This is a genomic window from Haloarcula sp. K1 (genome assembly GCF_001647155.1).
GTDB lineage: Archaea > Halobacteriota > Halobacteria > Halobacteriales > Haloarculaceae > Haloarcula > Haloarcula hispanica.
Map to the genome: position 1 here is coordinate 220,187 of NZ_LRHL01000034.1, position 114,607 is coordinate 334,793.

At 64.9% G+C, this 114,607-nt stretch carries 106 protein-coding genes and 2 tRNA genes (2 of these 108 cut by a window edge); 47 read left to right on the top strand and 61 right to left on the bottom strand.

Annotated features, from left to right (window positions below):
- Positions 1-1,667 carry the 3' portion of a glutamate--tRNA ligase gene (locus AV929_RS11760; RefSeq protein WP_064288332.1) on the top strand. Its footprint begins 73 nt before the window's first position, so 1,667 of the gene's 1,740 nt are visible here — the last part of the coding sequence; its start codon lies beyond the left edge, outside the window; the stop codon is at positions 1,665-1,667.
- An 8-nt stretch (positions 1,668-1,675) separates the two neighbouring features.
- Here AV929_RS11760 and AV929_RS11765 read toward each other — a convergent pair whose 3' ends face one another.
- The gene (locus AV929_RS11765; RefSeq protein ID WP_064288333.1) at positions 1,676-4,117 is read right to left on the bottom strand and encodes a PAS domain S-box protein; all 2,442 of its coding nucleotides are present in this window, start codon (positions 4,115-4,117) and stop codon (positions 1,676-1,678) included.
- Between the two features lie 250 nt (positions 4,118-4,367).
- On the opposite strand from AV929_RS11765, the gene AV929_RS11770 reads away from it, so the two are divergent.
- The 9 genes from AV929_RS11770 (at position 4,368) to AV929_RS11805 (ending at position 11,970) form a co-directional block, all read left to right on the top strand.
- A complete protein-coding gene (locus AV929_RS11770) occupies positions 4,368-4,739 on the top strand; it encodes an Hsp20/alpha crystallin family protein (protein WP_023843159.1) in 372 nt (123 codons plus the stop codon).
- 57 nt (positions 4,740-4,796) lie between these two features.
- On the top strand, positions 4,797-4,952 hold the full coding sequence (locus AV929_RS21905) for a hypothetical protein (protein WP_014039772.1): 156 nt from the start codon (positions 4,797-4,799) through the stop codon (positions 4,950-4,952).
- 131 nt (positions 4,953-5,083) lie between these two features.
- Positions 5,084-6,040, top strand: coding sequence for an alpha/beta hydrolase (locus AV929_RS11775; protein WP_064288334.1), 957 nt, complete (start codon positions 5,084-5,086; stop codon positions 6,038-6,040).
- 49 nt (positions 6,041-6,089) lie between these two features.
- The gene (locus AV929_RS11780) at positions 6,090-6,419 is read left to right on the top strand and encodes a ferredoxin family protein (protein WP_004593526.1); all 330 of its coding nucleotides are present in this window, start codon (positions 6,090-6,092) and stop codon (positions 6,417-6,419) included.
- A gap of 204 nt (positions 6,420-6,623) precedes the next feature.
- Complete coding sequence (locus AV929_RS11785) at positions 6,624-7,478, top strand: electron transfer flavoprotein subunit beta (protein ID WP_050037686.1); 855 nt, start codon at positions 6,624-6,626, stop codon at positions 7,476-7,478.
- Between the two features lie 2 nt (positions 7,479-7,480).
- The gene (locus AV929_RS11790; RefSeq protein ID WP_064288335.1) at positions 7,481-9,145 is read left to right on the top strand and encodes an electron transfer flavoprotein subunit alpha/FixB family protein; all 1,665 of its coding nucleotides are present in this window, start codon (positions 7,481-7,483) and stop codon (positions 9,143-9,145) included.
- Positions 9,138-10,799, top strand: coding sequence for an FAD-dependent monooxygenase (locus tag AV929_RS11795; RefSeq protein WP_064288336.1), 1,662 nt, complete (start codon positions 9,138-9,140; stop codon positions 10,797-10,799). Before AV929_RS11790 ends, AV929_RS11795 begins: the two co-directional genes overlap by 8 nt.
- Positions 10,800-10,810: 11 nt before the next feature.
- The gene (locus tag AV929_RS11800) at positions 10,811-11,170 is read left to right on the top strand and encodes a hypothetical protein (RefSeq protein WP_044951721.1); all 360 of its coding nucleotides are present in this window, start codon (positions 10,811-10,813) and stop codon (positions 11,168-11,170) included.
- Between the two features lie 68 nt (positions 11,171-11,238).
- Positions 11,239-11,970 (top strand): GNAT family N-acetyltransferase, encoded by a 732-nt coding sequence (locus tag AV929_RS11805; RefSeq protein WP_014039779.1) that lies wholly within the window; start codon positions 11,239-11,241, stop codon positions 11,968-11,970.
- Between the two features lie 4 nt (positions 11,971-11,974).
- Here AV929_RS11805 and AV929_RS11810 read toward each other — a convergent pair whose 3' ends face one another.
- The 5 genes from AV929_RS11810 to tmcA all read right to left on the bottom strand — a co-directional run bounded on the left by AV929_RS11810 (position 11,975) and on the right by tmcA (position 17,642).
- Positions 11,975-12,949, bottom strand: coding sequence for an LLM class flavin-dependent oxidoreductase (locus AV929_RS11810; protein ID WP_064288337.1), 975 nt, complete (start codon positions 12,947-12,949; stop codon positions 11,975-11,977).
- Positions 12,950-13,024: 75 nt separating this feature from the next.
- Positions 13,025-14,626, bottom strand: coding sequence for a class I adenylate-forming enzyme family protein (locus AV929_RS11815; protein WP_064288338.1), 1,602 nt, complete (start codon positions 14,624-14,626; stop codon positions 13,025-13,027).
- Between the two features lie 123 nt (positions 14,627-14,749).
- A complete protein-coding gene (locus AV929_RS22360) occupies positions 14,750-14,914 on the bottom strand; it encodes a hypothetical protein (protein WP_175055156.1) in 165 nt (54 codons plus the stop codon).
- On the bottom strand, positions 14,911-15,408 hold the full coding sequence (locus AV929_RS11820; protein WP_064288339.1) for a DUF456 domain-containing protein: 498 nt from the start codon (positions 15,406-15,408) through the stop codon (positions 14,911-14,913). The genes AV929_RS22360 and AV929_RS11820 overlap by 4 nt, the downstream gene beginning before the upstream one ends.
- Positions 15,405-17,642: a tRNA(Met) cytidine acetyltransferase TmcA gene (gene tmcA / locus AV929_RS11825; RefSeq protein WP_064288340.1), complete on the bottom strand. Its 2,238-nt coding sequence runs from the start codon at positions 17,640-17,642 to the stop codon at positions 15,405-15,407. The genes AV929_RS11820 and tmcA overlap by 4 nt, the downstream gene beginning before the upstream one ends.
- A gap of 87 nt (positions 17,643-17,729) precedes the next feature.
- Between tmcA and AV929_RS11830 the strand changes: the two genes are divergently transcribed.
- From AV929_RS11830 to AV929_RS11855, 6 genes are all read left to right on the top strand, one after another.
- Positions 17,730-18,743, top strand: coding sequence for a nitronate monooxygenase family protein (locus tag AV929_RS11830; RefSeq protein WP_064288341.1), 1,014 nt, complete (start codon positions 17,730-17,732; stop codon positions 18,741-18,743).
- Positions 18,744-18,956: 213 nt separating this feature from the next.
- Entirely contained in the window at positions 18,957-19,319 is a 363-nt protein-coding gene (rpl7ae, locus tag AV929_RS11835; protein ID WP_004593501.1) for a 50S ribosomal protein L7Ae, read from the top strand.
- An 11-nt stretch (positions 19,320-19,330) separates the two neighbouring features.
- Positions 19,331-19,558 carry a 30S ribosomal protein S28e gene (locus tag AV929_RS11840; protein ID WP_004516764.1) on the top strand — a complete coding sequence of 76 codons (228 nt, stop codon included), beginning with the start codon at positions 19,331-19,333 and terminating at the stop codon, positions 19,556-19,558.
- Positions 19,559-19,560: 2 nt separating this feature from the next.
- Entirely contained in the window at positions 19,561-19,929 is a 369-nt protein-coding gene (locus AV929_RS11845) for a 50S ribosomal protein L24e (protein WP_014039785.1), read from the top strand.
- Positions 19,929-20,393: a nucleoside-diphosphate kinase gene (gene ndk / locus AV929_RS11850; RefSeq protein WP_008310318.1), complete on the top strand. Its 465-nt coding sequence runs from the start codon at positions 19,929-19,931 to the stop codon at positions 20,391-20,393. The genes AV929_RS11845 and ndk overlap by 1 nt, the downstream gene beginning before the upstream one ends.
- Positions 20,394-20,460: 67 nt before the next feature.
- Entirely contained in the window at positions 20,461-20,718 is a 258-nt protein-coding gene (locus AV929_RS11855; protein WP_014039786.1) for a glutaredoxin, read from the top strand.
- Here AV929_RS11855 and AV929_RS11860 read toward each other — a convergent pair.
- From AV929_RS11860 to AV929_RS11910, 11 genes are all read right to left on the bottom strand, one after another.
- Entirely contained in the window at positions 20,691-21,404 is a 714-nt protein-coding gene (locus tag AV929_RS11860; protein WP_014039787.1) for a hypothetical protein, read from the bottom strand. The two genes, AV929_RS11855 and AV929_RS11860, sit on opposite strands and share 28 nt — an antisense overlap.
- Positions 21,405-21,452: 48 nt before the next feature.
- Positions 21,453-21,857 carry a peptide-methionine (R)-S-oxide reductase MsrB gene (gene msrB, locus AV929_RS11865; protein WP_014039788.1) on the bottom strand — a complete coding sequence of 135 codons (405 nt, stop codon included), beginning with the start codon at positions 21,855-21,857 and terminating at the stop codon, positions 21,453-21,455.
- Between the two features lie 35 nt (positions 21,858-21,892).
- Positions 21,893-21,966, bottom strand: a tRNA-Thr gene (locus tag AV929_RS11870).
- 32 nt (positions 21,967-21,998) lie between these two features.
- The gene (locus tag AV929_RS11875) at positions 21,999-22,466 is read right to left on the bottom strand and encodes an N-acetyltransferase (RefSeq protein WP_014039789.1); all 468 of its coding nucleotides are present in this window, start codon (positions 22,464-22,466) and stop codon (positions 21,999-22,001) included.
- Between the two features lie 86 nt (positions 22,467-22,552).
- On the bottom strand, positions 22,553-23,128 hold the full coding sequence (locus AV929_RS11880) for a CBS domain-containing protein (protein WP_044951729.1): 576 nt from the start codon (positions 23,126-23,128) through the stop codon (positions 22,553-22,555).
- Between the two features lie 67 nt (positions 23,129-23,195).
- Positions 23,196-23,969, bottom strand: coding sequence for a GTP cyclohydrolase III (locus AV929_RS11885; protein ID WP_014039791.1), 774 nt, complete (start codon positions 23,967-23,969; stop codon positions 23,196-23,198).
- Between the two features lie 108 nt (positions 23,970-24,077).
- Complete coding sequence (locus AV929_RS11890) at positions 24,078-24,416, bottom strand: hypothetical protein (protein ID WP_064288342.1); 339 nt, start codon at positions 24,414-24,416, stop codon at positions 24,078-24,080.
- Positions 24,417-24,471: 55 nt separating this feature from the next.
- Positions 24,472-24,771: a DUF5785 family protein gene (locus AV929_RS11895; RefSeq protein ID WP_004593490.1), complete on the bottom strand. Its 300-nt coding sequence runs from the start codon at positions 24,769-24,771 to the stop codon at positions 24,472-24,474.
- Positions 24,772-24,816: 45 nt separating this feature from the next.
- Entirely contained in the window at positions 24,817-26,079 is a 1,263-nt protein-coding gene (locus AV929_RS11900) for a PGF-pre-PGF domain-containing protein (protein WP_014039793.1), read from the bottom strand.
- A 493-nt stretch (positions 26,080-26,572) separates the two neighbouring features.
- Positions 26,573-26,656 (bottom strand) — tRNA-Ser (locus AV929_RS11905).
- A gap of 26 nt (positions 26,657-26,682) precedes the next feature.
- Entirely contained in the window at positions 26,683-27,435 is a 753-nt protein-coding gene (locus AV929_RS11910) for a hypothetical protein (protein WP_050006899.1), read from the bottom strand.
- A gap of 100 nt (positions 27,436-27,535) precedes the next feature.
- On the opposite strand from AV929_RS11910, the gene AV929_RS11915 reads away from it, so the two are divergent.
- Positions 27,536-28,078 carry a hypothetical protein gene (locus tag AV929_RS11915; RefSeq protein WP_050006898.1) on the top strand — a complete coding sequence of 181 codons (543 nt, stop codon included), beginning with the start codon at positions 27,536-27,538 and terminating at the stop codon, positions 28,076-28,078.
- Here AV929_RS11915 and AV929_RS11920 read toward each other — a convergent pair whose 3' ends face one another.
- From AV929_RS11920 to aroA, 3 genes are all read right to left on the bottom strand, one after another.
- Complete coding sequence (locus AV929_RS11920; RefSeq protein ID WP_064288343.1) at positions 28,079-28,705, bottom strand: uracil-DNA glycosylase family protein; 627 nt, start codon at positions 28,703-28,705, stop codon at positions 28,079-28,081. It lies immediately after the preceding gene.
- Between the two features lies 1 nt (position 28,706).
- The gene (gene aroC / locus AV929_RS11925; protein WP_050037699.1) at positions 28,707-29,906 is read right to left on the bottom strand and encodes a chorismate synthase; all 1,200 of its coding nucleotides are present in this window, start codon (positions 29,904-29,906) and stop codon (positions 28,707-28,709) included.
- Positions 29,907-29,999: 93 nt separating this feature from the next.
- Positions 30,000-31,289: a 3-phosphoshikimate 1-carboxyvinyltransferase gene (gene aroA / locus AV929_RS11930; RefSeq protein ID WP_064288344.1), complete on the bottom strand. Its 1,290-nt coding sequence runs from the start codon at positions 31,287-31,289 to the stop codon at positions 30,000-30,002.
- A 97-nt stretch (positions 31,290-31,386) separates the two neighbouring features.
- Between aroA and AV929_RS11935 the strand changes: the two genes are divergently transcribed.
- Positions 31,387-32,094, top strand: coding sequence for an SDR family NAD(P)-dependent oxidoreductase (locus tag AV929_RS11935; protein WP_174878657.1), 708 nt, complete (start codon positions 31,387-31,389; stop codon positions 32,092-32,094).
- A 45-nt stretch (positions 32,095-32,139) separates the two neighbouring features.
- Positions 32,140-33,006 (top strand): ZIP family metal transporter, encoded by an 867-nt coding sequence (locus AV929_RS11940; protein ID WP_064288345.1) that lies wholly within the window; start codon positions 32,140-32,142, stop codon positions 33,004-33,006.
- Between the two features lie 14 nt (positions 33,007-33,020).
- On the opposite strand, the gene AV929_RS11945 is transcribed toward AV929_RS11940, so the two are convergent.
- From AV929_RS11945 to AV929_RS11960, 4 genes are all read right to left on the bottom strand, one after another.
- The gene (locus AV929_RS11945; RefSeq protein ID WP_064288346.1) at positions 33,021-34,421 is read right to left on the bottom strand and encodes a PAS domain S-box protein; all 1,401 of its coding nucleotides are present in this window, start codon (positions 34,419-34,421) and stop codon (positions 33,021-33,023) included.
- Positions 34,422-34,427: 6 nt separating this feature from the next.
- On the bottom strand, positions 34,428-35,918 hold the full coding sequence (locus tag AV929_RS11950; RefSeq protein WP_064288347.1) for an ATPase domain-containing protein: 1,491 nt from the start codon (positions 35,916-35,918) through the stop codon (positions 34,428-34,430).
- A 293-nt stretch (positions 35,919-36,211) separates the two neighbouring features.
- A complete protein-coding gene (locus AV929_RS11955; protein ID WP_050037704.1) occupies positions 36,212-37,492 on the bottom strand; it encodes a TIGR00300 family protein in 1,281 nt (426 codons plus the stop codon).
- Positions 37,493-37,554: 62 nt separating this feature from the next.
- On the bottom strand, positions 37,555-37,941 hold the full coding sequence (locus AV929_RS11960) for a hypothetical protein (protein WP_064288348.1): 387 nt from the start codon (positions 37,939-37,941) through the stop codon (positions 37,555-37,557).
- 161 nt (positions 37,942-38,102) lie between these two features.
- Here AV929_RS11960 and AV929_RS11965 point away from each other — a divergent pair, with 161 nt between their 5' ends.
- Both AV929_RS11965 and AV929_RS11970 read left to right on the top strand, forming a co-directional pair.
- Complete coding sequence (locus tag AV929_RS11965; protein WP_064288349.1) at positions 38,103-39,752, top strand: thiamine pyrophosphate-binding protein; 1,650 nt, start codon at positions 38,103-38,105, stop codon at positions 39,750-39,752.
- Between the two features lie 34 nt (positions 39,753-39,786).
- Positions 39,787-40,488, top strand: a complete 702-nt coding sequence (locus AV929_RS11970; RefSeq protein WP_064288350.1) for an SOS response-associated peptidase — start codon at positions 39,787-39,789, stop codon at positions 40,486-40,488.
- Between the two features lie 19 nt (positions 40,489-40,507).
- Here the strand turns inward: AV929_RS11970 and AV929_RS22800 are convergent, their stop codons facing one another.
- The gene (locus AV929_RS22800; RefSeq protein WP_008310277.1) at positions 40,508-40,633 is read right to left on the bottom strand and encodes a hypothetical protein; all 126 of its coding nucleotides are present in this window, start codon (positions 40,631-40,633) and stop codon (positions 40,508-40,510) included.
- 119 nt (positions 40,634-40,752) lie between these two features.
- Between AV929_RS22800 and cysK the strand changes: the two genes are divergently transcribed.
- A complete protein-coding gene (gene cysK / locus AV929_RS11975) occupies positions 40,753-41,679 on the top strand; it encodes a cysteine synthase A (RefSeq protein ID WP_014039807.1) in 927 nt (308 codons plus the stop codon).
- Between the two features lie 36 nt (positions 41,680-41,715).
- Here the strand turns inward: cysK and AV929_RS11980 are convergent, their stop codons facing one another.
- The gene (locus tag AV929_RS11980) at positions 41,716-42,327 is read right to left on the bottom strand and encodes a translation initiation factor IF-2 subunit beta (RefSeq protein ID WP_008310273.1); all 612 of its coding nucleotides are present in this window, start codon (positions 42,325-42,327) and stop codon (positions 41,716-41,718) included.
- A gap of 97 nt (positions 42,328-42,424) precedes the next feature.
- Here AV929_RS11980 and AV929_RS11985 point away from each other — a divergent pair, with 97 nt between their 5' ends.
- Complete coding sequence (locus tag AV929_RS11985) at positions 42,425-42,805, top strand: hypothetical protein (protein WP_064288351.1); 381 nt, start codon at positions 42,425-42,427, stop codon at positions 42,803-42,805.
- A 10-nt stretch (positions 42,806-42,815) separates the two neighbouring features.
- Complete coding sequence (locus AV929_RS11990; RefSeq protein WP_014039809.1) at positions 42,816-43,535, top strand: DICT sensory domain-containing protein; 720 nt, start codon at positions 42,816-42,818, stop codon at positions 43,533-43,535.
- Positions 43,536-43,574: 39 nt separating this feature from the next.
- On the opposite strand, the gene AV929_RS11995 is transcribed toward AV929_RS11990, so the two are convergent.
- The 7 genes from AV929_RS11995 to AV929_RS12030 form a co-directional block, all read right to left on the bottom strand.
- Positions 43,575-44,702, bottom strand: a complete 1,128-nt coding sequence (locus AV929_RS11995) for a CapA family protein (protein WP_064288401.1) — start codon at positions 44,700-44,702, stop codon at positions 43,575-43,577.
- Positions 44,703-45,230: 528 nt separating this feature from the next.
- Entirely contained in the window at positions 45,231-47,054 is a 1,824-nt protein-coding gene (locus AV929_RS12005; RefSeq protein WP_064288352.1) for an L-aspartate oxidase, read from the bottom strand.
- Positions 47,055-47,166: 112 nt separating this feature from the next.
- Positions 47,167-48,642 carry a Na+/H+ antiporter NhaC gene (gene nhaC / locus AV929_RS12010; protein ID WP_064288353.1) on the bottom strand — a complete coding sequence of 492 codons (1,476 nt, stop codon included), beginning with the start codon at positions 48,640-48,642 and terminating at the stop codon, positions 47,167-47,169.
- Between the two features lie 205 nt (positions 48,643-48,847).
- Complete coding sequence (locus tag AV929_RS12015; protein ID WP_064288354.1) at positions 48,848-49,960, bottom strand: ABC transporter ATP-binding protein; 1,113 nt, start codon at positions 49,958-49,960, stop codon at positions 48,848-48,850.
- Positions 49,961-49,985: 25 nt separating this feature from the next.
- The gene (locus AV929_RS12020) at positions 49,986-51,842 is read right to left on the bottom strand and encodes an iron ABC transporter permease (RefSeq protein ID WP_064288355.1); all 1,857 of its coding nucleotides are present in this window, start codon (positions 51,840-51,842) and stop codon (positions 49,986-49,988) included.
- A gap of 11 nt (positions 51,843-51,853) precedes the next feature.
- Positions 51,854-52,978 (bottom strand): thiamine ABC transporter substrate binding subunit, encoded by a 1,125-nt coding sequence (locus AV929_RS12025; protein WP_064288356.1) that lies wholly within the window; start codon positions 52,976-52,978, stop codon positions 51,854-51,856.
- A gap of 64 nt (positions 52,979-53,042) precedes the next feature.
- On the bottom strand, positions 53,043-53,432 hold the full coding sequence (locus AV929_RS12030; protein ID WP_155120748.1) for a DUF5658 family protein: 390 nt from the start codon (positions 53,430-53,432) through the stop codon (positions 53,043-53,045).
- Between the two features lie 94 nt (positions 53,433-53,526).
- Between AV929_RS12030 and AV929_RS12035 the strand changes: the two genes are divergently transcribed.
- The 5 genes from AV929_RS12035 to AV929_RS12055 all read left to right on the top strand — a co-directional run bounded on the left by AV929_RS12035 (position 53,527) and on the right by AV929_RS12055 (position 58,231).
- Positions 53,527-54,183 carry a sugar phosphate isomerase/epimerase gene (locus AV929_RS12035; protein WP_064288357.1) on the top strand — a complete coding sequence of 219 codons (657 nt, stop codon included), beginning with the start codon at positions 53,527-53,529 and terminating at the stop codon, positions 54,181-54,183.
- 120 nt (positions 54,184-54,303) lie between these two features.
- Positions 54,304-55,416 (top strand): pyruvate dehydrogenase (acetyl-transferring) E1 component subunit alpha, encoded by a 1,113-nt coding sequence (pdhA, locus tag AV929_RS12040; RefSeq protein ID WP_064288358.1) that lies wholly within the window; start codon positions 54,304-54,306, stop codon positions 55,414-55,416.
- Between the two features lie 60 nt (positions 55,417-55,476).
- Positions 55,477-56,181: a hypothetical protein gene (locus tag AV929_RS12045; RefSeq protein WP_014039820.1), complete on the top strand. Its 705-nt coding sequence runs from the start codon at positions 55,477-55,479 to the stop codon at positions 56,179-56,181.
- A 173-nt stretch (positions 56,182-56,354) separates the two neighbouring features.
- Entirely contained in the window at positions 56,355-57,680 is a 1,326-nt protein-coding gene (locus AV929_RS12050; protein ID WP_064288359.1) for a divalent metal cation transporter, read from the top strand.
- The gene (locus AV929_RS12055; protein WP_014039822.1) at positions 57,677-58,231 is read left to right on the top strand and encodes a hypothetical protein; all 555 of its coding nucleotides are present in this window, start codon (positions 57,677-57,679) and stop codon (positions 58,229-58,231) included. Before AV929_RS12050 ends, AV929_RS12055 begins: the two co-directional genes overlap by 4 nt.
- 38 nt (positions 58,232-58,269) lie before the next feature.
- Here AV929_RS12055 and AV929_RS12060 read toward each other — a convergent pair whose 3' ends face one another.
- From AV929_RS12060 to AV929_RS12065, 3 genes are all read right to left on the bottom strand, one after another.
- Positions 58,270-58,518, bottom strand: coding sequence for a hypothetical protein (locus tag AV929_RS12060; RefSeq protein ID WP_014039823.1), 249 nt, complete (start codon positions 58,516-58,518; stop codon positions 58,270-58,272).
- 20 nt (positions 58,519-58,538) lie between these two features.
- Complete coding sequence (locus tag AV929_RS22365; RefSeq protein ID WP_008310249.1) at positions 58,539-58,694, bottom strand: hypothetical protein; 156 nt, start codon at positions 58,692-58,694, stop codon at positions 58,539-58,541.
- 80 nt (positions 58,695-58,774) lie between these two features.
- On the bottom strand, positions 58,775-60,691 hold the full coding sequence (locus AV929_RS12065) for a beta-CASP ribonuclease aCPSF1 (protein ID WP_064288360.1): 1,917 nt from the start codon (positions 60,689-60,691) through the stop codon (positions 58,775-58,777).
- A 268-nt stretch (positions 60,692-60,959) separates the two neighbouring features.
- On the opposite strand from AV929_RS12065, the gene AV929_RS12070 reads away from it, so the two are divergent.
- A complete protein-coding gene (locus tag AV929_RS12070; protein WP_064288361.1) occupies positions 60,960-61,442 on the top strand; it encodes a hypothetical protein in 483 nt (160 codons plus the stop codon).
- A 41-nt stretch (positions 61,443-61,483) separates the two neighbouring features.
- On the opposite strand, the gene AV929_RS12075 is transcribed toward AV929_RS12070, so the two are convergent.
- Positions 61,484-62,542 carry a hypothetical protein gene (locus AV929_RS12075; RefSeq protein WP_064288362.1) on the bottom strand — a complete coding sequence of 353 codons (1,059 nt, stop codon included), beginning with the start codon at positions 62,540-62,542 and terminating at the stop codon, positions 61,484-61,486.
- A gap of 110 nt (positions 62,543-62,652) precedes the next feature.
- Between AV929_RS12075 and AV929_RS12080 the strand changes: the two genes are divergently transcribed.
- Complete coding sequence (locus AV929_RS12080) at positions 62,653-63,135, top strand: hypothetical protein (protein WP_230458890.1); 483 nt, start codon at positions 62,653-62,655, stop codon at positions 63,133-63,135.
- Positions 63,136-63,148: 13 nt separating this feature from the next.
- Here the strand turns inward: AV929_RS12080 and AV929_RS12085 are convergent, their stop codons facing one another.
- The 3 genes from AV929_RS12085 to AV929_RS12095 form a co-directional block, all read right to left on the bottom strand.
- Positions 63,149-64,414 carry a Dyp-type peroxidase gene (locus AV929_RS12085; protein WP_064288364.1) on the bottom strand — a complete coding sequence of 422 codons (1,266 nt, stop codon included), beginning with the start codon at positions 64,412-64,414 and terminating at the stop codon, positions 63,149-63,151.
- 78 nt (positions 64,415-64,492) lie between these two features.
- Positions 64,493-64,996 carry a helix-turn-helix domain-containing protein gene (locus tag AV929_RS12090; protein ID WP_064288365.1) on the bottom strand — a complete coding sequence of 168 codons (504 nt, stop codon included), beginning with the start codon at positions 64,994-64,996 and terminating at the stop codon, positions 64,493-64,495.
- The gene (locus AV929_RS12095) at positions 64,993-65,328 is read right to left on the bottom strand and encodes a hypothetical protein (RefSeq protein WP_050006893.1); all 336 of its coding nucleotides are present in this window, start codon (positions 65,326-65,328) and stop codon (positions 64,993-64,995) included. The genes AV929_RS12090 and AV929_RS12095 overlap by 4 nt, the downstream gene beginning before the upstream one ends.
- A gap of 81 nt (positions 65,329-65,409) precedes the next feature.
- Here AV929_RS12095 and AV929_RS12100 point away from each other — a divergent pair, with 81 nt between their 5' ends.
- The 3 genes from AV929_RS12100 (at position 65,410) to proS (ending at position 68,595) form a co-directional block, all read left to right on the top strand.
- Complete coding sequence (locus AV929_RS12100; protein WP_064288366.1) at positions 65,410-66,132, top strand: hypothetical protein; 723 nt, start codon at positions 65,410-65,412, stop codon at positions 66,130-66,132.
- Between the two features lie 93 nt (positions 66,133-66,225).
- Positions 66,226-67,005 carry an S-adenosyl-l-methionine hydroxide adenosyltransferase family protein gene (locus AV929_RS12105; RefSeq protein ID WP_014039832.1) on the top strand — a complete coding sequence of 260 codons (780 nt, stop codon included), beginning with the start codon at positions 66,226-66,228 and terminating at the stop codon, positions 67,003-67,005.
- Between the two features lie 129 nt (positions 67,006-67,134).
- The gene (proS, locus tag AV929_RS12110) at positions 67,135-68,595 is read left to right on the top strand and encodes a proline--tRNA ligase (RefSeq protein ID WP_064288367.1); all 1,461 of its coding nucleotides are present in this window, start codon (positions 67,135-67,137) and stop codon (positions 68,593-68,595) included.
- A gap of 12 nt (positions 68,596-68,607) precedes the next feature.
- On the opposite strand, the gene AV929_RS12115 is transcribed toward proS, so the two are convergent.
- On the bottom strand, positions 68,608-69,567 hold the full coding sequence (locus AV929_RS12115) for a patatin-like phospholipase family protein (protein WP_014039834.1): 960 nt from the start codon (positions 69,565-69,567) through the stop codon (positions 68,608-68,610).
- A gap of 489 nt (positions 69,568-70,056) precedes the next feature.
- Here AV929_RS12115 and AV929_RS12120 point away from each other — a divergent pair, with 489 nt between their 5' ends.
- From AV929_RS12120 to AV929_RS12130, 3 genes are all read left to right on the top strand, one after another.
- Positions 70,057-70,470, top strand: coding sequence for a CBS domain-containing protein (locus AV929_RS12120; RefSeq protein WP_050006892.1), 414 nt, complete (start codon positions 70,057-70,059; stop codon positions 70,468-70,470).
- Positions 70,471-70,624: 154 nt separating this feature from the next.
- Positions 70,625-75,172, top strand: a complete 4,548-nt coding sequence (gene gltB, locus AV929_RS12125; RefSeq protein ID WP_064288368.1) for a glutamate synthase large subunit — start codon at positions 70,625-70,627, stop codon at positions 75,170-75,172.
- A 187-nt stretch (positions 75,173-75,359) separates the two neighbouring features.
- Complete coding sequence (locus AV929_RS12130; protein WP_014039838.1) at positions 75,360-76,331, top strand: prohibitin family protein; 972 nt, start codon at positions 75,360-75,362, stop codon at positions 76,329-76,331.
- 60 nt (positions 76,332-76,391) lie between these two features.
- On the opposite strand, the gene AV929_RS12135 is transcribed toward AV929_RS12130, so the two are convergent.
- Positions 76,392-76,952, bottom strand: a complete 561-nt coding sequence (locus tag AV929_RS12135; RefSeq protein WP_023843170.1) for a type IV pilin — start codon at positions 76,950-76,952, stop codon at positions 76,392-76,394.
- 213 nt (positions 76,953-77,165) lie between these two features.
- On the opposite strand from AV929_RS12135, the gene AV929_RS12140 reads away from it, so the two are divergent.
- A complete protein-coding gene (locus AV929_RS12140) occupies positions 77,166-78,149 on the top strand; it encodes an NAD-dependent epimerase/dehydratase family protein (RefSeq protein WP_064288369.1) in 984 nt (327 codons plus the stop codon).
- A gap of 3 nt (positions 78,150-78,152) precedes the next feature.
- Here the strand turns inward: AV929_RS12140 and AV929_RS12145 are convergent, their stop codons facing one another.
- Positions 78,153-79,223 (bottom strand): TrmB family transcriptional regulator sugar-binding domain-containing protein, encoded by a 1,071-nt coding sequence (locus tag AV929_RS12145; RefSeq protein ID WP_064288370.1) that lies wholly within the window; start codon positions 79,221-79,223, stop codon positions 78,153-78,155.
- A 175-nt stretch (positions 79,224-79,398) separates the two neighbouring features.
- Positions 79,399-81,993: a beta-glucosidase gene (locus AV929_RS12150; protein ID WP_064288371.1), complete on the bottom strand. Its 2,595-nt coding sequence runs from the start codon at positions 81,991-81,993 to the stop codon at positions 79,399-79,401.
- A 142-nt stretch (positions 81,994-82,135) separates the two neighbouring features.
- On the opposite strand from AV929_RS12150, the gene AV929_RS12155 reads away from it, so the two are divergent.
- Positions 82,136-83,194: an NAD(P)-dependent glycerol-1-phosphate dehydrogenase gene (locus tag AV929_RS12155; RefSeq protein WP_014039843.1), complete on the top strand. Its 1,059-nt coding sequence runs from the start codon at positions 82,136-82,138 to the stop codon at positions 83,192-83,194.
- Here the strand turns inward: AV929_RS12155 and AV929_RS12160 are convergent.
- From AV929_RS12160 to AV929_RS12170, 3 genes are all read right to left on the bottom strand, one after another.
- Entirely contained in the window at positions 83,191-83,706 is a 516-nt protein-coding gene (locus AV929_RS12160; RefSeq protein WP_014039844.1) for an NUDIX domain-containing protein, read from the bottom strand. The two genes, AV929_RS12155 and AV929_RS12160, sit on opposite strands and share 4 nt — an antisense overlap.
- Positions 83,707-83,826: 120 nt before the next feature.
- Complete coding sequence (locus tag AV929_RS12165) at positions 83,827-85,635, bottom strand: S9 family peptidase (protein WP_064288372.1); 1,809 nt, start codon at positions 85,633-85,635, stop codon at positions 83,827-83,829.
- 74 nt (positions 85,636-85,709) lie between these two features.
- Positions 85,710-87,494 carry a DUF2339 domain-containing protein gene (locus AV929_RS12170; protein ID WP_064288373.1) on the bottom strand — a complete coding sequence of 595 codons (1,785 nt, stop codon included), beginning with the start codon at positions 87,492-87,494 and terminating at the stop codon, positions 85,710-85,712.
- 128 nt (positions 87,495-87,622) lie between these two features.
- Between AV929_RS12170 and AV929_RS12175 the strand changes: the two genes are divergently transcribed.
- Positions 87,623-88,681, top strand: coding sequence for a glycosyltransferase (locus AV929_RS12175; protein WP_014039847.1), 1,059 nt, complete (start codon positions 87,623-87,625; stop codon positions 88,679-88,681).
- 48 nt (positions 88,682-88,729) lie between these two features.
- Here AV929_RS12175 and AV929_RS12180 read toward each other — a convergent pair whose 3' ends face one another.
- The gene (locus AV929_RS12180; RefSeq protein ID WP_064288374.1) at positions 88,730-90,469 is read right to left on the bottom strand and encodes a Na+/H+ antiporter NhaC family protein; all 1,740 of its coding nucleotides are present in this window, start codon (positions 90,467-90,469) and stop codon (positions 88,730-88,732) included.
- Between the two features lie 102 nt (positions 90,470-90,571).
- Between AV929_RS12180 and AV929_RS12185 the strand changes: the two genes are divergently transcribed.
- Positions 90,572-92,437 carry a DEAD/DEAH box helicase gene (locus AV929_RS12185; protein WP_064288375.1) on the top strand — a complete coding sequence of 622 codons (1,866 nt, stop codon included), beginning with the start codon at positions 90,572-90,574 and terminating at the stop codon, positions 92,435-92,437.
- A 27-nt stretch (positions 92,438-92,464) separates the two neighbouring features.
- Here AV929_RS12185 and AV929_RS12190 read toward each other — a convergent pair whose 3' ends face one another.
- The 7 genes from AV929_RS12190 to purH all read right to left on the bottom strand — a co-directional run bounded on the left by AV929_RS12190 (position 92,465) and on the right by purH (position 101,480).
- The gene (locus tag AV929_RS12190) at positions 92,465-93,958 is read right to left on the bottom strand and encodes a globin-coupled sensor protein (RefSeq protein ID WP_064288376.1); all 1,494 of its coding nucleotides are present in this window, start codon (positions 93,956-93,958) and stop codon (positions 92,465-92,467) included.
- Between the two features lie 185 nt (positions 93,959-94,143).
- Positions 94,144-94,782 carry a class I SAM-dependent methyltransferase gene (locus AV929_RS12195; RefSeq protein ID WP_064288377.1) on the bottom strand — a complete coding sequence of 213 codons (639 nt, stop codon included), beginning with the start codon at positions 94,780-94,782 and terminating at the stop codon, positions 94,144-94,146.
- A gap of 66 nt (positions 94,783-94,848) precedes the next feature.
- Positions 94,849-97,320, bottom strand: a complete 2,472-nt coding sequence (folP, locus tag AV929_RS12200; RefSeq protein WP_064288378.1) for a dihydropteroate synthase — start codon at positions 97,318-97,320, stop codon at positions 94,849-94,851.
- A 117-nt stretch (positions 97,321-97,437) separates the two neighbouring features.
- Positions 97,438-98,154, bottom strand: coding sequence for a hypothetical protein (locus AV929_RS12205; protein WP_064288379.1), 717 nt, complete (start codon positions 98,152-98,154; stop codon positions 97,438-97,440).
- Between the two features lie 41 nt (positions 98,155-98,195).
- Positions 98,196-98,735: a hypothetical protein gene (locus AV929_RS12210; protein WP_064288380.1), complete on the bottom strand. Its 540-nt coding sequence runs from the start codon at positions 98,733-98,735 to the stop codon at positions 98,196-98,198.
- Between the two features lie 36 nt (positions 98,736-98,771).
- Positions 98,772-99,758 carry a formate/nitrite transporter family protein gene (locus tag AV929_RS12215; RefSeq protein WP_064288381.1) on the bottom strand — a complete coding sequence of 329 codons (987 nt, stop codon included), beginning with the start codon at positions 99,756-99,758 and terminating at the stop codon, positions 98,772-98,774.
- 141 nt (positions 99,759-99,899) lie between these two features.
- The gene (purH, locus tag AV929_RS12220) at positions 99,900-101,480 is read right to left on the bottom strand and encodes a bifunctional phosphoribosylaminoimidazolecarboxamide formyltransferase/IMP cyclohydrolase (RefSeq protein WP_064288382.1); all 1,581 of its coding nucleotides are present in this window, start codon (positions 101,478-101,480) and stop codon (positions 99,900-99,902) included.
- A gap of 145 nt (positions 101,481-101,625) precedes the next feature.
- Between purH and AV929_RS12225 the strand changes: the two genes are divergently transcribed.
- From AV929_RS12225 to AV929_RS12245, 5 genes are all read left to right on the top strand, one after another.
- A complete protein-coding gene (locus tag AV929_RS12225; protein ID WP_004963012.1) occupies positions 101,626-102,180 on the top strand; it encodes a hypothetical protein in 555 nt (184 codons plus the stop codon).
- A 248-nt stretch (positions 102,181-102,428) separates the two neighbouring features.
- Positions 102,429-103,496, top strand: a complete 1,068-nt coding sequence (locus AV929_RS12230) for a zinc-dependent alcohol dehydrogenase family protein (RefSeq protein ID WP_064288383.1) — start codon at positions 102,429-102,431, stop codon at positions 103,494-103,496.
- A 133-nt stretch (positions 103,497-103,629) separates the two neighbouring features.
- Positions 103,630-105,012, top strand: a complete 1,383-nt coding sequence (gene purB / locus AV929_RS12235; RefSeq protein ID WP_064288384.1) for an adenylosuccinate lyase — start codon at positions 103,630-103,632, stop codon at positions 105,010-105,012.
- A gap of 91 nt (positions 105,013-105,103) precedes the next feature.
- Positions 105,104-106,411: an MFS transporter gene (locus AV929_RS12240; RefSeq protein ID WP_064288385.1), complete on the top strand. Its 1,308-nt coding sequence runs from the start codon at positions 105,104-105,106 to the stop codon at positions 106,409-106,411.
- An 89-nt stretch (positions 106,412-106,500) separates the two neighbouring features.
- The gene (locus AV929_RS12245) at positions 106,501-107,145 is read left to right on the top strand and encodes a phosphoribosyltransferase (RefSeq protein WP_064288386.1); all 645 of its coding nucleotides are present in this window, start codon (positions 106,501-106,503) and stop codon (positions 107,143-107,145) included.
- 16 nt (positions 107,146-107,161) lie between these two features.
- Here AV929_RS12245 and AV929_RS12250 read toward each other — a convergent pair whose 3' ends face one another.
- The 5 genes from AV929_RS12250 to AV929_RS12270 all read right to left on the bottom strand — a co-directional run bounded on the left by AV929_RS12250 (position 107,162) and on the right by AV929_RS12270 (position 112,214).
- Entirely contained in the window at positions 107,162-108,289 is a 1,128-nt protein-coding gene (locus tag AV929_RS12250) for a M20 family metallopeptidase (protein WP_064288387.1), read from the bottom strand.
- Positions 108,289-109,524 carry a diaminopimelate decarboxylase gene (gene lysA, locus AV929_RS12255; RefSeq protein WP_064288388.1) on the bottom strand — a complete coding sequence of 412 codons (1,236 nt, stop codon included), beginning with the start codon at positions 109,522-109,524 and terminating at the stop codon, positions 108,289-108,291. Before lysA ends, AV929_RS12250 begins: the two co-directional genes overlap by 1 nt.
- Positions 109,525-109,713: 189 nt before the next feature.
- Entirely contained in the window at positions 109,714-110,250 is a 537-nt protein-coding gene (locus AV929_RS12260; RefSeq protein WP_080510081.1) for a Tfx family DNA-binding protein, read from the bottom strand.
- A gap of 64 nt (positions 110,251-110,314) precedes the next feature.
- Positions 110,315-110,686: a hypothetical protein gene (locus AV929_RS12265; protein WP_014039866.1), complete on the bottom strand. Its 372-nt coding sequence runs from the start codon at positions 110,684-110,686 to the stop codon at positions 110,315-110,317.
- A gap of 1 nt (position 110,687) precedes the next feature.
- Positions 110,688-112,214 (bottom strand): aldehyde dehydrogenase, encoded by a 1,527-nt coding sequence (locus tag AV929_RS12270; RefSeq protein WP_014039867.1) that lies wholly within the window; start codon positions 112,212-112,214, stop codon positions 110,688-110,690.
- A 479-nt stretch (positions 112,215-112,693) separates the two neighbouring features.
- On the opposite strand from AV929_RS12270, the gene AV929_RS12275 reads away from it, so the two are divergent.
- Positions 112,694-113,812, top strand: a complete 1,119-nt coding sequence (locus AV929_RS12275) for a polymer-forming cytoskeletal protein (RefSeq protein WP_064288390.1) — start codon at positions 112,694-112,696, stop codon at positions 113,810-113,812.
- Positions 113,813-114,035: 223 nt separating this feature from the next.
- On the opposite strand, the gene AV929_RS12280 is transcribed toward AV929_RS12275, so the two are convergent.
- Positions 114,036-114,607, bottom strand: the 3' portion of a protein-coding gene (locus tag AV929_RS12280; protein ID WP_014039869.1) for a 2,3,4,5-tetrahydropyridine-2,6-dicarboxylate N-succinyltransferase. 259 nt of this gene lie beyond the right edge of the window; the window shows 572 of its 831 coding nt (coding positions 260-831); its start codon lies beyond the right edge, outside the window; it ends in the stop codon at positions 114,036-114,038.

A 114,607-nucleotide genomic window follows, 5' to 3' on the forward strand; every position in this document is an offset into this window, starting at 1 on the left:
ACAGCGAGGCACAGGTCGGGGCGATCATGGGGCCACTCATGGGCGAGAACCCGGAGTTCCGCGAGTACGGCGACGAGATTCCGGGCGTTATCGCCCCGGTCGTCGAGCGGGTCAACGGCATGGATGCCGAGGAACGCCGTGAGCGGCTGGCGGAGTTAGCGCCGGACAAACTCGAAGAACTGGAGAGCGAGGACGAGGGTGAAGACCACCCGCTGCCGGACCTGCCCAACGCCGAGGAGTACGACACCGTCCGGATGCGCGTCGCGCCAAACCCCAACGGGCCGTGGCACATCGGCCACGCGCGGATGGCCGCTGTCGTCGGGACGTACAAACAGCGCTACGACGGGGAGTTCATCTGCCGCTTCGACGACACCGACCCCGAGACCAAGCGGCCGGATCTGGATGCCTACGACGCAATTCTGGACGCAATCGACTATCTCGGCTTCGAACCGGACGACGTGGTCAACGCCAGCGACCGCGTCGAGACGTACTACGAGTACGCTCGCAAGCTCATCGACAAGGGCGGGGCCTACACCTGCTCGTGCCCGCAGGGTGAGTTTTCGGACCTGAAGAACAACGGCGAGGCCTGCCCCCACCGGGAGAAGGACGCCGAGACCACGCGCTCGGAGTTCGAAGCGATGGTCGACGGCGAGTACGACAGCGGCGAGATGGTGCTGCGGGTCCGGACCGACATCACCCACAAGAACCCCGCGCTGCGAGACTTCGTCGCCTTCCGGATGGTCGACACGCCCCACCCGCGCGAGGCGGCCGAGGAGTACCGCTGCTGGCCGATGCTGGACTTCCAGAGCGGGCTGGACGACCACCTGCTAGGCGTCACGCACATCATCCGCGGTATCGACCTGCAGGACTCCGCGAAACGCCAGCAGTTTGTCTACGACTACTTCGACTGGGAGTACCCCGAGGTCATCCACTGGGGCCACGTCCAGGTCGACGAGTACGACGTGCCGCTGTCCACGTCGAGCATCGCCGAACTCATCGCGGACGGCGAACTCGCGGGCTGGGACGACCCCCGCGCGCCGACCGTCGCCAGCCTCGAACGGCGCGGCATCCGCGGCGAGGCCGTCGTCGACGCGATGATTCAACTGGGCACGTCCACCTCCAACGTCGATCTGGCGATGTCGTCGATCTACTCGAACAACCGCGATCTGATCGACGACGAGTCTGACCGGGCGTTCTTTGTCCGGGACAGCGAGGATCACGGCGGCCTCGTCGAGCGCCAGGTCGTCGGCGGTCCGGACGCCGGCGAACCGCCCCTGCATCCGGACTTCGAGGAGCGTGGCCGCCGTGAGATTCCAGTGACCAGTGGCGTCGTGGTCGAGGGCGACGACCTGCCGAGCCACGGCGAGCGTATCTGGCTCAAGGGGTACGGCTGCGTGCGCCACACCCGCGACGCCTTCGAGTACACCGGCGACGACATCGACGCCGTCCGCGAGGAGGGCGTCGACGTGATTCACTGGGCACCGGCTGATGGGCCACAGGTCCGCCTCCGGACGATGGACGGCGACGTGTCAGGCGTGGCCGAACCGGGACTGCGCCACTACGACGCCGACGAGGTGGTTCAGTTCGAACGCATCGGCTTCGCCCGCCTCGACGAGGTCGCGGACGACCCGGACACGGAGTCCGTCGCGTACTTCACCCATCCCTGAGGCCGCCGTCACGACGACTCTGCGGTCGGTTCTTCGCCCTGTGTCTCGATCTCGACGCCGCTGAACTCGAACTGGGCGCCGCCGTCCTCGCTGTCGGTAATTTTCAGTTCCCAGCCGTGGGCCTCGGCAATCGTTTCGACTATCGACAGGCCGAACCCGGTGCCGTCATCGCTCGTACTGTAGCCCGATTCGAGAACGGCGTCGCGCTGGTCCGGCGGAATCCCCGGGCCGTCGTCGGCGACGTAGAAGCCGTCCGGCGTGGCTCCGAGCGTTATGGTGACCGCCCCTGCCCCGTCGACCGCTGGCCCGGATTCGGGAGTAGCACCGTCTCTGCCGTGTTCCACGGCGTTTCGTACGAGGTTCTGGAACAGTTCGACGAGGCGGTCGGGGTCGGCCAGTACGCGCTCCGGCGGGTCCCGAATCCGGCGCTCGGCCGCGCTCGTTGGCGCGGCGTCCCACGCCCGAGCGAACGTGTCTCGGAGCGACACCGGTTCGGGGTCGCCGATGTCACGCCCCTCGCGGGCCAGCGTCAGGGTGTGGTCGATGAGCGTCTCCATCCGATTGAGGGCGTCCGTTGCGGCCGTTATCGACTCGCGTACGTCCGCCGAAGCGTCCTGTGACGCCAGTTCCAGATGGCCGCTGGCGACCTGCAAGGGGTTCCGGAGGTCGTGGCTGACGAGGCTGGCGAACTCGTCCAGCCGCTCGTTCTGGAGTTGGAGTTGTCGCTCCCGCCGCTTCTGGTCGGTGATGTCCGTGATGACGGAGACGCTGCCGACCACAGAGCCACTGAGGCCGCGTATCGGGGCAGCAGCGAGGCTCACGTCGACGTGGCTCCCGTCTTTTCGCTGGAGTTCCGTTTCGTGGCCTGCCAGACGCTCGCCCTCGAGTACCTGCGCATGAAGCTCGATGGTCTGCCGTCGATTTTCGGCCGGGATAACGGGGACCGTTTCGCCCAGAACCTCGTCCGCAGACCAGCCGAACAGCTCTGTCGCGGCGGGGTTCCAGACCTCGACGACCCCGTCGGTGTCCATCGCCACAATCGCGAGCGGGGCGGCCTCGACGAGCGTCTCCAGACGCTCGGTCGTCACTGCGAGTTCGGACTCGATTTCCTTTCGCTGTGAGATGTCACGGACGATGCCGACTCGGCCGGACTCACCGCTGGCCAGTTCGATGTCCGCCGCATCGACTTCACAGGGGACCTGTTCGCCGGACGCGGTCCGGATCAGGAACTCTCCCGGCTCGTCGTCCATCGGTTCGGTTTCCATCTGTCCCAGCACCGTCTCGAAGCGTTCGCCGACGAGACTGTCCCCGACGGTACCGACCAGTTCGGCGAACGGGTCGTTGTACGTGACGAACCGGTCGTGCTCGTCGAGGACGTAGACGGGTTCGCTGACGCCCTCGAAAATCGTCTTGTACTGCGCCAGCCGCTGTTCGCGCTGCTTCCGCTCCGTGACGTCCCGGAGGACGACGAGCCGGCCGACGAGCCCGTCGAACCGGTCGGTAAACGGTGACACTTCTAGTTCGACGAACCGCTGCTGGCCGTCCACGGAGAGCGCGAGTTCCGACCAGTCTGACTGTCCGTCGTCGTCGACCGTGACTTTGTCCCAGGTCGGGATGACGGCGTCTACTTGCTGGCCCACGAGCGTTTCCTCGGGGCCAGCGAGGAGGGTCTCGGCCGCTGGGTTCGCGTGGCTGATACAACCGTCGACGTCCAGAACGAGCGTTCCATCGCCCATCTGCTCGACGATGGTCTCCTGGGCGGCTGGCACCGGGTCGAGTGTCTTGAACGTGTAGAGCCCGGTCGTCATCGCTATCCCGGAGACCCCCCAGGCGAAAATCGTGGCGTCTTCGGGTATCTGTAGGAAGTACTGCTGGGTCAGCGCAATGGTCCAGGGAGCCAGCGCCGCGACGAGGACGGCAGCGGCCTGTGTTCGGTACAGGTGTCGCGAGCGGACGAACAACTGAACGAGAACGATTGTCCCGGCGAGCGCCGCAATCAGAATCGTCGCCATGTGGGCGACGAACACCGCTGTGAGGCCGGTCCCGGGCGTCACCACCAGCGACCCCACGGAGCCGCTGGGCGGGAGGTCGAACAGCGATACGCCCGGAAAGACGAACACGGCCATCAGCATCAGTAGATCAAGCGACAGTAGCCCGACGGCCCGGCGCGTCACCGCCCGGTCGAAGTCGGCGTACTGCAACGCGGCGTGCAGCCAGGAGATAGCGACTGCACCCTGCGCGATGGTCGCGACCTGTCGGGCGAGCAACTGGGTCGACAGCGTCGTCGCGGTGATGTCGACGGCGTAGCTGGCAGCACCGACTGACAGAGCGAGGTGAAACACCACCATCGGCGTCCCGCCAGGGTCCTCCCGCTTGCGCCACGCGAGCAGTGAAAACACCGCGGAAAGGCCCGTCAGGACCCACAGGGCCGTCACGAAGCGGCCGTACATCGTTCCAGTAACGATACTCCTATTCCCACTTTATCTTATCGATAGATGGGTATTATTAGTAAAAAATACGCTTGCCTGTAGTCGGTCTCCTCATTACCCGAATCATGCCTTCTAACCCGACTGGGGCTACTTGCAGTGGTTATTTTAAACTCTCGATGAGCTGAATTACTGTTTGTTGTCATATACCATGGTTAGTAAGACTTTTTACGAACTGCAACACTAGTGTCAAATGGACACGAGGTGATGGCCAATGGCACTGCCAACAACCACACCGAGTTCCTGGATGCGCGGTCTTGACCTCCCGTCCCGCCTACTCGAAACCGGTAGCGACGACTACGAACTGTACGAAGAGGACGACGAGTTCGTCCTCAACGTCGAGCTCCCGGGCTTTGACGTCGAGGACATCGACGTCTCCTGGGACGACGGCATGTTGAACATCGCCGCCGAACGTGAGGACGAACAGCGCGGCGAGCGTCGGACGTACCACCGACGCTTCCGGTTCCCGAAGCGGGTCGACGACGAGGGTATCGCCGCGAACTACACCAACGGTATCCTCAAGGTGCGCCTGCCCGTCGAGGTAGGCGCGACGGCCCGCGGCAAGCAGATCGAGGTCGAAGGCTGACCGTCGGGCCACAGGCGTACCGCCCGAGAACCGAGCTTTTTCGCTTCGTTCAGAACGATGCAACTGACTGTCAGGCCACTCAAGAACAGAGAGCCGGGGAGTGGGATGGCAGTCATCGACCGGCAGGCTCCGGCGGACAGCGAGTTCAGCAGCGGTGACTTCGTTCGCCTGCAGGAACGCAGCAGTGACCAGTCGGCTATCGCGACCGTGTGATCCAGCGACTGTGGTGGCACTGGTCGGTGCTGAGGCGTCGTTGGACGCCCGCGATGCCGACGCCTCGCTCGACCACGGCGTCGAGAGCGAATAGCGTCGGGCTTATGTCCGCGACGGCCCGACTGTAGCCCGTGACAGATACCGCTCCCGAGTCGGTAACCGTCCAGCGGGATATCCCGTTCCACGAGATGGACGGCGTGACGCTGACGCTTGACCTGTACGACTCGCCAGCGGCCAGCGGCCCGAAACCGGTTGCCGTGCTCGTCCGCGGCGGCGCGTTCACGTCCGGCGACAAGGGCGAGTTCGCACGGCACGCGCTCGACCTCGCGGCGGACGGCTTCCTCGTCATTAAGCCCCAGTACCGCCTCGCGCCGGAGTGGACGTTCCCGGCGGCGTTGGTCGACGTGAAAGCCGCTATCGAGTGGGCCAGAACGGAGGGCGAGAGCTACGGCGCGGACACTGACCACATCGTCGGCGTCGGCCACTCGGCGGGCGCGAATCTCGTCGTCCTGGCAGCGCTGACGGCGGACGAACCTGGTTTCGAACCCGAACTGTACCCCGGCGCGTCCTCGGGACTGTCGGCTGTCGTCGGCTACGCCGGCATCTACGACTTCCACGCACTCGATAACGCCGCTGACGACGAAGCCGACGCGCCCCACCGGGCGTATCTCGGCGGCGGGCCCGACGACGAACCTGCGGCCTACGACCTCGCCTCGCCGGTCGGTCAGGTGAATACCGACGCCCCGCCGACGCTGTTGCTCCACGGGACCAACGACGACGTCGTCCCGCCAGCCCAGTCCGAGCTACTGGCCGACGCGCTCGGGCCGATGACCGATGTCGTCCACGAGACGGTGCCGTCGGATCACGGCTTCCCCTTCCACGGGGCGAACTACGATGACGTGTACGAACGGACCGTCGAGTTCATCCGGCGGGTCGGAGTCGGCGGTCCGGATACCGGTGACGCGGCCGGTGCAGGCGAGAGAACCGGCTTGCCCGGCGGCAACCTGCCGGGACCGGCCGACCGTATCGATGATCTCGGACCGGGGGACACTCGGGGCCCGGATCGCCGCGACGGCCCCGGATTCTGACGGTCAGGTCGAAAAGTTAAGTAGCTCCCAAAAGTGAGATAAGATACCAATGGCCATAGATCCGGAGTTCGAGGAGAACCGCGACGTTGTCGAACAGCACGACGGACACGACGTTTGGGGGCCGGTCGACGAACCCGAGGAACTGGGTATCCACGGGACACACGTCGCCGTCGACTTCGATATCTGCATCGCCGACGGCGCGTGTCTGGAGGATTGCCCTGTCGACGTATTCGAGTGGGTCGACACGCCGGATCATCCGGAGAGCGAAATCAAGGCCGACCCCGCCCACGAGGAGCAGTGCATCGACTGCATGCTCTGTGTCGACGTGTGTCCGGTCGATGCCATCGACGTGGACCCGGGCCGCGCCGGTCGCATCTGAGCTATCGGACCCCCTGTTTCCGCGGGATTACAGCATTCCACACCCTAAATATAAACGCCCCATAGCTGTCAGGCTGTCGTCATACAGCGTGTTACCTGGATTCTACAACCCCTGAGACAGATACGCCTACCTGTCATACAGATTTGTAAACATACATTTATTATAGATTCTTGTGTGAGATACACTCACGAGGGTCGTGATACCATGCACACAGTCGTTATGACGAAAGGCGTTCCGGACTTCCGCGAGGGACAGGTATCGTTCGACGAGGATGGCCATCTCGAACGCGGGAAGACACCGACGGTGATGAACCCCAACGACAAGCACGCGCTTCGGGCGGCGTTCCAGACGAAAGTCCGCAACGGGGGGCACGTCTCGCTGATGAGCATGGGGCCGCCGGGATACAAAGAGGTCTTACAGGAGGGGATGCGGGACGTGTACGCCGACGACCTCTATCTCCTCTCGGACCGCGAGATGGGGGCCGCAGATACGTGGGCCACTGCGATGACTGTCGCCACTGGCCTCCAGAACCTCGACGACCAGCCGGACTTGGTGTTTGCCGGGTTCAAAACTGCTGACGGCGAGACGGGTCACACCGGCCCACAGACCTGCTGGTGTCTGGACTGGCCGATGATTACCCACGTCGTCTCGCTCGACATCGACGAGGACGCCGGTACCGTCCGGGCCAAGCGGCTGGTCGATGGCGACATCTCCGAGATCGAGACGGTCGAAGCGCCGATGCCGTGTTTCATCGTCGCTGACCCCGAGTTCGAACCGACCTACCGGAAGGCGAGCCACCGGCTGAACCACAAGGACCTCCGAGAGGAGACCCAGAAGCGGGCCGAAGAGTACGAGGACTATCTCACGGTCTGGGACCACGAGGACCTCAATCTCGACCCGGACTACATCGGTCTCGACGGGTCCCCGACCATTGTCTCCGGTGTCGACCCGATTCCGAAGGCTCCCTCCGAGCGTGAGGCGACGATTATTGAAGCCGACGACAGCGAGGCGCTGGAGCCGATACTGGACGAACTTACGCCGTACGCGGTAGGTGACTGACCATGCCTGACATCGACCCCACGGAACACGAGATCGCCGAGCTAGGCCCGAAAATCAAGGACGTCGACGACGCGGACGAACTGCGGGCGATGCTGGCGCTGGAGGAAGACGGCGAGGATCGAGTCCCGGTCAAGACGCTCATCGAGGACCGCATCGAGAAAGTCGAGGACGAGGGCGACGGCGAGATGGACCCGGAAACCGTCGACCTCGCTGACCTCACGGTTGCCGACGTGGCGAACATGGTTCGAGAGGTCGACGACGGCGACGTGCTCAGAGACCTGCTCGAACGCGAGAAAGCGGGCCAGGACCGCAAGACGGCGAAGTCCCAGATAGAGAGCCGCATCGAGTCCGTCGAGGGGACCGAGGAAACCGAAGGTGAGGAGACGGCGGAAGTCGAGTACGTTCCGCCGGAGGAGAAGTATCCCGAACTCGACCACCCGACCAACGACAAACAGTGGGTCGAAGGGACCGTCGGGGCAGAGTACCGCGACATGTGGGTGTACTGCGAGACCCAGGCCGGCGAACTCGTCGACGTCTCGAAGGAGATGCTCGGGAAGGCCCGGGAACTGATGGACACCTACAACGAGGACTACGATGAGGACGAGCGCGTGGTCGCCGTGCTCATCGGGGCCGACGCGAGCGACCACGTCGAGGACGTCATCGCCTACGGCGCGGACCTCGTCGTCTACCACGAGGACCCCCGTCTAGAACGGTTCCGTCACCAGCCATACACCGAAATCTTCTGTGACATGGCCCGGTCCGGTGGAGAACTGGCTGCGGAGGGCCGCGAAGAGGTGGCGTGGAAGGACTACCACGAGCCGCGCTACGCTGTCTTCCCGGCGACGAACAACGGCCGGGACCTCTCGGCGCTCGTCCAGGGTGAACTCGACTCCGGGCTGGCGTCGGACTGCTCGGGGCTGTACATCGAGAGCGCGATGATATCCAACCCCGCGAAAGTCGGCACTGCCGGCGACAAGAAGGAGTTCGAACGGGTGTTGCACATGAAGCGCCCGGACTTCTCCGGGTTCGAGTACTCGACGATTCTCTGTATCGACAAGCCCAACCGGGACTTCCACCCGCAAGGGGCGTCGGTGATTCCGGGGAGCTTCGAGATGCCTGACCCAGATTACGAGCGCGACGGTGAGGTCGTCGACTACGAGATGGACCTCGACGACGAGTGGTTCACAGTCGAGGTCGAGGAGTACGACCGCCTCTCCGGCGGCGTCGACCTCACCGGCAACGACGTCGTCGTCGCCGTCGGCCGGGGCATCGGCGACGACCCGACACAGGGCATCGAGCAGGCGCTGGACCTCGTCGACGCCTTCGACGAGGCTGACCTGGGGCTGTCCCGTGGCGTCATCACCTCGTCGTACTCCTTCGACGGCCACGTCGAGCAGTACGTTACGGAAGAGCGCCAGATCGGCGAATCCGGACAGGAAGTCGAACCCGACGTGTACATCGCGGCGGGCATCTCCGGCGCGATCCAGCACAAGGTGGGCTGTGACGAGTCCGATACAATCATCGCCGTCAACACCGATCCGGATGCCGACATCCGGGACTTCTCGGACTACCTCATCGAGGGCGACCTGTTCGAGGTGCTCCCGCGGTTGACCGAGGCCGTCGAAGCCGGTGAACTCGGTGCGATGATGGAGGCCAGCGATGACTGACGCCTACGAGGAGTACGAGGCGGTCGTCGTCGGTTGCGGACCGGGCGGAGCGGCCGCGGCGGCGACCCTCGCACGGAACGGCGTGGAGACGCTGGTGCTCGAACGCGGCGTCGACGCCGGCTCGAAGAACGTCTCGGGCGGGCTCATCTACGCGGAGGAGTCGGCCCCTTACACCATCGACGGGCTGTTTCCCGACTTCCGCGAGGAAGCGACGGAGCGGCCGGTGACGGAGAACCTCATCCACAATATCGCCGGCGACAGGGTGAAGTCCTTCGACATCGGCGACCTGCACCACCACGACACGGCGTGGGCCGACGCCGTGCTCCGCCGGAAGATGGACTCGTGGCTCGCCCAGCAGGTCCACGAGCGCACCCGCGAGACCGGCGGCGGCCTGCTGACCGAGGTCCACGTCACCGGCCTGCTCCGCGAGCGGGGCGAAATCGTCGGCGTGACGACCGAGGAACTAGACCCAATCAAAGCCGACCTCGTGGTGGCGGCCGACGGCGTCAACTCCGAACTCGCCCGGGACGCCGGGCTGATGGACTGGGAAGAGCCCGAGGAGTGGTTCCAGGGCGTGAAGGCGGTCGTCGACATGGAGCCCGAGGTCATCAACGACCGGTTCGACGTGGCTCCCGACGACGGCGCGGCCCACCTGTTCTCGGGCGACCTGTTCGACGGCGTCCGTGGTGGCGGCTTCCTCTACACCAATGAGTCCTCGCTGTCTATCGGCACCGTGTTCCACCTCGATTCTATCGCTGAGGAACGGGCGGAGCCCCACGAACTGCTCGACAGCCTGCTCACGCATCCGCTCATGGCCCAGTGGCTCGGCGACGAGTACGACGAGCGCGAGTACAGTGCGAAACTGGTTCCGGACTCGAAGAAGGCGGCCCATCCCTCCCCGCACAAGGACCGCCTCGTGCTGGTCGGCGACGCCGCCGGTCAGATGCAGGCTCAGGGCCCCATCATCAAGGGGATGAACCACGCGGTCACCGCCGGAGCGCTGGCCGCCGAGGCGTTCGCCGACGCGAGGGCACGCGGGGACACGTCTCAGGCCGGCAAACTGTACGAAAAGAAACTCCACGACGAGGGCGTGATGGACAAGCTCCGGCCAACCGGATACAAGGTGTTCGGACAGCTCGGCGAACTCGGCCCCGTCGACGACCTCTCGAACGCTATCGCCGAGTCCGCCGTCGGCCGGTTCGGGGTCCGCGCGGCAGGCGGACTGCTCGAACGGGCCTACTCGTCGCCGCGCATGGTGTCGATGATCCCAGACACGAAACTGCCCTACGTGACGCTCCCGACGATTATCGCCGAGGAACTGGGCGAGCCCGTGACCGACGAGAACACCGTCTCGCCGCCGGACCTGGCCGACCGTATCGGCGACCTGACCTACGACGTGGGCGACCCCCACATCGAACTGGTCGACAAGTCGTTCGAGGCGTCCGGCACCGCCGTCACGGCCTGCCCGGTCAGCGCCGAGGACTTCGGCGGTGGCTGTTACCGCGACGAGATGGTCCAGACCAACGGGACCAAGGAACACCTCGTGAGCCTCGATACCCAGCCCTGCGTCGAGTGTGGCACCTGTGCCATCGTCGCCGATACCGAGTGGGAACACCCCGCCGGCGGCAAGGGCGTCGAGTTCAAGCAGGGGTGACCTGTTCGGTGATGAGCGGCCAGTACGACGACCGGATTCGGGCGCTCTCCCGCCGGGCCGAGCAGGTCCACGAGTCGCTGGACCCCGACCCGCCGGACGAGGAGCGAGCGATGGAACTGTTGCGTGAGGGGTTCGGTCCAACGGTGGCTCTGTACTGCGAGGCCCGGACCGGCGGGTCGTGGGTCCGGTTCTCCGAAGCGGAGTTTGAGCGGCTCGAACGGACGATGAACGACTGGCTGGACTGCTACGCCGCCTGCTACGGCGTGGAGTTAGCCGGCACCTACAGCGTCAGAGCGGCCGCAGAACTGCTCGTCGACACGCATAACGCCCGTGACGTGGCAGTCCTTCTGACCGGCGTTCCGGAGCAGTAGCGACCGTTTACTGAGAAGTACATGGTTTTTGATAAAGGATTAAGTACTGTCTCGTGGTAGCAGATACCATGGAGTTAACAGAGCCACTGCAGTTCGACCACGAGGACCGACGGGACATCTACGAGTACATCGAATCGCACGGGTCAGTTGAGCCACGAGCCGCACGGACGTCGCTGCAGATGGACCCGCGCCCGTTCGGCCATCACGTCGCGATACTCAAACGGGACGGCGTGCTGGCAGAAATCGACGGGGAACTCCGCATCGCGTACAACGACACCGTCGAGGAGGAGTTCGAGGCCGACGACATCGAGTTCACCATTCGGCAGGCCCGTCAGGAGGACCTGACCGGCCTTGTCGGGGCCATCCGAGCCGCTATCGGCGGCGGCGAGTACGTCGACGCGGAGACCGTCGCCGACGTGGTGGACAGCGAGGGCGTGCTGCTCCGGCACAACGAACTGGAGTCGCGCATCTTCTTCGTCGCCTGCATCGACGACGACGTTGTCGGGTGGGTCCACCTCAAACACCCTGAAGTGGAGAAACTCAGCCACACCGCAGAGCTAACGCTGGGCGTGCTTGACCGCTATCGGGGTCACGGCATCGGCTCCCAGCTGCTCGCCCGGGGCACCGAGTGGGCGGCGTCGAACGGCTACGAGAAGCTGTACAACTCTGTCCCATCGACGAACGAAGACGCGATCGAGTTCCTCGAAGGCCACGGCTGGGACACCGAAGCCGTCCGTGAAGACCACTACAAGTTCGGCGACGAGTACGCCGACGAGGTGATGATGGAAATCGACCTGTAGCGCGCTACGTCCGCCCCAGCGCCCGAATCGTCGTTCGAGCAAGCTCCCCGTCGACCTGCTGTGGCACAGTTAGCAGAAGCCGGTCGATGACAGCCCTGTCCGCAATTCTATCCCGTTTCTCCTGTGCCTGTTCCGGCGTCCCGGCGATGCCGAGGTCAGCCGTCATCTCGTCAGTGACGAGCTCCGTCGCCTCCCCGCGGTCACCCGCCTGCCAGGCGTCGGCGATGCGCTCCGCCCGGTCCGGATACGTCTCCGCGACAGCCCGGCGATACCCCTCGCCGCTGCCGACGTAGTAGGCGATGTGCTGACGGAGTTCCTCGGTCGCCCGCTCGGAATCCTCGTGGACCACCGCCGGCACGTACGGTGCGACGGTAATCTCGCTCGGGTCGCGGTCGGCATCGCGTGCCGTCTCCACGATGTAGTCGAACGCCGACTCCAGTTCGGAGAACGGGATCATGTGTGGGAGCCAGCCGTCGGCGAGTCTGGCGACGACTCGCCTGTTCGCCGGCCCGAGCGCGGCGTGGTACACCGGCACGTCGCGGTCTAGCGGCGGAACCCCCCTCACCGACGCAACCTCGCCGTCGTAGGTCACCCGCTCGTCGCTCGTCATGAGCTGTTTGACGATGTCGATGGTTTCGTGGGCGCGACGGACCGGTCGCTCGAACTCCATGCTGTGCATGTTCTCGATGGACCGGGCTGTACTCGTTCCCAGGCCCAGCACTGCCCGTCCGTCCGAGACCCTGTCGAGGGTCGTCGCTGTCATCGCCAGCACGGCCGGCGACCGCGAAAAGACGTTGAGTATCGCGCTGCCGATTTCGATGTCCTCTGTCCGTGTCGCAATGTCTGTGAGTTCGACGACGGAGCTGGCACCCCACAGTTCGTTCAGCCAGACCGAGTCGTAGCCCCAGTTTTCGGCCTCGACAGCCAGGTCGATTGTGCTGTGGTCCTCGACGCGTGGCACGACGACTCCCAGATGCATGGTGTAACCGACCGCTGGAACCCTAATAAAGAATCGTGTTAATACCGTCCTAGCGCCTCACAGCTACCGCCGCGCTCACTCCTGGCCGATCATCCGCTCCTGCTCTTGCCAGTACTCTTCGCGGAGTTCGTACTTCTGGATTTTCCCAGTCGCCGTTTCAGGAAGCGAGTCCCGGAAGTCGATGCCTGCGGGGACCTTGTAGCTCGCGACGCGTTCTCTGAGGAATTCGAGGATATCCTGTTCGGTCGCGTCGCTGTCGGCCGTCGGGACGACAATTGCCATCGGGGTCTCGCCCCAGTCCTCACTCGGAGTTGGAATGACCGCGGCTTTCAGGACACCGGGGTGGTCGTACAGTTCGTCTTCCAGTTCGATAGAGGAGATGTTCTCGCCGCCGGAGATGATGATGTCCTTCCGGCGGTCCATGATCTGTATCATCCCGTCCTCGTCCCACGTCGCGAGGTCGCCGGTGTGGAAGTACCCCTCGACGCGGTCGTTGAACGCCTCCTCGGTGATCTCGGGCTTGTTGAGATAGCGGTCCATCACCTGGTTGCCCTGCACCACGATCTCACCGATAGTCGCCCCGTCGCGTGGCACGTCGTCGCCGTCCTCGTCGACGATTCGGATGTCGGTACACAGCGCCTCGGACCCCTGCTTGACCTTGAGTTCACGGCCCCGTTCGGCGATGCGCCGCGGGGAGTTGCTGGTCGTGATGATCGGGGCCGTCTCGGTCAGGCCGTAGATGTGGATGATGCGCCAGCCGAACTCGTCTTCGACGCGCTCGATGGTCGCCGTCGCTGGGGCGCTGCCGGCTGTCGCGATTCGCACGTCGCGGTCACCTTGTGTCACGACGTCGCCGTCGTTAGCCCGGTAGTGCTGGATGAGTTTGTTCAGCACCGTCGGCGCGCCGCACATGAACGACACGTCGTACTCGCGGACCCGGCGGAAGGTGTCCGCGGCGTCGAAGGTCCGCTGACAGACGTGGGTGCCGCCGGTCCCGGTGATGGCGTAGGTGTGGCCCCAGCCGTTGCAGTGGAACATCGGGAGCGTCCAGAGGTACGTGTCGTCGTCGCGTATCTCCATGTGCTGGTTGAGCACCAGCGCGTGCCAGCTCTCTGTCCGATGGGTTCTGACCACGCCCTTCGGGTCCCCCGTCGTGCCGGACGTGTAGTTGATGCTATCGTCGTCGTCCTCGGCCATCTCCGGTCGGTCCGGTTCGGCTGTCGGCTGCCCGTCGAGGATACCGCTGTACGCCTCCCACTCCCCGTCGATACGGTCCGGCTTGTAGCCGATGAACGTCTCCGCAGGGATGTCGTCCCGTACCGGCTGGACTTTCTCGGCGAAGTCGTAGTCGGCGATTACCGTTGTGGCTTCGCAATCGTTCAGAATATACTCGATTTTCGCGGGGTCGAGCCGGTAGTTCAGCGGGACGAACACCGCGCCGAGTTTGTTTGCCGCGTACAGCGTCTCGATGAAGTAGTGCGTGTTCGGCGCGAGGACGGCCACGCGACTTCCTTTCGAGACACCCCGGTCCGACAGCGCGTGTGCCAACTGGTTGACCCGCTCGTTTACTTCCGCGTACGTGTACTCGGTGCCGTCGTGGGCCACGATACCGGTCACGTCGTCGTAGATGTCCGCTGCACGGTCGATGAAGTCGGTGGTGAGCATCTCGCGTTTCATGATAACACGCCTCACTTGTCGTATTCAAACCCAATTATTATTATATTTTCTTCGTGAACGTTTGACAGCCTCCTGATTAAATACCTTCGTGTAAACTAATACGGCTATCGGGAGAACAACAGTCTACGGCCACTCGTCCTCGTGGCCGTCCATCGGCGCGGGGACGACGCCGTCTTTCTGCGCCCAGACACGAGCGTGGTCCGGACACACTTTGCGGTTCGCATCCCAGGGGATGTGGAGTTCGACCGCGGCCTCGTTCTCGCAGTCGTCCTCGGCACACCGAGTCATAGGAGCGCGACGGCGACCATGGTGACCAGTATCGACGCGGTTAGCAGGGCCTGGACGACGCCGGAGGCCAGCATTCCGGCGGTCGTCACGAGCGCGGCCTTCGCGCTCCCGCGAGCGTCCTCCTGCCGGTAGAACTCGACGACGAACACCGTGCCGGCGACCCCCAGCAGGATGCCGAGCGGGCCGGTGACGAAAAAGAGGACGAGCGCCACGACGCCGGCGAGGGCCGCCGTCCAGTTCGACGCCCCGCCGACGCGCGCGGCGACGGCCCCGCCTGCGATGTCGACGGCCCACGTCAGCAAGCCGACCAGCGTCAACAGGGCCAGCAGGACCGTCCCGGGTTCGGTCATGCCACTGGCGATCCAGTAGAGATAGACGCCGGCGAGCGAGACGAGCGCGCCGGGGACCTGGGGTGTGAGGCTACCGATGACGCCGCCGACCAGGAGCACAAACGCGAGTACAAACAGCAGTGTTTCGAGGCCGAGCAGGCTCATTGGTGTCTATCGAGTTCCTCCTGTACCCAACCGTCGCCGTACAGACGCGTCAATCTTTCGACTATTCCGCCGAGGGTACGCATGCACTCACGCTCAGAGACGAACGCCAGTTCCTCGGTGACAGTCGACCATGGATGTGCCTGCAAGACCTTTCGGACAAGCAGGCGTTCCTCCCGTGGCGAGAGCGCGGTCGCGTCGGCTGGGTGCGACAGGTGTCGGCGGGTGAGGTCACGGAACGGCTTCGGGTTCGTGTCGAGAACCGACGCGCCGCCGGGGACGCCGGCAACCAGCCGCCATTCCCACTCAGAGAGGGAGAGGGACGGTTCGCTGTCAGTCGCTCGTAGCACTGCCCGAACCACGTCGGGGTCGCAGTCGTCGAGCGAGTCTGACAGCACCGCCGCGATGCGGTCCTGAAACCATCCACCGTGTCGGGTCGAGAGCGCCGCCCCGTCGTCGGAACAGGGGTCCAGCATCACGACGGAGTACTCGCCACTGGTCGCGTTCCGCGAGGTGGCGAGGTGCACGGTACTGTAACCGTTGTCCGCCCAGAAGCGGACGAGTTCCGGCGTCGCACCGTAGCTGACCCCAAGCCAGTCCACTTGGTCGGCGAACTCCGTCTTGATTTCCGAGAGGAGTTCGGAGCCGAGCCCGCGGGACCGGACCGCGGCGTGGGTCGCGATGCGGAGGACCCGCTGGCCGACCGGAATCCCGGCGGCCTCGTCCCGGAGCTGCGTCGACAGCACGTCCGGGAGCATGTTCCCACGGACCCGCCCGCCCTCGTACATCGTGGCTCGTGTGTCCGCGGTGAGGCCTCCTTCCTGTGCCAGCAACGCCACCGCGACGACGTGACCCTCGTGGGTCAGCGCCCGAACGGTGAGATTGGGCGCGTCGAGCAGCCGGGCCAGGTCCGAGGGTTCCGTCCGGTAATGTGCCAGCACGAGCAGGCCGAAGACCTCCCGGAGCAGGTGTTCGTCGGCGAGCAGGTCAGCCGTCGAGAGCCGGCGATACTGTACGCTCTCCGGCGTCGCATCCGCGATGAGTTGGTCGGCTGGCGGGCGGGCGTCCAGCAACAGCGCCCGGAACGCCCACACCTCCACGGGGTCGGCGTCGCTGTACCTGATCGGTGTCGTCATCGACACGTCGGTAACCGTGTGGTCGCTTTCGGCAAGTCGGTCACGGAACCGGACGGAGAAGCCCCGGCCTGCCCCCTCGTAGCCGTGGACCGTCGTCGTGAAGGCGACCGCCGGGGCGTCGAGGAACTGTTCGAGTCGCCGGACCGGCAGGGCCGCGGCCTCGTCGACGATGACTACGTCGGGGTCGTCCGGTAACGCTGCGGCCTCGTCGGGGGACGAGTACCGCACACAGCCCGCCCCCGCAATGCCGAGCCGCTGTGGTCCGGATGCCTGGTCGCGCGTGAAATCAGCGCCGAGCGCCTCCAGCAGGTGTGCCGCCCGGGTGAACACCTCGCCGGCGCTCCGGTACTGCGGCGCGGTCACCAGTACGTCCCGCCCCTCGACGGCGAGGTTTCCGGTGGCCAACCCGGCGGCGCTGGATTTCCCCCGGCCCCGGTCGGCCTCGACTACGACCGCCGCGCCGTCGTCCCGCAGGGTCTCGAACGCCCGGACTCCGTCCCGCTGATCGCCGGTGAGACACTGAGCGTAGGTCTCGGAGCGGAACCACGAATCAGCGGGCGGAGTCGGTGCAGGAACCGGGCGGCTCGGTGGCGGGTCCGTCAGGCCGTCCTGCTCTATTGTGTCTGTGTTGGCGTCCACGATGGCGATGCCCCGGTGCGCTCGCAGCGTTTCGACGAACCGCTGGCGGAAGTGGCCGGTCACGTCCTCGACCCTGAACGGCGGGACCGCGAGGGAGCCATCGAACCCGTCCCGCTCCTCGGGCCATCGGTCCAGCGGCGGCGCGAGGAGAACGTAGAGGCCGCCGCCGTCGACTGCACCGACGGTCCGCCCGACGGCGTCCGGCCGCAGTTCCTCGTGCACATCGACGACGACGGCCGTCCGGGTCCGCCCGAGGAGTTCCTCGGCGCGGGACTGCTCGTGGTGTTCACAGTCGAGGAACGGCTCCGGGCCGACGACGGTCGTCTCAGCGCTGGGGATATCCGCAGCGTCGAGGGCTGCCCTCGCTCGCTCCCGCGTCCGGTCGGGGTCGCCCGCCAGCACGAGCAGTCGCCGCTCGTTTGCGCGGCGGGCCTCGGCTCGGAGCGAGCGCGCGATGTCCATACCGGTGGTGGCGGACGCGCCAGTATGGACCTGACGGTCACGGCGCTATCGAGGTACGCTTTTACCGGATCGGACACAGTCGCCGGCATGGCACCCCTCCAGACCCCGCTCTGCTCTGCGATAGGTATCGACCACCCAGTCGTACAGGCACCGGTCGGGAGCGTCTCCACACCGGCACTGGCTGCGGCAGTCGCGGACGCGGGCGGCCTCGGGATGCTGGCGATGTCGTGGCGCGACGCCGACGCGATCCGTGATGCGTACACGGCGGCCGCGAGCGCGACCGACGGCGTGGTCGGCGTCAACGTCGTCCTCGACGAGTCGACGGGCGTGCTCTCGCCGTCGGCATGTCTCGATGCGTGTCTGGACGCGGGCGCGTCGGTCGTCTCCTTCTCCTTTGGCGATGCCAGGCCGTACATCGACCGGGTCCACGAGGCTGGTGGGACGGTAATGGTCACGGTCGCGAGCGCGGCCGAGGCCAGGGCGGCCGTCGACGCCGGAGCCGATGTCGTGGTCGCACAGGGTCGGGAAGCCGGCGGCCACGTCCAGAGCGACGTGACGACTTTCGCCCTGCTCCCGCGGGTGGCCGACGCGGTTTCCGTCCCGGTGGTCGCGGCCGGCGGTCTCGGCGACGGTCGCGGCCTCGCGGCGGCGCTGACACTTGGGGCTGACGGCGGCTGGTTCGGCACTCGGTTCGTGGCGACCACAGAATCGGGGGCGCACGAGACCTACCGGGAACGCATCGTCGACGCGCCCGAGACGGCGACGCGGTTCACCGAACTGTTCGACCGGGGCTGGCCGGACCAGCCACACCGGGTACTCGAAACTGATGAGGTCAGGCAGCAGGCCGGTGCCGATTCAGGTGGGGAAAGCGACGGTAACGATTCCGAACAAGTCGCACAGATGCCCGACGGCGAGCCGATTAGTCGGTTTGCTGATATGCCCCCGCTTGCGGGGATGACCGGCGATGTCGAGGCCCTGCCACACTACGCCGGGCAAAGCACCGGTCGCGCACAGGACGTCCGGCCCGCCGGTGAGGTGGTGGCCCGTCTCGTCTCGGACGCGCGGGCCGCGCTGGCCGATGCGTCGGCGGCCGCGGAATAGGCAGACCCCCCGACAGCACCCGTGTGGCGGCCTGGCACGCGATTTCGGCTTCGAAAGCGCTTTTAGGGCCGGTGGCACAGAATGGGGTACAGCCTGCGCCGAGTTGATGATGCTCCCAGCCTTTTCAGGATACACACCATCACGGTGTGACGGGCCCCGCGGCCCGGACACGGCGGGGGAGCCTGAGCTCGCGCGCAGGAGGTGAACATACAAATGCCAGTATACGTAGATTTCGACGTTCCCGCGGACCTCGAAGACGACGCCCTCGAGGCGCTCGAGGTCGCCCGGGACACAGGCGCTGTAAAGAAGGGTACAAACGAAACGACCAAGTCCATCGAGCGCGGCTCCGCCGAGCTCGTCTTCGTCGCCGAAGACGTCCAGCCCGAGGAGATCGTCATGCACATTCCGGAACTCGCCGACGAGAAGGGTGTCCCCTTCATCTTCGTCGAGCAGCAGGACGACCTCGGACACGCCGCCGGGCTCGAAGTCGGCTCGGCCGCCGCAGCCGTCACCGACGCCGGTGAGGCTGACGCCGATGTCGAGGACATCGCCGACAAGGTCGAGGAGCTTCGGTGAGGTGACCTCGGATGAGCGCTGAGGAATCCGAAAGCAGCGGTTCCACGCCCGCCGAGGTTATCGAAGTCGTGGGCCGGACGGGGATGCACGGCGAGGCCATGCAGGTCAAGTGCCGCATCCGCGAAGGCGAGAACCAGGGGCGCATCATCACGCGCAACGTTCTCGGTCCGGTCCGCGAAGGTGACGTGCTCCAGCTCCGCGAGACGGCTCGCGAGGCCGACACCATCGGAGGGCAGTAACCATGCCCCGGACACGCGAATGTGACTACTGCGGCACAGACATCGAACCCGGCACGGGCACGATGTTCGTCCACAAGGACGGCGCGACCACGCACTTCTGTTCCTCGAAGTGCGAGAACAACGCCGATCTGGGCCGCGAGGCCCGCAACCTCGAATGGACCGACACTGCCCGCGGCGAAGCCGGTGCGGTCGAGACAGAGGTTGAAGACGAAGCTGAAGAGGCGGAAGCAGAGCCGGCAGCTGATGCCGAGGAAGCTGACGCAGACACCGACGAGGAAGCGGCTGCGGACGAAGCTGACGCCGACGACGCTGACGAGACCGACGCGGACGAAGACGTCGAGGACGAAGAAGCCGAGGAGGCTGAAGCGTAATGTCCGAGCACGAGCGCACGTTCGTGATGGTCAAGCCCGACGGCGTCCAGCGCGGCCTCATCGGGGACATCGTCTCCCGTTTCGAGGACCGCGGCCTGAAGATGGTCGGCGGCAAGTTCATGCAGATCGACCAGGAGCTCGCTGAGGAGCACTACGGCGAGCACGAGGACAAGCCGTTCTTCGACGGGCTCGTCGACTTCATCACCTCCGGTCCCGTGTTCGCGATGGTCTGGGAAGGTCAGGACGCGACCCGGCAGGTCCGCACCATGATGGGCGAGACCGACCCGGCCGAGTCGGCTCCCGGCACCATCCGCGGCGACTACGGCCTCGACCTCGGTCGGAACGTCATCCACGGCTCCGACCACGAGGACGAGGGCGCAAACGAGCGCGAAATCGAGCTGTTCTTCGACGAGGACGAACTCGTCGACTGGGACCAGATCGACGCGCCCTGGCTGTACGAGTAACGACAGATCGGCTGTCGCGTTTTTTTCGAGCACAACCACCTTGAGGGCGGCGTCCGTACCGCTCAGTATGAGCCTGACGCTCTACCAGCTCGACGGCTGTCCGTACTGCGAGAAGGTCGCCGACCGACTGGACGAACTCGACATCGACTACGACAGCGTCTGGGTCGAGGCGCTGCACTCAGAACGTGACGAAGTGAAGCGGGTCTCCGGCCAGCGGGGCGTCCCGGTGCTGGTCGACGACGACCGCGGGGTCACGATGGCCGAGTCCGAGCGCATCCTCGAATTTATCGAGACGACCTACGCGCCCGAAGCCCAGTCGGTGTAGAGGTAGCGGGCGGCCGCGCCGAGGCTCGCAAATATCAGTGGGAGGAAGAACATCAGAATCAGGAGCCACAGCACCGCTGGCGCGGCCTGTCCCTCGCCCCCGCCGTCGAACATAACTGTCCGGACGAATACGAAGCTCCCGATAAACCCAGTGACGACGTAGCCAAAGCCGATGCCGGTCCCGACGAGCGCCGCCTCTTCGAGCAGGCTGTCCGACCGGGAATCGCCGCGGTAGCGTTCGAACAGTGCGCCGACGGTGAGCAGCGAGACGATTGGTATCAGGAAATAGACGATAGGGGGGATGCTCGCGTTCTCAACACCGTACAGGACGTTCCGCGCGGCCGAGCCGTACACCTCGGCACCTGTCGCAGTCACCAGTGTCGGCACATGATGGGCGTTGTACAGCACGAACCCGTACTGGATCAGCCGGTCCGACAGCTCCTGCAGGCCGACCTCCGGCGGGCCGACGAGAAACAGCAGCGTGACGAGCAGATACTCGACAGCCAGCGTCCCGGCGGCGACGCCGGCAGCCCGGAGCCACGGAAACGTTCGGAGGCTCTCAGCTAGCAGGTGACTCTCCGGCTGTGGCTGCTCGGCAGCGGCGGTCGGTGGCTCGTCCACCAGCGACTCGTCGACCGGCGCCCCGGCCCCCTCGTTGTCCGCCTCGTCGGTCCCGTGTTCAGTCACGTCTAGCCGTATCAACTTCAATGACGGAAAAAAGGGTTCCGGTGGTCGCTACTCCGACTCGAAGTCGAGCGCCGCGCCGTTGATGCAGTATCGCTTCCCGCTCGGCTCCGGTCCGTCGTCGAATACGTGGCCTAGATGACCGCCACACTCGGCACAGACGACTTCCGTTCGCTCCATCCCGTGGCTGTTGTCCGCCTGTGTCTCGACGTTGCCTTCCTGATACACGTCCCAGAAGCTCGGCCAGCCAGTCTCCGATTCGAACTTCCTGTCGCTATCGAACAGTTCTGTCCCACAGCCGGCACAGGTGAACACGCCCTCGTCTTCTACGTCGATGAGGTCGCTGCTGAACCGCGGCTCTGTTCCGGACTCGCGGAGGATTCGGTACTCCTCGTCGGAGAGAATTTCGCGCCACTCTTCGTCGTTGTCCGGGAGTTCTCCTTCGGATTCACTCATGCGCCACCGTATGCACCCCAGCGGTAAAAACGTGAAGCCAGGGGTGGGATTTGAACCCACGAACTCTCGATTACAAGTCGAGTGCTTGGACCACCCAAGCTCCCCTGGCGCGGTTGCATACCTGCGTTGTGTGGGGACCGTTTAGAGAGTATCGTTTTCGGTCGGCTTTTCGAGCTCGATCCGGTGTGGTGCGTAGCCGTGTGCTCGGTAGAACTGTCGGGCGGATTCGTTGTCCGCCATCGCCTCCAGCGCGAGGATATCCGCACCGGCTTCGCGAAGTAGTTCCTCCGCCGTATCGAGCAGTTCGCTACCGACTCCCTGACTCCTGTGGACCGGTTCCACGAAGATGTTCTCGATGATACCCCGCGTCTCGTCTTGTTCGTACCGGCCGCTGTCGATGGTCACCATGACGAACCCGACGATCTGCCGGTCTATACGGGCGATACGGACGTTCTCGGCGACAACGCGCTGTACGACAGTCTCCCGGACCGCAGTCCGGTTCCGGTCCCCGAACAGATGTGACCCGTGGGTACGTTGGCTCTCCGCCAGTCGGACCCACAGGTCGACGATGGTGTCCACGTCGTCCATCGAGGCGGTGGCGATTTCCACGGTGGTGCTCCGTGTCGTACGGTCAAAACAGTTCGGCTACGCCGCCGTATCCGTCCGCTGTGAGAGGCGGGGCCGGCTGGCGTGGGTCAGACGTCACGACAGTCCGCACAGAGGAGTTGCCCGTTGAACGACGCCAGGTCCCGTGTAAACGTGCTACAGGCGGAACAGATGCCCTGATTATCGAACGAATCCTCGACGGCGGACTGCATCCCGTCGGTGGTGGCTTCCTGCCCGGTCGTCGCAACCGTCGAGGGTTGCTCGGCGACCTCCGTCGACTCGCTCTCTAACCTCGCAGTCGAGAGGATGTCGTGCTCGGTCAGCGTTCCGAGGGGTTCTCCGTCAGCCGTTACCAGGAGAAACTCCGCGGACCGTGTCGCCATTCGGTCCCGGGCCGCCGGGAGTCCAGCATCGGGGCCGATTGTCGGAATGGATTCACGCATCACGTCGCCGACGGTGGCAGTCTCCGGGTCACCGCCGTCGACGATGTATGCCAGTACGTCTCTGTCCGTCGCGACACCGACCGGTTCGTTCCCCCGTAACACGAGAATCGGATGCTGGTCCTCTCGGATCAGCAACTCCGTCGTTTCGAGGAGGTCGTCGGACTCGCTTGCGCCGACGTACTCTCTGTTCATAACCTCCCGCACAGTGACCTCACCGTTCATGTGTCTAAGTACCACACGACCGGTCTAAAAGATACCTCCACTACGTTTATATCGCGTGGTTCACAACTTACTCGGTTGTCTCGGTTTCGATGGTAACGGCCTCGCCAGTCGCCCGACAGGTCTCTAACGCGTGCTTGGCGTCCATCCCGGCCGTAGCTGCCGTCCGCCCGCGTCCGACACCGACTTTCAACTCTACGTCGACCGCGTCACGGACGTGGTTGATTGCGTCGTGGTAGTCCGCCTCGTCCAGGTCCGGACAGACCGCGATGACGTTGTCGCCGCCGACGAAAAACGACAACGAGTCGTGGGCTTCGCGCATATACTTCATGAGCGCCGCGTACCCCTGCTCGATCTGGATGAACGTGTCGAACTCGTTGAGCTGGTCGGTGTACTTCTCGGTGGCGTCGTCGACATCGAAATGCGCGAGTTGCACGTCTGTGGGCTTCCGGAACTCCTCGTCGATCGTCTGACCGCGTAGCACTTCTCGCCGGCCCTTGTCCTGTGCGCTACCGGCCTCCTGTAGCTGCTCTGTTGCCGTTCCCAGCGCCGAGACGGGTGTCGTTCCCGTCGCGACCGAGAGGCTCATCGTCACCGGGTAGCGATTGCCGACGGACTCCTGAATGAGTGCGTGTGCCGCCTCGTCCAGTCCGTTCGTCACGGCGATCATGTTGTCGAACCGCGAGAAGAAGATGTAGCCGTCGCGGTTCCCGAACAACTGTGCGAGGTCAGCGTACAACCGGGACTGGAGCGTCTGCAGGTCGACTTCACGGCGGGGCTCAGGCGTCACAGTCCACGGCCCGTAGTTATCAATCTGTATATGGGTGATCTGGGTGTTGGTCACTGTCCATCGTTCGTTTAGAAGCAACGGGTATTGCTCTGTCGAAATTAACCGGCAGAGTGGACTGAAGGCCGGTCCGGCCGGTGTCGGACTCCGGACATGCGAGCCGATTCAACGGGGGTCAGTCGGCACCGCGTCGGGGCGCTGTATCTCGACGGTCCCGACCATCGAATCGTATGTTACGATATCTGTTGCCGTCAGTTTCGGGAGGTGTTCGGTGAACAGTTCCTCGGTGAGTTCGTCCCTGTCAGTGTCAGGGACTGCCGCTGGCTCGATGTCACGCTGGGCCGCCAGAACCGCCGCCGCGAGGTCTGCTACGACAACCGGTTCACCGCGGTCTGCCAGTATCGAGAGCGCACGACGGCGAGTGTCGTCCGACAACAGATCGGCAACAACCTCCTCGGGGAGTCCCTGCTCGGTGCGGTCGCCGCTTGAAGATGTCGTCGCCATACGCGACGCTACATCGGCCTCCCACAAGTATGTGTCGTGCCCACACACTTCGCAGTCAGGCCTGTTCGAGTCTGTACGGCCACCAGTCCGCTTCGCGCAGCGCGCGCCCGAGAGATTTGTGGAAGTCCGGGAAGTCTTCGAACTCCTCCTGATCGACGTATTCGAAGATGTCCGCCACGCTGACGACCGTCTCGTAGTCGATCCGAACCGGGTGGTCCCCGTACTGTTCGACGTATTCCTCGGCAGTCAGTGGGAAGTCCTCGTCCTCGTCGACTTTCTTCGCCAGCACAGCGTGGCCGTACTTGCGCCGGCCCTCGCTTCCTTCCTCACCGTCCGGATCGTGTGGCCAATCCATACGCGATTCTCTGGACACTGGCACAAAAAGGGTTTCTCTCCCCGCCTACAGTTCGAAGCCGCTGTCGTTCCGGCTGCCACCCCGTCGGAGGAGCACGATGACGACGCCGAACAGGAGCAACGCACCGAGAAGTCCGCCGATGACCAGCACTGTACTGAGGCCCATGACCGTCGCCGGGAGCGGCCCGAGTCCGCCGTCACCGTCACCCGCGGGTTCGGTCTGGACTGCTGGCTCCGTTCCCGTCGGCTCTGTCTTCGGCTCGGCACCGCCGTTCTCGTCGGTCTGGAGCTGGCTCTCGGTTACTTTGATTTCACCGGCGTTGGCGTCGTTGAAGCTGATCTGGAACGTCCCCGGCGTCGTCACGACCGTCGACAGCGTCACGGTCTGTTCGGTGTCTGCCGGCACAGTCACTGAGGTCTGGTTGACGACCTCGTCGTCTACCCGCATCTGCGCGTCGTACGTGCCTGGGGCACTGCCGGCGTTTTCGACAGTCCCTCTGACGCTGACCCGATATCCGTCTGTCGCCTGTTCGCTGACGACTGACGTTCGTGTGACGGAGAACGACGGCTCAATTTTCCCGATGGCGTAGGCCGTCGTCCCTGCGGTATCCGCCTCGTAAACGATACGGTCGGGCTGCTCCGTGGCGACGGTCGTTTCGGCGGCTTTCCAGGATCCGTTGATGCGATGATACACGCGGACATCCTGTGGTGCTATTCCGGCTGACTGGAGTGTTGAGCGGTCCAGCGCGAACTGCATCGACGACGGCTCGACGCCGTCCGACGACCCGACAGTCACCACACCGAACACCGATGCGTCGTCACCGGACGGTACCGCAAGGTCTGCCGCGCTGGGATCAGTGTACTCGGTCACGTCCTGCGTGAATGCCTGCCGTGATGCGTTGACCGTCCAGGACTGGACGGCAAAGGATCGGTTCGTTTGTTCCGATACGTTCAGTTCGTAGGGTTCGTTCGTCGGGACTGTCCCACCGCGTATCTTGAGCTGCCGCGTAGTCGAGTCCGTACGCGTTGTCTCGACTAGTGCCGGCTTGACCTTGACTCGCCCAGCTGATTTCCCTGGGCTCTGGACCTTAATCCTGTACGTTCCGGGGGCATCGAACTCCAGTGCCCGCGTCCGCTCGACCGACGAGTCGGCGTCGACGACCACCCGTTCGGTCGCTCTAGTCGTGCCGTTTACTACGTACTCGATACCCATCGCACCGCCCGAACTGCCGGTGTTATGGACCGTTGCGGTAACGTTTACTGATTCACCGGCCAGTATCGTGTTCGCGTCTTTCGACGCGCCGGACACGAACAGACTCGGTTCAGCAACAGCGGGGCCCGCTACCGTGGCTGCGAGGAGGAGAGAGACGACACAGACGATTGGGAGGCCCGGAAGATGCTGTCTTGGGGACCTATCTTCACGTACCATTACACGGATATAATCCGGACCACCGACATAAAACCGCCCGATTGCTTCGATTCGGTAAACTGTGCCTACACATCGGAAGGCAGCGAATTCTGTCCACCTCTTCTGTAGGCTCTTAGACTGGACCGAACGTTGCTGTAGTTGCATTCGAACCAGAGCAAGACGGTCGCACTCACTGTGTGCGCTGCGACTTGCAGGGTTCAAACCGCCAGTACATACCGATGGCTCCTCGCGCATTTGCTCGGAGCAATACGGTGGGACTGGGATTTGAACCGAGCCGAGACGGTCCTGCTCACGCCGTTGCGAGGGCTGCGACTCGTCGGCTTCAAATCTCAGCTGGTGTACTTGCCACTCACGGTTTGTTCGTGGCAAAATACGGTGGGACTGGGATTTGAACCCAGGAATCCGTGAGGATACCTGCTTTCAAGGCAGGCGCAATAGGCCGCTCTGCCATCCCACCGCAGTCGGACATACTGCGTGGGCCTTCTAAGACCTGTCGGTCTCTCGGACCACGGTCGGCTCGCCGTCGTTGTCGACAACACGGATTCCGAGGTCATCGAAGAACGTCATCGTCCGTTCCGGTACGACCCGACCAGCTCGGTTCCGGGCGCGTAGCAGCGGAACCATCGTTTTGAGATCCGATTGCGTTTCGAGGACCGGCGTTGACGGGAGAAAGTCCACGTCGAGGCCGGCATCCGCGGCGCGCTCGCCGATGGTTTCGACCGCCGGGGTGGCGTAGCTGTCCTCGAAATCTATCGGCTCGCCGAAACCCGCGTAGTAGACACGGCCGCCCTCAGCAGGGCCGAGTACCACGCCGCTGGATCGGAGTTTCATCGCCGCGCTGTCGATGAGTTGGCGGTTCAACAGTGCCGCTGTCGGTTCGACGGCGGCGACGGTTGCGACGTCTTCCCGGTTGAGGAGGTGTGTGACAGTGTTCCCGACCCGACCGGCGAACGTCGAGCCGACCTGTACCTCGAACCGGGCGTTGCCCGGTGATTCGAGGGCCTCTGTCACTGGCTCTCGCACCGCGGTCTCGGGGTCTACGCCGTCCGGGACCTGCTCCGAGGCACGGTAGTTCACCAACAGCTCGGCCCCGCTGATCTCCACCGCACGACAGACGTCGAGCAGCATGGCTTCGTACAGCTTGGCCGCCTCGGCGTCGTCCAAGAGGTCGCCCGCCAGGTCCTGTAACACGAACCCTTCGACTGGCGGATCAGCCAGTACAGTTACCGTAGTCATACTGTCTTCTCGGCCCGACTGTGATTAGTCGCTTGTGTTCCGACGCAGCTACAGAACAATTATAAGATGTGAGCAGTATTTGATAACTAAGAGAAACTATATGGAGCAATCCCAGACCTACAGATGTGACGGATGTGGGTCGGAGTACCGGGTTCTCGGGGAGCCACGACCCAAGATCGTATGCCGCGACTGCGAACGCGAGGCCACGTTGTCCGGGACTGCGGCGGCACAACGGGCGTACCATATCGGCTACACGCGGTATCGCGAAGCGCGCCGGCAGCTATCCGACGCGCTAGCGACCGTCGAAGACGGGGAGATGGCGCTCGCTCGCGGTGGGTTCGACAGTGCCGCGTCGGACTTCGAGGAAAGCGTCGAGGAGTTCACGACGACTGTTCGCGAAGCGGACGACGACTCGCTGACCGAGTTAGCGGAACGGGCGCGCAAGAAAGCGACCTGTCTCTGGCAGGCCGCCGAGTGGCTCAGCGGCATGACTTACGCCAGCGAACAGGGCGAATCGACACAGGCGAGCCAGTACCGCCACGACGCCGAAAACCGGCTACAGGCGGCAACTGAGTACGGGACAGTGTCGAGCCCGGAAGAGTTGCTCCAGACCGCTGAGACCGAAGTCCAGTCCGATACCTGACTACCGCCCGCGTCGGCCCTTCGTCTGCCGGTAGTCCTGTCCAAGCGTCTCGCTGAGGTGCTCCAGAAACGCTGTCCGTTCCGCATCGGTCTGTTCACTCGGCGGAATCATCGGGAGGATCTCGAATCCCCGACCGCGGATCGTCGTCGCGTGGCGGTCCTCGACGTCGAGTTCGTCCTCGCTCATCGTCGTGTACTCGAAGGCTAACTCTTCGAGGGGGCGCTGGCCGACCGGTAGCAATATCTCGGGATTTATCATCCGTATCTCGCTGTTGAGATACGGTTCGCAGTTGACGACCTCCTCGTCGGTCGCCGCCCTGCCGGGATGGCGACAGCGGGTCACGTACGTCAGGAAGGTGTTCTGTAGCTGCGGCCTGTCGGCGTTCGGGTCCGAGCACATGTCGACCGCGGCGAGGATGTCGAGCAGTTCGCGCTCTTGCTCGCCGGTAAAGGGGATACCGGACTCGTCAGCGCCGACTGCGGGCGAGTCGCCGAGGACGATGAACTCAGCGCCCACGTCGCCGTAGCCGTGGACGACGTTCTCGCGCGTCTCACACAGTGCGGGGCAGTTCTGGCACGCCTCGTCCATCCCGAACGGGTTCGACTTGGATTCCTGTTGGGCGTCCATCTTACTCGTCGTCGAGGGTCTTGGCGTGGGTGTCCGCGTCCTCGGGGTCGTTCTGCGGACTGGACGGGTGGTAGTCGGTGTCGTACTCGCCCGGTCGGTCGTCGAGCCGGTCGGGGTTGATGCGGCCGCCGAGCAGCATGAAGTCGAGGACCGTACAGGCCAGCATGGCCTCGACGACCGGGACCGCCCGCGGCGGCAGGACCGGGTCGTGGCGGCCGGTGACGGTAATTTCCTTGCCTTCGCCCGTCTCCCAGTCGACCGTCTTCTGGGTCTTGGGAATCGACACCGGCGCGTGCCACGACACCTCGCCGTAGATTGGCTGGCCGGTCGTGATGCCCCCCTGGATGCCGCCGTGGTCGTTGCCGACAGGCGTGGGGTGGCCGTCCTCACTAAACTCCCAGTTCTCGGTGTACTCGCTGCCCTTCGTCGTCCGGGCCTCGCGGCCGATGCCGTACTCGAAGTCGTTGACCGCCGGAATCGAGTACATCGCCTGGCCGAGCCGGGACGGGAAGCTATCGAACCGTGGCGCGCCGAGGCCGGACGGGACGCCGCGACATTCGAAGTAAATCGCGCCGCCGATGGAGTCGCCCTCCTTCTGGTGCTTGTCGGCCAGGTCGCGCATCTCCTTGGCCGCGTCGGGGTCGGCACAGCGGACCTCGTTTTCCTCGCTGTGTTCGAGCATGTCCTCGAAGGTCACCGGGCCGGCCTCGACGTCGCCGATCTGGCAGACGTGGGCCTTGATCTGGACGTCGTAGTCGGACTGTTCGAGGATCTGCTTGGCGACGCCGCCGGCGGCGACCCAGTTGACTGTCTCGCGGGCCGAGGACCGGCCGCCGCCGCCCCAGTTTCGGGTCCCGAACTTCGCGGAGTAGGTGTAGTCGCCGTGGGACGGTCGCGGAGCCGTAATGAATGGCTCGTACTTGCCCGAGCGGGCGTCCTTGTTCTCGATAACCATTCCGATGGGCGTGCCCGTCGTGTACCCGTCCTGAATCCCGGAGTTAATCGTCACCTTATCCGGTTCGCCCCGGGAGGTGGTAATCATCGACTGGCCGGGCTTGCGCCGGTCGAGGTCTTTCTGTATCTCTTCCGCTGAGAGTTCGACGCCCGCCGGGACGCCGGAGACGGTACAGCCCATCGCCTCCCCGTGGGACTCGCCGTAGGTCGTCATGCGGAACAGACGACCGAACTCGTTGCCGTTCATTACAGTGGTGTCGGGGTTGGGGGCATTTGAACCTTGTAGATGTGGCCGGTGCTTGTCCCGCTATAGGCAACGATAGCGTCGGTGTCCCGCTATCTACCGCACGACAGTAGCGCCGAGTGAATCGAGTACGTCGAAGAAGTCCGGGAAGGACACGTCGACGTGTTCCGCCCCGCTCACTGTCGTCTCGCCGTCGGCGACGAGGCCGGCGACGGCCAGCGACATGATGATGCGGTGGTCCGCGCGGCCTTCGACGGTCGTGCCGATGAGGTCACTGTCCGCGCCGTAGACGAACAGTTCGTCCTGGTGTTCCTCCACCTCAGCGCCCATCTTCGTCAGTTCTTCAGCCATCGCGCTCACGCGGTCAGTCTCCTTGTACCGGACGTGCTCGGCGTCGGTGATCCGCGTGACGCCGTCGGCGGCGGCCCCCAGCGTCGCGATTGTCGGCAGGAGGTCCGGCGTGTCTTCGACGCCGACCTCGATACCGGTTAGCTCGGACTGTGTGACGGTGATTTCGCCGCTTTCCTCGTCCCAGTCGAGGTCGGCCCCCATCCGGTCGAGGATGTCGACGATGGCGGCGTCACCCTGAGCGCTTGGGAACGCCGACGTGACCTGCAGGCCGTCCTCGGCGGCGAGCGCACCGGCCGCGAGCAGGTAGCTCATCGACGAGAAGTCCCCGGGGACGTTGTAGTCGCCGCCTTCGGGCACGTAGGTCTGGCCGCCGTCGACGGTGAACCCGGTATCGGTCTTCTGGGCGTTGATGTCGAACGCGTCCAGCACCTCCAGCGTGATATCGACGTACGGCGACGATTTCAGCTCGGTCGTCAGGTCGATATCGATGCCGTCCGGCGAGACGGCACCAGCCATCAGCAGTGCGGTGATGTACTGCGAGGACACATCACCGGGAATCTCGACCCCGCCGCCGTCGATGCCGCCACCAACCACGAGTGGGGCCTGTCCGTTCCGGCGAGTCGACTCGGCGTCGCCGTCCAGCTGTTCGATGGCATCGAGCAGCGGCCCCTGCGGGCGCGACCGGAGGGATTCGTCGCCAGTCAGTACCGCGAGATTGTCCTGCAGTGCGGCTGTCGCGGTGACCAGTCGCATCGTCGTCCCGCTGTTGGCACAGTCGATCACGTCGTCCGGCGTCTCCGGCCGGCCGTCGAAGCCCGTGACTTCGACCGTCGACTCGTCTTCAGCCAGTGAGACGCTCCCGCCGTAGGCCTCGACCGCTCGCATTGTGGCCTTCGTATCCGCACTCACGAGCGGGTCGTGGACGACCGCGCCGTCGGCGTAGCCCGCAGCCAGCACCGCCCGGTGCGTGTAGCTCTTCGACGGCGGCGCTTGCGCCGTCCCCTCGACCGTCGATTCGGCAATCGTGATGTCCATGCCCGGTCGGTAGCGGGCGTTCGACAAGAGGCTACCGCTCTCTCACCCCACCGACGGTGGGAGCAACGACCTTGTGGCTGGCAGCGGTACCACCGCTATGGTCCCAGCGATGGACGGCGCGACCGTTGTCGTCACGGGTGCGAGTAAAGGTATCGGCGAGCAGATAGCCCACGCGGTAGCGGGAGCGGGCGCACATACGGTCATCTGTGCCCGCGACGCGGAGGCGCTCGAGCGTGTCGAAGCCGATATACGGGATGCAGGCGGCTCCGTGACCGCGATTCGGACGGACGTGCGCGACGAGTACGACGTGGAACGACTGGTCGAAACTGCCACACGAGACGGTGACGGCGCAATACAGTACGTTGTCGCTAACGCCGGCGTCTACCACGGAACCGCCGGCGAGACACCGCTTACCGAGGAATCCTACGCCGCCTTCGACGACCACCTCCGGACGAACGCTCGGGGCGTGTTCTCGACGATCCGCGAAGCCGTCCCACACCTCGGTCCGGACGCCCGCATCGTCGTCCCGACGGGCGTCGTCGCCCGCGAAGGGATGCCCGGATACGGTTCCTACGCAGTCTCGAAGGCCGCCGCGGAGGCCGTTGCCCGCGGGTTCGCCGCCGACCTCGACATCCCGGTCGGTGCAGTCGACCCCGGACAGGTCGCGACGGACCTCTCCGGCGACGGCGGACGCGACCCGGAATCCGTCGCCGAAATGGTCCTCTGGGCGCTCCGGGACGCTGACCCGTCAGCACTGGACGGCGGCGTCATCGACTGGGGCGACTATCGGTCGGCGACCCGGTGACCGCCACCGATGGGTTTATTAGCAACAGGCCGGTGATTGTAGATAATGTCTATTAACTCAACCTCAGTTTTTAATAACGCTGGCCGAATCTCCACCGCCGGCCTCGCGAGTGTTGTCGGCCTGGTGATCCTGTCCGGCGTCGCAGTCACCGGCGGGGCGAGTAAGGTTCTGGTCATCTCCTGGGTCGCGTTCGTGGCAATGGCACTGGGCGCGTGGCTTGGGGCGCGGGCCGATGAAACGAACCCCTACCGACTGGTCTGGGGCTACGGGCTCGCGAGCGGGGCGATGGTCACCTCAGCGGCCATGTTCCTCGTCCCGCAGGCGATGGGACTGGGCGGCCAGGCCGGCGCAGCGCGTATCGGCGGCGTCGGCATCGCCGCCGGACTGGTCACCGGCTACGGCACCCACACTATCGGCCACCGGCTGACCCACGTCGAGACTGCCTTCGACATGACGACGCTTGCCATCGCCGCCCACGCCCTCTCGGCCGGCCTGGTCATCGGGCTGGTCTACGCCTCGATGCCCCAACTGGGTATCCTGCTCGGGCTCGCTATTGTCTCACACAAGGGACCGGCCGGCTACGCTGCTGCCCGGCGGCTCGGACGCAGCGGCAAGTCCGCCACCGCGCTGTTGCTCCCCGCGGCCGGCGTCGGCCTGACGGCGATCCCGTCCGCGCTCCTCCCAATTCCGGAGTCCGCTCTTCTCAACGCAGTTATCTTCGGATTCGCCGCCGGCATCTTCCTCCACGTCGCGATGGACTTCCTGCCGAACTGCGAGGCCGGCAGCGAGATCGACGAGGTCTGTGAACTCCACGACCACTCCCACGACCTGCTCGACGAACTCCGAACGCACGCCGTCGCGTCGACGCTGGTCGGCGCTGCTGTCATCGTGCTGGCCTGGGTCGCTATCTGAACGCGCGTCCGTCGTCACCGGACGGGCACAGTCACGGACACACTCGTCCCGTCGGTATCGGCCCGGATGTCGATATCGCCACCGACGTAGCTGACGAGCCAGTACGCGAACCACAGCCCCAGTCCGGACCCGTGTTCGAGCGGCTTCTCTTCCGCCGCCTCGATGACCCGCCGCTCTTGATCCGGGACCCCTGGCCCGTTGTCCACAATCGTCACTGTCGCTGTCGAGTCGTGGCGCTCCGTCCGGACGGTGACCCGCGGTGCCGATGCGTCGGAGTGCTTGATACCGTTCTCGATGAGTTCCTGCAACGCTGGGACTACCTTTGCATCTATCGTGGACGACGAGACGGAGTCGCTCTCGACGACGAACTCGGCGTCGGGGTATGCTGCGGCCAGCCCGTCCGTGATGTCACTGAGGGCGTCTTCGAGTTCGCGCTCGACATCGTCGGTAAGCGAGTCCGCGAGCAGTTCCTGTACGTGGTGCGCTTTCTCACTGATGTCGAGCAGGGACTGCACGTTCGCTTTGATAGTCTCAAGGTGGTCGAGCGCGTCGTCGTCGTCGACTAACTCTGCCAGAATGTCCGCACGTCCGCTGATGGTCGTTCCGTTGTTCCGGAGATTGTGCCGGAGAATCCGATGGAACACGGTGAGCTGTTGCTCGCGCAGTCGGCGACCGGTGATTTCGTCCTGCATCCCGACGAACCCCTGTATCGTCCCGTCCGCGTCCTGAATCGGGGCGATGGTCTGGTTGATGATGAACCGCTCGCCGGACTTGCGCTCGTTTACGATCTCGCTCGTCCAGACCTCGCCGCGACAGATCGTGTCCCAGAGCCGTTCGTAGAACTGTTCGCTCTGTTCACCGGACTTGAGTATCCGCGGTGTTCGACCGATTGCCTCTTCGGCGCTGAATCCGGTGAGTTCCTCGAACGCCGGGTTGACGTACTCGATGACGCCGTAGGTGTTCGTTATCAGAATCGCGTGGCCCGCATGCTCGACGGCGTTCCTGAACCGCCGGAGTTCGCTGTTTTGTTCTCTGAGGTCCGCAACGAGGTCCTCGGTGTGGCTGCGCCGGGCGAGGAGGTTCGCGATGGTTCGAAAGAGCGCCTGCGTGTCCAGCGGCGCTGTCATGATATCATCGACGACGAGTGGCTGCTCGGCCGCGTCGATATCGGGCAGGTCAATCCTGACTGGCGTCCCCTCACGACGGACCAGAATCACGGGGCAAAACACCGGATCTGCCCGGTGTTTGTACTGCTCTATCGACTCTCTGTACTTCGGAAACGACGACTCGTCGACGATGTGGAGGTCGACTTCCCGGAACTCGTCGTCCGTGATCGGCGTGTGGTGTTCGGCGACGACGGAGGCGAGTGCCTCCCGGTTGCCGTCGCCGGCCAGCAGTAATTGGACATCGGCCATCGGTGGTTAGCGAGTGGATGAGCGTCCGCCGCTGTCTCCATGCTGTTCGGGCACGCCCTCGAACACGCCGTGCATCCCCGAGACGGGGTCGCCGACCTGAAGGCCGTCGGCGGTTATCTCGAACCGGCGGGGGACCGCCTCGAACCCGCCGACGCGCTTTTTCAGCGCGCCGACGACTCGCTGGAGTTCGCCCCCGACCTCGATGTAGTTCTCGAAGACGATGTTGTCGGCGAGGTAACTGACGTTCTCGCTCGTGGGTTCGTGAAGCCCCGTCACGTCCCTACGCTGGTCGATCAGGATCACAGCGGTGTTCCCGCGCGTGAGATGCTGTGTCAGGGCGTGGAGCCGCCGACGCAGTTCCACGTCGTCCTGTCCGTGCTTGATCGCGTTCTTGTAGCCCGCGATGCCGTCGATAACCACGAGTTCGGCCCCGCGCTCCGCGGCCTGTGTCTTCACGCGGTTCGCGAACTCCTCGGGCGACATCGCCAGCGACTCGATCTCCTCGACGAGAAGTGTCCCCTCGTCACGCAACTCCGAGAGCGGTATCCCGAACGTCTCACAGCGGTGTGTGAACGTGTCGATGGATTCGTCGAACAGGTAGGCGAGCGCCGGGGACCCGTCTGCCGCTGCGGAGGCCAGGAACTCCGTCGCCGTCGTCGACTTGCCAACGCCGGAGGGACCACTGAGAATCGTCACCGTCCCGCGTTCGAGTCCGCCATCGAGGAGCGAGTCCAGTTCCGGCACCCCGGCGGAGAACTGCGTGGGGTCGAACGACCGCGTCCGCTGTTCCGGTTCGAGCGCGGGATACACTTCGACGCCGGACTCCCGGATTTCCATCCCGTGTGAGCCGTCCTGTTGGCCGATGCCGCGATGCTTGCGCAGTCGAATACGCCGACCCGCCTTCTCATCGCCGTAACTGAGCGAGATGATGCCGTCACTGAGCGACCGAAGCTGGCTGTCCATCTGATTGCTCGGCGTCTTGGTCGCCAGCACGGTCGTCTCCCTGTCTTGCAGAAAGCGCGCGAAAGAGATGATACGCTTCCGAAACTGGTACTCGGTCGGTTCGAGATACTGGAAGTGTGTGATCGGGTCAATGAGGACGCGGTCCGGGTCGACCCGCTCGATAGCCTCGCGGATATCCGAAATCAGGTGGCCGTCCTCGACGTCTCTGGGCTTGACCACGTCGTACGATTCGGCCTCCATGAAAAACTCCGAATCGGGGCCGACATCCAGAAACGTCGCATCGGCGATATCGATGCCGAGTTCGGCAGTGTTCGCCAGTAAATCGGCAGCCGATTCTTCGGCGTGAATGAACAGCACGTCGTCGCCCGCTTCGATCCCCGCTTCGAGAAACTGCGTGCCAAGCAGTGTTTTCCCGGTCCCGGGCGGTCCGATAACGAGATAGAGCCGCCCTTCCACAAGCCCGCCTCTGAGAAGCGAATCAAGGCCTGAGATCCCGCTGGAAAGCCGCGTGAACTGCCGCAAAGGAGAGGGCATAGAGAGAGTATCGGATGGCGGGTAATAAGCATCTCGCGAGAACGCGGGCGTGACAACCGAGGACACGAAACACCGATTCGCGTCTCCTCGCTCTTTCGACTAACGTGGGCGAAAAAGCGACCACTCGCGCTGCTCGTGGTCGTCCTACTCCTCGTCGAGCAACTGCTCCGCCAGAATCGGGACAAACGTCCGCAATCCACCTTTTTTACCATCGGGTGTGCTCCCTGTGGTCACACACCACTCGATAAAAAACGTGGGCGAAAAAGCGACCACTCGCGCTGCTCGTGGTCGTCTTACTCCTCGTCGAGCAACTGCTCCGCCAGAATCGGGACGAAGGTGCCGATGTCGGTGACCATCCCGACTGCCTGTGCGGAGCCACGGTCGAGGAGCTGTGTCACCGTCGCGGGGTTGATGTCGACGCAGACGACCCGCGTCGTCGAGGGGAGACAGTTCCCGACGGCGACCGAGTGCAGCAGCGTCGAGAGCATCAACACCATGTCGGCCTCGTGGGCCTGCTCCCGGATGGCGTTCTGGGCCTCGACGGCGTCGGTGATGGTGTCCGGGAGCGGGCCGTCGTCGCGGATAGAGCCCGCGAGAACGAACGGCCGGTCGTTTTCGATGCATTCGTACATCACGCCGGAGCCGATGGTGCCGGACTCGACGGCCTCCTCGATGCCGCCCTCGCGGATGACCTCGCTGATGGCGTAGATGTGGTGCTTGTGGCCGTGGCGGGGATGGTCAAGGCTCTCGGTGTCCATGCCTAGCGAGGTCCCGTAGATGTCGCGCTCGATGTCATGGACGGCGAAGCCGTTGCCGGCCGAGAGCATATCGACGTAGCCCTCCCGGACGAGGCGGGCGAGGTCCTCGCGCGCCCCGGAGTGGATGAGGGCTGGCCCACAGACCGCCATCACTTTGCCACCCTCCTTTTTCGTCTCTTTGATGGCGTTCGCGATCTTGCGGATGGTCGACTCCGAGGGCCGCTCGGAGGAGACGCCGCCCTGCATGAAGCCGAACGCGCCGCCCGAATCGCGGGGCCGCTCCGGCGGCTGGACCTTGATGCCGGTTTCGTCGGTGACGACCATGTCGCCCTCCTCGATAGCGTTCAGGACCTTGGTGTAAGCTCGGGGGTAGTCTCTCGGTTCCTCGTCGTCACCGTTCGACTGTTCCGAGGCGCGGTGCGCTTCGCCATCTTCGACGACCACGGCGCAGTCCATCTCCATGTCCTCGACCTCGATCCACTCGCCGCTGTGGCGGATGAACGTCGGGTGGTTCGTCGTCGAGTAGAACCCGTGCGGGACGACCTGGTCGTCGGGTGCGGGGACGAGCGTGGCGTCTTTCGGGTCCGAGGGGTTGACGCCGTGCTGGTGGAGTTCGTGAACAATCGACTGCAGTTGGTCTTCGTCGTCAGCCTCGACGAGCATCCGGGCGTAGGACTCCTCGTCTTTGTGACGGCCGATATCGAACTCCTGAACGGAGAAGGAGCCGCCCAGATCCATGATGATGCCGAAACAGGACTGCATCATCCCGGAGTCGATGATGTGGCCCTCTAGTTCGACTTCGCGAGAGACGGTCATGGCCAAGACATGGAGACAGGTGTGTAAGACGGTTTTGGGTCTGCACCACTCCGGCGGCTCGGCTACCGCCCGTCAACGTGTCGTTGCACGGCCCACGACTCTCCCTCGCTGTCCTCACATAGCCGCTCGAAGAACCGCTGTAGCCCGTCGGACTCCGTGGTCGGCAGGACGTGCAGTCGGACCGTCCCGTCGCGGACGGCGACGCGGAACACGTCGGTCGTCTCCTCGTCGCGGACCAGCCACAGCGGCATCGGCAGGTCGTGGAAATCACCGTAGCGGTACGGTCCGGCCTCGAGGATGTCGACGACTGTCTCGGCGAGTTCCGGCGTCGACCGCTCCCGATCCGGGATGAGTCGGAACTCCGTCCCGCCCTCGTATTCGACCCCGCTCCCGTGGGGAAAGCGCCGCTGTGGGTGTGCGGGGATGCTGAACGAGGGGTCCGTGGTCATCTGTCACGTAGTTGGGCGCTTTCGGATTTAAATTCGCGGGCCATGTAGGGGGCGGGCGTAGATATTCCCCTGCGTCTGTGGCGTCGACCCGACGCGGTCTAGCATGACCGGTGGCGAACTAAAGTCATGAGAGTGAATTGTCTTCGGAGTGAGGAATCAGTATGCGCGTTAGTCTGGCGGTGGTAGACCGTCTCGTCGCGAACGGCATCGATACCGTCTTCGGAATCCCGGGGAAGCAGTCCCTCCCGCTGAACGAGGCCATCGGCAAGCGAGACGACATCCGTTTCGTCGTGGCACGACACGAAACTGCGGTCTCACATCAGGCCTGGGGCTATGCAGAGACGAGCGGGCAGATAGCGAGCACTGTTGTCGTTCCCGGTCCGGGCGATATGAACGCGATGAACGGCCTGAAAAACGCGCTGAACGACTGCACGCCGCTGGTGCACTTCGCCATCGAAACCGAGCCGGCGCTCCGGGGCGGGGATGCGATTCACGAAACCCCGCCGGACACCTACGACAACGTCGTCAAAGAGAACATACTACTGAAGAACCCCGAGACGACAGCGGCGACGATTGACCGAGCGGTACAGATCGCCAAGACACCTCCGAAGGGGCCAGTCAGAGTCGGACTCCCCAAGAATTACTTGCAGATGGACGTGCCAATCGCTGGTGCAAGCACACCTTCGGCTCCGTCCACCAGCACCGTCCCGGAGCAGGCGGTTGCGGAAGCCGCTGAGCACCTGCTCGCGGCCGAGATGCCAGTTATCATGGCAGGCGGTGGTGTGCGAGCGTCGGGTGGGACGGCGGCGCTCCGAAGCCTCGCCGAGCGACTTGACGCGCCCGTCGTGACGACGTACAAAGGCAAAGGCGTGTTCCCGGAGGATCACGACCTCAGTGCCGGTGTCCTGAGCGGGAGTGCAAGCCCAGAGCTACTGGACTGTCTCGCCGACTCCGACGCCGTACTCGCCGTCGGCTCCGACCTTGATGCACACGGGACACGCGGGTGGTCCGTCGAACTACCTGAGACGCTCGTTCACGTCACGATTGACGCCGACGACCTCGGCACGGGCTATGACCCGACTGTCGGCATCCTCGCAGATGCCGCGGACGCGATGACGGCGGTCGAGAACAAAATCGCGGCGGCTGATACCGCTCCTGCTACGAAGGCGGACGGCACCGAACGCGCACAGGCTGTCCGCGATGCTACTGCGCGTCGTATCGAACCGCTCGTGGATTCGGAACCACCGCTCACCTCCGTCCATGTGCTGCAAACTCTCCGGGACGCAGTCCCTTCGGATGCTATCACGGCCGTCGACGCCGGGGGGTTCCGCGTCTGGGCGCTGAACACGTTCGAGGCGTACGGGCCGCGCAGCTACGTCAACCCCGGGTCGTGGGCGACGATGGGAACCGGACTGCCGTCGGCGATTGGGGCACAGCTAGCCAATCCGGACACGCCCGTCGTCGCGTTGACCGGTGATGGCGGCCTCATGATGTGCGTGCACGAGCTCCACACTGCGGTCGCCGAGGACCTCCCGATCACCGTCGTCGTCCTCAACAACGACGATTACGCGATTATCAGTGAGGAGGCCGGCCGGAGTTACGACCTCGACCACCAGGCGTACGGATGGGACACGACGCCGATTGACTTCGGAACCGTCGCTGCCGGAATGGGGATGGAAGCCGTGCAAGCCGACACGCCGTCCGAAATCCGCACGGCGGTTCGCGAGGCGGTGCAGACGGACGCGCCGACGCTCGTCGAGGTCAGGACCGACCCGACGGAGCCACAGGCGAGCGAGTGGATGGGCGAGTAGTGGATTTATCCAGCGGGAACACCAAAAGCAGGTCATGTGTGGCCGCTACAGTTTGTTCTCTCCTCGCGAGGAAATTGAGACGCGGTTCGACGCCGAGTTTTCTTTCGACTACGAGCCGCGATACAACGCCGCTCCGAGCCAAGACCTGCCGGTCATCACTGCCGAGTCGTCCGGCACAATCAAGCGGATGGAGTGGGGACTGATTCCGTCCTGGGCTGACAACCGCACGGACCACGGGCACATCAACGCCCGCGCCGAGACGCTGGCGGAGAAACGTTCGTTCGCCGAAGCCTACGAGGCTCGCCGCTGTCTTGTCCCTGCCGATGGGTTCTACGAGTGGGTCGAGACGAGCGACGGCAAGCAACCGTATCGCGTGGCGCTGCCGGACGACGACCTGTTCGCGATGGCGGGGCTGTACGAGCGGTGGGAGCCGCCACAGCGACAGACCGGGCTGGGGGAGTTCGGCGGGAGCGGCGGCGATTCGGGCGGCGAAGACGATATCGTCGAGTCGTTCACGATTGTGACGACCGAACCGAACGACGCCGTCGCTGACCTCCATCACCGGATGGCCGTCATCCTCGACCCGGCTGAGGAGTCGATGTGGCTGCGCGGCAGCGCCGACGACGTGTCCACACTGCTTGACCCGTACGACGGCCCGATGCGGACCTATCCGGTTTCGTCAGCGGTCAACAGCCCAGCCAACGACTCGCCGGACCTCATCGAACCAGTCGGGTAGTGACGGCTGGGTAACGGCGCTACTCGCTCGGCGTGTTCTGGCGCTTGAACTGGTGCAACATCTTCCAGAGCGTCTCTTCTTCGACTTGGTTTTCGGCGGCGGATAGCTGGCGGTACAGGCCCTCAGAGACGGTAATCTCGGGCATTACTGGAACGCTCGTGTGGAGACAACATAAGCTTCTGGAGACTCGGAACCGAGTGAATGTATCCGTCCCACAATATTCTGGGTACGTCGTTACGGGGGCTAATCGCCTTCTCCCGGTGTATGCAGTCGTACGCCCAGCGAGACGACGGTACTGTCGCGTCCAGTGTGACTGAGCTCATCGGCGACACGCCGCTGGTCTGTCTCGACAGCTTCGCGGACAATCTGCTCGGCAAGGTCGAAGCGGCCAATCCTTACTCCGTCAAGGACCGCATCGCGCTGTACATGGTCGAGGCGGCCGCAGAGTCCGGAAACCTACCTGACGACGGAACGGTCGTCGAGGCGACCAGCGGCAACACCGGTATCGGGCTGGCCGCTGTCTGCGCTGCACGGGGGTACGACTGCGTGCTGACGATGCCCGAATCGATGAGCGAGGAGCGCCGGCAGTTGCTGTCGGGGCTCGGCGCGGACCTCGAACTCACGCCGGCCGACGGCGGCATGAGCGGCGCAATCGAGCGCGCGAACGAACTCGCGGATGCGCCGGATACTGTCCGCGCCCGGCAGTTCGAGAACGAGGCGAACCCGCGCGCCCACCGCGAGACGACGGGTCCGGAGATATGGGCCGATACCGACGGCGACGTGGACGCCGTCGTCGCCGGCGTCGGGACCGGCGGCACGATCACCGGTATCTCGGAGTACATCGAGGAGGAGGTCGGCGCGGATCTCACATCGGTCGCCGTCGAGCCTGAACAGTCCAAACTGCTCTCGGCGGATGCCCCGGACAGCCACGACATCCAGGGTATCGGTCCCGGGTTCGTTCCGGACATTCTCCGGCGCGACCTCGTCGACGAGGTGCGGACCGCGAGCAAGGCGGAATCCATGGAGGCGACCCACCGACTCGCCAGCGAGGAGGGGATTATGGTCGGCATCTCATCGGGTGCGGCGCTGCACGCGGCCGCGGAGTACGCCACCGAGAACCCCGACGAGACGGTGGTCGCCGTCCTGCCGGACACCGGTGAACGATACCTCTCGACGGACCTGTGGGACTAAGCGAGAACCGTCGCTGCGATGCGGCGAAAACAGCCTTCAGGCGACCCGGCCGAACGCCAGCGTGCCGCTGATGCTCTCGATGTAGGCCTCGACGACCTGCCCTTCGCGCGCTCCGGAGACGAAGATGGTGTACTTCCCTTTCTCGGCAACACCGTCGCCCTCGCGGCCGGTGCCGGTGATCTTGACCTCGTAGGTCTCGCCCTCTTCGAGCGTGGGTCGGTCCTGCTGGGTGTTCGAACTCGCGCCCTTGGCGACCGGGCGGAACGCACCGCAGGCCTGACAGCGCAGCATGTCGACGCCGTCCTCGTTCTTGAGGACGGTGTCGGGCAGGCCACACTCGGAACAGGTGACGTACTCGGCGACGTACGCGTCGATGGCGGCCTCGAAATCAGCGGTGTCGAACGACCCGTTGTAGCGGGCTTCGCCGCCGTCGAACTGGCCGTTGGTCCCGAACTCGCGCTGGATGGCGCGGTGGAGATGCTGGGCGTCCCGCGAGACTGCGTCGGCGATTGCCTCTAAGTTCGTCAGGCGTGTGAACGCCCCGTCGGTCTGGCCCTCGGGGTCGGGAATCGAGAGCCGTTCGCCGGCTTCCCGGGGTTGGTCTGGTAGTACGTCGTACGCACGCTGTAGGGCGGACTCGTAGTTCATACATCTTAGACGGTGCTGGCACGTAAATGGATTCCGTCACATCTGTGATCTCCTATCGGCCAATGATATTAATACTGAGAGTGGATAATTGATTGACATGGATCAGCACGAACAGCCTGTGGAGACGCCGGGACTCGCGTCCGAGCGACTCGATACGCTATTACGGGCGCTGGCAGCCGAGCCCCGGCGGATGATATACACTTACCTCGCCGAACACGACTCGGCCTCAATCGCGGAACTCACTGACGTGGTCGTGGGCTGGTCCAGCGCGCGTGGTCGAGACACCGACGCCCGCAACTGGGACGATACCCGCACGTCGCTCCACCACCGCCACCTCCCTGTTCTCGATGACGATGGCGTTATTAGCTACGACGCTGCCCAGCGGACCGCGACGCTGGCATCGCTGTCGCCATCCACGGCCGAGGTTCTGGCGACGATAACCGATCTGGATACCGCCGAGACAGACCACGAGGACTGATCGTGGGCCGATGACAGTTCGTACCCTCCTCCGACGCTTCGAGGACTCGGACGTGGAGATAACTGTGTACGGTCCGCCCGCAACGAAGACTGTGGTAGAGCGTCTGGCAACTCAGGGAATCGACGCCACCTGGCGGAAACTCCCGACTGGACACCAGAACGCGTTTGTCGTCGTCCGCCGCGACGGCGCGTTCGCCGGGACACCGCCACTCACAGCGCTGCAGGCGTTCTTATGTAAGCCGACGACAGAGCCCGACGACAGCAGGGTGCCTGACAGTGACCCGGACCGGCAGCTTCTCCACTCGGCGCTGGCGAACACGCTCCTCGCATCGCTCACGCCGGCACAGTTGCTCGCAACGTCGCACGAGTTCGAGGACAGGGCCTACCGCGTCGGGAAGGGAACGCTTCGAGTGAGCTTCCAGTCGCTGTCGATCTTCCGCTCTCAGCGCGCCCGATACCAGACGCTCGCCAGCGACACGGACCTCGACATCCACGTTTACGGACGAGACGACTGGGAGCCGCCAGCGATTCCCGGAATCTCGTTCCATCCGCTCACAGACACCGTGCTCGAACAGGTGTGGCTGCTGGCGTTCGACGCCGCCGGCGACGACCAGAACAAGTGTGCACTCGTCGCCGAAGAAACCGAGGACGGACCGTTTCGTGGTCTCTGGACGTACAACGCACGGCTGGTCGACGAAATCATGACGGCGGTTGTGGCTGTCGACGAGTAGCAACTGACCACGAGTCGGCCCGGAAACACCCAGCGGATGCTATGCCGGACATGACAGCGGAACCCGAAGCCCGAGGCCGTCACGCTCGATAGCCGTTCCGAAGGGCCGAGAGCGCTCCCGGAGTGTCTCACGAAGCCACTCAGCCACCGCTTCGTCGGCGCGTCCGACCTGTACGTACGCGTTCTCGACCGGCGTGAGTTCGAGCGCGGCCAGCCGGCCGTCCTCGATATGGAGTTCGAACAGGAAGCTCCGGTCGTTGCGGTAGCCGTCCTTGACCGCGTAGTCGTCGACGAAATTACCGGTGTCGTACATGATGGGGCGACCGCGGTACACCTCGACCCCCTGGATGACGTGGGCGCTGTGGCCGTGGACCACGTCGGCCCCGTTGTCCACCAGCCAACGGGCGAAGGCCTGCTGTGTCTCGCCCGGTTCGGTCACCCAGTTCGGCCCCCAGTGAGCGGTGACGACGAGCAGGTCGGGGTCGGCGTCGCGGGCCGCCGCCAGCGCGCCCCCGACGCGGCGGCGAGTCAGCGGGTGGTTCGGGTCCAGCGGTGCGTATGCCGTGCCGGGACTGTCGCCGTCGGCGGCGTAGCTGGGTGACTGGTCAGTGACGGCGACGACGGCGATCGAGAGGTCGCCGATCTCGACGAACGCCGGCTCGAATGCTGTCTCGCTATCGACGCCGGCCCCGGCTGAGGCGATGCCAGCGTCGGCGAGGTGGGCCGGCGTGTCCGTGAGTGCCGCCGGTCCGAAATCGAACAGGTGGTTGTTCGCCAGTCCGGCACAGGAGACGCCGGCGCGGTCCAGCGCGGCCACGGCCCATTTCGGGCTCGCTCGGAAGTGGAACGTACGGCCGGGCCGCGGTTCGCCGCGGTCCGAGAGACAGCATTCGAGGTTCGCCACCAGCACGTCGAGTGACTGGAGTTCGTCGAGCATCGACCCCCAGACGGCCGTCGGTCCGTCGGGGGCATCGCGCCAGCGTTCGTCGACGCTCCGGCCCAGCATCACGTCGCCGACGAACCCGAGGCGTAGTGACGCGTCCGTCGGGACAGACGGCGGACACGACACGTCCGCGTCGTCGTCGGCACCTAGACACCCCGAAACGGCGGTGAGGCTCCCGAGTGCGGGGCCGCCGCTGGCGAGGACGGTTCGGCGGGTCGGTGCCACAGTGAATAGAACATCGGCTGGGACCGCCTTGAATTTCAGTGACGTAAAAACCATCCAGGGTGTGTCGTATTGAGACACACTCCGGACGGTTACTTTTGGTTATCACCCCTCTATCCAGGTATGTCAAGAGACATCACACGGGACTACGACGGGGACGAAGAGTGTACGACCACGGAGTCGTTCGCCGACCACGGCCTCGACGACGGCAGCGTCCTCATCAGCCGGACGTACAACTGAATCGCGGCGGACGGCGAACCCACGTTCGAACCGCCCTCGGAGTTTTTCGACACGCTGGAGGCGGCGTTCATCTGGGCCTACGTCGGCACGATTGACGAACCTGGCGTCCCGCCTCATGTCGAAGCAGCTATCGAAGACGCTCGGGAGTTCACGCGCCGGGAGTTCGAAGACGACCCTGACGTGGACCTTCGAACGGACGTGATTCCGACGTTCTACCAGCAGGTCGCCGGCTTCCACTGCGCCTATCGAGATTAAAAGAGCAACCGCAGGCGGACTGTTGGGTGGACCGCTCTATTCGAGGTGGTGATAGTCGAGTTCGTAGCCGACGTCGACCGCCTCGCTGACGGCCTCGCTCGGCTCGGCCACGCCGCGGGTCGTCAGTTCGAGCCCGGTGTCGCCGCGGTCCACGAGGATGTTCCGCCGCCACTCGGGGTCCACGCTGGGCGCGTCGGTGCGGTAGTGCGCGCCGCGGGACTCGTCGCGCTTGCGTGCGCTCAGCAGCAGGGCCTCGGCAACCGTGAGGCTGAAGAACAGATCGACGGCGAGTTCGAACGACAGGCTGGTCCGGTCGCCGTCGATACCGATGTCCCCAGTCCGTTCGCGAAGGGCATCGAGCGCGGCGAGGCCGTCCGACAGTGATTCGCCGTTACGGAGAATACCGGCGTGCTCCCACAGCAGGTCGCCGAGGTCCGCGAGTAGCCCTCCGGGCGTCTCGTCTCCGTCCGACGCCGCCAGTTCCTGCAGCGACCGGAACTCGCGCTCGGCGATGGCACGCTGACCAGCCGGCAGGGCGTCGTCGCGGTCGTCGTCTGTCACCTGCGCCGCGACGTGGTCGCCGACGAGCGCGCCGATGGCGACCGTCTCCGCCAACGAGTTCCCGCCTAGGCGGTTCGCGCCGTGGACGCCTGCGACCGTCTCGCCGACAGCGTAGAGCCCACTGACGCCGGTTTCCCCGGTCTCGAAGTCGATGTCGACGCCGCCCATCGAGTAGTGGGCGGTCGGCGCGACTTCCATCGACTCCTCCGTGATGTCGACGCCGAGGTCCATGAACCGCTCGTACATGCGCGGGAGCCGAGATTTGATGTACTTGTCGTCGCGGTGGGAGATGTCCAGATAGACGCCGCCGTTCTCGGTCCCACGGCCCTCGCGGAGTTCCTGTGCGATGGCACGGGCCACCACGTCGCGCGCGTCGAGTTCCATCTGGTCCGGCGAGTACTCCTCCATGAACCGCTCGCCGTCGGCATTGAGCAGCCGACCGCCTTCCCCGCGGACCGCTTCGGTGACGAGGCGGCCGTCCCAGTCCTCGCCGTAGCGGTCGCCGACCATCCCCGTTGGGTGGAACTGGACGAACTCCATGTCCATCAGCGACGCGCCGGCTTCGAGCGCCAGCGCCGGGCCGTCGCCGTTGTTCTCCTCGTCGCGCGAGGAGTGGCGGTTATACAGCGCGGAGGAGCCACCCGCCGCCAGGACGACGTGATCCGACTCGAAGAGGATGAACTCGCCGCTCTCCATGTCGTAGCCGGCCGCCCCGTAGACGCGGTCGCCGTCCGAGAGCAGCCGCGTGATCATCACGTTGTCGCGGTAGGGAATTTCGAGCGACTGGGCCCTGTCGACGAGCGTATCGAGCATCGCCTCGCCCGTGCGGTCACCGACGAAGCAGGTCCGGCGGAACGACTGCGCGCCGAAGTAGCGCTGATTGATCTTGCCGTCTTCGGTCCGATCGAAGGGCATCCCCCAGTCATCGAGTTCCCGGATGCGGTCGGGCATATGCTTGGCCGTCAGCTCGACCGCTCTCGGGTCGTTGATGAAGTGGCCTTCGTCCAGCGTATCGGCGGCGTGAATCGTCCAGTCGTCCTCGGGGTCGAGCGATCCCAGCGAGGCGTTGATGCCGCCGGCCGCCCAGGTCGTGTGTGCGTCGCCGTGGTCCCGCTTGCCGATGACCAGCGGTTCGACACCGTTCTGGGCAAGTCCGATAGCGACCCGCGCTCCGGCAGCGCCAGCGCCGACGACCAGCACTGGTACCGACACCGTCTCGTAGTCGACCGCCGGGCCTACGTCGGTCGCCCGACCGTCGGCAGCCTGCTCGCCGTCAGCGGATGGCTTCTGTGGTGTCATCGTCTAACGTAGGGGCTGTGGACTTATCAGGGCTTCGCGCGTACGCGCACGCGAGAGCCGCCAGCGTTCAGTCACGATCACACATTCACGACTGCTGGCAGCGCAAGGCGAATCAGTCCTCGCCTGCTGACACCGGCCCGGCACTACCGGACTGTCCGGGCGTGCTTTCGGCGTCGGTTCGGTCCGCATAGACGATCTGCCAGCCGGTGACCCCCATGAACAGAAGCACGAGCGGTGAGAGAAAGCCGAAGAAGTAGTACGGTGCGTACTCCAGTGTCGGGACGCCGAGCGTTCCAGCCATGAACAGTCCGCCGCTGCTCCACGGGATGAGCGCACTCGTGGTCGTTCCCGACGCTTCGATAGCCCGGGAGAGATTCTGACTCTTGAGTCCCTGTTCGTTGTAGAGATTCCCGAGCGTCATCCCCGGCACAACGATACTCACGTACTGTTCCGCCGCGAGGATGTTCATCGAGACAGCGGAAACAGCAGTCACGCCTGTGAGGCTTGCGACGTTGTGGCAGAGTCGCCCGAGATGGTGGGAGAGCACCGCGAGCACGCCAGCACGTTCGAGCAATCCGCCCAGCGCGAGCGCGGCAATCGCAATCGTCACGATCCACGCCCCGCCGGTCAGCCCCCCGCTCTCTAAGAGTCCGTTCACGAGCTCCATGCCTGTCTCCGGGGCTGTCCCGGACTGTGCTGCCGACCAGGCAGCACCGAATCCGGTTCCCTGCACGAGCATCGAAGTCGCGACGCCCGCGAAGACGCCCGTACCGAGCGTGGGCAGTGCAGGGATGCCACGCAGCGCAAGTCCAAAGGTCACAACGACCGGTAAAAATACGAGCGGCGAGACGACGTACGTGCCCTCGATTGCCGCCTGGATGGACGCAACCCGGTCAGTAGGAATGGCCCCAGCGGCCCGCAGTCCGAGGCCGGCGTACAGGAGGACGGCAATCGTGAACGCGACGAGCGTGCCGGCCCGCATCGCGTTGATGTGTTCGTACAGGTCCGTGTCTGTCACTGCGGCGGCCAGGTTCGTCGTATCCGAGAGCGGGGACTGCTTGTCCCCCGTGTAGGCCCCGCTGAGGATGGCACCGGCGGTCATCGGCTCGGAAATACCCAGTCCCGAACCGATGCCGATGAGCGCCACCCCGAGTGTCCCGGCCGTCGTCCAGGACGAGCCGACGGCGAAGGAGATTATCGCAGAGAGGATGGCCGCTACTGGGAGAAACACTGTCGGCGTGAATAGCTCTAAACCGAAGTACATGAGGCTGGGAATCGTGCCCGCCTGAATCCACGACGCGATGAGCGCGTAGACGGTGAACATGATGAGAATTACCCGCATGCCCATGAGCAGGCTGCTGGCGATCCCGTCGTACAGGTCTTCCCACGTCAACCCGAGGTGATACCGTGCGAACAGGCCGGTGAAGGCGATCCCCCAGAACAGCGGGAACTGTGGGTCCAAGTCGAAGGCAATGAGGCCCACACTGAGGAACACAATCATTCCCGCAATCGGCACGAGAGCGGCACCCAGCGACGGCCGCTCAGCCGGATCGATATCGTCGAACAGCCGGGGTTCGAACTCGACCATTACCGCACCCCGTCGCGCCCAGCCGGCCGGACTCCGACATGGCTTTGGTTTGAAGCTGGGTGTTCCCGCCAGCCCTGTCGACACGCTCCGATACGCCTCTGCCGACCACCTGCGACGGCCCCGCGTGTCATATTTATATCGGCGATAACCACAGGTGGGTTAAAACAGGCTCCATTCCGGCGTGGGCGTGAGGATTGGTAGCTTACTACTGTCTGTCGACAGTGTGTGCGTCCGCCGGGTCGAAGCCGACTGTCACCGTGCCCGTCGGCGGGTCTTCGGCTCGTAACAGGATTTCTCGACCCTCCCAGTCGAGATGCACGCGCGTCGTCTCCCCGAGGAACTCCGCGCTCGTGACGGTCGCCGTCAGCGCGTTCCGGTCGGCATCGAGGGTAAGCCGCTCCGGTCGCACACAGAACGTGAGCCGGTCCCCGGCCGAGACAGCGGCCTCCGGGTCGCTGTCACCATCCAGGGCCACTGAGAGCGTCGTACTGTCGACCGTCACGTCCGCGATGGATCGTCCACTCTCGTCGCTGGAATCGTCAACCCTGTCGGTCGACCGAACTGCCGTCACCTCACCGCTGAGGACGTTGTTGTCGCCGACGAAGGTGGCGACGAACTCTGTCGCCGGCTCGCGGTAGATGGTCCGCGGCGGCGCGACCTGTTCCGGCGTCCCGTCTCGCATGACTGCCACGCGGTCGGACACGGCCAGGGCCTCTTCCTGGTCGTGGGTGACGTAAATCGTCGTAATTCCCAGTTCCTGCTGAATCTCGCGGACCTGCACGCGGAGGCGCTCCCGGAGTTTCGCGTCAAGCGCGCTCATCGGCTCGTCGAGCAAGAGTACGTCGGGGCCGGGGGCCAGTGCGCGGGCCATCGCCACCCGCTGCTGCTGGCCGCCCGAGAGCGTGTCGGGGTCCCGGTCCGCCATGCCGCCGAGGTCCACCAGCTCCAGCAGCTCACGAACCCGCGCTTCGTCGCTGCCGCCGCCGGGCGGGTCGGAGAACGAGAGGCCGTAGGCGACGTTCTCCCCGACGGTCATGTGCGGGAACAGCGCGTAGTTCTGGAAGACGACGCCCACGTCGCGGCCCTCCGGCGGGACGCCGGTGACGGACTCGCCGCCGAACCGGACTTCGCCCTGCGTCGGGTCCTCGAAGCCGGCGATGAGCCGGAGCGTCGTCGTCTTCCCGCAGCCGGAGGGGCCGACCAGCGTGAAGAACTCGCCTTCCTGAACGGAAAGCGACAGGTCCTCGACGGCGGTCGTCTCGCCGTAGCGTCTGGTGACGCCGTCGAGTTCGACGGCCGGCGGGGCGGTCCGGTTCACGGCAGCACTGTCCGACGGCGACTCCTTAGAACCCAACGTCGTCACCCCCCAGCCGGTCGATGAGCAGGAAGCTCGCGCTGGTGACCACGAGCAGGACGACGCCCATCGCTGTCGCGGGACCGAGCCGGCGGCCGATGAACCGCTCGATGGCGATGGGCATCGTGAACTGGTTCGTTCCCGAGGCGAGGACAATCGTCGCCGAGAACTCCCCGATAGAGATAGCGAACGCAAAGGCGGCCCCAGCGATGACCGCTGGCCACACGAGCGGCAGTTCGATGTCCAGCAGCGCTCTGGCACGCGGCGCGCCGAGCGCGCGGGCGGATTCGACCAGCGTGTGGTCGACTCCCTCGAGTCCGGGCGCGACCGTCCGGACGACGAACGGGTAGCCGGCGACGGCATGGGCGGCGACGATGGCGAGGCCGCCGCCGACGGCGAGACGAGTGTCGCCGACTTCGACGCCGAAGACGAGGCCTCGGAGCAGGCCGAGGCCGACGACGATGCCAGACACGGCCAGCGGGGCCATCGCCACGGCGTCGACGAGCTTCCGACCGCGGTAGTCCCGGGTCGTGAGGACGGCCACGACGACGCCCATCGGCAGGGCAACGGCGAGCGAGGCGACCCCGAACAGCAGTGAGTTCCGGACCGCATCCCACGGCTGGACCTGGAACGCTGCGCCGGTCGTCTGGCGGTCGATGAGGAACTGATAGTTCGCCAGCGTCAGCCCCTCCGGGCCGCTGAGGCTGGCGAGCACCATGCTCGCTATCGGCGCGACGAACACCGCCAGCGCGACGACGGCGTAGACGGCGAGCCCCAGCCGGGGGAGCAGTTCCCGGACCGAGAACGACGGCGGTGTCAGCGGCCGCCGCGGAAGCGGTCGAATCCCCCGCGACCGGACAGTATGCTTGGCCTCGTACCGGAGGTACGCGTACAGCAGCCCCAGCGAGATGCCGAGTTCAATCAGCGCGAGGGCGGCCGCCTCGGCGTACTCCAGGTCTCGGATGAGCCGGTAGACGAACACCTCGACGGTCGCCAGCTGGAACCCGCCCAGCGCGAGGACGATGGGGAAGGTGCTGAAGGTGAACACGAACGTCAGTGCCGCGCCCATCAGCACCGACGGGTACAGTTGCGGGGCGACCACGTCCCGGAACGCCCGGAAGGGGCTCGCGCCGAGACTCCGCGCCGTCTCGACCGCGCTGGCGTCGACGGACTCCCAGGCGGCGGTGGTCACCCGTGCCACGAGCGGGGCGTTGTAGAACGCGTGAGCGACGATGACCGCCTCCAGCGTGAACAGGAGATTCACCTGTCCCAGACCGAGCGCGCCGAGCACGGCGTTGAGCGTCCCGTTCCGGCCGAACGTGGCGACGAAGCCCACCCCGACCATTATCGACGGGAGGACGAAGGGGAGAATCGTTAGCGACCGGAGCGTTCGCCGACCGGGGAACTCATAACGAGCGAGCAGATACGCTGCCGGCAGGCCGAGGGCGACGCTGGCAACGGTTGAGAGGGCCGCCTGATATGCCGTGAAGCCGATGACGCCCAGCCGCCGGTCCGGCGACAGGACGCTCTCGATGACGGCTCCCACTTGTTCGCCAGCGAGCAACCGCGCGGGCTCCCCGAAATAGAACGGGTCCTGCAGTATCGAGACGAACACCCGTCCCGTCAAGCGGCCGTCGACGAGGACGCTGTCGATAAAGACTGTCGCCACCGGGTAGTAGAAGATGCCGAGCAACAGCGCGATAGTGGCGACCGCGAGCCCGACGATTGCCCGACGCTCGATAGTGTTTCGGACGGTCCGGCCTCGCTCGTGGGATGGACTGCTCGCCGTCTCTGTCGTCTTTTCGCTGTCGGAACCATTTGCGCCGCCGTCGATATCTCGGGCCACAGTCCTCGTCGTTAGTTCGAGGCGAACTGTCGTTCCCAGTCGGAGATCCAGCCCGAGACGGAGCCCTTGAGTTCGTCGTAGCCGAACGTGACCGGCTCCGGGGGCTCCTGAGCCAGTTCGGCGTAGTCCTCGGGGAGGTCGGCGGATTCGGTCGCCGGGAACTGGACGTTCCGGACGGCGGTTTCGCCCTGAATCTCCGGGCGCAGCAGGAAGCCCATGAACTCCCGGGCGAGGTCGGGCGTGTCCGCTCCATCGAAGACCGCCATCCCTTCCGGGTTGGCGTAGCCCTGGTCGTTCAGGAAGCGGATCTGGTGTTCTTCCAGATTGGCGTCGTTCTGGTCCGCGAACACCTGGTCGGTGGAGTAGGAGACGACCATCGGCGCTTCGCCGCCCGACCACGCACTGTAGGCATCGCTCCATGAGCCAAGCACCCGAACGTCGTTCTCTTGCAGGTCGCTCCAGTAGTCCAGATAGCCGTCCGGGCCGAACTGCTTGACCGTGTGCAGCAGGAACGCCCGGCCGGTAGCCGAACTGGACGGATTCTGCGTGATGAGGTCGCCGGCGTGTTCCTCCGCAAGCAGGCCGTCGAAGGTCTCCGGTGCTGTGGTCTCCGTGCCGTCGAACACCAGGCTGATGTAGCCGGTGTCGTAGGGGATTGCCCGGCCGTCGGGGTCGAACTGCAGCCCCGGTTTGATGTCGTCCTGGCCGGCCACGTCGCCGACCCCGGCGAACAGCCCGTCGTCGAGGTTCTCGTCGATCCGGACGAGGTGGTCCGTGTTCAGCCCGAGGTACATGTCGGCCTCGATGTCGACGCCGGCGTTCCGGCGCTCGATGTAGTGGTTGACCTCGTTGCTCGGCGTCTGCCAGATCAGGCGGGCGTCGAACTCCTCCTCGAAGCGCTGTTTCACCCACGCGCCCGGACTCGTCGACGGCGAGTCGACGAAGGCGCTGTAGGTCCCGACGACGAGCGTTTCCTCTACATCGCCGGCGTCGCCGGTACTCGTCCCGGTCGCGGTTGACTCATCCGTACTCGACGCCTCGGTGCTCGACTCGTCGCTACCGCCCAGCCCGGCACAGCCGGCAAACGAGACGGACACCGTCGCGCCGGCCGCTGTCAGGAAGGAACGTCTATCCATTACTCCGTGGTCACACCCAGTGGTACTTAACCCCGGTGTTCCAGAATCCTAACGTCTCAGCGTCTCAAAGCACCGCAGCAGTCGTTATTACCCCACGGTACTGCAGGATGGTGACTGAGTTGTAGGCGACGACCGCGAGCGTCACCACGGCGAACAGGGCGAGAAACACCGTCGCGTTGCGCTCGGAGAGCAGTCGCCACCCGGCGACCAGCCACAGCATCGCCCCGAACTTCACCAGCCAGAAGCCCGCCAGTCCGAACTCCGCGAGCATCCTGCTGACGACGACGTTCCCCTCTTGCAGTCCGACCGTGAGCCCAGTCATCGTCAGGAGGATGTCCCCGACTGTTGCGACGAGGATGACGGTCCAGAGTACTGCATGTGTGTGCGACAGGTGGTGTTCCCACCAGAGCGTCACCCCACTCTCGTCTGTCTCTGCGCTCTCTTTGCCGGGCATCACCGACATATTGGACGGAAACAGCATGAATACTCGGGCCAGCCGTGTCGACGAAGGGACTGTTTTATTTTTGCCGTCGTGGAATCTCCCTCCAATGAATCTCGTCGGCAAGTGCCCGCCGACCACAGCCAAGCTCGACGCCGCGGCCGACCGAGGCTTCGACAGCGTGGAACTCCACCTCCGGCCGTCGGACCTCGACGACGTCGGGGCTACAGCGGCGATGGTCAAACAGTCACCCGTCTCGGCGGCGTCGGTCCACACGCTTCACGCCCGCCCGGACGATCCGGAACCGTTCCGCCGGAGCGATGCGCTTGCCGAGCGACTCGACGCTTATCTCGTTGTCCACAGCCAGTACGCCCAGCACACGCACACCGCCCTGCTGGACAGCTACGACTTTGCCGCCCCCTGCGGCTACGAGAACAACCCTGGCGCGAGCCAGTTCTCGCTGGCGAATCTACTGCTCGACCGCAGCCACGATCTGGTGCTCGATACGGCCCACCTGTTCATGTCCGAGCCAGCGTATCTGGAGTCACTCTCGGACCTCTTGAAAAGCTACGGCGACCAGATTCAGGTCGTCCACTTCACCGACGGAACGCTGTTGAACGACGGCCTCCCCTTCGGCGACGGGGAGATACCCCTCGAACGAACAGCCGAAATTTTGGCTTCGGAGTTCGACGGCGACGTCGTGCTTGAAGTCATGCCCGACGACCAAGCCGACGCCCGCCAGCGCGTGCTGGAGTGGCTCAACTAAGCGGCGATGGCGGCCGTGGTCTGGGAAAAGGTCATTGAGACTGACGAATCCTTGTTCCGTCAGTGAATCTGGGCTCAGACACACCTTTTTGCCAGTCCGCACCGAGTGTGGTGATACGACATGGCAACCGACGTGCTCGATAGGGCGTACGACGACCAGGCGCAGGCGCTGGACGCCGATGGCGAGATCGTCGACCCGGACCTCATCCCAGACCTCTCTGACGAGAAACTGGTTTCGATGTACCGCGATATGCGCTTTGCGCGGCAGTTCGACGAGCGGATGATAAGTCTCCAGCGGCAGGGTCGGCTCGGCACCTACTCCTCGCTGGCGGGTCAGGAAGGGTCTCAGGTCGGGTCGACGTATGCGCTGGCCGACGAGGACACAATCTTCTATCAGTACCGGGAACACGGTGCGCTCGTCGCCCGCGGGCTCCCCTGGGAGTACGTCCTCTACTGGATGGGCCACGAAGCGGGCAACGCCGCTCTCGGCGACGTGAACGTGTTCCCGCTGAACATCTCCATCGGTGCACACCTGCCCCACGCCGTCGGGTGGTCGTGGGCGGCAAAGCGAAAGGGCGACGAGCGCGCCGGTATCGTCCACTTCGGCGACGGGGCCACCAGCGAAGGGGACTTCCACGAGGCGATGAACTTCGCCGGCGTGTTCGAGACACCAACGGTGTTCTTCTGTAACAACAACCAGTGGGCTATCTCCGTCCCGCGGGAGCGCCAGACCGCCAGCGAGACGCTCGCGCAGAAAGCCGACGCCTACGGCTTCGACGGCGTGCAGGTCGACGGGATGGACCCGCTGGCGACCTACACCGTCACCGAGGCCGCACGGGAGCGGGCCGTGGGAGCCGACGGACAGGAGCGGGGACCCGTTTTCATCGAAGCCGTCCAGTACCGCTTCGGCGCACATACGACCGCCGACGACCCGGACGTGTACCGGGACGACGCGGAGGTCGAGCAGTGGCGCGAACGCGACCCGCTGGACCGCATGGAGCAGTTCCTCAGGAACTGCAATCTGCTGGACGACGAGAAGATCGACGTGATGGACGACACCATCGACGAGCAACTCGGCGAGATTATCGACAACGCGGAGGCTCACGCCGCTGAACCGACGGATCTCTTTACCGACGTGTACGCCGAGTCCACGCAGAACATCGACGAGCAGCAGGAGTACTTCGAGGCGCTCCGCGAACGCCACGGCGACGACGCCTTGCTGGAGTCAGAGTAGCCGACCGAGCCTGTTATTGCCGTCCCGTCGCTTCCGTCTACTGTGACAGAGTGGCCACCGGTGGACCCTGCCGACGCAACGGCCGTTGCACAGCAGCGTGACGAACTGGTCGCGGCGGTCCGGGACCACGCCGGACAGGTCGCCTACCAGCTCGCCCGGCTGGAAGGCGGCGACTACGGGCAGGCGGACATCGAGACCGACCGCGGCGAGTGGACCGTCAAGTACGAGGGCGGCGATCTGGAGTATCTGCGGTTCTCGCCGTCGCGCGGCTCGGACACGTACGTCATCTCGACCAAACAGCCACCCGAGCCGGAGCCGCTGGCCGCCGCACTCGCCGACTACGACGCCTTCGTCGAGGGGTTCAACGACTACGTCGCGTCGCTCGACGGCGTGCTCGACGACGTATCGACCGAGTTCCCGGAAATTGCCACCACCGACGGCGTCGTGGCCGAGCGCGACCGTGTCCTCGGCCGCATCCGCGAGATTTGCGACCAGATTGCCCGGGAACTCCAGCGCTACGAGGGCGGCGACTACGGGACCTTCACCGACCGAATCGGCGGCACGCGCTGGGAACTCAAATGGGACACCGACGGCGCGTCGTACCTCCGGGTCGGCGGGAGCAACGGGCTCTATCTCCTCTCGCAGTACGAACCGCCGTCGGCCGCCGACATCCGGGAGTACGCCCCCCAGTTCGCGGATTTCGTCGACGCCTACAACGACCACGTCGACGAACTGGAATCGGACCTCGGAACCGTTGAACTCTGAGTCGGAGCGGTCTGTCCTGCTCTCGGTAGCGTTCCGCTCGGTGAGCGTGTGGTGTGTCAATTCGGCCAGCGCTGTCATTTTCGCATAATCGCTTTACTGAAGTCGAATTACCGTAGAATACCACCGAACAATATGTCGGCAGGGTTTTCAGGGGGCCTCACCCAAGCCGGGGTATGAGTTCGACCGAAACCGTCGACAGTTCGGCTGTTAGCAAGGGAACACTCGGTGAATACGCCGAAGCGATGGGGCCGTCCTGGATCGCGGGTGCAATCGCCGCCGGCCCGGCGACGATTGCCAGCCTCGTCACCGCTGGCGGTGCGTTCGGCTACAGCCTCCTGTGGGTCGTCGTCCTCTCCGCGGGGGCGGGGGCGCTGGCCCAGTACCTCGCGATGCGGCTGGGACTGCTGACCGAACGGGGCATCGTCGCCGTCGTCGAGGAGCACCTCGGCGACGCGTGGGCGTGGCTGCTGGTCGGCGACGCGGTGCTTGCGGTCGGCGTGGCACAGCTCGTAATCATGAAGACTGTCGCCACGGTCTCGGCGACGGTGACCGGTATCGACGCGCGAATCTGGGGCGTCGCCTGGGCGCTCATCCTCGCGGCGGGCCTGGCCGGCGGCGGCTACCGGTTCCTCGAACTCGCCGCGAAAGTCCTCGTCCTGCTCGTGGTCGTCGCGTTCGTCGCCAGTCTGTTCGTCGTCCCCATCGACGCCGGCGCGGCGGTGACCGGACTGATTCCGTCCGTCCCGTCCGGGAGCGCGCTGGTCGCGGCCGGCATCCTCGGCGGCGCGGTCCACATCACGCTCATCACGATGCACTCCTACACGATGCGGGCCCGAGGCTGGACCCGCGAGGACTACGACCTCGCGACGGTCGACGTGGGGGCGTCTATGCTGGTGGCGTTTGGCATCTACAGCCTCGCCATCTTCCTGGTGACGGCGAGCGTGCTCACTTCCGGCGACCTCACGACGGTCGGCGCTGCGGAGGCCCTCGGTCCATTGGTCGGCGACAGCGCTCGCTGGCTGTTCCTGCTCGGCCTCTGGGGCGCTGCCGTGTCGACGCTTGGCGGCAACACCATCGTCCCGCCGTTCCTGCTCGCCGACAAGCTCGGCTGGGGCACCACTATCGAGGACAGCCGCTACCGCGGGCTACTCGTCGCCGTCGCGCTGCTCTCTGCCCCGGGCGCGTTCATCGGCGGGAACGTGCTCGGCCAGCTCGTCCTCGTGCTTGCCCTCGGCACCGTCGGCACTCCGTTCGTCATCGCCCTTGTCCTCTATCTCCTGAACTCCGACGCGGTTCCGGAGTCGAACTCGCTGGCGGCGAACGCCGGCGGGCTGGCGCTCATCGCAGTTTCGGGCGGGCTCGCCGGGAACTTCGTCGTCGAACAGCTCGGCGGCGGCGTCGGCCCGCTCTCCGGGTTCGTGCTGGCGTTTGCCATCGTCCTCGGCCTCGCCATGGCCGGCCTCGGCGGGAAGTTCCTCCGGGAGGAACTCCTCGCGTGACCGGCGTTGGATTCCCACTCTCTGGGTCGACGCTCGTCACCGGTCCCTCCAACGCCGGCAAGACGCGGACGACCGCTGCCGCCATAGAGGCATGGCTCGACCGCGAGGGCACCGAGGGCGTTGTCGTCCTCGATTTCGCGCCCGAAATCGAACTGGACGGGACTGTATTAGGCGGCCGTCTTGATCGATTTATCAGCGTCCCGGAGTCGGTCTGGGTCGGCCGGATCGACGCCAGTGCGCCCCGCGCCGAGAGCGAGACGGCCGAGCAGGCGGTCGCACTCGCCCGGGAAAACGCCCGCCGTGCCGAGCGACAGATTGACGCGCTCCCGGAGAATCCCCGCGCGGTGTTCGTCAACGACGCGACGATTCCGTTCCAGCACGACGCCGCTGCGGTCAGCCGGCTCACCGAATACTGTAAAAAGGCGGACGTAGCCGTCCTCAACGCCTTCGACAGCGACGAACTGGGCGTCGATAATCCGGTGTTCCGGGCCGAGCGGGACGCGCTCGATAGGCTCCGGCGCTGGGCCGACCGGATCGTCGATCTGTCGTAGCGTCCCGTCGAACGGTGACCGGACGCGTCAGCGGCTGGCTACGACCCGCCGCGTTTCCGGAACCAGACGCGCTCGCCGACCGGATCTTCGTCGTCGCCGATGTCCAGCCGACTGACGAACAGGTCGCGAATGGCCATGGTGACGACGAGTTCAGTCGGCTCGCCGGACTCGTTCTCAACAGTGACGACACAGTGGCCGTCTCGCTCCGCTATCTCGGTGATTGTACCGACGGTCCATCTGTCGCGGTGGTGTGACGGTTCCTGCGCGTGAATGCGGTCGTGATTCATCGGGACTGCTGTGAGTTATCTCACCGGTTCCACTCGTAGAACCACCACGCGCCGCCGAGCACCATCAGGCCGATACCCAGCGTGGAGGTGGCCGGCTCAGGGATGATGAACAGTACGAGCCCGATGAGTACCATCCCGACCGGTTCGAGTTCGTCGAGATACTGGATGATGTCCATACGCGGTAGTTCACCCGCCTGCCGTATAGAGGTTCGTCCGGCTATCGGGGAGTGAGAACGAACCGGGAACGGCGACTGGATCAGCGGAAGCGGAACGTTTCGAGGTTCTCCGGCGCGAAGGTCCGGATGTTCTGGTCGTGGTACAGCGACGAGGAGAGGTCCTGTGTCGCGGATTCGTCGCCGTGGACACAGAGGATCTTCTCGGGTCGGGGGTTCATCGTCTTCACGAAGTTTTCGAGTCCCTGTCGGTCGGCGTGGCCGGAGAAGCCGTCGACCGTCTCGACGGTCATCTCCAGCGGGACCGTCTCGCTGCGCCCGTTGCCGCCGACGGGCGCCTCGTCTACGCCGCGCTGGATACGATTACCAAGCGTTCCCTGCGCCTGATAGTCGACGAAGGTAAGCGTCGAATCCGGGTCGGGGCCGAGCTGTTCGAGCCAGGACATGACCGGCCCGCCGGTAAGCATCCCCGAAGTAGAGAGGATGATAGCGGAATCGCCATCGGCGATCTCCTGTCGTTCCTCGTCCCCGCCGTCGATGTGGTTGAACTGATCGGCCAGGAACGGGTTCTGGTCTTCGTCGAAGATACGGTCCTGCAGACCGTCGCGGAGATACTCGGGGTAGGTCGTGTGAACGGCCGTCGCCTCCCAGATCATCCCGTCGAGGTGGACCGGCATCTCGGGGATGTCGCCGTTCCGCATCGCCTCTTCGAGGACGAGCATGAGTTCCTGTGACCGCCCGACGGCGAAGGTCGGAATGAGCACTTTCCCGTCGCGGTCGTAGGCGTTCTGGATGATCTGTTTGAGCTTTCGCTCTGAGTCTTCCTGATCGGTCTGGTAGTCGTTGCGGCCGCCGTAGGTCGACTCCAGCACGAGCGTTTCCACCCGCGGGAAGTCGTTGACCGCGCCGTCGAACAGGCGCGTGTCGTCGTAGTGGATGTCGCCGGAGAAGGCGACGTTGTACAGGCCGTCGCCGACGTGGAAGTGACACACCGACGAGCCCAGAATGTGGCCGGCGTTGTGCAGCGTCAGTTTGATGTCGGGCGCGATGTCGGTCACGTCGCCGTACTCCAGCGGGATGGTGTGTTTGATGGCTTCGCGGACCATCTCGGAGTCGTACGGCGGGGTCCGACCGTCGTCCGCGGCAGTGTCCAGATAATCCAGCGTCAGCAGGCCCATCAGGTCCCGCGTCGGCTCGGTGCAGTAGATGGGGCCGTCGTAGCCGTATTCGAACAGTAGCGGGACCAGCGCGGAGTGGTCCAGATGTGCGTGGGTCAGGACGACGGCGTCGATACCGTTGGTCCCGGCCCCGAACGCCTCCGGGATGTCCAGATACGGTTGCTCCCCGTTCGACCCGGGCTTGTTACCACAGTCGATGAGGATGCGCGTGTCCGGCGTCGAGAGGATGAACGCGGCGCGGCCGACCTCTCGGCAGCAGCCCAGTGTCGTGATACGGACGTACTCGTCGTCGGACATCGGCTCGCGGTGGATCTGCCGGCCGACGCGTTCGAGGATGTCCCGGCGGTCCTCGCGCTCCTGTTTGAGGAAGTTCCGGACGTTCTCGACCGTCGAGGACTCGATGGGGGGCGTTCGAACGACTTCGGGCGTCCAGCCGACCTCTTGCGTGATGTCACGCAGGGTCGAGCCGCGCCGGCCAATGACGACGCCGGGCTTCTGGGCCTGGACGACGACTTCGCCGGTGTCGGTGTGGAAATTCAGGTCCATGACGCCGGCCTCCTCGGGGATGAGTTCCCGAATCGCCTCCTCAGCCTCGGCTGGCGGGGCCAGTACGTCCGGGTCCGGGCGGACCGTGATTCGCTTGCGGAGTTTCGACGCGAGCCGGCGAACGAGGTCGCTGTTCGCGGCGAACTCCTTCGGGTCCCGCGTGTATATGACGAGTTCCGGTCCCTCGTACGTGACATCCGAGACGGAGATACGGCGCGGGACTTCCTCGTCGATCGTTGCCTTCACGTCTTCGAGTTGCTTGTCTACAGTGCTCATAGCTCAAAACGGGGTGTCATCCCGGTAGCGGGGCCGTCCACGGCTGGCGCGGGCCGACCTGGTGCCGCGGGATGTACGCTCTCTAATAAAGTCATCAGTTATCGGTGAGTTGCCTCCGGACGTGGAGAGATGTCCGGAAAACCGTCCTCTATTTCTCAGTATTCCCCTCGTGTTATAAAAGCCTTCGCAATACGGAGGGTAGGGGGCCGGACCGTGGTCGACGCGCTGTTGCCCAAAGGAGTAAACGCACACCGTGTGAGACGCCGCCATGCGACTGACACCGGACACAGTCCGCGACGAGTACGAATGGGTACAGGACCGTCGTAGCGACGTCGTCCCGCTGGTGAACGAAACGCGAGCCCATCTCGGGTCCCAGTTCGACGTCGACGTCGAGCCGCTCACAGACGACGCCTACACGGCCGCCATCGACGAGGTGTTCGCCGACGGCGACCGTGCGGTCAACGTCGCCGCGCTGGTTCATCTGCTTCGAGAACTGGACGTCGAGAGCGATTACCCGGGCTTCGTCGTCGACGAACTGCTGGGCCGTGAGCTGGCAGCGATGATTGCCGGCGAGCAACCGCTCCGGCTGCTCGCGGAGGCCACCTTCCACGTCGCGGACGTGCGAACCCACGGGGACGACACAGCGGCCGCGGGTGCTGACGACCTCGACGCCGCACTCGCGGCCGGGGTTCAGACGCGGGTCCCGGGCTGGCCGTGGCAACAGACGGAGAGTCCGTTCGCCGTGGAGTGAGCCATGGTCCGCTCTCGCAACCGAACGACTGGTCGAGGCGGTCAGCCTCCCGAAAACGAGAACGAGGGTGTCGTCAGGAACGCCGTCTCGTACCCCTCGTGGCGGGACACCTGTGGCGGGGCGACGACGTCGACACCGACAGACGGCTCCTGGGTCGCCGTCTCGACGACTGCGCCGTAATGATACCCGAGTTCGGGGTGGACCCCAGCGGTCAGCGCGTCGTCGAACACCGTTTCGCCGTCGGCCTCAACACTCCCGTCGAGGGACATCATCGGGAGGGGAACGCGGTTGTACGGCGTCCGAGCCGAGACGGCGAGATACGACTCGCCATCGGAGAGGAACGCGGCGTCCTGTACCCACGTCACGGCGTACACGCCGTCGCTCCCTTTGTCCGTCCCGAGGACCGTTCCGGGCAGGGCCGACACTTCTGGGACCTGCGATGTCGGTACCATGTCCATGTTCATCAGGTCGACCGCCCCGCGCTCGCCCTGCGAGTCCGGGAACTCCTCGAAGGAGAGCTGGTCGCGGGTGGACTGTGCGAAGTCGAACTCGACCGTTGCCTCGCCGGCCTCGCCGAACCGACCGTCGAAGCCCCCCAGTCGGCGTTCCCCCATCCCGTTGACGCGGACGGAAAGCTGGTAGACACCGTCGCCGTCGAGCGCGTAGTTGTCGCCGTAGTGAAAGCCCATGTTCTGGGAGATCATCGGCCACGGGGACTTGTCGGCGACCGTCTCGCCGTCGCGTTCGATGGTGATCGAGAGGCCGGCAGACACCGGCAGGACCATCTCCGTCTCGGGGTCCCAGATGGTCGCCATCAGGTGGACGCTGTCCTCGCTCCGGATGTCGACCTTCTCGGCCGTCGTCCCGGTGACCGTCCAGAAGCGGTGGGGAAAGGAGTAGCTCAGCCCGACCATGTACTCGCCTGCCTGTGCCATCCCAGCCATCCCCATTCCCTCAGCGTGGGTGGGGCGATACGTGGCGTCGGGGCGGTTCTCGACCAGCGGGGGAGCGCGTGTCGACTGGGAACTCAGCGAACCACACCCCGCCAGGACCGTCGTGCCGGCGAGGCCGGCACTGGCGAGGAACTCTCGGCGATTCATGGACCGCCTTTGGGTCCTCGTCTGAAAGACCGTTCTGGTACGATAGCCGAATGTCGTGGCGAGACCGAAACGGCACAAGACATTTGCTATCGGTCGGTGCAATCCCGGCCGTGTCCTCCAGAATCGCCCGCACTGTGGTCCTCAGCTTCGTCGTCTTGGCCGCGGGATGTTTCGGTGGACCGTCGCCGGAGTCAGCGCCCCCGTCGGAGGCAGCGACAACCGTTGCATCCCCGACAGGGACTGTCGAGTTCCATGACGGTCCAAAGGACCCGCCCGACCAGCCCGCGACGCTGAACGAGTCCTCCGCCCGTGAGTTCGTCTACGAGAACCAGTACCGGAGCGTCTACAACGGTCTGTGGCAGGGCGAACACACCGAGATGACCCTCGACTGCCGCATCGACAACGTCACCGAGCGGTCGTGGGGGTACGACGTCGTCATCACCTGTACAGGGTCGTCGACGACCGACCCGCCGGCCGGCTCGACAGCGACGGACGGCCCGATATCCGACTACTTCACCCAGTCGTATCGGTACAGCGTCGGCGCCGACGCCCTGGCTCGTGAGACAGTCGAGAACCGTGACGCGGTCTCCTGACGACATCGACCCGTCAGGCTGGGTCGGCCGGTGGGAGCGCCCGCAACGAGCGCGGGGGGAGCAGGTAGTTCCCGCGTCGCGTGACTGTCATGTACTGGAGGATCCCGTTGTTCACTCTCTGCCCGACAGCGGAGTCGGTAGCGACGTCCGTTCCGTTCATCGCCTGTTTCGTCGCGACGAAGTCGGCGATAGAGCGCTGCAGCGAGAGGAAGTGCAGCCCCGCTTCGCCGCCGTCGGTCGAACTGAAGTCCCGGCGGAGGATGGTCGGTGTTCCGTCGTCCCTGACGCGGGACATCTTCTGTGCGTGACCGACGACGCCCTCCCGTCGGCCGCTGTCGACCACGTCCTCGGGACACTCGCCGGCACCGTTGTCGGTGCCGAGGTTCTCGCCGACGCCTTCGACCCTGTCCTCGTCAGCGTGGGCCGGACAGAACATCTTCGAGACGCGCTGGTCCCGAGAGTCCTGTTCGTACCACTGCTGGAGCTGCAGCCGGATTTTCGAGAGGTGCTGGGTCGCGCCGCCGGCAAACGGTCCCGAATCGACCGTCACGCGGTCCTCGGAGGCCTGGTTTTCCTTGAACCCGGATTTGAACCCCATGAACAGCGGGGCCTCTTCGGGGACCGGGTCGGAGTCCGGAACCCCGTCGACGTCCTGGTTCTCGGCGGGGAGGCCGGCCCCGACGAACCCCGTCCGTCGCTCTGCCTCGCGCAGGACGCCCTCGAAGGTAGCGCTCATCTCGTGGTCGTTCGCAGTGTCCCGATTCCCCTTCAGTGCTTCTTCGGCCTCGATGACGGCTCGCTCGTCGTCACTGGCGAGGTGCAGGAGCGCGTCGGGCGTGTCGAGTTCCGGGTCTTCGAAGGGGGCAAGCGCCATCGGCTCTGGCAGGTCGACGCCGGCTACGTCGGCTTCAAAGCGGTCGAAGTAGGCCGGGCTGTACCCGAGCGTGAACAGTAGCCCCTCGTTGCTCCACTCGTAGGCCTGTTCGAGGTCGCGGAGCGCCGTATCGACCTGCTCGCGGTCGGCATCCGTCGGCGCTCCGTCGCCGGTGTAATCCAGCAGCAGGAGGACGTGGTGGCGCGACAGTCGGTGGTTCCCGGCGTCGTCGGTCGCCAGCGACGCGTCCCAGGCGTGCTGACGCGCCGGGAGAGACGAGGGGTCGTCGGTTCCCTTGGGTACCGTCCCCGACCCGCGGTCGAGACAGGCGGCCAGCGCCGCGGTGCCGCCGATGGCGACGGCGCTCTTGGCGAACTCGCGTCGGGAAATTCCTCGTTCAGTCATCACCCACCCTATGGACTGCCCGTGCAATTGGGTTGTGGTACGGGACTCGAAATCAGCCACTGTCCGCGGATAGTCGAACTAGCTGCTCTCGAAGAGTCGGTCGAGTAACCGGGTGAAGCGGTCCGACAGGCGGTCGGGGGCCGTGGGGTCCACCGTCGCGAGCAGCTCGACCGTCTGGTCACGCCGACAGAGCGCCAGCGTCACCCGTCCACCGTCCCGACGCTTTTCGACGATATCGTGTTCGACCAGGCCGCTGAGGTGGTGTTCGAGCGTGCTCCGAGCGATGTCGAGGTGGTCGGCCACTTTGCCGGGGCGAGCGGCTTCGCGCTCTACGAGCGTGACAAGAACGTCTCTCGCCGTTTCGCGACGGAGGAAGGCGATGGCGTGGCGCTCCCAGGGGTCGAACGACGCCGTGTAGTAGTGCGTGCGCCCGTTGATCGACTCGCTGGTGATGCGGTCGAGTCGGCCCAGATGGTACTGTACCTGTCCCGTTGCGAGGTCCAGCGCCCGGGTTAGCTCCCGGAAGTGAACTCCCGGATTGGACTCGATGTGCCGGTAAATCCGCGCTCTGGTGTCGCTCATAGCCCCTCCTCGTCGAGGCGTTTCTCGACTGTCCGGGCGTAGTACACTGCACCGAGGACGAGGACGACAAAGAGGGTATCGAGCGCGTGTTCGAGGAAATGGTGGGTCGGTCCTGAGACCAGTTCGAATCCGGACAGCAGCGCGATGAGTGGGCGGGCAAACAGCGCGGCGAGTGCGAGCACAATCAACAGATACGCACGCGTCCCGCGCTGGCGGTACGCGACCAGGGCAAGCCCACACAGGACCGCCCCGGCCACAGCGGAGAGGACGACGACGGCGGCGATGTCCCAGCTCCCGGCACCGAGATGGCCCCCAATACTGAGCGGTTTCATCAGGCGTTTACTTCGGAACCACGGTGCCTCAGTCGTTCGGTTTTGCGCGACTTTTTTATCGGACCGCTGAGACGTGGCGGTATGGACTGCATCGGCTTCATCTGCGAGCCTGAACACCCGGTGTTCGGTGCCGTCGCAGAGCGGCTCTCCGCCCGGGGGTTCGACGTCCAGTTTCTCCGCCCCGGAAACCCGGTGGCCAGAGCCGATATCGACGACCTGGCCGCACTCGTCAACACGACGCTCCGGCCCGAGTCGTTCAGCGCCCTTCGCTACGCCGACAGGGTCGGCGTCGAGACGTGGAACGGGTTCCTGCCGACGACGGCGCTGGCCTGCCGACTCGTCGCCCTCCACGGGCTGGAGCAGGTCGGCTGTCAGGTCCCGACCGTCTGGTTCGAAAAGCCGGATCACGACTACATCGCCCGGACTCGCTACGCCTGGGACGGGATGCCGGCGAACAGTGACGAGGGCGATTTCTACCAGGCCCGGGTTCGGGAGGAGCCGGTGGAGTACAAGTACTTCGCCGTCAACGACGGCCGCGAAACCCATCTGCGGGCGATTCAGGTCCGGTCGGAAGTGTCCGGGCTGGACCACGTCATCAGCGAGGAGACTGTCGAGGTGACGCTCGCGGCCCGCGTCCGGGAGTTGCTGGACCGCTTTGGCGCGCGGGCACTCTGTGTCGAGTTCGTCGAGAGCAAGGAAGGGTTCTACGCGCAGGCTGTCGACCCCGCGCCGGGATTCACCGGGACGGGAATGGAACGCCGTGTCGCTGACTCTATCGCCTCGCTGACGACAATCGGTGCCTGAGTGTCGGCGCGGGGTGCGTTTGACAGCGCTGGCTCTGTTACCAAGGCACAAGATTATACAGGTTCACCGACGTGGTAGCGACCGGAGCCTTTCATGAGCACGTTCGTCCATCTCATCGCGGACTACGGCCCGGCCGATCCGGCATTCTCGGAGGTCGTCCACCGTCTCACTGCCGCAGACCCGACGATTACCGTCCAGTCGACCGAGGTGCAGCCGTTCTCGACGGTCGCCACGGGGTTCTGGATCGCACAGCTGGGCGCTCACAATCCCTCGTTCGACGACCTGCTGATTTACTCGAACACCGCGCCACGAACCACGGAATCGACGCCGGAGCGGGCCGACACCGGCGGGCCCCTGTGCTATCTCGAACTGGACAACGGCGTCCCCGTCGTCGCCGTCGACGCCGGCTACAACCTCTCGTTTATCGCCGGCCGCGCGACGACCTTCCGCGAGATCGAACTGCCGGCCGACACCGGCCAGTTCCGCTCGCGGGACGTGTTCCCGCGCCGGGTCGCCGAAATCGCGAACGGGAACCGCTCCTCGCTCGGGGCGGAGCGCTCACTCGACGACGTCCCGGCCCCGCCCGAGTCCGTGGTCTGTCACGTCGACGGGTACGGGAACGTCAAGACCTCGATTCGAACCTCGGAGTTCGAACCCGGTAGTGACACAGTCGCTGTCGAACTTAACGGCGCATCCCGAGAGATCGTCGTCAGGGACGCTGTATCGGACGTTCCGGAGGGGTCCCTCGCTATCGTCCCGGGGTCGGCTGGAGGTGGCGACCCGTATCAGGAGCTGTTCTTGCGCGGCGGCTCCGCGGCATCGGCCTTCGGTACCCCGGAGCCCGGAGACAGTCTCTCTATACGGGCGGAATAGAGCTGAGATCGACCTCCGCTACGATGGTCCTCGCGGCGCGAAGCGGGGCATCGAACTGGTCCGGTCGGCGTGCCAGCGGCTCACCACCCTTCGGGGAGTTTATTAGCGCCGTGGGCCACGACACACCTAATGAGTGGCGAGCAGGAACTCGGCATTACCGAGAGCAAGGAGCATTCACCCGGCGAGTGGTACGCCGAGGTCGTCCAGAAGGCCGGCCTCGCGGACTACGCCCCCATGGGCGGGTTCATCGTCACGCGACCACGCGGCTACGCCATCTGGGAGCGTATCCAGAACAACCTCGACGGCTGGTTCAAGGACACCGGCGTCCAGAACGCCTACTTCCCGCTGTTCATCCCCGAGAGCTATCTGGAGAAGGAGAAAGACGTCGTCGAGGGGTTCGACCCCGAGGTCGCGTGGGTGACCCACGGCGGCCACGAGGAACTCGAAGAGCGCCTCGCCGTCAGGCCCACCAGCGAGTCCATCATCGCCCCGTTCATGGCCCAGTGGACCCGCTCGCACCGGGACCTCCCGATGCGACTGAACCAGTGGTGTTCGGTCGTGCGGTGGGAGGCCACCGAGACGAAGCCGTTCTTCCGCACTAAGGAGTTCCTCTGGCAGGAGGGACACACTGCCCACGCCGACGAGGACGGCGCGTGGGAGGAGACGATGACTCGTCTAGACCAGTACGCTCGCCTCTACGAGGAGGTCATGGCGATGCCGCCGCTGAAGGGCCGCAAGCCCGAGCACGACAAGTTCCCCGGGGCACACACCACGACGACCATCGAGACGCTGATGCCCGACGGCAAGACCGTTCAGGCCGCCACTTCTCACTATCTGGGGACCTCCTTCGGCGAGGCGTTCGACATCACATACGCCGACGCCGACGAGGAGGAGAACACCGCCCACACGACCTCGTGGGGGCTGTCCTGGCGCGCGATGGGCGCGCTCATCATGACTCACTCCGACGACCAGGGGCTCGTCCTCCCGCCCGCGCTCGCGCCGGATCAGGTCGTGGTCGTCCCCATCTGGCAGGAGGACAACAAGGACGAAGTCATCGACTACGCCGCCGACCTCGCTGCCGAACTGGACGAGGCCGGCGCCGGCGTCCGCGTCGAACTCGACGACCGCGAGCACCGCAATCCCGGCTTCAAGTACAACGAGCACGAACTACACGGCGTTCCTCTCCGAATCGAAATCGGTCCCCACGAGGTCGAGGACGGGGAAGCCACGCTGGTCCACCGGCCCGACGGTGAGAACGCGACCGTCGACCGCGAGGGCATCGCCGAGACGGTCGAGGAGCACCTCGACACCGTCCACGCCAAGCTGTACGCCGACGCCGAGGAGACGCTGGAGGGCGAAATCCGCGAGGCTGAGTCCCGTGAGGAGATTCTGGGCACTATCGGCCAGCACGGCGGCTACGTGAAGTGTGGCTGGTGTGGCGACGCGGACTGTGAGGAACCGATCAAAGACGCTATCGCGGCCGAAATCGTGATGGTTCCCCTCGACCGCGACGAGGAGCCGATCCACGACGACTGCGCCATCTGCGGTGAGGACGCCGAGGAGACGGCGTACTTCGCGAAGAGCTACTGAGAAGGCGGGTGCTTACTCCGGTATCCGGTCCAGAAACGCGCCGGCTTCGGCCCGGCCCGTTTCCATGAGGTCCTCGATGAACCGAGGGTCGCGGTCGCGCTTCGAAGCTGCTGTCAGCTTTTCATCGAGTCCCAGTCGCCGTATCTCGATGTGTTTGAAATCGTCCGGGAGATACCCCTTTTCGACCCATTCGTTGACCTTCCGGACGAAGAACAGCTCCTGATTCAGCGAGAGATTCCCCGATAGTTCCTGCCGGCGGTCGGTGATCTCCGCAAGCGATGTCGGTCGGTCGTCGCGGGTCTGTGGCTCGATCTGGATGACCCAGATCTCGTCCGGTTTCGGTCGGTCGCTGGTCAGGAACTCCCGGATCGGTGGGTTCTGTGAGAACAGGCCGTCCCAGTGCCAGTGACCGTTCAGTTCGACGGCTTTGTACAGCAGCGGGAACGCGGCCGAGGCCAGTACCGTCCTCGCTGTGATGGCATCGTCGGTGAACGTCTCGAACACGCCGCTGTTGACGTTGACCGTGCCGACGGTCACATGCGGTGGTACCTCGTCGGCGAGACTGTCGAACTCGTCGAACTCGATGTGGCGGTCGAGCAGCGATAGGAACCAGTCGTGGCCGACCGCTCCTGGCGTCGCGTAGGGCGAGATGTCGGCCGCAGGGACCATGAGATTCTGTAGTCGCTTGCGCCAGACGAGCGACTCGTTCAGCAGGACCGAGGGCGGTGTCGTGGCGGCGACGTCACACCAGACGTCTCCCAGCAGCTTCTCGGCGTCGTCGGGGCCATCACTGAGCAGTCCGTACCAGGCCGTGACCGCACAGAGCGCGCCACCGGAAGTACCACTCAACCCCACGAGATTGTACTCGTTGTCGACAGTTGGTAGGAGTCGTTGCAGCACACCGGCGGTAAACGCACTGTGGCTGCCGCCGCCCTGACAGGCGATGGCGACGCTGGGTCCATGACCAGACATGGTTTAATTCATATACGAGGGGCTTGCATAGATAGTTGCCGGCCCACCGATACTGCCGGCTGTGAGCCGGTGAAGTGTCTTGCCACCTCTGGGTAGCGGGCATCTTCACTAACACAGCCGGCAGTATGAAGGAAGGATGGGGTCGGGGAGCGTGTGACATTTTCCTCCGTGCCCCCGATGACCACTGCTGTCTCTATGTATATAAATCGCCGTCAGACTACAGTCATACAAACGCCAAACGGCGAACAGATACCGTCGTGGGAACCGTGGATGTATCGCCCATTCTGGGTCATCAGCGGTGGGCCGACAGCCCCGACGTGATCGACCAGTCGGGATGCGGCGTCGGGGAGACAGCGAGCGACTGGTTGGGTGGTGCATTCGTCGGCGCGAGCGCAGAATATTAAGACCTTATATATTTCTCTGCATCGCTGCAATCGGTAAATATCCGGAACCAACACGGTTATACCTCGCCCTATGTTATCGGCTGTCATGGACGACGTGTTTGTCGGACGAATTATGTCATCGCCTGTCACCACTGTTGCTGCTGACGCGAACGCGAAAGCGGTCGCCAAGCGGATGCTCGACGAGAACATCAGCTCTGTTGTTGTCGTCGACGCTGACGGAGCGTTGTTGGGGATTCTCACTTCCACGGATTTCGTCGAAATCGCCGCAGAAGGTGGCGATACGACGGCGCTAGACGTGTCTGACTTCATGACGACGGAGCCGGTTACAGTAACGGCAAACGACCCCATCGAGGCGGCCGCAAGCCTGATGCTGGACCACAGTGTCCACCACCTCCCTGTCGTCGATGAGACGGAAGGAGTCGTCGGAATGTTGACGACGACTGACATGACGGCCTACGTTTCGGGTATCGAGCAGTCATCCGCTCCTGTGCTCAGCTGAACAGCGTGTGAACCGCCAGCCTGCGGACGACCGTTTATAAACCATGATACAGCCCCAACAATCGTTATAAATATATACTCCCTAATGTGGGGTTAAACAACACTAATACCATTAGGATTACCCTCTTATAGTGGCATCCCCAGTCGTGAAACACATGGTTGAGCGACAGACAGGTCTCTCTGCAGGCGACGCCGGGCTTGCAGATCCCACGGACGAACGGTCGAACTGTGGCGTCGGGGTCGTCATGGACCTCGACGGCCAGAGCGACCACTGGGTTGTATCGGACGGACTCGAACTCCTCGACAACCTCGAACATCGAGGGACGACAGGAGCCGAGCAAGATACGGGCGACGGAGCGGGCATCATGCTCCAGATCCCCCACGAGTTTTTCGCTGCCGAAGTCGACGCCGACCTGCCGCCTGCCGGCGAATACGCCGTTGGCACGCTCTTTCTCCCGAAAGACGACGAGGTCGCCGGGAGTCTGAAGGACCTCGTCGAGACGGAACTCGCCGCAGAGGGCCTGGACGTCCTCGACTGGCGCGACGTCCCGACTGACAACAGCGACCTCGGCGCGACGGCGCTCGAATCTGAGCCGGACATCGTCCAGTTTTTCGTCACTTCCGCGACGGGCAAGACCGGCGACGCCTTCGAGAATCAACTGTATATCGGCCGCCGGTCGCTCGAAAACACCGTCAAGGAAGCGAAACCACCGGGTCACGAGCGCTTCTATGTTGTCTCGCTCGCGACCGACGTAGTGGTGTACAAAGGCCTGCTCAAGGCCGAACAGCTCGAAGACTACTACCCTGACCTCGAAGACGAGCGGCTGCAGTCCACGTTCGCGATGGTCCACGCCCGCTTCTCGACGAACACGCTGGGCGCGTGGCACCTTGCCCACCCCTACCGCCGTGTCATCCACAACGGCGAGTTCAACACGATTCAGGGGAACATCAACTGGATGCGCGCTCGGGAGACTGACATCCAGAGCGACGAGTTCGAGGGCGACTTAGAGAAAATCAAGCCGATTATCGACGACCCCGAGCAGTCGGACACCGCGAGCGTCGACAACGCGCTCGAACTCCTGCTGCAGGGCGGCCGCGACCTCCCCCACGCGCTCCGGATGCTCATCCCGGAGGCCTGGCGCGGCGAGATGAACGACGTGACCGGTGACCGGCGTGATTTCTATGACTACCACGCCTCGCTGGTCGAACCCTGGGACGGCCCGGCGCTCGTCGCGGCCACCGACGGCGACCGCATCGGTGCCGTGCTGGACCGGAACGGGCTGCGCCCGTGTCGCTACGACGTGCTGGAGGACAACACGCTCGTGATGTCCTCGGAAGCCGGCGCGCTGGAACACGACGCCAGCGAGATTCAAGAGCGCGGCCGGCTCCAGCCCGGACAGTGTTTCCTCGCCGACCCCGAAGAGGGGCGTGTCATCCCCGACGCCGAAGTGTTCGACGACATCACGGACGACAAGTACGGCGAGTGGGTCGCCGAGGAACAGGTCGCCCTCGACGAGGTCGCCGACCGCGGGGACAACGCGCCCCGGGACCCCGCGGATGCCCTCCGAAGCCACCAGGCCATGTACGGCTACACGTACGACGAGGTCGACCACCTCATCGAGCCGATGGCCGAGAAAGGGAAAGACCCCGTCGGCTCCATGGGCGACGATACGCCGCTGTCGGTCCTCTCGCAGTTCAACCGTCCGCTGTTCACCTACTTCAAGCAGCTGTTCGCCCAGGTGACGAACCCGCCGCTCGACTACATCCGCGAGGAACTCGTCACCTCGCTGGAATCCCGGCTCGGGTTCCAGCGCAACATGCTCGACGAGAGCCAAGATCACGCCCGCCAACTCGTCCTCGACTCGCCGATCCTCACCGACGAGGAGACGGCGTCGATCAAGGACCTGAACGCCAACGGCATGTCCACGAAGGTCATCGATATTACCTACAAAGAGGGCGGCGACCTTCGTCAGGCCGTCGAAGACGTGCGGGCCGAAGCCGACGCCGCTGCCAAAGAGCACGACATCCTCGTGCTCTCGGACCGTTCGGCCAGCGAGGACCGCGTGCCGATTCCGAGCCTGCTGGCCGTCGGTGGCGTCCACCACCACCTCGTCCGCAACGGCCTCCGCAACCACGTCGGGCTCGTCGTCGAGTCCGGCGACCCGCGTGCGGTGCATCACTTCGCGACGCTCATCGGCTACGGCGCTGGCGCGGTCAACCCCTACCTGGCTTACCAGACCATCGAGGATCTGGTCGCTGGACCGGACGGCGCGGACCTCGCCGACGCTATCGACGCCTACATCACCGCCGTCGAGGACGGCCTTCTGAAGACGATGGCCAAGATGGGTATCTCCACCGTGGAGTCCTACCAGGGCGCTCAGATCTTCGAGGCCGTCGGCCTCTCCTCGGACTTCATCGCCGAGTATTTCGAGGGGACGACCTGCCGAACGGAGGGTATCGGCATCGAGGAGATCGAGGACGACCTCACCCAGCGCCACGAAATCGCTTGGAGCGAGGAAGAGCCGGAGATGTCCCGCCAGGGCGAGTACGAGTTCCGCTCGAACGGCATCCACCACCAGTGGAACCCCAACACGGTCGGCAAGATCCAGCAGGCTGTCCGCATGGGTGACTACGACACGTACAAGGAGTTCGCCGAGCTGGTCAACGACCAGAACGAGGAACTCCAGACGCTGCGTGGCCTACTCGAATTCGACTCCGACCGCGAGTCCATCCCCATCGAGGATGTCGAGCCGGTCGACGACATTGTCGAGCGCTTCGAGACCGCGGCGATGTCGCTCGGGTCGCTATCGCCCGAGATGCACGAGAACAACGCCATCGCAATGAACCGGCTCGGGGCCAACGCCAACACCGGCGAGGGCGGCGAGCCGCCCGAGCGGTTCGACACCGAGAAGGAGTGTACCACGAAGCAGGTCGCCTCCGGCCGCTTCGGCGTCACCTCGGATTACCTCGCGTCGGCCGACGAGCTCCAGATCAAGATGGCGCAAGGTTCGAAGCCCGGCGAAGGCGGCCACCTGCCCGGCAAGAAGGTCAACGAAATGATCGCCCACGTCCGGTACGCGACGCCGGGCGTCGGCCTCATCTCGCCGCCGCCGCTGCACGACATCTACTCCATCGAAGACCTGAAACAGCTCATCCACGACCTCAAGGCCTCGAACCCGGAGGCGGACATCAACGTCAAACTGGTCTCCGAGGACGGCATCGGGACCATCGCGGCCGGCGTCGCCAAGGCCAACGCCGACGTGGTCCACATCTCGGGCCACGACGGCGGCACCGGCGCGTCGCCCAAGACCTCCATCAAGAACGCCGGCCTCCCGTGGGAACTCGGCGTCTCGGAGGCCAACCAGATGCTCCGGGCCACCGGCCTGCGCTCGCGCATCAAGGTGACCACCGACGGCGGCATGAAGACCGGCCGCGACGTGGCCGTCGCCGCCCTGCTCGGTGCCGAGGGGTACACCTTCGGGACCGCGTCGATGGTCACCTCCGGCTGCGTGATGGCCCGACAGTGCCACGAGAACACCTGCCCGGTCGGTATCGCCACGCAGAACGAGAACCTCCGGGAGCGGTTCCCCGGCGAGCCACAGCACGTCATCAACTACATGACGTTCGTGGCACAGGAACTGCGTGAGATTATGGCTGAACTCGGCTTCGAGACGATAGACGAGATGGTCGGCCGGCCGAGCGTGCTGGCACAGCGCGACGACGTGTCCCAGCCGAAGGCCCAGAAGCTCGACCTCTCGGGAGTCATCGCTGAGCCGGCCGACAACGACGGCCGCTACAAGCAGGAGGAACAGACACACGAAGTCGACGAACAGCTCGACTGGGATCTCATCGACGCCGCCGAAGACGCCATCTACGACGGTGATCCGGTCGCTATCGACACCGAGATCAACAACGTCAACCGTGCGGTCGGGGCAACCCTCTCGAACCGCATCTCCCGCGAGCACGGCGGCGACGGCCTCGCCGACGACACCATCCGGGTGGACTTCGACGGCACGGCCGGCCAGTCCTTCGGTGCGTTCCTCGCACAGGGCGTGACGATGGAACTGACCGGGACGGCCAACGACTACGTCGGCAAGGGGCTCTCCGGTGGGAAGCTCATCCTGAACACGCCGGACAACGCTCCCTTCGACCCGGCGGAGAACATCGTCATCGGCAACGTCGCGCTGTACGGCGCGACCCAGGGCGAGGCCTACGTCAACGGCATGGCCGGCGAGCGCTTCGCCGTCCGAAACTCCGGGGTCAAGGGCGTCGTCGAGGGCGTCGGCGACCACGGCTGTGAGTACATGACCGGCGGCGCTATCGTCGTGCTGGGCGAGACGGGCAAGAACTTCGCGGCCGGGATGTCCGGCGGCGTCGCCTACGTCTACGACCCCGACGGCGAGTTCGCCGAGAAGGCAAACACCGGCATGGTGTCGCTGGCTGATACGCTCGAAGGCAAGGACCGCCAGATGATTACCCGACTCGTCGAGAACCACGCCGCCTACACCGACTCCGACCGCGCGGCGGAACTGCTCGATGACTGGGACGCCGAAGTGGAGAACTTCACGAAGGTGATGCCCGACGCCTACGCCGAGGTCATCGCCGACCGCGAGCGCGACGACGTGCGCAACGAGCCGCCGGCCAAGGCCGCGCCGAGTGCCGAAGCCGCCGAAGCCGACTTCGCCGCCTCGACAGACGACTGACGCGCGGTTATTCGTCGGTTTTGGATATCAGTCGGCAATAGCTCGCTTTTTTCGATCACAATTGAGAGGGAGGTCCGGTAGCCCTAGTGCGACACTGTGACAATCAACCGCTGGCTCTATAGCCGTCGGGCCAAAGTGCGGGACATGGTCCCTGTAAACCAACCGTGGTATCGCATCGGAGCACAGCATGAGTGACATCCCTGACCCTGGCCCTGATTCCGGGTCGGATATCGACATCGATGTCGGCCGCGGCCTCCGTATCGGCGTCAGCATCGTTGTTGCCCTTGCCGTCGCAACGGCCCTGTTCGGTGGCTATCATCAGGTCCCCGAAGGCCACGTCGGCGTCCAGAAATCGTTCGGCGCGGTAACCGGCGCTGAATTCCAACCGGGCGCACACATCATCGTGCCTGTCAAGGACTCGGTCCAGGACGTGGAAATCCGGCCACGGACCTACACCATGGCCAACACCGAGGGCGAAGGCGACAGAGCGGCCCAATCCGATGCGGTGACCGTCCAGACGATAAACGGGACGACGGTCGACATCGACATCACCGTCCGGTACAAGGTCGAAGAAGCGGACGCGTCAGGGTTCGTCACGGAATGGCGGAACGTCGAACAGGCGGAGGAACGGCTTATTCGACCGTCCGTTCGGTCGCAACTCCGTGACGAGGCCGCCGGTATCCAGACAAGCGAAATATACACCAACAGCGGCCGCGAGCGGCTTGGTGAGGCGGCACAGCAGAAACTCGAATCCGCGTTTGAGGGCGAAGCGCTCGTCCTCGAAGAGGTACAGGTCCGTGACGTCGACCTCCCGGACTCGTACGACCAGGCGCTCAACGACAAGGAAATCGCCAAGCAACGCGTCGAAGAGAAGAAGTTCGAGATTCAACAGGCCGAACGCGAGAAGAAACGTCAGGAGATTCAGGCCGAAGCCGACGCCCGGGTTATCGAGATCCGCGGCGAGGCGCTTCGGGACAACCCGGTCGTGCTGAAACAGCAGTACGTGCAGAGCATCGACGATTCGGATAAGGTCATTCTGGCGACTGACGACGAGGGGACACCGATTATCCTGCAGACTGGCAGGAGTAGCGGCGGAAACACTTCCAGTGCCGATACGGGGTTCTCGACAAACGTGACGAACGCAACGGGCGGGAACTGACCACAGGCAAGAAGGAGCGCCTCGTTCGTTTTTGTCCCGCTGTGCCGGGTACCTGTCGAGTCATGCAGTTAATTCCTGTCGGATAATAACCGCGTTCGACGGGGTGTGCACGACTCGGACGGTTACCGTGTCGCCCGACTGCAAGTCACAGTCCCCGCCTGCGATTCGGAAGATGATAACGTCACCGGGGCGGAACTCGTCCGTAACCAGTGCCCCGGTATCATCGGCACCGCGCTCCGTGAGCGAGCCAGTGCTCTCGTCGAAGAGATCGTCGCCCTCGATGTTGTCACTCTGTGGCCGGTCACCGGATTTCGCCGGCAGATTGACTAACCGCCCGTGCTTTTCAGTTCCGTCACCGCTACAGTCGGCACTGACTGCCACTTCGATATCCGAGACACGGACGACATCTCCAGCAACGTGCGTGATACGGACGATGCCCCCGTCGAACCCATCCTGTGCGGCGAACTCACCGTCTGATTGGCCGATTACGGGCGCTGTATCATCCAACGTCTCCGCGAGGTCAACCGTCGCCATAGACAGCACTGCCGCGAGAACGACAGTTACCGCCACGAGAAGGATAACTGAAATGACCGAAGAGACAGCACGCAACTGACCCGTCACTGGGTCTGCTACTATCCGGTTACATAAAAACACCCGCAACGGGACTGGCATGAGACGTCGTCTTGAACCGTACATTGCCGGTTCTATCATCGCATTCTGCGGAGGAACCGGTCGTCTTGCCGCCCCGGCAAACAATCGGTATCGACTGTCGGACCTGCGGCAGACTCCGGCGGTGAGCCACACTGTTTTGCTGGTCCCGTCCGAGCACAGCGTATGGATAGCGTCCTCGTCATCGGCGGCGGCAGGTTCATCGGCCGACACACGGTCACCGAGTTCCGCGACGCGGGCTACGACGTGACGATGCTCACCCGCGGCCAGCGCTCGAATCCGTTCACGAACTCCGATGTCACTCACATCAAGGGCGACCGGAACGAGCGGGACACACTCGAAACCGCCCGCAAGCAGATCGATCCCGACGTAGTCGTCGACTGCGTAGCGTATTTCCCGGAAGATGTCCGGGCGGCGACCGACGTGTTTGCTGACGCCGAGGCGTACGTGTACGTCTCGAGCGGCGCGGCCTACGGCGTCGAACGGACGCCCAAACGGGAGGGAGAGACACCGCTTGCAGGCTGTACCGCCGAGCAGGCCACAACCGACAGCGCGGAGACCTACGGGCCACGGAAAGCTGAAGGCGACCGCGAGGTGTTCGCCGCCGCGGAGGACGGCGTGCGGGCGATGAGCGTCCGGCCGACCGTCGTGTACGGCCCCTACGACTACACCGAGCGGTTCGCCTACTGGGTGGACCGCGTGGCCGAGTACGACCGAATTGTGGTACCTAGCGACGGCCTCAGTCTGTGGCAGATGGCCTACGTCGAGGACGTGGCGAGCGCGCTTCGCCTCGTCGCGGAGCGAGGGACGGCCGGCGAAGCCTACAACGTCGGCGACGAGCACGCGCCGACGCTCCGGGAGTGGGTTGACCTGCTCGCCGGAGTACATGACACGTCCGTCGAGACCATCGGCGTCGGCGAGCGTGAGCTCGCGGCGGCGGGACTGGACCCCGACGACTTCCCCATCTACCGCGACTCGCCGCATCTGCTGTCGACGGCGAAGCTCCGCGACCTGGGCTGGTCGTCGACGCCCCACGAGACGGCGCTGGCCGTGACCGTCGCCGAGCATCGGGAGAACGACCGAACCGGCCGGGAGTTCGGCCCGGACCGAGACACGGAAGCGACGCTTATCGACCGCCTGACCGGGTGATCACTACGCCCGGCGGAGCGTCGTGTGCTTGACCTCGTAGTCCTCCAAGAACGCGCCGTATCCGCCGACAGCGATGTGGTCTTGTCCGGTGTCGACGACCAGCGAGTTCTCGAACCCGAAGTCGCTGTTGTGCGGTTCGACGAGGTTCTGTCGGACATCGACCACCTCGCCGGATATCACTTCGAAATCGTCGTCGGAGCCTGTCGGCCGCGCGTACAGGTCGGCGACGACGGACTCGCCGGCCCGGAGCGCGAGCGTGGTCGTGAACACGACGGGGCGGAACATGTCGTACCGGGCCGGAAGCGATGGCGGCCGCGAAAGGAGGACCTCCTCACCTATCGGCCAGTAATTGCCCAGGTAGGAACCGACTAACACCGCCGCGACCGCCTCCTGCGTGAACGTGATCGCGTTCGTCTCGTCGTGGTCCCAGCTGAGCATCGTCGACGGCGAGACGAACCCGCGCTGCTGGTCCGTCGCAAGCAACGAGGGCGCGCCGTCGAGGCCGAGACGGACGGCGTTGGCGACGCCCTCCAGTTCCAGTTCCGTCGTTGCCGCGTCGTAGCTCGACAGCGTCAGAAGCACGAGGATGCCCCGCTCGCGGGCACGGCGGAGCGTGTCGCGGATCTCCGGGAGCCGACGGGCCGGGACCTGGAGCACGACCTCGCATTCGGCGGCTTCGATGTGCTGTTTCAGGCGCTTGATGATGGTCGGTCTGGATTTGACCACCTCGAAGGAGTTGTCGTCGGCCGAGTTGTTCTCGTACCGGGTCTGTACTGCCGTCTCCAGCGTGTCGAGTTCGCGCTTCAGCGTGCCGAAAGCCTCCGACGGGGGCGTCGCACGGATGACCGTCGGCGTCCGGTGGTCGTCGACGGTGACGAAGCCGTCCGCGGCCAGCGAATCACAGATGTCGTACACGTAGCTCTTGGAGACCCCCGCTGTTTCAGCCACCGTCCGGGCTGTCGCCGGTCCCGTTTCGACGACAGCGAGGTACGTTTCGGCCTCTGTTTCGGAGAGGCCGTACTGCTGGAGTCGGTCCCGAACGGTCGCGTTGGGTTGGCGTGTGGAGTCAGGCATAACTGTCCCGCTCAAACCGTGTTAGCTGGCTTCGTGTCATTGGATCGCTGTTTCAGATAGTATCACTGAGTATATATAATGATTTGTGGGCGTGCGAGCGGGCCGGCGTGTGTCTGTACGTTGTGGTGCTCCAGAGCACGGGGAGCACCGGCAGAGCGGGACCGCGGCGGCCTGCTCAGGAACGCTGCCGAACCTCGTCGAGCAGGTCGACGACGTCTTCCATGGTGGGGTCGCGGCTGGTGTTGTCGCCGTTGCCATTTCCGTTCCCGTTGTTGCCGTTGTTTCCGCTCCCGTTCCCATTGCTCTGACCGGGGTTGCCCCCTGACCCGTTCGGGAGCCCCGGAACGGGGTCCGGATCGGTGATGCTCGCCGTGTTCTGGACGGTGAGCGTGGTCGTCGGGCCGTCCTGGCCGACAGTGAGTTCGTACTCGCCGGCTTCAACGACCTTCGGGACGACTCCGAGCACGTCACCGGGGACGATTTCTAACGCCGTCAGGTCGGCGGTCACGTCCACCGTGGCTGACTCGCCGGAATCCAGCGAGACGCGCTCGTAGCCGAGCAGGCGGCGCTTCGGCTGGAGCACCGAGCCGTAGGACTGGGTATTGAACACTTCGACTATGTGCTCGCCGGCCATCCGGCCGGTGTTTGTCACCTCGACGCCGACGGTCACTTCGGACTGGTTGGCCGGGTTGCCGACGGTGGGCTGTGTGATCGAGACGCTCCCGTACTCGAAGTCAGTGTAGGAGAGGCCGTGGCCGTACTCGTAGATCGCAGTGTTGTCCGTTCCGCCCGTCGACGTCGGCTCGTAGCGGTTGTACTGCACGGGCGTCGTGCCGACGTTCTCGGGCCAGCTGAACGGGAGCTTGCCCGAGGGGTTGTACTCGCCGACCAGCGTCTCGGCGATGGCGACCCCGCCGTCGCTGCCGGGCTGGCCGGCAAACAGGAAAGCGTCGAGCCGGCTGAACGTCTCCGGGGACCCCCGCGGCGCGCCGGCGAGCATGACGCCGATGATCGGCGTCGAATCGTCGGCGGACGCGACGACGGTATCCAGAAGCGCTTGCTGGGACTCGTCGAGTACCAGTTCGTCACGGTCGCCGAAGCCTTCGTTGTGGGTCCCCTCGCCGATAACGACGACCACGGCGTCGGATTCGGGGGTCGCCGACTCGACCTGTGACCGCTGTTCATCGGTGAAATCGAAATTCCCGTTCTCGTCGCTCTGCTGGTTCTCGCCGTCGCCCTCGCCGGCCCACCAGGTGGTGTTCTCATATGAGGTGGGGACGTGGGTGAGACTGCCGACGCGGGATCGCAGCTCTTCTTCGAGGAGATTCTGGCGGGGATACGGGCCGCCGGCGCTGGCCCCCTGCCAGCCCAGCGTCCAGCCGCCGTGTTGCATCAGCGCGCGGGTGTTGTTGCCGTCGCCGTCGACGCCGGGGCCGGTCAGCAGGACGCTCTCGTCGCCCGACAGCGGGAGCGTGTCCGCGTCGTTTTTCAGGAGGACCAGCGACTCCTTGGCCATCGTTTCGGCGGTCTCCTGTGCGCCGCCGAGCACGTTGCCGATGCGGGACTCGTCGACTGTCGGCTGCTCGAACAGGCCGAGGTCGGCCTTCAGTTCGAGGATGCGGCGGACCGCTTCGTCGATGCGCTCCATCGGAATCGCGCCGTCTTCGACGAGACCGACCACGGTGTCGATGAACTGGACCGGTCCCGGCGCGTCGCCGCCGTTGCCAATCATGTACATATCCACGCCGGCGTTGATGGCCATCTCGGTCGCCGTCTCGAAGTCTGGCGCGTAGTCGTGGTTCGTGAGCATCCGATTCAGGTCGTCCCAGTCCGAGACGACCATCCCCTCGTAGCCGTAGGTGTCGCGGAGCAGCGTCGTCAACAGCCAGTGGGAGGCGTGGGCCGGAACTCCGTTTATCGACCCGCTGTTGACCATCACCGTCCCGGGTTCGGACTCCAGCGCCTCCCGGTACGGCGGGAGGATGTTCGTCCGGAGGTCACGCAGCGACGTCGAGGCCGGTGCGCGGTCGTTGCCGTTGTTCGGGACCGAGTAGGCCGCGAAGTGTTTGACACACGCCGTCAGCCGGTCGTCGTCCTCAAGCGCTCGCGCCCGCGCTCGCGAGACATCTGCTTCGAGTTTCGGGTCCTCGCTGATGCCCTCGAAGAAGCGGCCCCAGCGGGGGTCCCGCTGGAGGTCCGTCGTCGGTGCGAACGTCCAGTGTGCCCCCATCGACGCCGTCGCGTCGCTCGTGTGCCGTTCGGCCTCCGCGATCAGACTCAGGTCGCGCGTCACACCCATGTTCAGCCGCTGGGGGAACACCGTTGCCCCCTCCAGCAGGCCGTTTCCGTGTGTCGCGTCGACGCCGTAGAGGAACGGAATGTCGTGGTCGGCGTTGTTGAGGTTGTACTTCTGGAGGGCGTTGATGCCCTCGACCACGCTACTGGCGTCGAAGCTCGGCGGCTCGGCCCCACCCGAGAGGATCGACCCGACGCCGAGTTCGCTGAAGTACTCGCCGACCGTGTCGACCCCGAAGCTGTCGGGGACGTTCGATCCCTTCGGCTCCGCCTCGAAGGAGCTGATCGCGACCTGTGTCATCTGGGCCGCTTTCTGTTCCAGTGTGAGGTCGCCGACGAGCGAATCGACGTCCGGTTGCGCCGCGGCGGTCCCAACACCTGCGCCGGTTGCGGCCGCTGCCGTGGCCACACCGGTCGCTTTCAGAAATGTCCGCCGAGACGCCCGCATACCGTCGTCAGTCGTGTCATGTGGCATGACAGGCACACCCAAACAGTGATGTTAATAATTGTTTTTGGAAAACTGGCGTGTGATTGTTGTTAAAAGATTTCGGTTGCCGCGCAGTCGGACCGCCAGTTGCACCTAAACTGTTTTCACGCGTGCCCGGAGACAGGCAACCATGTTCGAGAAACGCACCTGGATTCGCCTCCCCCGGAACGTCGTGGTCGGGCACGGAGTCCTCGGGCAGACGATAGAGGCCGTCAGCGAACTCCACCTGACCGGCCGACCGCTCGTCGTCTCCAGTCCGACGCCACACGATGTCGCCGGCAAGCGGGTCGTCGCACAGTTCGAGGACGAGGGGTACGACCCATCCGAGATCGTCATCGAGGAGGCCAGTTTCGATGCCGTCCAGCAGGTCATCGACCACGCGAGCGACATCGACGCGGGCTTCCTGCTTGGTGTCGGCGGTGGGAAAGCTATCGACATCACGAAGATGGCGGCCGACGACCTGGGACTGGGCTTCGTCTCGGTCCCGACGGCCGCGAGCCACGACGGCATCGTCTCCGGCCGCGGCTCTGTCCCCGAAGGTGATACGCGCCACAGCGTCGCCGCCGAACCGCCGCTGGCCGTCATCGCCGACACCGAGGTGCTGGCAGAGGCCCCCTGGCGGCTGACCACCGCCGGCTGTGCCGACATCATCTCGAACTACACTGCGGTTCGGGACTGGCAGCTCGCCCATCGCCTGAAGAACGTCCACTACTCGGAGTACGCCGGCGCGCTCTCCCAGATGACCGCCGAGATGCTCGTCGAGAGCGCTGACTCGATAAAGCAGGGGCTCGAGGAGTCATCCTGGATTGTCGTGAAAGCGCTCGTCTCCTCCGGCGTCGCGATGTCCATCGCTGACTCCTCCCGGCCGGCGAGCGGCGCAGAACACCTGTTTTCCCACCAGCTGGACCGGCTCGTCCCCGACGGCGCGCTCCACGGCCATCAGGTCGGTGTCGGCTCGATAATGACCGAGTACCTCCACAGCGGCCAGAAAGGCAAGTGGCGAGACGCCAGAGACGCGCTGGCGGCCATCGGCGCGCCGACGACGGCAGACGAACTTGGTATCGACGACGAGACGGTGATCGAAGCGCTGACCACAGCTCACCAGATCCGCGACCGCTACACGGTGCTCGGGGACGGTATGAGTGAAGAAGCGGCGATCGAAGCGGCGACGGTCACCGGCGTTATCTAAACCAGTTCCGCGACCGCGACATCGCTTGAGTCGTCCCATCGAATCGACGCTTCGGCCTCAGCGACCGTCTCGGCGTCACTGCCGCCGGGCGCGGCCCTGTTGATTTCGGCGTCGAACACGATACTGAGTCGATACACCGTCTCGGCGTCCGGGTCTGCCTCGTTTCGCACACCACAGATGGTCGCCCGAACCGCGTCCCGAATGGTACACGAGACGCCGGCTGTTTCGGTGACGACTCGTTCGGCCGCTGCCGCCGGCCGCTCGGCCCCCTGTGTCTGTCCCTGTGGTATCTCCCAGGACCCGTCGGCGTCGCTGAGTAGCACGTCGCCCGACTCGTTGTGGACGAATGCGTGTACGTCCACCTGTCCTTCCCGTGAGCGCTCGACAGCACGCTGGTACGCCTCCGAACCCACCGAAAAGGTGGTCTGGTCCACCGGCGTCGAGCCGAACTCCTGTTCGAGCCGGGCGAGGCGTTCCTGCACCCGCGCTCGCGAGCGCTCGGCTATCTCCATACGAAACGGTGCTTCGGCAGCGTAATAAATCCGCCTGAACGCTCTCACAGTTTGAAACTACCCTGTGCGCCGGCTGTGATCCCCCGTAATACCGTCCGTCACAGCATTCGGCCGGACCTCTCAGACGTGCTCGTTGAGGAACTCGACGACAGCGGTGTAGGCCTCGATGCGGTTCTCCCGCTTGCTGATGCCATGTCCTTCGTCGTCGAAGACGAGCTTCTCCACGGGAACTCCCCGTTCGGCCGCCTGCTCGGCGATCTGCTCGGCCTCGCCGACCGGAACACGCGGATCGTTGGCCCCGTGGAGGACGAACAGCGGCGCGTCGATGCGGTCGACGTTGTTGATCGGCGAGATGGATTCGAGGAACTCCCTGTCCTCGTCGAGAGAGCCGTACTCGGCCTCGCGGAGTTCGCGTCGCCAGTCACCGGTGTTCTCCAGAAACGTCACGAAGTTGGCGATGCCGACCACGTCGACGCCGGCCGCCCAGAGGTCGGGGTACTCCGTCAACGCCGCCAGCACCATGAAACCGCCGTAGGAGCCGCCCATCGCCACGATTCGGTCGGGATCGACAGCCGAGTGATTGTGGAGCCAGTCGACGCCGGCCCGTAGGTCCTTTACCGAGTCCATCCGCTTTTCGACGTCGTCGAGGTGCGTGTAAGCCTTTCCGTAGCCGGTCGACCCGCGGACGTTGGGCTCGAAGACCGCGTACCCCCGCGAGAAGAAGTACTGGGTCAGGCCCGAGAACGACGGCCGGCGCTGACTCTCCGGGCCGCCATGGATGTCGACGATGACGGGCGTGTCGCCGTCAGCACCGGCCCCGTTCGCACCGTTCGGCAGGGAGAACAGCGCTGGAATCTCTCGCCCGTCGAAGGAGTCGAACCGGACGACCTCTGGCTCGATGAACGTCTCGCGCGGGATGCCGGCCGTCGAAGCGGCCGTCCACTGTTCGCTCTCGCCGGTTTCGGCCTCGACGACGAACACGTTGGTGTTGACCGTCCGTCCGGTGACGCTAACGGCGAAACGCTCGGCATCGGGGCCCCAGGCGACGCCGCCAGCCAGCCCGCCCGGCAGGTCCGGCGTCGGGAACGTCTCGATGGTCGCCGGCCCTGTCAGTTCGCCGACGGTGAGTTCGTTGTAGCCGTCGACGTTGCGCGAGTACACGAGACGGCCGCTGTCCTTGTCCAGCGCGACACCGTCGATGTTCCACTGGTCGTCCGAGCGCACGATGTCGAGGTCGCCGTCGACCGAGAGGCGGGCCAGTTCGAGCGTGTCGCTCTCGGCATCGGTGACGAGATACACCGCATCGCCGTCCGGCCCCCACGACGCGCTCGTGTAGCGGACCTTCCCCTCGTGCGGCGTGAGATGGCTGAGGTCCCCGCTGTCGATGTCCAGCACGTAGATGTCCTGGTCGAAACTGGAGTGGGCCTCGCTGACCAGCAGGCGCTCGCCGTCGGGCGAGAAGCCACCCACCGAGAGCCAGCCGTCGCCCTCCCAGACCAGTTCTGCGTCGTCGCCGGTTGCGTCGCGGTCCTGCACGTAGATGTCGAAGGCGGCTTCGTCGCGGCGGTTCGACGCGAAGGCGAAGCGCTCGCCGTCGGGCGACCAGCCGCCCCAGCGGTGTTTCGCGTCGGGCATTCCGGTGAGTTCGTGGACGCGCCCGTCCGCGTCGAGCCGGTATAGCTGCGCCCGCTCGTTCCCGCCCTCGTCCATGCCGAAGACGAGCTCCTGGCGTTCGGGCGAGAAGTCGACGAAGCTCACAGTGTCGTCGTAGAACGTCAACTGTTCGGGCCAGCCGTGGGGTTCGGGAAGCGACCAGAGCTGGGCAACGCCGGTCGTGTTCATCAGGAAAGCGAGCGTCCCGTCCGGCGCGAACGAGCTGCCGTAGGCGCTCCGGACGTTGAGATAGCGCGAAAGGTCGTACGCGGTCACAACCGGAGGGAGGGCAGGCACGGGCAAAACCCTTTGTGGCGGCCGTGGTCTGATTCAGCGGAACGCGGCGGCTGTTATCCAGCTAGTCGCTTGAGTGGCTCCTCACCCTGCCAGCGGGCGTACGCGTACGAGGCGACGAGGAGGATGCCACCCAGTACGAGGAACGAGAGGGTCCGGGCGAGCGTATCGAGCCCCTGCGTGTCGTAGAGGAACACCTTGGTCGTCACCAGGCCGAGGACGACGACGCCCTGGAGTCGACGACTGCGGTCGTCCAGCGCGAGGCCAACCCCGACGAACGCGAGCCCCAGGACGGCCCACGCAACCGACAGCCCCGCCCCCGAAAGCTCCAGTCCCAGAAGCACCACCGCGAGCCCGGTCGCCGTCCAGACGTACGGCGCAGCCACCGAGAGTTCGCGGTCAGTGCTTGGCACCGTCGTCGATGCGCCGCCGAACCTCCGACCGAGCGCGTAGAAGACCGCGATTCCCAGCAGGTATGCGGCTGGTCGCCCCATCGCGGTCGCCAGCGGGTCCGCGAGCGAGAACGCCGGTAATTCGGTCGCGTCCACGGCGAGCAGTTTGGCGACGGTCCCGACGGCGACGAGGTGCCCGCCGATACGAACTGCCCTCGCGTCGCGGCGAGATCCGAGCGCCAGCGCCCCACAGAGCAGGAGGAGGAGCCCAGCGGTCGCGAGGAACGGGTCGGCCCCGAGGACGACGCTGACGGCGAGTAGCACGACGGCCAGCACCCCAGCCGCGCTGTCTTGCTGTCCGAGGCGTGACTCCGTGACGGCGTAGACGCCGCCGAGAGCGAGTCCGACTGCGCCGACAGCCACCCCGTCTGGCGCTGTCGGGATGAGTCGACGAACGACGCCTTCCAGCAGGATTACGGCGAACACGGCGTTGAGCCCGGTCGTCGCCTCCACCAGTCGGCGGTGCCATCGGTCCGTTCGGTCGCTCGCACGGAGCACGTACACACCAGCGGCGTAGACGGCGAACGTCGCGACGAGAACAGCGGTGGCAACCGCTTCGGGTGGCTCTAGCCTGTTCATCCAGGCGATGTGGAGCACGTAGGCCGGGAGGACGCTGCCGAGGACGAGCCGGCTCCACGGCCGGACGGCGGCGATGGTCACCAGCCCGGCCGTGAGAAGCACGACGTAGGCCGGCGAGACGACGAAGGACGCGGCGTCGAGTCCGACGTAGGCCGTGACGTATCCCAGCAGGAACGCCTCGCCGGCGACGGCCGGCGCGTGGTCCCGCACCGAGACAACCGCTGTGGCGGCCACGAGAGCTGTCAGGACCAGCAGAACCACCCACAGCGGCGCTCCGATGGCGGCTCGATACGACTCGAAACCGTAGGCCGCGTAGACGCTGAAATACGCGATGGCGAGGCCGGTCCCCGCGACGAGCCGACCCCATCGGTCGTAGCCCTGCCGCTCGGCGGCGTACCGACCGCCCGCGAGCAGTATGAGCCCGCCCGCTGTGCCGGTGAGCACACGCCCGAGCGGGCCGAGGTAGCCCGCTTCGATAGCCAGACGAATGAAGAAGACGACGCCGACCACCAGCGCGAGCCCGCCGACCCCGCCGAGCCACTTCATCCCGATGTCGCGCTCCCAGTTCCGCTCGTCGACAGGCGCGTCGCTGTCGGCTGTCTCGCCGGTCTCTGGCGCTGTCCCCGAACCGTGTGTGGCCTCCGATTCGGGAGCCGCCGTGTCCGCTTCAGTGGTTGCAGTTTCGTCCCCGACAGACGGAGGCGGGTCGGTGTCCAGTTTCGATTCCAGGGCGGTGATGCGTGTCTGGAGGGCATCGACCTCGGCGCGGAGGTCACGTACTTCCGCTTCGAGGTCGTCATCATCGCTCATACACTGACACGTTGCAGAGTCGCTGTAATAAACATCCAGTCGAACGACAGTTCCGACGGCCAATCCGCCATCTGTCGCCGTCAACCGCGAACGGGTGGATTTTTGAGCGGCCACGTCGTCGCACCTGTATGCGTGTCGCGGTCGTCGCCATGGAGACGAGTCAGTACCGGGACACAGTGGGACGGACCCGGCTGGAGCGGGTGGCTACCGAACTCGCCGCTGCCGGTCACGACGTGACCGTGTTCTGTTCGCAGTGGTGGCCGGGATTCGACAATCAGCGCGAGCGCGACGGCGTCACGTACCGCGCCGTCACCGTCTCGCCGACCGTCCCCTCCTTCTGTGTCCGCCTCCCGGCCATGCTCGCCCGGTTCCGCCCGGATGTCGTCCACGTTCACCCGACGCCGTCGTCGGTCGCACTCGCGGCCAAGACCGGTGCAACGCTCTCTCGCGCGCCGCTTCTCACGGAGTGGTATGGGGACGAAGACGTGCCCGAAAGCCGCCGGGCCAACCTCGCGCTCCGCGCGTCGGACTGTCTCGTCACCCCCTCCGAACTCGTCCGCACGCGGGTCCGCGAGCGGGGAGCGACGGCGGACCAGACCGCGATTCTCCCACAGAGCATCGACATGGATCTTGTCCGGGAAGTCGACCCCGACGAGGAGATCGACGTGGTGTACGCCCATCGGCTGGACGGCAGCGCGAACGTCGAGTCGCTGCTGCTCGGACTGGCGGAACTCAGACAGAAGGGTTGGTCGGCGACGATCATCGGCGACGGCCCGGAGCGAGAGTACTACGAACAGGAGGCGGCCGACCTCCGCATCGACGACCGCGTGACCTTCGCTGGCGCGTGCGACATCGAGGAGCGCGTCTCGATCTACAAGGGTGCGCACGTATTCGTCCAGACGGCATTCCGAGAGTGTTTCGCAACGGACCTCCTCTGGGCGATGGCCTGTGGCTGTATCGGCATCGTGGAGTACCAGGCCGAGTCGTCGGCCCACGAACTCATCGAGCAGCGCGACCGTGCCTTCCGGGTGACGAACCCACAGGAAATCGCCGACAAAATCGCCGAATCGGCCGACTTCGAGCGCCGGACCGTCGACGAGTCCTGTGCCGAGTTCGACCACGCACAGGTCCGTGCAGAGTACGAGGACCTGTACGAGTCACGTATCGAGGAGACCGGTCTTTTCTAATCGGAACGCCGTTCAGACGCGCTGACGACGGGGACAAATCGCCACCAGTCAGTACGGGATGACGCGGAACCCTTCGGGGAGCACCAGCCCGAACACGAGGAACAGCGCGGCCGCGATACCTGCCGCGATGAGAGCGTAGGGCGCTTGACTCCGGACGTGGACCATGTGGTCGCTCCCGCTCGTCGACGACGCCAGAACGGTCGTGTCGCTGATGGGCGAGGTGTGGTCGCCGAAGATGCCGCCGCTGAACACCGCGCCGAGGACGAGCGGGAGGTTCGCGCCCGTCGAGAACGCGAGCGGGATGGCGATGGGGAACATGATGCCGTAGGTCGACCACGACGAGCCATCGGAGAAGCTAACAAAGGAAGTCACGAGGAAGACGCCCACCGGAATGATGAACGCCGGCACGCCGCCGAAGACGTTCGTCACGAACGACGAAATACCCAGTATCGTCACCGCGTTCTGGATGGAACTGGCAAACATCAGGATGACAGCCGCGAGGAGGATGCCCTTGAAGCCGACCATCATCGCATCGGTAGCATCGTCGTTGGACGGGATGTCGCCCTTCCAGCGATACAGCAGGAAGGCGAGGATGAGTGCCGAGAAGGACGCGAGACCCAACTGGACGCCGCCGATGTTGAACGCCCACGGGCCGCTCGGCGGCGTGATGAGCTGCCAACTGCCGAGCTGGAGCAGCGTGGCCCCCATCCCTTCCTTCCCCTTGACGTAGATGACGGGGCTGGCCCGCCAGAACATCGCACCGAGGCCGACGACGATCATGGTGAGAATCGGCCAGGCGAAGTTCCGCCAGTCCGGCGTCGCGGTCTCTGACACCTCGTACTCGTCCATCTCCGCGGAAATCATCGGGTCGGCGTCGTCGCCGACGACTTTCCCCTCGTTTCTCGCTCGGGATTCCTCCGTCCCCATCCCGTAGATGTTTGGCACGACCTGCCACGCGACGAGTCCCGCGAGACCGAGCGCGATCCAGGAGTAGAAGCCGGTAAACAGCGTGTTGAAAAACAGCGGCCAGACGGCACCGGTCGCCGCGGTGACCTGCTCGCCGCCGGTGTTCACGAAGTTGGTCATGCCCGAGGGCAGCGTCCCCTGCTGCTGTGCCTCGACGAGGCCGCCTCCGATGAAGCCGACCATCGCCGCTCCCCACGTCGAGTAGAACGCGAGCCGGGACGCCGGGGACCCCGCTGAGTCGACGTAGTAGGCCAGTTTGGCCCGCGAGACGTCGAACTTGTCGGTCAGCGGCCGCATCATCGAGCCGACCACGAGGCAGTTGAAGTAGTCGTCGATGTGGATGGCGATCCCGGCCAGGAACGCGGCCTTCTCGGCGTCTGCGGCGGATTCAGCCCGCTCCACCAGCGCCTCCAGCACGCCCTGTATCGCCCCAGCTCGGATCATCAGTCCGATCAGCCCGCCGATGGCGAAGATGGCGAGCAGGACGTTCTTGACGTACCATTCCCCGAACAGCGGGGCCGTGGCGATGATTTCCGGCACGAGCTTCAGCCCGAAGAGCGCTCCGAGTACGATGCCACCGACGCCGACCGTCCAGGGACTCCCGTCTTCTGCCTGTGGCTGAACGGTCGCCACCTCACCGCCGGCGGTGATCAGATCGGACGGGACCCCGACAGCCTGGGGGTGTAATGCGCCGACCAGCACGCCTGTGATGACGATGCCCACGAACAGCCCGATAAGAGCGTCCCGGGTGTACCAAGCGAGACCGATAGCGACGAGCGCGGGAACGACAGACCACGGTCCAGCCGCGATTCCCTCAACCATGCCGGCAGGTCTAGGTGGCGCTATATTAAGGTATGTATTCACACCCGCGTCAGGGACGGTCCAGACGAAACCCGTTTGAGCGTCGGTCCCCTCCATTCGGTAGTGACAGACGAGGAGCCAGCCGACCGAGACGACGACTCTGACTCCACCCCAGAACTCGAACTCGACGCCGTCTACGACGCTATCGATGCCGTCGGCCGCCCACATCTGACGGCGACGGAGTTCTCCCGGAAAACGGACCTGACGCCAGACGAGGCCCGGGAAGCACTGGAGCGCCTCGCCGACGACGGCGACATCGAGCGCCAGGACGTGTCCGAGGTCGAGTCCGTGTGGTACCCGGCGGACATCGCCGAGGTGACAGACCGCGAGCGCGTCGTTCTGTTCCCCGACCGCCGCGAAGTGGTCGTCGAACACCCCGACCAGTTCACGCGGGCGCAACTCTCACAGTTCGCGCGCCTGCAGGACACCAACCGTTCGGGTGGGTACGTGTACGAACTCCGCGAGGAGGACATCTGGGCCGCGCCACACAAGTCTCTAGACGCCCTCCTGACGACGATGCGGGACGTGCTGGGCGAGCGCTCGCCCCACCTCGAAGAGTGGGTGACGAGCCAGTGGGAGCGCGCCCGGAAGTTCCGCCTGAAGACCCACGAGGACGGCTACGTCGTACTCGAAGCCGAGAGTGACGACCTGATGGGCAACGTCGCCCGGCCGAAACTCGACGACGACCACCTCCGGGCCCCCATCTCGGATTCGGAGTCGTGGGTCAACGAGGACGCGACCGCCGAGATCAAGCGCACGCTGTACGAGGCGGGCTATCCGGTCCGGGACGACCGCGACTTAGAGACCGGCGACGCCATCGAGATGGACCTCCGCCTGCGCCTGCGGGATTACCAGCAGGACTGGGTCGAGCGGTTCACCGAGCAGGGGTCGGGCGTGTTCGTCGGCCCGCCGGGGTCGGGCAAGACCGTCGCCGCGATGGGGGCGATGGCCGCTATCAGCGGTGAGACGTTGATTCTCGTCCCCTCGCGCGAACTCGCGACCCAGTGGCACGACGAACTGGTCCGGCACACGACCCTGACCGACGACGACATCGGCGAGTACCACGGCGGCGAGAAGAACATCCGGCCGGTCACCATCGCAACCTACCGCACCGCGGGGATGGACCGCCACCGGAAGCTGTTCGACCAGCGCAAGTGGGGCCTCATCGTCTTCGACGAGGTCCATCACGTCCCCTCGCCGATTCACCGCCGGAGCGCGGACCTCCAGACCAAACACCGCCTGGGTTTGACCGCCACGCCGACCAGAGAGAGCGACGACGAGGAGGAGATATTCACGCTCATCGGCCCGCCTATCGGCACCGACTGGGGGAAACTGTTCGACGAGGGCTACGTGGCCGAACCCGAGGTCGAAATCCGCCTCGTCCCGTGGGGCAACGAGACGGAGCAGTCCGAGTACAGTTCCACGTCGGGCCACGACCGCCGACAGGCCGCCGCCAGCAACACCGGGAAAATCGACGAGATACGCTACGCACTGGCCGAGAACCCGGCCGCGAAGGCGCTCGTGTTCATCGAGTACCTTGACCAGGGCGAGGCCATCAGCGAGGCCATCGACGCACCCTTTATCAGCGGCGAGACGCCACACGCACGTCGGGAGAAACTGTTCGACGAGTTCCGCCGGGGCGAACTGAACACGCTGGTCGTCTCCCGTGTCGGCGACGAGGGTATCGACCTGCCCGACGCCGAACTCGCTCTCGTCGCGTCTGGACTGGGTGGGTCCCGTCGGCAGGGCGCACAGCGGGCCGGACGGACGATGCGCCCCGCCGGCGACGCCCGGATGGTTATTCTCGCGACACGCGGGACGACGGAGGAGGACTTCGTCCGCCGGCAGATGCGCCACCTCGCTTCGAAGGGCATCCGCGTGACCGAGACGGAGGCCGAGGCCGTCGAGCCGCCCGAAGTCGAGGAGTAAGCCAGACGCGCTGACTGTGGGTCGAGCTTATTCCGTGTCGGTATCGAGCCGGCGCGCGGTCTCGGCCACGTCCCGAATCTTCGCCGTCTGTTCTTCGTTCGTCGCCGCGAGGTCGTCCAGTTGTGCCGTCATGTCGTCGATGCCGCTCGACAGTTCGTCGATCATGCTGGCCACCTCCTCGGTCGACGCCGCTTGGTCGTCGGTGGCCGCCGAGACCTCCTGGATGCCCTGTGCTGCCTCGTTGACCGCCGACACGATCTCTTCGAGTTGTTCGGCCGCCGTCTCGACCTGATCGATGCCCTCCGTCACCTGCTCTGTCACGGTTTCGAGGCTCTCGACGGCGTCGACGGTCTCGTCTTGGATCTCTGTGACGGTGTCCTCGATCTGGTTCGCGTGTTCCTGTGAATCTCCGGCGAGCGTCTTGATTTCGTCGGCGACAACGGCGAACCCGTCGCCCGCCTCGCCGGCGCGTGCGGCCTCGATAGACGCGTTCAGCGCGAGCATGTTGGTCTGGTCCGCGATGTCGTTGATCACCTCGACGATGTCGTCGATCTCGTCGGCCTGCTCCCGGAGGCCGGCGATGTCTGTGGAAACCGTATCGACAGCGTCGTCGACGTCGTTCATCATGGCCGCGGCCTGCTGTGCGGCTTCGTTCCCGCGTTCCGCCTTTTCCTCGGCCGATGTGCTGGTACTCGCGACTTCTTCGGCGGTCGAGGCGATCTCCTCGATGGTTGCGCTCATATCCGCGACCTCGCCCGCCACCTCGTCCATCGACTCGGACTGTGTCTCGGCTGTGTCGGTGATTTGTTGGTTCGTCTGGGCGACCTCCTCGGCTGAGGCGCTCAGTTCGTCGATGGGCTGCTGGAGTCCGCTCTCGACCTCCTCCATCAGCGCCTGCTGGTCATCGATTGCCGATTCCAGACGCTGGCTGTACGAGTCGATGTAGGTGTCCATCGCCACCTGCTGGTCGAGGTTGAGGAGTTTGAACACGGACAGCGCCCGCGATTGCATCTCTTCGAGTGCCTCGTCCCGGGCGGCGTCGCCCGACTGTAGGTCCTCGACGATTGTCCGCAGGAAATGTTCGAAGTAGATGCTGTAGGCCCCGAGATAGATCTTCGGGCCGAGGTCGAGCATGTCGTGAATCTTCCCGATACGGGCCCGGTTCTCGAAGTACTGTTTGTCGTAGCTCCCGGCGACGAGGTCGCGGAGGTACTGTGACTGTGTGTTTTTGAGCTGGTCGACCGACTTGGTGGACCGCCCGAAAATCTCGATGGTTTCGTCGAACGATTTGAGGTGATCGTAGAAGTCGTCGACGACAGATTCGGCCCGGGCGTTCGTCTTCGCTTCCATCGCGGTCAGATTGTCGACGTCCGACTCGTCGAATCCGGTGAACTCCTTCCGCCAGCGTATCTCCCCGGCGTCCAGTCCGATACGATCGGTAAGCGTTCCGCCGTCGACCGCTTTTCTGTCAGAAGAACTGATGCGCTCTCGGGAGTTCTTACTCCCGTCCCGTAATTCCATGGCGGACCTCCACCGATACAAACCTTATATGTTCGCTCCCGATTTTCATTGTTGAGAGATATCGGGAATAATCCCCCCAATATAGTGGGAAAATTGCTTGTGCCGCCCAGGCCTAACGCACCGAACAACTGCCCGAGTAGTCCTGGTTATAGAACCCTTCTCCACACGAACGCAAGTCCCCTGATTCAGTTGTGACCCGGCAGTGTCTCGCTGTCCTCCGGTTGTGCCCGGAATATGGCGAAGGTCCCTCCGAGTTCATCGTCGACCGGTTCGACCGATTCGACGCGAAAGCCGGCTTCCGTCAGTAGATCTGCGCTACGTTCACGACCGTGGAAACTCCAGGCCATGGCGGTGCCGGTATCCAGCCAGTCGTCGTTCGTGCCTTCCCATGGGTCGTCTCCTAGCGCGGCCAGGAGTTGCCCGCCGGGCCGGAGCACGCGCTCAAATTCGGAAAAGACAGTGGCGTGTTCGTCCTTTGGAACGTGGATGACGGCGTGGTAGGAGACAACAGCGCCGAACGTATCGTCAGCGAACGGGAGCGTCGCCAGGTCACCACGGACCAGTCCATCGGAGTCGACAGTATCACGAGCGGTACGGAGCTGTTCGGCTGAGATATCCAGTCCGATGGTATCGTGCTGATCGGCGAGCACTTCCATTGCCGGCGTACCCGCACCACAGCCCGCATCGAGGACGCGACTACCATCAGGGAGGGCCGCTGCAAGCGATTCGACAAGGGCCCGTTCGCGACCGTTCCCGTCCCGCTTCTCGGCGTAGGTACTCGCAATCTCGTCGTACCCCTCGCGGACAACGTCTCGCTGATCCATACCAGCGGTGCTCGGTGGTGGCGTAAGTGCTTTCGGTCCGGTGGAATTACGGACAAACAGCGCCGCTCAGTCCTCGAATTTCTCCGGGTTCTGAGCTGCCTCAGCGACCCGAACCGCGGCAACGTTCTCCGGGACGTCGTGGACGCGAACGATGTCGGCCCCCCGTTCGGCCGCCAGCGTCGTCCCGGCGATGGTCGCCTCCAGACAGTCGCCCGCTTCCTGTCCGACCAGCCCGAACAGGGACTTGTGGGAGTGCCCGACCAGGATTGGACAGCCGAGTGCCTCGAACTCCGGAAGTCGGTCGAGCAGTTCGAAGTCCTCCGTGGCAGCTTTCCCGAAGCCGATGCCCGGGTCGACGATGATCTGGTCTCGGTCGAGTCCGGCCTTTTCCGCGAGCAGGACGCGCTCTGTCAGTTGGTCGATGCAGTCCCCCACCACGTCGTCGTAGTGGATGTCGCTGTCGGGGTCGACCGGCGTCTCGATGGAGTGCATCACGACCACCGGCACGTCGTACTCGGCGGCGACGAGGCGCATCTCGGGGTCTTCGAGGCCAGACACGTCGTTCAGGATGTCTGCCCCGGCGTCGAGTGCTGCCCGCGCGACGGGTGCTTTCCGCGTATCGACGGATATCGCGACATCCAGCTCCGAAAGCGCCTCGATGACCGGCACCACGCGGTCGATCTCCTCCTCGGCCGGGACCGGTTCAGCACCGGGCCGGGTCGACTCCCCGCCGATATCTAGGATGTCCGCACCGGCCTCAACCATCCGCTCGGCGCGGGCGACGGCATCCTCGACGGCATTGTACTCGCCGCCGTCGTGGAAGGAGTCCGGAGTGATATTGCAGATACCCATGACGGCCGTCCCGTCGTCCCAGGGATACGCTGCCGACGTGTCGGGCTCGGACTGTTGGATGGACAGCGCCCCCCGCAGTTCGTCGGCGAACGACGCGAGCCCGTAGGGCTGGCCGTCCAGCTTCTCCGCGAGGCGCTTGTACTGGGCCATCGTCGCCATCATGACCACGTCGGTTGATTCCTCCTCTTGGCCGTCCAGCCCAGAGACGGCACATTCGCCGCCCAAGGACAGCAGTTCCTCCTTGAGGTACTGGGCCTGTCGCGGCTGGACGCGGGTACGCAGGACGCGGTGGACGCCCTTCCCCCGCATCCGCCAGGCCCCGGTATCGGTGACGTGGGCGCTCTCGATGGTCTCGCGGGCCTCGGCCAGCGAGTCGACCTGCTTGGGAATCAGCGAGCGCGACCAGCCGGTCCGGGCCTCCCGGACGGCGTACAGCGACCCGGTCACGAGGACCGCATCACCGGAGTCCGCGGCGTTGAGTGCGATATCGAGCGCCCCGGATACGTCGTTTCGCGTCTCGATGGTGGCGTCGGTCGCGTTCTCAACGGCGGTCGCGACGACGTGGTGAGACTCCGCCCGGTCGACGTTGGGCTGGCAGGCGACGACGTGGTCCGGGGCCGGCAGCGCCGCGGCGATGCGCTCGTGGTCCTTGTCGACCATCGCGCCGACGACGACGTGGAGGTCGTCGTAGTCGAACGACGACAGCGTCTCCGCGGTGCGCTCGATGCTTCCTGGGTTGTGTGCCCCGTCGAGGACGACCAGCGGCGACTCGTTCATCACTTCAAACCGACCGGGCCAGTGGGCGTTTCGCAGGCCGCGTTCGAGATCGGACTGCGAGACATCCGCGACCTGCCGGCACAGTGTGGCTGCGATTCCGGCGTTCTGTGCCTGATGCGCGCCCAGCAGCGGGAGGGAGGTATCGACGCTCCAGTTCGGGCCGTCGACCGAGACCGACCCCTCCAGCCCCTCACGACCGCCGTAGTTCACGGATATATCGGCCTCGCTCTCGGCCGGGTTCTGGTCTGTCTCGACGGCGCTCCCAACGGTCACGACATCGTCGGTGAACTCGCGGACGGCCGCGAGCGCGTCGCCTGTCGTTCCGGTCACCAGCGGATTGCCGTCCGGGGCGACGTGGGCCTTGTCGTGGGCGATTTCCTCGACGGTGTCGCCCAGGATGTGGGTGTGTTCGAGCGTCACGGACGTGACGGCGCTTGCGACCGGATCGACCACGCTCGTGGCGTCGTATCGGCCGCCGATACCGACCTCCAGCACTGCCACGTCGACGTCCTGGCGGTCGAACTCCCACAGCGCCATCGCAGTCATCGTTTCGAAGAAGGTGGGCGAATCATTGGCCGCGCCCTGCTCGGTCACGTACGCCTGAACCGATTCGACGAACTCGACGAGCGCGGCCTCGGAGAGCTTCCGGCCGTTGATCCGGATTCGCTCGCGCACGTCGTCGAGATGCGGGGACGTGTACAGTCCGACATCGAGGCCTGCTTCCCGCAACGTTCGTTCGACCATCCGCGCGGTGGACCCCTTCCCGTTGGACCCCGCAATCTGGACGCAGCGAAGCCCCTCCTGTGGGTCACCGAGCGACGATAGCAGGTCCTGCGTGGCATCAGTACCGGGTCGCGAGGCGAACCGGCGCAACTCGAAGAGGAAGTTCGCGGCCTCGTGGAACTCCATGGTCGGGCTATCGGAGCCGCTCGCTTTAGCCTGTCGGACTGTTGCGTGTGTCCGGCGCGAAGACGCCCCGAACAGCCTGCTTACCCAACTGGTCTCCCACTGGCCTGCCGGCGACAGTTACGCCTGGTCGCTACGCTCGCGCGTGGCCCACCGACCGAGCGCGCTCGACAGAATCAGGAACGCGGCACCCAGCAGCGGTGCCGGGTCGATCTTCGCTTCCGGTCGCTCGTCCGTGTCCGTCTCAGTGGGCTCCGTCTCCACTTGTTCCAGAGTGTCCGTCTCGGTCTCTGACTTGGGAGCGCCAGATAGCTCCGTACCCGTCCCAGTATCCTGCCGCCGGGACTCGGACTCAGTCCGTGGCATCTCTGTGGCCAGCGACGTTTCCTGCGCCTCTGGAGCCGGCGTCTCCTCGGCGTCTTCTACCGCTGCTGTCGGCTCGAACTCCGTCTCGGCCGGTGATGGCGTGTCGACGCTCGGTTCAGCCGGTGGTGGCGTTTCGTCTGGACGTTCCGTGGCCCATTCCGACGCGTCCTCGTCGGTGCTCCTGGCATCGGTTCCATCAGCGTTGCGGCGGCGGTACCACCAGAGCCCAGCCGTTGCCGCGCCGAGCGCGATGAGGGACAGCCCCGTGCCGAGCAGCCCCCACTGTCGCCACAGCGACCCGAGGCGGTCCGTGAGACTGGGGCCGGAATCCTCGGCCCCGTCCGGCCCCGCCGGTCCCGGTGATGGGCCAGTAGTGGTATCGTCGACAACGGCGACGCCGGGAACGGCGTCGAGCGCCGAGGCGATGGCGTCTCGCTCCACCTCGACTTCGAGAAACGTGGGTGCGTCCATACGTGACCCGTCGTCGGGCGACTATGTAAAACCCGCTCAGGCTATTCCCGGGCGGGCTCGTACTCGGTGTCGGTCGCCGCGGTCCGCGGTAGGTCGGTCTCCATGTCGACGGCGTCCAGCAGTTCAGAATCCGGGTTCTCTGACTCGCCGAGAAGCGCCTGCAGTTCCCGCTCGTACTCGGCCTCGGAGAGGTCTCCCTCGACGTACCGGCGCGTCAACGCCTCGTGTCGCTCCTTGACTGTCGGCTCCGGCGGCGCGAACACGTCGGCGAGGCCGAGCGACGCGAGCGGTGGCACGACTGATTCGAGACGGGTGAGCCCACCAGCGACGCGCTGGCTCTTCGGCACCGACGCCAGCCGGGCCAGCGCACGGACCAGCGCGACCGAGAAGACGATGTCAACGCCCACTAGGAGCAATGTGCCAAGCAGGAACCCGGCGAAAGTCTGGATGACCGCGCCGCCGCCGAGAAGCGCCCCGACTGTCGCGACGACACCGACGATTCCCAGCCCGACAGCGCCCAGCGTCGTCAGAACGACGGCGGCAAACAGAAGCAGCAGCCGGTTATCTCTCACCCAGTTCACACCAACGATAGCCGGAGGCCGTTGAAATGGTTTGTGTCAGCGCTCGTTCTCTCGCGACTCCGGATCGCTTTGGGGAATTTCGTCGGTCGCCGGCACGTACGAGCGGCCCGAAGCGGACCACCCGCCCCAGATCCACTCCCGGATGGTGAGCTGGCGCTTGGACCCCTGATCTCGCGCTGTTTCGAGCCGCCGTTCGGTCGTATGGAAGTAGTTGACGACGGTCACGAGCACGACGCCGCCGACGGAGTTGCCGAGAAGTACCGGCAGGACGAACTGCCAGAGGCCGACAGACAGCGCCAGCTCGCCGATAAACACGAGATAGAACATCTCCGTCGCGGAGACGACGACGTGATAGAGGTTTCCGAAGGGAATCGCCAGGAAGGCGATGTAAATCAACACGAGCCGGGAGATGCTGTCCCGTAGCGAGTAGTCGACCCAGACGACGCCGGCGACGATGAGGCCGGCGAACACCGCCTTCGAGAACAGCGTTAGCTGTGAGGTCGCGATAGCTTTCTGGGCGAAGCCGGCGGCGGCCGCCGCCGCGTCGTCGGAGAGAACGTCGGTCGTCGCCAGCGCGAGCGCGCCGAGCATCCCGCCGAAGAGGTTCGAAATCAGGACGACGACCCAGATACGGAGCAGCGACGGGATGCTCGCCAGCCGTTCGAGGACGAGCGCGACCGGTGGGAGTGTATTCTCCGTGTAGAGCTGATAATCTCCAAGAATGATGAAGACAAACCCGAGTGGATACAGGAGCGCGCTCAATATCGGGTCGCCGCCGGTTTTCGCGTACAATGACGCATACAGCATGAACGTCACTGTGATAGCGAACCCGCCCGCGACGCCGGCGAAGAACATCTCGCGAGTCCCGACTGTCACCTCCTCGTCGGCCGCGACGATGATGCGCTGGAAAATCTCGTCCGCGGAGAACCGGTCACGGATGACACTCCCACCCGCCGGGGCACCGCTCCGAGAGACGTCCACAGCATCGCGGACAGCTTCCTCCCTGTCGTTGTCGTTTGCCATCGGGAGCGGGTTCTAAAGCCTCGACAAAACCTCTTTCGTTGCCGGCTACCGGTTGCGCTGCGGTCCCGCTCAGTCGTGCCGGAACCACCGATAGACTCGTGCCACTCGTCTACCGAGGCTCAGACACGCTCTCGCTACCGCTCAGTCGTGTCTGAACGACCGCTGCCCGGTGAACACCATCGCCATGTCGTGTTCGTCCGCGGCCTCGATGACGCTCTCGTCGTTCTTCGAGCCGCCGGGCTGGATAACCGCCTCGATGCCGGCGTCGGCGGCCGCCTCGATGCCGTCCGGGAACGGGAAGAAGGCGTCCGAGGCCATCACCGCGCCCGCGGCGTCCTTCCCCTCGGCGTGCTCGTCGGCCTTCATCGCGGCCAGCCGGACGGCGTCGACCCGGGACACTTGCCCCATGCCGATGCCGACCGTTTCCGTCCCGTCAGCGAAGAGAATGCCGTTGGACTTGACGTGTTTGAGCGTGTGCCAGGCGAACAGCATCGACTCGATCTGCTCGTCGGTCGGCTCGCGCTCGGTGACGACTTCAAGATCGTCGACTGAGAGGTGCTGGGTGTCCCGCTCCTGAACGAGTCGGCCCCCAACGAGGGGCTTTTCGGTCAGGCTGTCGGTGACCTCGAAGTTCTCGTTGACATCCAGCACGCGGAGATTCTCCTTCTCGAACAGTACATCGAGCGCGGCGTCGGTGTAGCCGGGCGCGACGACGACCTCCTTGAAGGAGTCGATGATCTGCTCGGCGGTGGCGGCGTCGCACTCGCGGTTCAGCGCGACAATACCTCCAAAAGCGCTCATCGGGTCCGTCGACAGTGCCTTCTCGTAGGCGTCGGCCACGGAATCGGCAGTCGCACAGCCGGCCGGGTTGGTGTGTTTGATGACCGCCGCGGCGGGCTCCTCGAACTCCTTGATGAGGTTCAGCGCGCCGTCGGCGTCGTTGTAGTTGTTGTACGACAGCGCCTTCGCACCCTCGTTGAGCTGGTCGGCGTGGACGACGCTGGCCTCCGAGACGGTCGTGTCAGTGTACAGCGCGGCGTTCTGATGGGGGTTCTCCCCATAGCGCAGACTCGATGCGAGGTCATCCGAGACGATGCGGCGGGCAGGGAAGTCTCCGCCCTCGTCGCCCTCTACTGAGACCGTGCCTGCATCCCAGTCGATGGTGACGCGGTCCTCGGCGAACCACTCGATGACGCGCGGGTAGGCGGTGAACTCGCCTTCATAGAGCACGCGCTCTTTGAGACTGTCCTCGTCGTCACCTTCGAAGACGGGAATCGGTTCCTGCGTGACGATGGGGCCGCCGTCGACGCTTTCATCAAGGACGTGGACGGTACAGCCCGTCACCTTCACGCCGGCGTCGAGGACCTGCTCGTGAGCGTTCGCCCCGGTGAAGTTCGGCAGCAGGCTTGGGTGGACGTTCAGCGCGGTCGGTGTCTCGTCGAGGAACGTCTCGCTGAGGACGCGCATATACCCGTCCAGCGTGACGAGGTCGAAGTCGTACTCCGAGAGGGCGTCGAGGACGCGCTCCTCGTGGGACTCGCGCGACTCGTCCGCGTCGTGCTCGACGACCTCGGTCGGGATGCCGCGCTCGGCGGCTGCTTCGAGCACCGGCGCGTCGGCGTCATTGGTCAGAACGACGGCGAACTCCGCCCCGCCCGGGGCGCGGTCCGCGATGTTCATGAGATTTCGGCCGCGGTTACTGGCCATACCGGCGAGTTTCATGTGGGACTGACCGACCGGACCGTGCAAAGTTGTTGCGAAACCCCCGGCCGGCCTGTGGCGTGCGACCGAGCCACATTAGCTATGTCTGTATTCTCGGCGTGTACCGGTTCGGTGCGCATTTGTAGCCCGCCGCCAACTCGCCCGTATGGCGAAGCTACGGTGTCAGCGCGCGGGTGCGGTCGCCGCCGTCGGTGGTGTCGTCTGGGTTGGCTGGGCCGTGGTGCTGTCCGCGACCGGTCAGACCGAAATGAGTACCTCCATCCTCGCCGGAACCGCCCTCTCCGCACTCGGTGTCGTAGCCGGTCACTATGCCATTGAGGATTTCTACGGCGCACGGATGAAGCGGCCAGGGACCATCGGTGCGTGGGCCGGCGGCCTCGGCGGCCTCGTTTTCGCCGTCGGACAACTGGTCCGCCTCCTCTCCGGTGGTGGCGAGGCGGTCATCGCGGTCGGCGTACTCGTGCTGGTCAGCGGGTCGTTACTGGTCACCGTCGGTCTCGTCAGGACGCGCATCCAGCCGCCGTGGCTGGGCGTGTTGCTTGGCCTCGGGACTATCGCGTTCCTCGGGTTCGAAGTCCAGCCAGCGGCGGCAACCGTCTACGGCCTCGCGTGGGTCGCACTTGGACAGGACCTCTATCGCTTTGACCCACCGGATGGCCGCTTTGGCGATGCCGACGGCGACTACGGCTGGCTGAGTTGAGGATTGGCCGGCTAGCGGGACCATCTCTTCGCTCTCTGTCGAAAGTATTTCGATGTGGACGAAAATATGGCTACTTGATATGTGTCATCGGCTTCGGCAGCAGCGGCAGTTATTTGAAATTATTCTGGACTTAGATTGACGCAGCCGAGTAACCACAATATCAGGGGTGCGGACCTCCTCGCTCGCGAAGATATTGTAGCTCAAAAACCATAATATTCATTAGTAAGATATCCTATGTTAATAGTGTAATGCAAGCAGTACTACTAGAAGAGTTTCAGGAGCCGCTAACAGTACAAGAAGTCGAACGCCCCGAACCGGAGCCGGACGGTGCCGTCGCCGAGGTCATCGGCTGTGGTATCTGTCGGTCCGACTGGCACTGCTGGCAGGGGGACTGGGACTGGTTCGGGTACCGGCCTGACCCGCCACACGTCCTCGGTCACGAGCCGACAGGCCGGATTGTCTCTGTCGGCGAAGACGTCGAAAACATTGAGGAGGGACAGGAGGTCGCCATCCCGTTCAACTTCGCCTGTGGGAGCTGTGATCTGTGTCGGAACGGACGCGAAAACATCTGTGAGAACCACATCGGCCTCGGGTTCATGAATCAGGCCCCCGGCGCGTTCGCCGAGGAGGTCCACATTCCCAACGCCGACCTCAACGCCGTTCCGCTCCCGGACGGTATCGACGCCGAGTCGGCCGCCGGGATGGGCTGTCGGTTCATGACCTCGTTCCACGCGATGGCCCACCGCGCACCGGTCAGTGCCGGCGACGACGTGGTCATCCACGGCTGCGGTGGCATCGGGCTCTCGGCGGTCCACATCGCGAACGCCCTCGGCGGCAACGTCATCGGAGTCGACCTGATGGACGAGAAACTGGAGCGCGCGGAAGACCTCGGCGCTGTCGCCACCGTCAACGCACAGGATGTCGACGACCCCGCCCAGGCGGTCAGAGACATTACCAACGGCGGTGCCGACGTGTCCGCAGACGCGCTCGGTATCGCAACGACCTGCCAGAACGCGGTGAACTCGCTCCGCAAAGGCGGCACGCACGTCCAGATCGGACTGACCACCAGCGAGGAGGAGGGAATGGTGTCGCTCCCGACCGACGAGTTCGTCGCCAAAGAAATCGACTTCAAGGGCTCACTCGGCCTCCAGCCGTCGCGGTACAGCGAAATGCTGGACATGGTCGAGTCGAGCAAACTCGACCCGACAGCGCTGGTCGAAAAGACGGTCGACATCCACGGGGTCCCCGACGAACTGGCCGCGATGAGCGACTACAACACGGTCGGCATCCCGGTCTGTAACGAGTTCAGCAACTAACGACTCGGCCTCGTTTTTTACCCGAACCCCTGCTCTAGACCCGTTTTGCTTCCCATCCGTGTGTCGCTACTGCACCGCGTCGCGGTTGCGGGAGAACGACACGCTTTTTCGCGCCTCCCGCGCACACTCGGGTATGACCGAGAGAGGGCCACTGGCCGCTGTTTCGCCGCTCGACGGCCGATACGCCCGCTACACCGAGCCGCTCGTCCCGTACGCCAGCGAGCGGGCGCTGATGCGCGCCCGTGTCGAAGTAGAAGTCGAGTATCTAATCGCACTTGCCGACCTCGACGCCACGCCGCTGTCAATCGACGACGACCAGCGGGCGACGCTCCGGGCGCTGTACGAGGCGTTCGACGACGAGGACGCGGACATCGTCAAACAGCTCGAAACCGAGGGCTACGGTGAGTACGCGGCGACCAATCACGACGTGAAGGCCATCGAGTACTTCATCCGGCTGGGGATGCCCGACGACCTCGACGCCGCCAACTGGATTCACTTCGGGCTGACCAGCGAGGACGTGAACAACCTCGCCCAGCGGCTGCTCGTCAAGCCCGCTGCCGAGGAGGTGCTGGTGCCCGAACTCCGCGAAATTCGGGATACGCTGGTCGAGATGGCCCACACCTACGCCGACGTGCCGATGCTCGCCCGCACGCACGGCCAGCCCGCGACGCCGACGACGTTCGGCAAGGAGATGGCCGTCTACGCCTCGCGGCTGGGCCAGGCCATCGGTCGGGTCGAGCGGGCCGCTGAGGGCCTCTCCGGGAAACTGGCCGGCGCGTCGGGAACCTACGCGGCTCACGTCGCCGCCTACCCCGACGTGGACTGGCCGGCCTTCGCGGAGTCGTTCGTCGGGGACCTCGGACTGGACCACGAACCGCTGACGACGCAGGTCAACCCCTGTGACGACCTCGCGGTCCTGTTTGATGCGCTCCGGGGCGCGAACAACATCCTGCTCGATCTCGACCTCGACGTGTGGCTGTACGTCTCGGACCGCTATCTCGGCCAGGAAGCCGTCGAGGGTGAGACGGGGTCCTCGACGATGCCCCACAAGGTCAACCCCATCGACTTCGAGAACAGCGAGGGGAACCTCTCGAAGGCGAACTCCGACCTCCACTTCCTCGGCGACTACGTCACGAACTCCCGGCTCCAGCGGGACCTCTCGGACTCGACGGTCAAGCGCAACATCGGGGCCGCCTTCGCCCACTGTCTCATCGGCTACAGCAAGTGCCAGAACGGGCTGGCGAAGGTCGTCCCCAACGAGCAGGTGATGCGCGACGACCTCGCCGCGACGCCCGAAATTATCGGCGAGGCCGTCCAGACGATTCTCCGGCGCGAGGGGTACGCCGACGCCTACGAGCAGGTGAAGAAGGCTACGCGGGGCCGTGAGGTCACCATCGAGGACTTCCACGACATGTTCGCCGACCTCGACGTGAGCGACGAGGTGCGGGCCGAGCTGGAAGCGCTGACGCCGGCCGACTATACGGGCATCGCTGCGCAGCAGGCCGACGGCATCTGAGGGGCGCTGCCTGGCCGACGCCGTTTTCGGGTCGACGTACCACCGCGGCGAACGCAACTATGAGGGGCGTGGCCGCCTTCGAAAGCAGTAGATGGTCCTCGGTACTGACACGCGAGTCCTGACGCTCGCGTTCGCCCGGATGGCAGACGCACTGGGCAACTCGTTTCTCATCATCGTGCTGCCTCTGTACATCGCTGGCGGGCAAGTGTCGCTGGCAGGTATCGCCGGTGAGCAGGTCCTCGGGTTCACGCTCCGGACGGAGACGCTCATCGGCCTGGTGCTCTCCCTGTTCGGCCTGCTGAACAGCTTCGGCCAGCCCGTTACCGGGCGGCTCTCGGACCGGACCGGTAAGCGCCGGATTTTCGTCCTCACCGGGCTGGTGCTGTTCGCTATCGGCAGCACGGCCTACCCGTTCCTCTCCTCGTACTGGACGGTCCTCGCCGCGCGGGCGTTTCAGGGACTCGGTGCGGCGTTCACGATTCCGGCGACAGTCGCACTCGTCAACGACTACGCGGCGAGTGACGCCGAGCGCGGCGGGAACTTCGGCGTGTTCAACACTTTCCGGCTCATCGGCTTCGGGTTCGGGCCGATAATCGCCGGCGTCGTCATCACCGGCGGACTCGCCGCGAACGACGTGGTGACCTACCGATTCGCCGGCACCGCGATATCCGGCTTCACCGCCGCCTTCGCCATCGCCGTGCTGGGCGCTGTCGTGAGCTTCGTCCTCGTGTGGGCCCTGATTCAGGATCCACCGGTCGATGCCGAAGCGGGCAAAGACCTCTCGATAGCGATTCTGGACCGAGAGGGGGAGGGGCTCGATTCAGTGTTCGTCCTCGGCGTCGGCACGTTCATGATGGCGACCACTATCGCGCTGTTTGCCACGCTCGAAGGACCGATTCGGATGCGGCTGGACGAATCGACGCTGTTATTCAGCGTCCAGTTCGCCGCCGTCGTCATCGCGAACGTCGTCTTTCAGGTGCCCATCGGCCGAGCGAGCGACCGGTTTGGTCGACGGCCGTTCATCGTCGCCGGGTTCGTCATCCTTGTTCCGTCGGTGTTCGCACAGGGTGTCGTGACAGGCCCGTGGAGCATGCTTCTGGCGCGGTTCGTCCAGGGCATCGCCGTTGCGCTGGTGTTTGCCCCGTCGCTCGCTCTTGCCGGTGATCTGGCCGGCGCGAGAGGGTCCGGGACGACGCTGTCTGTCCTGACAATGGCGTTCGGTCTCGGCGTCGCTATCGGGCCGCTGGCGTCGGGCCTGCTGTACAACTTCGGGTCGTTCAGCACGCCCTTCACTGCCGGTGCCGCGCTCGCGTTTGTCGGTCTCGTTCTGACGTACACACAGGTCGAGGAGACGCTGGCCCTCGGGCAGGAACCCGACCAGCCGACACCCCAGGACTGAGCCGGTGACGCAGCCACCCGCTCGGTCGGCCGCCAGCCCGGTGACGACTGACCGGAATGATTAGGATGTACGATTCCGTATAGTGTGGTATGTTCACAGACCGCTCGGATGCGGCGCAACAGCTCGTGGCCGCGCTGCGCCGGCGGGATGTCGTCGGCGATATCGTCGTCACGCTCGCACCGAACGGCGTCCCCGTCGGCAACGTGGTCGCTGACGCGACCGGGCTCCCGATGGATGTCATCGTCATACAACGTATACGCGCTCCAAACCACCCTGAGCTGACTATCGGAGCCGTCGCGCCGGGGGGCTTCTCGTGGATCAACAGCCCGATGATGCGGTTTCTGGACGTGAACTGGGAGTACGTTCAGGAAGCGAAGACACACGCGAGCGACACCGTCGAGTCGCGAGCGGTCGACTACGGCGAGACATGGGGGCCGCTTGACGTGGCTGGCAAGCGGGTTCTGCTGGTCGACGACGGGATTCCGACGGGTGCGGCGATGCGCGTCGCGACACAGCGCCTGCGGAAAGCGGGTGCCGACGAGGTTATCGCCGCCGCCCCCGTCGCGCCGCCGGACGTGCTCGACGAGGTACAGCGGTGGGCCGACGATGTCGTCGTCCCGCTGAAACCGGCGGCGTTTCAGGCGACTTCGGACTACTACGAGGAGTTCGACAGCGTGACAGACGAAGACGCAACCACGGCGCTCTCCGACCTCGTCCAGCGGCGGTCGGCGTAGGTCGTGACTTTCCGACTCAGACCAGCCGTTCGACCGTCTCCCGCACGGCTCGCGCGGCCGTCCGAACCTCCGAGAGACGGACGTACTCGCGTTTCGAGTGGGCGACAGCACCCATCTCATCGCTCAGGTCGCCGGGACCGAACACCACGGTCGGCCCGTTGCTCGCGAAATACGAAGCTTCCGTCGCGGCCCCGAACTGCCGGACCCCGCCGCCACTTGCTTCCTGCAGCGTGCGGACCAGTTCTGCGTCGGTGTCGGTCGCGAACGCCTCGGGGAACGGCGTATCCGGGCGGATGAGGTCCACGGTGAGGTCCATCGACTCCGGGAGCCACTGTTCGAGGTGGGCCTGCAGGTCGGCACAGAACGATTCGCTCGTCTCCGGCGGGACGCTCCGCCGGTCGAACGTGATGATACACTCTGCCGGGACCTGATTGGTCGCCTCGCCGCCCTCCACCATCGACGGGGTGAGGATGGGGTAGCCGAGCGTCTCGTGTTCGCCGGGGCCTTTCTTGTCGTCATACGACTCCATCGCCTGCAGAACCGGCGCGGCGGCCCGAATCGCGTTGTGGCCGCTGCCGGGGTCGGCGGCGTGGGCGCTCTCGCCGTGAATGGTGACCGTGCCCTCAAACTGGCCGCGAGCGGCGGTACACACGTCGAGGCCGGTCGGTTCGCCAACGATGTAGCCGTCGGCGCCGACTGTGTCTGCAAGGTGTGCGCCGCCGGTCTGTGTCGTCTCCTCGTCGGTAGAAATCGCCAGTGTGACCCGGCCGTCATCGGGCGTCACGGTGAGGAACGCATCCAGCAAGGCCGCGAGCGGGCCTTTCGCGTCACAGGCCCCGCGGCCACAGACGATGTCGCCGTCCCCATCGCCGCCGGTGCCATCGACAGTCTCGTCTGGCCCCGGCGGCTCCGTCCGCCGCTCGTAGGGCAGATGCGGCGGCACGGTGTCGATGTGCGTGTTGAGCAGGATATGGGTCCCGTCGGTATCGCCACGGGACGCGACGACGTTGCCGAGGTCGTCCACCTCCGGGTACTCCCCGGCGTCTTCGAGCGTGTCGACCAGTAACGAGCGCATGTCGTCGACGCGCTCGTGTGACGGCGTCTCGACGGCCTGCCGGTGGAACGAGGGGATGTCGAACGCCATTACCGCTCCATGCGGGTCACGTCCGCCAGTGTCTCCCGCTCGCGGACGACTCGCGTCTCGCCGCCCTCGAAGGCAACTTCTGCCGGCCGTGGCTGGGAGTGGAACTGGTTCGCCAGCTCGTAGCCGTACGCGCCGGCGTTGCCGATTGCCAGCAGGTCAGTTCGCTCGGGTCGAGCGAGCGGTCGGTCAGTGCAGAACACGTCGGCGCTCGTACAGCAGGGACCGCCGACCGACACCGGTTCGGCCTCCCGCTCCGGCGCGGTGACGTTCCGGATCGGGTGGTAGGAGCCGAACATTGCCGGTCGGATGAGTGTTGCCAGCGAGGCGTCGACGCCGACGACGGTTGCCGCCGGCGTCTCCTTGACCGTGTTGACCTCCGTGAGGATGCACTCGGCGTCGGCGACAACGTACCGGCCGGGTTCGAGTTTGACCTGCGCGTCGAGTTCCCCAACCGCCTCGCGGACCCTCTCGCCGACAATCTCCATGTCCAGTGGCTCGACGTCTTCTCGGTACGGCACGCCGAAGCCGCCGCCGAAGTCGACGAAGTCCAGTTCCGCGCCGTCGGCGATGACTTCTCGGCCCATGTCGGCGACCTTCCCGATGGCCCGACAGTGGTCGTCGAGGTCGTCGTGAAGGACGCCGCTGCCGGCGTGGGCGTGCAGGCCGACGAGGTCGAACCGCTCGCGCACATCGGCCGCGACCTCGGGCACCTCGTCGTAGGGAATGCCGAACTTGGCGTCTTTCCCCGTCGCGACCTTCTCGTGGTGGCCCGTCCCGATACCGGGATTGATGCGGATGGCGACCCGACCGTCGTAGCCCCGCTCTTCGAGGCGGTCGAAGGTGTCCCGCGCGCCCCCCGTAATCGTCAGCCCGGGGTGCTCTGCCGCCAGTTCGACGGCACGGTCGAGGTCGCGGTCCGGCGGATTGACGGCCGTGTACTGGAGCGTGTTCGGGTCTGCGCCGGCGTCGATAGCCCGCTGGAGTTCCCCCCAGGCCGCACACTCGATGTCCGCGCCCGTCTCAAGCAGTTTCGACAGAACGGCCTGTCCGGTGTGGGCCTTCGCGGCGTACATGACATGGGCGTCGGGGAACGCCGCGGCGAATCGCTCGTAGTTCTCGGCGACGCGGTCGAGATCAACGACGTACAGCGGCGTGCCGTGCTCGGCAGCCACCGCCTCCAGACGCTCGTGGTCCCAGTCCGCGAGGCGGCGGACCGGCGGCGAGTCGTGGCTCATTGGGGAAACCACGGTGTCGGCGGCTAACAAGGGTTCCGTTTCGATACACACAGCGCCCCAACTGGCCATCTCTCTATCGGGCGACGGTCGGATGCGGACGGTGCTGCGCAACAATCGTCTGTCGGCGCGTGAGGACACACCGGTATGTGAGCCGTGCCTGCCGATTCGAGCCAGCAGTACTGTTCCCGGTTACTCTGTGCGTTCTGTCGACCGTTCTCGAACGTGTACGACACCGTCGTTTGTCACATCAATGCGGAGTGGCACCTGCACCGTGTCCTGCTGAATCGCACCATCGACGGCGTCATCGACGAGTTGCAACAGATTTGAGGAGCCGTAATTGACCTCGACACCGGCCTCATCACAGGCGGCGTACACCGTTTGCGGAACATCGTAGATGTCGGTCCCGACTGCAATGTCGACACGAACCGGTGCAGTCAGGGTGTTCGCGAAGGCGACTGTCTGGCGTGCCTTCTCGACGTTCTCTCTCGCATTCCGCTCTATGCTCGAAATATTCGCGCGTGACGTGCCGAGCAACTCCCCGATATCGCTCTGACGGACATCGTTTTCGCGGAGCGCAAGTACCTCCGCTTGCCGGCGCGTTAGCACGCTCTCGTCCGCATCAAAGCCGACAGCAGCGAGCAGTTCGTCCGGGTCGATTCGTTCATCCATAGCCACAGGTCGGTAGCTGGACTGAAAACAACGTTGTTGCCAGCCGCGAGCGGCCATCCCTGGCCGTACTAAGTAAGGTGGACTGACCCTGAGCGACAGCACAGACTGCTGACTGCCGAGTTCACTGTTCGGTAACGGACACAGCGCCTGGCGACTGCCAGCGGGTCACGTCGCCGCTTGGGTGGCGTGCCATGACAATCGATTCGGCGTCGTGTGACCGGGCGAACCGCTTTACCATGGCCGTTTCGGTGAAGTCATCCGGGGCATCGATATACACACGTCTGGTCAGCCCATCTGTATGCAGTGACACCCATCCGGCCAGCGCCAGTTCGGTTTTGGGGTCTCGTGTCCCCGCAGCAGCGTCGGGCACCACTGCCCGGAACAGCCGCTCGTGCATCCCTGACGGGACGACGTATTTCGTCCCGTCGGGGGCGATGGACACGTTGGCGGCTTCAATCTGTCCGGGAGGGACTTGCGGGAACGGGACGCTCACGTCAATCGAGTGAAATATTCACCGTCTTCGTCTGCGTGTAATGTTCGATCGTTTCCTCGCCGATCTCTCGACCGATTCCCGACTGCTTGTATCCGCCGAACGGCTGGCCTGCCGGGAAGTCGTTGTAGGTGTTGACCCAGATGTTCCCCGCTTCGATGTCTTTTGCACACTGGTGCGCCTTCGAGAGGTCTTCTGTGAGGACTCCTGCTGCGAGACCGTAGTCGACATCGTTAGCCAGTTCCATCATCTCATCGTACTCGCTCCAGCTGAACACTTCCTGAACCGGGCCGAAGATTTCTTCCTGGACCGGTTTGCTGTCGTGGTCAATCTCGTCAATAAGTGTCGGCGCGACGAAGCAGCCATCCGAAAGGGCTTCGTCGTCCGGCTGACTCCCTCCGGTGACGAAAGCGGCTCCTTCCTGTTCTGCCTCCTCTATGTAGCCCAGCGTCCGCTCGACCTGCTCTGCGGTCACTTTCGGGCCGAGGTCTGTCGCCTCCAGCAGTGGGTCATCTACAGTTAGGTCCTCGGCTGCAGCCGCAAGCTCATTCAGGAACTCGTCTTTGATGTCTTCATGGACGAACAACCGTGACCCGGCACAGCAACACTCACCGGTGTTAAAGAAGATTGCCGTAATCGTCGTCTGGACAGCCTGTTCCAGGTCTGCATCGGGGAACACAATGAGTGGACTCTTTCCGCCCAGTTCCAGCGTCACGTCGGTGATGGTTTCGGCGGCGCTTTGCATCACTTTACTCCCGATTTCTGTCGATCCAGTGAACGCTAGCTTCCGGATGTCAGGGTGTTTCGAGAGCGGCTCCCCTGCCTCCGGACCGAACCCGGTGACGACGTTAACGACGCCGTCGGGAATCACATCTTCCGTAATTTCCATCAGTTTGAGAATACTCAGCGGCGTCTCCTCGGCAGGCTTCAGTACGACGGTGTTACCGGCCGACAGCGCCGGGGCGAGCTTCCAGGCCGCCATCAGCAACGGGAAGTTCCACGGGATTATCTGTCCAACAACCCCATACGGCTCCCGGAGCGTCTGGACGTGCCGGCTGTCGTCAGTTTCAATGGTCCGTCCCTCGCCCGACCGAGCGAGACCTGCGAAATACCGGAAGTGGTCGATAACGAGGTCAATATCGATCCGAGCCTCGCTAATCGGTTTCCCGTTATCTAAACTTTCGAGCTTCGCGAACTCCTCGCTGCGCTCCGCAATGGCATCTGCGATACTATCCAGCATTGCCTGGCGTGCGCCTGTAGACATATCGCTATACGTCTCGTCGTAGGCGTCCCATGCGGCCGCAACTGCACTGTCAATATCCTCCGCAGTGCCGGCTTGCACTTCCGCAAGCGGTTCACCGGTTGTCGGGTCTATCGTTTCGAATGTCTTCCCGGCGCTACTCTGGACCCATTCCCCACCGATGTACAGTTCCCGCCGATCCGGCAGCACCTCGTTTGCCGCCTGTTCGTGACGCTTCTTTATCGCTGACTTCCGCTCGGTTGCGCTCTGCTGCTTGCTGTCACTAGACATATCTACGGCAAATATTTCATGCTATCAATACTTAAAGTTTCAGGGTGGTGTAGCCAGTAGCGATTACAAAAACTCAGAATTCGGCCAAAAAGAAACCACTATAGGTTTCACCCCACCTAATACAGTCCTAATACACGCTCGATATGTCGCCTGTGAGACCGCTGGAGAGCGTCGTCAGGAACCGCTGTCGTCTTATAACTAAAATCACATACCGATACAGAAACGCTCGTTTCGGTCCAGTCCCAGAGGCCGATGTCCACGTTTCGAGGGCCGCTACTCCGCGCACCCCACTCTCTCTGCGTGCGTCTTCTGGCTCCATTGTTTTCAGTGTCTCCTCTCCATCGGCGACGACAACACCGCGGCGCGGACAGACCGCTCGGTCTGGACGAGTGCGGCCCGGCTCACACCGTTCGGGTGGCGTTCTCGCTGCCTGATAATGTTATCACACATTTATCATGTTCCCAACACAATCAAATCGCATGTCTTCCAGACACGCCAGCGGCGGCCTCCGGGTCGCTACGCTCGCGCTCGTGTCGCTCGTTTTGCTATCGACTGTGGCCGGTACCGTTGCCGCGCAGTCGTATCAGGGAGCAAGCGGAACCATAATCATCGGACCTGACGAGACGTACGACAGCGTTGAGGGGGTCGCCGGGACGGTCATCGTTCGCGGGACGGTGACCGGAGACGTCGAAACCGCGGCAGGGACCGTCCACGTCACCGAGGCCGGTGAGGTGGGTGGGAACATCGAGGCTGCGGCGGGGACTGTCCGTATCGACGGCACTGTCGGCGGCAACGTCAGCGTCGCCGGCGGGACAGTCGAGATCGGCGAGACAGCCCAGATTGGCGGAAACCTCGAAGCAGGTGCTGGCTTCCTCGCGATTCATGGGACGGTCGACGGGACCGTCCGTGCTGGTGCAGAGGAGTTCGTCCTCGGGCCGACGGCGTCGGTCGGCGGCGACGTCCGCTACGACGCAGCCACGTTCACCCGCGATCCCGAGGCCACCGTCGGCGGGAGCGTCGTTCAGGACGAGAGCATCGGCGACAGCGCCGGGCCGGACTCCGGCGAGTTCGCGCTTCCGTCATGGATCGGTGTCGTCTACGGCCTGCTCGTAAACCTCCTGCTGGGTGCGATCCTACTGGCCGCCTTCCCGTCGTTTTCAGCGCGCGTCGCCGGACACGTCGCGGAGCGCCCGGCGAAGTCCGGGGGCGTCGGCCTGCTGACACTCGTCGCCGTGCCCGTCGTCCTCGTCGTTCTCCTGTTCACCATCGTCGGCATCCCGCTCTCGCTGGTCGGTGCCGTCATTTTCGGCGTCGCGGTGTGGGTCGCCGTCGTCTACGGCCAGTTCGCCGCTGGGTCGTGGGCGCTCTCGCTCGCTGACCGGGAGAACCGCTGGCTCGCGCTCGTCGTCGGCCTCATCGGGTTTGCAATTCTCGGTGCGATACCGGTTGTCGGGTGGGTGTTCGAACTGCTTGCGCTTTTACTCGGCCTCGGCGCACTGGCACTCACCCTCAGAGAGTCCTACCAGCGCCGTGGGAACGTCGCAGACGGGCGGCAAACGACACTTGACGAGATCGACAGCGATACCACCGCGGCCTGAAGTCCGAGCGACACGCCGCCGTTGGCTCCCCTCCAGTCACTCAGCTTCGATACTCAACAACTCTTGACCGTGGCGTAGACTGTCTCAACTATCAGTCCGTCCACCAGATGCGCCCGCCGGACGAGGTGATGCCGAGAGCGCTCTCCACGGTCGAAACTCCATTGCTCGCGGGTCACTTCGCTCACCGTTCGCTTTACCGAGGGCCGCGCTTCGCGCGCCCTCGCTACTCCCGAAGCGCGTCTTCTCTCTCCGTCGCTTCCAGCGTCTCCTCCTCGACATCGGTCGCCACCACAGCGGGCTTGTACGCCCCGCCGGGAATCAGGTCGTTCTCGCCGACTGAAGAGTCGACGAAGCGCTGGAAGGCGCGCCGTTCCGGCGGCAGTTCGCCGTACAGTACCTCGTCCTTGACGAGATCGTAGACGGGAATCCGCGGCGTCAGGAGCGTGTTCTCACCGACAATCGAGCCTTCGCCAACGACGAAGCCGCTGGTGACGCGACAGCCAGCGCCCAGCGATACCTCGTCCTCAACGATGACTGGGGCGTTCTCGACCGGTTCGAGGACGCCGCCGATGAGCGTGTTCGCGCCGAGCTTGACGTTCTCGCCGATCTGGGCGCAGGAACCGACGGTGTCACAGGAGTCGATGAGCGTCCCGTCGCCGACGTACGCCCCGATGTTGACGAACGAGGGCGACATCATGATGCAGTCCTCACCGAGGTACGCGCCACGGCGGATGGTCGTGCCGTCCGGCGTGTTGCGGGTCCCGCGCTCGCCGAGGTCCTCAGTCTCCCGGAGTG

Excerpts from the sequence above, each read along its gene's own strand:
- AV929_RS11765 (WP_064288333.1), bottom strand. The coding sequence starts at position 4,117 with ATGTACGGCCGCTTCGTGACGGCCCTGTGGGTCCTGACGGGCCTTTCC.
- AV929_RS11770 (WP_023843159.1), top strand. The coding sequence starts at position 4,368 with ATGGCACTGCCAACAACCACACCGAGTTCCTGGATGCGCGGTCTTGAC.
- AV929_RS21905 (WP_014039772.1), top strand. The coding sequence starts at position 4,797 with ATGCAACTGACTGTCAGGCCACTCAAGAACAGAGAGCCGGGGAGTGGG.
- AV929_RS11780 (WP_004593526.1), top strand. The coding sequence starts at position 6,090 with ATGGCCATAGATCCGGAGTTCGAGGAGAACCGCGACGTTGTCGAACAG.
- AV929_RS11785 (WP_050037686.1), top strand. The coding sequence starts at position 6,624 with ATGCACACAGTCGTTATGACGAAAGGCGTTCCGGACTTCCGCGAGGGA.
- AV929_RS11790 (WP_064288335.1), top strand. The coding sequence starts at position 7,481 with ATGCCTGACATCGACCCCACGGAACACGAGATCGCCGAGCTAGGCCCG.
- AV929_RS11795 (WP_064288336.1), top strand. The coding sequence starts at position 9,138 with ATGACTGACGCCTACGAGGAGTACGAGGCGGTCGTCGTCGGTTGCGGA.
- AV929_RS11800 (WP_044951721.1), top strand. The coding sequence starts at position 10,811 with ATGAGCGGCCAGTACGACGACCGGATTCGGGCGCTCTCCCGCCGGGCC.
- AV929_RS11805 (WP_014039779.1), top strand. The coding sequence starts at position 11,239 with ATGGAGTTAACAGAGCCACTGCAGTTCGACCACGAGGACCGACGGGAC.
- AV929_RS11810 (WP_064288337.1), bottom strand. The coding sequence starts at position 12,949 with ATGCATCTGGGAGTCGTCGTGCCACGCGTCGAGGACCACAGCACAATC.
- AV929_RS11815 (WP_064288338.1), bottom strand. The coding sequence starts at position 14,626 with ATGAAACGCGAGATGCTCACCACCGACTTCATCGACCGTGCAGCGGAC.
- AV929_RS22360 (WP_175055156.1), bottom strand. The coding sequence starts at position 14,914 with ATGACTCGGTGTGCCGAGGACGACTGCGAGAACGAGGCCGCGGTCGAA.
- AV929_RS11820 (WP_064288339.1), bottom strand. The coding sequence starts at position 15,408 with ATGAGCCTGCTCGGCCTCGAAACACTGCTGTTTGTACTCGCGTTTGTG.
- tmcA (WP_064288340.1), bottom strand. The coding sequence starts at position 17,642 with ATGGACATCGCGCGCTCGCTCCGAGCCGAGGCCCGCCGCGCAAACGAG.
- AV929_RS11830 (WP_064288341.1), top strand. The coding sequence starts at position 17,730 with ATGGCACCCCTCCAGACCCCGCTCTGCTCTGCGATAGGTATCGACCAC.
- rpl7ae (WP_004593501.1), top strand. The coding sequence starts at position 18,957 with ATGCCAGTATACGTAGATTTCGACGTTCCCGCGGACCTCGAAGACGAC.
- AV929_RS11840 (WP_004516764.1), top strand. The coding sequence starts at position 19,331 with ATGAGCGCTGAGGAATCCGAAAGCAGCGGTTCCACGCCCGCCGAGGTT.
- AV929_RS11845 (WP_014039785.1), top strand. The coding sequence starts at position 19,561 with ATGCCCCGGACACGCGAATGTGACTACTGCGGCACAGACATCGAACCC.
- ndk (WP_008310318.1), top strand. The coding sequence starts at position 19,929 with ATGTCCGAGCACGAGCGCACGTTCGTGATGGTCAAGCCCGACGGCGTC.
- AV929_RS11855 (WP_014039786.1), top strand. The coding sequence starts at position 20,461 with ATGAGCCTGACGCTCTACCAGCTCGACGGCTGTCCGTACTGCGAGAAG.
- msrB (WP_014039788.1), bottom strand. The coding sequence starts at position 21,857 with ATGAGTGAATCCGAAGGAGAACTCCCGGACAACGACGAAGAGTGGCGC.
- AV929_RS11880 (WP_044951729.1), bottom strand. The coding sequence starts at position 23,128 with ATGAACGGTGAGGTCACTGTGCGGGAGGTTATGAACAGAGAGTACGTC.
- AV929_RS11890 (WP_064288342.1), bottom strand. The coding sequence starts at position 24,416 with ATGGCGACGACATCTTCAAGCGGCGACCGCACCGAGCAGGGACTCCCC.
- AV929_RS11895 (WP_004593490.1), bottom strand. The coding sequence starts at position 24,771 with ATGGATTGGCCACACGATCCGGACGGTGAGGAAGGAAGCGAGGGCCGG.
- AV929_RS11910 (WP_050006899.1), bottom strand. The coding sequence starts at position 27,435 with ATGACTACGGTAACTGTACTGGCTGATCCGCCAGTCGAAGGGTTCGTG.
- AV929_RS11915 (WP_050006898.1), top strand. The coding sequence starts at position 27,536 with ATGGAGCAATCCCAGACCTACAGATGTGACGGATGTGGGTCGGAGTAC.
- AV929_RS11920 (WP_064288343.1), bottom strand. The coding sequence starts at position 28,705 with ATGGACGCCCAACAGGAATCCAAGTCGAACCCGTTCGGGATGGACGAG.
- aroC (WP_050037699.1), bottom strand. The coding sequence starts at position 29,906 with ATGAACGGCAACGAGTTCGGTCGTCTGTTCCGCATGACGACCTACGGC.
- aroA (WP_064288344.1), bottom strand. The coding sequence starts at position 31,289 with ATGGACATCACGATTGCCGAATCGACGGTCGAGGGGACGGCGCAAGCG.
- AV929_RS11935 (WP_174878657.1), top strand. The coding sequence starts at position 31,387 with ATGGTCCCAGCGATGGACGGCGCGACCGTTGTCGTCACGGGTGCGAGT.
- AV929_RS11940 (WP_064288345.1), top strand. The coding sequence starts at position 32,140 with ATGTCTATTAACTCAACCTCAGTTTTTAATAACGCTGGCCGAATCTCC.
- AV929_RS11945 (WP_064288346.1), bottom strand. The coding sequence starts at position 34,421 with ATGGCCGATGTCCAATTACTGCTGGCCGGCGACGGCAACCGGGAGGCA.
- AV929_RS11950 (WP_064288347.1), bottom strand. The coding sequence starts at position 35,918 with ATGCCCTCTCCTTTGCGGCAGTTCACGCGGCTTTCCAGCGGGATCTCA.
- AV929_RS11955 (WP_050037704.1), bottom strand. The coding sequence starts at position 37,492 with ATGACCGTCTCTCGCGAAGTCGAACTAGAGGGCCACATCATCGACTCC.
- AV929_RS11960 (WP_064288348.1), bottom strand. The coding sequence starts at position 37,941 with ATGACCACGGACCCCTCGTTCAGCATCCCCGCACACCCACAGCGGCGC.
- AV929_RS11965 (WP_064288349.1), top strand. The coding sequence starts at position 38,103 with ATGCGCGTTAGTCTGGCGGTGGTAGACCGTCTCGTCGCGAACGGCATC.
- AV929_RS11970 (WP_064288350.1), top strand. The coding sequence starts at position 39,787 with ATGTGTGGCCGCTACAGTTTGTTCTCTCCTCGCGAGGAAATTGAGACG.
- AV929_RS22800 (WP_008310277.1), bottom strand. The coding sequence starts at position 40,633 with ATGCCCGAGATTACCGTCTCTGAGGGCCTGTACCGCCAGCTATCCGCC.
- cysK (WP_014039807.1), top strand. The coding sequence starts at position 40,753 with ATGCAGTCGTACGCCCAGCGAGACGACGGTACTGTCGCGTCCAGTGTG.
- AV929_RS11980 (WP_008310273.1), bottom strand. The coding sequence starts at position 42,327 with ATGAACTACGAGTCCGCCCTACAGCGTGCGTACGACGTACTACCAGAC.
- AV929_RS11985 (WP_064288351.1), top strand. The coding sequence starts at position 42,425 with ATGGATCAGCACGAACAGCCTGTGGAGACGCCGGGACTCGCGTCCGAG.
- AV929_RS11990 (WP_014039809.1), top strand. The coding sequence starts at position 42,816 with ATGACAGTTCGTACCCTCCTCCGACGCTTCGAGGACTCGGACGTGGAG.
- AV929_RS12005 (WP_064288352.1), bottom strand. The coding sequence starts at position 47,054 with ATGACACCACAGAAGCCATCCGCTGACGGCGAGCAGGCTGCCGACGGT.
- nhaC (WP_064288353.1), bottom strand. The coding sequence starts at position 48,642 with ATGGTCGAGTTCGAACCCCGGCTGTTCGACGATATCGATCCGGCTGAG.
- AV929_RS12025 (WP_064288356.1), bottom strand. The coding sequence starts at position 52,978 with ATGGATAGACGTTCCTTCCTGACAGCGGCCGGCGCGACGGTGTCCGTC.
- AV929_RS12030 (WP_155120748.1), bottom strand. The coding sequence starts at position 53,432 with ATGCCCGGCAAAGAGAGCGCAGAGACAGACGAGAGTGGGGTGACGCTC.
- AV929_RS12035 (WP_064288357.1), top strand. The coding sequence starts at position 53,527 with ATGAATCTCGTCGGCAAGTGCCCGCCGACCACAGCCAAGCTCGACGCC.
- pdhA (WP_064288358.1), top strand. The coding sequence starts at position 54,304 with ATGGCAACCGACGTGCTCGATAGGGCGTACGACGACCAGGCGCAGGCG.
- AV929_RS12050 (WP_064288359.1), top strand. The coding sequence starts at position 56,355 with ATGAGTTCGACCGAAACCGTCGACAGTTCGGCTGTTAGCAAGGGAACA.
- AV929_RS12060 (WP_014039823.1), bottom strand. The coding sequence starts at position 58,518 with ATGAATCACGACCGCATTCACGCGCAGGAACCGTCACACCACCGCGAC.
- AV929_RS22365 (WP_008310249.1), bottom strand. The coding sequence starts at position 58,694 with ATGGACATCATCCAGTATCTCGACGAACTCGAACCGGTCGGGATGGTA.
- AV929_RS12065 (WP_064288360.1), bottom strand. The coding sequence starts at position 60,691 with ATGAGCACTGTAGACAAGCAACTCGAAGACGTGAAGGCAACGATCGAC.
- AV929_RS12070 (WP_064288361.1), top strand. The coding sequence starts at position 60,960 with ATGCGACTGACACCGGACACAGTCCGCGACGAGTACGAATGGGTACAG.
- AV929_RS12075 (WP_064288362.1), bottom strand. The coding sequence starts at position 62,542 with ATGAATCGCCGAGAGTTCCTCGCCAGTGCCGGCCTCGCCGGCACGACG.
- AV929_RS12085 (WP_064288364.1), bottom strand. The coding sequence starts at position 64,414 with ATGACTGAACGAGGAATTTCCCGACGCGAGTTCGCCAAGAGCGCCGTC.
- AV929_RS12090 (WP_064288365.1), bottom strand. The coding sequence starts at position 64,996 with ATGAGCGACACCAGAGCGCGGATTTACCGGCACATCGAGTCCAATCCG.
- AV929_RS12095 (WP_050006893.1), bottom strand. The coding sequence starts at position 65,328 with ATGAAACCGCTCAGTATTGGGGGCCATCTCGGTGCCGGGAGCTGGGAC.
- AV929_RS12100 (WP_064288366.1), top strand. The coding sequence starts at position 65,410 with ATGGACTGCATCGGCTTCATCTGCGAGCCTGAACACCCGGTGTTCGGT.
- AV929_RS12105 (WP_014039832.1), top strand. The coding sequence starts at position 66,226 with ATGAGCACGTTCGTCCATCTCATCGCGGACTACGGCCCGGCCGATCCG.
- proS (WP_064288367.1), top strand. The coding sequence starts at position 67,135 with ATGAGTGGCGAGCAGGAACTCGGCATTACCGAGAGCAAGGAGCATTCA.
- AV929_RS12115 (WP_014039834.1), bottom strand. The coding sequence starts at position 69,567 with ATGTCTGGTCATGGACCCAGCGTCGCCATCGCCTGTCAGGGCGGCGGC.
- AV929_RS12120 (WP_050006892.1), top strand. The coding sequence starts at position 70,057 with ATGGACGACGTGTTTGTCGGACGAATTATGTCATCGCCTGTCACCACT.
- gltB (WP_064288368.1), top strand. The coding sequence starts at position 70,625 with ATGGTTGAGCGACAGACAGGTCTCTCTGCAGGCGACGCCGGGCTTGCA.
- AV929_RS12130 (WP_014039838.1), top strand. The coding sequence starts at position 75,360 with ATGAGTGACATCCCTGACCCTGGCCCTGATTCCGGGTCGGATATCGAC.
- AV929_RS12140 (WP_064288369.1), top strand. The coding sequence starts at position 77,166 with ATGGATAGCGTCCTCGTCATCGGCGGCGGCAGGTTCATCGGCCGACAC.
- AV929_RS12145 (WP_064288370.1), bottom strand. The coding sequence starts at position 79,223 with ATGCCTGACTCCACACGCCAACCCAACGCGACCGTTCGGGACCGACTC.
- AV929_RS12150 (WP_064288371.1), bottom strand. The coding sequence starts at position 81,993 with ATGCCACATGACACGACTGACGACGGTATGCGGGCGTCTCGGCGGACA.
- AV929_RS12155 (WP_014039843.1), top strand. The coding sequence starts at position 82,136 with ATGTTCGAGAAACGCACCTGGATTCGCCTCCCCCGGAACGTCGTGGTC.
- AV929_RS12160 (WP_014039844.1), bottom strand. The coding sequence starts at position 83,706 with ATGGAGATAGCCGAGCGCTCGCGAGCGCGGGTGCAGGAACGCCTCGCC.
- AV929_RS12170 (WP_064288373.1), bottom strand. The coding sequence starts at position 87,494 with ATGAGCGATGATGACGACCTCGAAGCGGAAGTACGTGACCTCCGCGCC.
- AV929_RS12175 (WP_014039847.1), top strand. The coding sequence starts at position 87,623 with ATGCGTGTCGCGGTCGTCGCCATGGAGACGAGTCAGTACCGGGACACA.
- AV929_RS12180 (WP_064288374.1), bottom strand. The coding sequence starts at position 90,469 with ATGGTTGAGGGAATCGCGGCTGGACCGTGGTCTGTCGTTCCCGCGCTC.
- AV929_RS12190 (WP_064288376.1), bottom strand. The coding sequence starts at position 93,958 with ATGGAATTACGGGACGGGAGTAAGAACTCCCGAGAGCGCATCAGTTCT.
- AV929_RS12195 (WP_064288377.1), bottom strand. The coding sequence starts at position 94,782 with ATGGATCAGCGAGACGTTGTCCGCGAGGGGTACGACGAGATTGCGAGT.
- folP (WP_064288378.1), bottom strand. The coding sequence starts at position 97,320 with ATGGAGTTCCACGAGGCCGCGAACTTCCTCTTCGAGTTGCGCCGGTTC.
- AV929_RS12205 (WP_064288379.1), bottom strand. The coding sequence starts at position 98,154 with ATGGACGCACCCACGTTTCTCGAAGTCGAGGTGGAGCGAGACGCCATC.
- AV929_RS12215 (WP_064288381.1), bottom strand. The coding sequence starts at position 99,758 with ATGGCAAACGACAACGACAGGGAGGAAGCTGTCCGCGATGCTGTGGAC.
- purH (WP_064288382.1), bottom strand. The coding sequence starts at position 101,480 with ATGAAACTCGCCGGTATGGCCAGTAACCGCGGCCGAAATCTCATGAAC.
- AV929_RS12225 (WP_004963012.1), top strand. The coding sequence starts at position 101,626 with ATGGCGAAGCTACGGTGTCAGCGCGCGGGTGCGGTCGCCGCCGTCGGT.
- AV929_RS12230 (WP_064288383.1), top strand. The coding sequence starts at position 102,429 with ATGCAAGCAGTACTACTAGAAGAGTTTCAGGAGCCGCTAACAGTACAA.
- purB (WP_064288384.1), top strand. The coding sequence starts at position 103,630 with ATGACCGAGAGAGGGCCACTGGCCGCTGTTTCGCCGCTCGACGGCCGA.
- AV929_RS12240 (WP_064288385.1), top strand. The coding sequence starts at position 105,104 with ATGGTCCTCGGTACTGACACGCGAGTCCTGACGCTCGCGTTCGCCCGG.
- AV929_RS12245 (WP_064288386.1), top strand. The coding sequence starts at position 106,501 with ATGTTCACAGACCGCTCGGATGCGGCGCAACAGCTCGTGGCCGCGCTG.
- AV929_RS12250 (WP_064288387.1), bottom strand. The coding sequence starts at position 108,289 with ATGGCGTTCGACATCCCCTCGTTCCACCGGCAGGCCGTCGAGACGCCG.
- lysA (WP_064288388.1), bottom strand. The coding sequence starts at position 109,524 with ATGAGCCACGACTCGCCGCCGGTCCGCCGCCTCGCGGACTGGGACCAC.
- AV929_RS12260 (WP_080510081.1), bottom strand. The coding sequence starts at position 110,250 with ATGGCCGCTCGCGGCTGGCAACAACGTTGTTTTCAGTCCAGCTACCGA.
- AV929_RS12270 (WP_014039867.1), bottom strand. The coding sequence starts at position 112,214 with ATGTCTAGTGACAGCAAGCAGCAGAGCGCAACCGAGCGGAAGTCAGCG.
- AV929_RS12275 (WP_064288390.1), top strand. The coding sequence starts at position 112,694 with ATGTCTTCCAGACACGCCAGCGGCGGCCTCCGGGTCGCTACGCTCGCG.